This is a genomic window from Microvirga zambiensis WSM3693, from assembly GCF_016735695.1.
GTDB lineage: Bacteria > Pseudomonadota > Alphaproteobacteria > Rhizobiales > Beijerinckiaceae > Microvirga > Microvirga zambiensis.
Window position 1 is genome coordinate 1 of the sequence record NZ_JAERQD010000018.1, and the last position, 110,633, is coordinate 110,633.

110 protein-coding genes and 1 tRNA gene are annotated in these 110,633 nt (G+C 65.7%); 63 read left to right on the forward strand and 48 right to left on the reverse strand.

Features of this window, described 5'->3' with window-relative positions; genetic code table 11:
- Positions 1-1,289: DNA translocase FtsK 4TM domain-containing protein (locus JKL46_RS15080; RefSeq protein ID WP_201834173.1), on the reverse strand; the 1,289-nt coding region annotated here is incomplete at its 3' end.
- A gap of 298 nt (positions 1,290-1,587) precedes the next feature.
- Between JKL46_RS15080 and JKL46_RS15085 the strand changes: the two genes are divergently transcribed.
- The 3 genes from JKL46_RS15085 to JKL46_RS15095 are packed head-to-tail and all read left to right on the forward strand — an operon-like array spanning position 1,588 to position 3,563.
- A complete protein-coding gene (locus JKL46_RS15085) occupies positions 1,588-1,968 on the forward strand; it encodes a hypothetical protein (protein WP_201834175.1) in 381 nt (126 codons plus the stop codon).
- A gap of 41 nt (positions 1,969-2,009) precedes the next feature.
- On the forward strand, positions 2,010-2,948 hold the full coding sequence (locus JKL46_RS15090) for a DUF1775 domain-containing protein (RefSeq protein WP_201834177.1): 939 nt from the start codon (positions 2,010-2,012) through the stop codon (positions 2,946-2,948).
- Between the two features lie 15 nt (positions 2,949-2,963).
- Positions 2,964-3,563, forward strand: coding sequence for an SCO family protein (locus tag JKL46_RS15095; RefSeq protein WP_201834179.1), 600 nt, complete (start codon positions 2,964-2,966; stop codon positions 3,561-3,563).
- Between the two features lie 308 nt (positions 3,564-3,871).
- Here JKL46_RS15095 and JKL46_RS15100 read toward each other — a convergent pair whose 3' ends face one another.
- The 3 genes from JKL46_RS15100 to tesB form a co-directional block, all read right to left on the reverse strand.
- Positions 3,872-5,209 carry an ammonium transporter gene (locus JKL46_RS15100; RefSeq protein ID WP_201834182.1) on the reverse strand — a complete coding sequence of 446 codons (1,338 nt, stop codon included), beginning with the start codon at positions 5,207-5,209 and terminating at the stop codon, positions 3,872-3,874.
- Positions 5,210-5,238: 29 nt separating this feature from the next.
- Positions 5,239-5,577 (reverse strand): P-II family nitrogen regulator, encoded by a 339-nt coding sequence (locus tag JKL46_RS15105; protein ID WP_099510019.1) that lies wholly within the window; start codon positions 5,575-5,577, stop codon positions 5,239-5,241.
- A 209-nt stretch (positions 5,578-5,786) separates the two neighbouring features.
- Positions 5,787-6,644, reverse strand: coding sequence for an acyl-CoA thioesterase II (tesB, locus tag JKL46_RS15110; protein ID WP_201834184.1), 858 nt, complete (start codon positions 6,642-6,644; stop codon positions 5,787-5,789).
- Between the two features lie 140 nt (positions 6,645-6,784).
- Here tesB and JKL46_RS15115 point away from each other — a divergent pair, with 140 nt between their 5' ends.
- Positions 6,785-8,062, forward strand: a complete 1,278-nt coding sequence (locus tag JKL46_RS15115) for a ubiquinone biosynthesis hydroxylase (protein ID WP_201834186.1) — start codon at positions 6,785-6,787, stop codon at positions 8,060-8,062.
- Positions 8,063-8,197: 135 nt separating this feature from the next.
- Positions 8,198-10,198, forward strand: a complete 2,001-nt coding sequence (locus JKL46_RS15120; RefSeq protein ID WP_201834188.1) for a M10 family metallopeptidase C-terminal domain-containing protein — start codon at positions 8,198-8,200, stop codon at positions 10,196-10,198.
- Between the two features lie 143 nt (positions 10,199-10,341).
- Here the strand turns inward: JKL46_RS15120 and ppa are convergent, their stop codons facing one another.
- A complete protein-coding gene (ppa, locus tag JKL46_RS15125) occupies positions 10,342-10,875 on the reverse strand; it encodes an inorganic diphosphatase (RefSeq protein WP_201834190.1) in 534 nt (177 codons plus the stop codon).
- A 171-nt stretch (positions 10,876-11,046) separates the two neighbouring features.
- Positions 11,047-11,553, reverse strand: coding sequence for a GNAT family N-acetyltransferase (locus JKL46_RS15130; RefSeq protein ID WP_201834192.1), 507 nt, complete (start codon positions 11,551-11,553; stop codon positions 11,047-11,049).
- A gap of 296 nt (positions 11,554-11,849) precedes the next feature.
- Here JKL46_RS15130 and JKL46_RS15135 point away from each other — a divergent pair, with 296 nt between their 5' ends.
- Complete coding sequence (locus tag JKL46_RS15135) at positions 11,850-14,675, forward strand: hypothetical protein (RefSeq protein WP_201834194.1); 2,826 nt, start codon at positions 11,850-11,852, stop codon at positions 14,673-14,675.
- Positions 14,676-14,950: 275 nt separating this feature from the next.
- Positions 14,951-17,218, forward strand: coding sequence for a cadherin domain-containing protein (locus JKL46_RS36320; protein ID WP_201834196.1), 2,268 nt, complete (start codon positions 14,951-14,953; stop codon positions 17,216-17,218).
- Positions 17,219-17,316: 98 nt separating this feature from the next.
- On the opposite strand, the gene acnA is transcribed toward JKL46_RS36320, so the two are convergent.
- Positions 17,317-20,022, reverse strand: coding sequence for an aconitate hydratase AcnA (gene acnA, locus JKL46_RS15145; protein ID WP_201834198.1), 2,706 nt, complete (start codon positions 20,020-20,022; stop codon positions 17,317-17,319).
- A gap of 221 nt (positions 20,023-20,243) precedes the next feature.
- On the opposite strand from acnA, the gene ccmA reads away from it, so the two are divergent.
- From ccmA to JKL46_RS15165, 4 genes are read left to right on the forward strand one after another with little or no spacing between them, the layout of a single operon-like run.
- Positions 20,244-20,969, forward strand: a complete 726-nt coding sequence (ccmA, locus tag JKL46_RS15150) for a heme ABC exporter ATP-binding protein CcmA (protein WP_201834200.1) — start codon at positions 20,244-20,246, stop codon at positions 20,967-20,969.
- Complete coding sequence (gene ccmB, locus JKL46_RS15155) at positions 20,969-21,637, forward strand: heme exporter protein CcmB (protein ID WP_201834202.1); 669 nt, start codon at positions 20,969-20,971, stop codon at positions 21,635-21,637. Before ccmA ends, ccmB begins: the two co-directional genes overlap by 1 nt.
- 7 nt (positions 21,638-21,644) lie before the next feature.
- Positions 21,645-22,133 (forward strand): GNAT family N-acetyltransferase, encoded by a 489-nt coding sequence (locus JKL46_RS15160; protein ID WP_201834204.1) that lies wholly within the window; start codon positions 21,645-21,647, stop codon positions 22,131-22,133.
- A 52-nt stretch (positions 22,134-22,185) separates the two neighbouring features.
- Complete coding sequence (locus JKL46_RS15165; RefSeq protein ID WP_201834222.1) at positions 22,186-23,067, forward strand: bifunctional helix-turn-helix transcriptional regulator/GNAT family N-acetyltransferase; 882 nt, start codon at positions 22,186-22,188, stop codon at positions 23,065-23,067.
- 6 nt (positions 23,068-23,073) lie between these two features.
- Here JKL46_RS15165 and JKL46_RS15170 read toward each other — a convergent pair whose 3' ends face one another.
- Positions 23,074-23,751, reverse strand: coding sequence for an ArsR/SmtB family transcription factor (locus JKL46_RS15170; RefSeq protein ID WP_201834224.1), 678 nt, complete (start codon positions 23,749-23,751; stop codon positions 23,074-23,076).
- A gap of 77 nt (positions 23,752-23,828) precedes the next feature.
- Here JKL46_RS15170 and JKL46_RS15175 point away from each other — a divergent pair, with 77 nt between their 5' ends.
- Entirely contained in the window at positions 23,829-24,158 is a 330-nt protein-coding gene (locus JKL46_RS15175; protein WP_201834226.1) for an NIPSNAP family protein, read from the forward strand.
- Positions 24,155-24,526 carry an antibiotic biosynthesis monooxygenase family protein gene (locus tag JKL46_RS15180; protein WP_201834228.1) on the forward strand — a complete coding sequence of 124 codons (372 nt, stop codon included), beginning with the start codon at positions 24,155-24,157 and terminating at the stop codon, positions 24,524-24,526. The genes JKL46_RS15175 and JKL46_RS15180 overlap by 4 nt, the downstream gene beginning before the upstream one ends.
- A gap of 205 nt (positions 24,527-24,731) precedes the next feature.
- Here JKL46_RS15180 and JKL46_RS15185 read toward each other — a convergent pair whose 3' ends face one another.
- Positions 24,732-25,721 carry a M23 family metallopeptidase gene (locus tag JKL46_RS15185; RefSeq protein WP_201834231.1) on the reverse strand — a complete coding sequence of 330 codons (990 nt, stop codon included), beginning with the start codon at positions 25,719-25,721 and terminating at the stop codon, positions 24,732-24,734.
- Positions 25,722-26,085: 364 nt separating this feature from the next.
- Between JKL46_RS15185 and JKL46_RS15190 the strand changes: the two genes are divergently transcribed.
- The 3 genes from JKL46_RS15190 to JKL46_RS15200 are packed head-to-tail and all read left to right on the forward strand — an operon-like array spanning position 26,086 to position 27,556.
- Positions 26,086-26,826 carry a heme ABC transporter permease gene (locus JKL46_RS15190; protein ID WP_201834233.1) on the forward strand — a complete coding sequence of 247 codons (741 nt, stop codon included), beginning with the start codon at positions 26,086-26,088 and terminating at the stop codon, positions 26,824-26,826.
- A 3-nt stretch (positions 26,827-26,829) separates the two neighbouring features.
- Positions 26,830-26,985, forward strand: a complete 156-nt coding sequence (gene ccmD, locus JKL46_RS15195) for a heme exporter protein CcmD (RefSeq protein ID WP_201834235.1) — start codon at positions 26,830-26,832, stop codon at positions 26,983-26,985.
- Positions 26,978-27,556, forward strand: coding sequence for a DsbE family thiol:disulfide interchange protein (locus JKL46_RS15200; protein ID WP_201834237.1), 579 nt, complete (start codon positions 26,978-26,980; stop codon positions 27,554-27,556). Before ccmD ends, JKL46_RS15200 begins: the two co-directional genes overlap by 8 nt.
- Here JKL46_RS15200 and JKL46_RS15205 read toward each other — a convergent pair.
- The gene (locus JKL46_RS15205) at positions 27,522-28,010 is read right to left on the reverse strand and encodes a YaiI/YqxD family protein (RefSeq protein WP_201834239.1); all 489 of its coding nucleotides are present in this window, start codon (positions 28,008-28,010) and stop codon (positions 27,522-27,524) included. The genes JKL46_RS15200 and JKL46_RS15205 overlap by 35 nt on opposite strands.
- Positions 28,011-28,230: 220 nt before the next feature.
- On the opposite strand from JKL46_RS15205, the gene JKL46_RS36580 reads away from it, so the two are divergent.
- Positions 28,231-29,574, forward strand: coding sequence for an adenylate/guanylate cyclase domain-containing protein (locus tag JKL46_RS36580; protein ID WP_201834241.1), 1,344 nt, complete (start codon positions 28,231-28,233; stop codon positions 29,572-29,574).
- A 122-nt stretch (positions 29,575-29,696) separates the two neighbouring features.
- On the opposite strand, the gene JKL46_RS15215 is transcribed toward JKL46_RS36580, so the two are convergent.
- Together JKL46_RS15215 and ftsY are read right to left on the reverse strand one after the other, a co-directional pair.
- A complete protein-coding gene (locus tag JKL46_RS15215) occupies positions 29,697-30,293 on the reverse strand; it encodes a septation protein A (RefSeq protein WP_201834243.1) in 597 nt (198 codons plus the stop codon).
- The gene (gene ftsY, locus JKL46_RS15220; protein ID WP_201834246.1) at positions 30,290-31,648 is read right to left on the reverse strand and encodes a signal recognition particle-docking protein FtsY; all 1,359 of its coding nucleotides are present in this window, start codon (positions 31,646-31,648) and stop codon (positions 30,290-30,292) included. The genes JKL46_RS15215 and ftsY overlap by 4 nt, the downstream gene beginning before the upstream one ends.
- Positions 31,649-31,817: 169 nt before the next feature.
- Here ftsY and JKL46_RS15225 point away from each other — a divergent pair, with 169 nt between their 5' ends.
- Positions 31,818-32,669 (forward strand): RluA family pseudouridine synthase, encoded by an 852-nt coding sequence (locus JKL46_RS15225; RefSeq protein ID WP_201834248.1) that lies wholly within the window; start codon positions 31,818-31,820, stop codon positions 32,667-32,669.
- A 303-nt stretch (positions 32,670-32,972) separates the two neighbouring features.
- Here the strand turns inward: JKL46_RS15225 and mtaB are convergent, their stop codons facing one another.
- Positions 32,973-34,226 carry a tRNA (N(6)-L-threonylcarbamoyladenosine(37)-C(2))-methylthiotransferase MtaB gene (mtaB, locus tag JKL46_RS15230; RefSeq protein ID WP_201834250.1) on the reverse strand — a complete coding sequence of 418 codons (1,254 nt, stop codon included), beginning with the start codon at positions 34,224-34,226 and terminating at the stop codon, positions 32,973-32,975.
- On the reverse strand, positions 34,226-35,110 hold the full coding sequence (dapF, locus tag JKL46_RS15235) for a diaminopimelate epimerase (RefSeq protein WP_201834252.1): 885 nt from the start codon (positions 35,108-35,110) through the stop codon (positions 34,226-34,228). Before dapF ends, mtaB begins: the two co-directional genes overlap by 1 nt.
- 195 nt (positions 35,111-35,305) lie before the next feature.
- On the opposite strand from dapF, the gene JKL46_RS15240 reads away from it, so the two are divergent.
- Positions 35,306-36,052, forward strand: coding sequence for a GyrI-like domain-containing protein (locus tag JKL46_RS15240; protein ID WP_201834254.1), 747 nt, complete (start codon positions 35,306-35,308; stop codon positions 36,050-36,052).
- A complete protein-coding gene (locus tag JKL46_RS15245) occupies positions 36,049-36,720 on the forward strand; it encodes an HAD family hydrolase (RefSeq protein WP_201834257.1) in 672 nt (223 codons plus the stop codon). Before JKL46_RS15240 ends, JKL46_RS15245 begins: the two co-directional genes overlap by 4 nt.
- On the opposite strand, the gene JKL46_RS15250 is transcribed toward JKL46_RS15245, so the two are convergent.
- A complete protein-coding gene (locus JKL46_RS15250) occupies positions 36,677-37,741 on the reverse strand; it encodes an MBL fold metallo-hydrolase (RefSeq protein ID WP_201834259.1) in 1,065 nt (354 codons plus the stop codon). The two genes, JKL46_RS15245 and JKL46_RS15250, sit on opposite strands and share 44 nt — an antisense overlap.
- Before the next feature lie 618 nt (positions 37,742-38,359).
- Between JKL46_RS15250 and JKL46_RS15255 the strand changes: the two genes are divergently transcribed.
- The 6 genes from JKL46_RS15255 (at position 38,360) to JKL46_RS15280 (ending at position 42,523) form a co-directional block, all read left to right on the forward strand.
- Entirely contained in the window at positions 38,360-38,584 is a 225-nt protein-coding gene (locus JKL46_RS15255) for a glutathione S-transferase (protein WP_201834261.1), read from the forward strand.
- Between the two features lie 2 nt (positions 38,585-38,586).
- Positions 38,587-40,149: a signal recognition particle protein gene (gene ffh, locus JKL46_RS15260; RefSeq protein WP_201834434.1), complete on the forward strand. Its 1,563-nt coding sequence runs from the start codon at positions 38,587-38,589 to the stop codon at positions 40,147-40,149.
- A gap of 157 nt (positions 40,150-40,306) precedes the next feature.
- Positions 40,307-40,666: a 30S ribosomal protein S16 gene (gene rpsP / locus JKL46_RS15265; protein WP_201834263.1), complete on the forward strand. Its 360-nt coding sequence runs from the start codon at positions 40,307-40,309 to the stop codon at positions 40,664-40,666.
- Positions 40,667-40,716: 50 nt separating this feature from the next.
- Complete coding sequence (rimM, locus tag JKL46_RS15270; protein ID WP_201834265.1) at positions 40,717-41,397, forward strand: ribosome maturation factor RimM; 681 nt, start codon at positions 40,717-40,719, stop codon at positions 41,395-41,397.
- Positions 41,394-42,077, forward strand: coding sequence for a tRNA (guanosine(37)-N1)-methyltransferase TrmD (trmD, locus tag JKL46_RS15275; RefSeq protein ID WP_201834267.1), 684 nt, complete (start codon positions 41,394-41,396; stop codon positions 42,075-42,077). Before rimM ends, trmD begins: the two co-directional genes overlap by 4 nt.
- Before the next feature lie 38 nt (positions 42,078-42,115).
- Entirely contained in the window at positions 42,116-42,523 is a 408-nt protein-coding gene (locus JKL46_RS15280; RefSeq protein WP_201834269.1) for a VOC family protein, read from the forward strand.
- Here the strand turns inward: JKL46_RS15280 and JKL46_RS15285 are convergent.
- Entirely contained in the window at positions 42,515-43,468 is a 954-nt protein-coding gene (locus JKL46_RS15285; protein WP_201834271.1) for a PLP-dependent cysteine synthase family protein, read from the reverse strand. The two genes, JKL46_RS15280 and JKL46_RS15285, sit on opposite strands and share 9 nt — an antisense overlap.
- A 105-nt stretch (positions 43,469-43,573) precedes the next feature.
- Here JKL46_RS15285 and JKL46_RS15290 point away from each other — a divergent pair, with 105 nt between their 5' ends.
- From JKL46_RS15290 to JKL46_RS15305, 4 genes are all read left to right on the forward strand, one after another.
- Positions 43,574-44,254 carry a winged helix-turn-helix transcriptional regulator gene (locus JKL46_RS15290; RefSeq protein WP_201834273.1) on the forward strand — a complete coding sequence of 227 codons (681 nt, stop codon included), beginning with the start codon at positions 43,574-43,576 and terminating at the stop codon, positions 44,252-44,254.
- 269 nt (positions 44,255-44,523) lie between these two features.
- The gene (rplS, locus tag JKL46_RS15295; protein WP_201834275.1) at positions 44,524-44,907 is read left to right on the forward strand and encodes a 50S ribosomal protein L19; all 384 of its coding nucleotides are present in this window, start codon (positions 44,524-44,526) and stop codon (positions 44,905-44,907) included.
- Between the two features lie 217 nt (positions 44,908-45,124).
- Positions 45,125-46,528, forward strand: a complete 1,404-nt coding sequence (leuC, locus tag JKL46_RS15300) for a 3-isopropylmalate dehydratase large subunit (protein ID WP_201834278.1) — start codon at positions 45,125-45,127, stop codon at positions 46,526-46,528.
- A 14-nt stretch (positions 46,529-46,542) separates the two neighbouring features.
- The gene (locus JKL46_RS15305) at positions 46,543-46,983 is read left to right on the forward strand and encodes a hypothetical protein (protein WP_210381365.1); all 441 of its coding nucleotides are present in this window, start codon (positions 46,543-46,545) and stop codon (positions 46,981-46,983) included.
- A 63-nt stretch (positions 46,984-47,046) separates the two neighbouring features.
- On the opposite strand, the gene JKL46_RS15310 is transcribed toward JKL46_RS15305, so the two are convergent.
- Complete coding sequence (locus JKL46_RS15310; protein WP_201834282.1) at positions 47,047-47,349, reverse strand: hypothetical protein; 303 nt, start codon at positions 47,347-47,349, stop codon at positions 47,047-47,049.
- A gap of 121 nt (positions 47,350-47,470) precedes the next feature.
- Here JKL46_RS15310 and JKL46_RS15315 point away from each other — a divergent pair, with 121 nt between their 5' ends.
- From JKL46_RS15315 to leuB, 9 genes are all read left to right on the forward strand, one after another.
- Positions 47,471-47,746, forward strand: a complete 276-nt coding sequence (locus JKL46_RS15315; protein ID WP_201834284.1) for a hypothetical protein — start codon at positions 47,471-47,473, stop codon at positions 47,744-47,746.
- A gap of 4 nt (positions 47,747-47,750) precedes the next feature.
- On the forward strand, positions 47,751-48,158 hold the full coding sequence (locus tag JKL46_RS15320) for a metallopeptidase family protein (RefSeq protein ID WP_201834285.1): 408 nt from the start codon (positions 47,751-47,753) through the stop codon (positions 48,156-48,158).
- A gap of 105 nt (positions 48,159-48,263) precedes the next feature.
- The gene (gene poxB, locus JKL46_RS15325) at positions 48,264-49,997 is read left to right on the forward strand and encodes a ubiquinone-dependent pyruvate dehydrogenase (protein WP_201834287.1); all 1,734 of its coding nucleotides are present in this window, start codon (positions 48,264-48,266) and stop codon (positions 49,995-49,997) included.
- A gap of 108 nt (positions 49,998-50,105) precedes the next feature.
- Complete coding sequence (leuD, locus tag JKL46_RS15330; RefSeq protein WP_201834289.1) at positions 50,106-50,708, forward strand: 3-isopropylmalate dehydratase small subunit; 603 nt, start codon at positions 50,106-50,108, stop codon at positions 50,706-50,708.
- 119 nt (positions 50,709-50,827) lie between these two features.
- Entirely contained in the window at positions 50,828-51,202 is a 375-nt protein-coding gene (locus JKL46_RS15335) for a cupin domain-containing protein (RefSeq protein WP_201834291.1), read from the forward strand.
- 254 nt (positions 51,203-51,456) lie between these two features.
- Positions 51,457-52,647, forward strand: coding sequence for a lytic murein transglycosylase (locus tag JKL46_RS15340; RefSeq protein WP_201834293.1), 1,191 nt, complete (start codon positions 51,457-51,459; stop codon positions 52,645-52,647).
- Between the two features lie 66 nt (positions 52,648-52,713).
- Positions 52,714-53,454 carry a metallophosphoesterase family protein gene (locus tag JKL46_RS15345; protein ID WP_201834296.1) on the forward strand — a complete coding sequence of 247 codons (741 nt, stop codon included), beginning with the start codon at positions 52,714-52,716 and terminating at the stop codon, positions 53,452-53,454.
- A 3-nt stretch (positions 53,455-53,457) separates the two neighbouring features.
- Positions 53,458-54,882, forward strand: a complete 1,425-nt coding sequence (locus tag JKL46_RS15350) for a serine/threonine protein kinase (RefSeq protein ID WP_201834298.1) — start codon at positions 53,458-53,460, stop codon at positions 54,880-54,882.
- A gap of 281 nt (positions 54,883-55,163) precedes the next feature.
- The gene (leuB, locus tag JKL46_RS15355; RefSeq protein ID WP_201834300.1) at positions 55,164-56,270 is read left to right on the forward strand and encodes a 3-isopropylmalate dehydrogenase; all 1,107 of its coding nucleotides are present in this window, start codon (positions 55,164-55,166) and stop codon (positions 56,268-56,270) included.
- Positions 56,271-56,320: 50 nt separating this feature from the next.
- Here leuB and JKL46_RS15360 read toward each other — a convergent pair whose 3' ends face one another.
- Positions 56,321-56,665 (reverse strand): hypothetical protein, encoded by a 345-nt coding sequence (locus tag JKL46_RS15360; RefSeq protein ID WP_201834303.1) that lies wholly within the window; start codon positions 56,663-56,665, stop codon positions 56,321-56,323.
- Between the two features lie 151 nt (positions 56,666-56,816).
- Here JKL46_RS15360 and JKL46_RS15365 point away from each other — a divergent pair, with 151 nt between their 5' ends.
- Positions 56,817-57,941 carry a sulfite oxidase gene (locus JKL46_RS15365; protein WP_201834305.1) on the forward strand — a complete coding sequence of 375 codons (1,125 nt, stop codon included), beginning with the start codon at positions 56,817-56,819 and terminating at the stop codon, positions 57,939-57,941.
- On the opposite strand, the gene JKL46_RS15370 is transcribed toward JKL46_RS15365, so the two are convergent.
- On the reverse strand, positions 57,919-58,713 hold the full coding sequence (locus JKL46_RS15370) for a hypothetical protein (protein WP_201834307.1): 795 nt from the start codon (positions 58,711-58,713) through the stop codon (positions 57,919-57,921). The genes JKL46_RS15365 and JKL46_RS15370 overlap by 23 nt on opposite strands.
- A 120-nt stretch (positions 58,714-58,833) precedes the next feature.
- On the opposite strand from JKL46_RS15370, the gene JKL46_RS15375 reads away from it, so the two are divergent.
- Positions 58,834-59,316: a GNAT family N-acetyltransferase gene (locus tag JKL46_RS15375; RefSeq protein ID WP_201834309.1), complete on the forward strand. Its 483-nt coding sequence runs from the start codon at positions 58,834-58,836 to the stop codon at positions 59,314-59,316.
- A 265-nt stretch (positions 59,317-59,581) separates the two neighbouring features.
- Positions 59,582-60,613, forward strand: coding sequence for an aspartate-semialdehyde dehydrogenase (locus JKL46_RS15380; protein WP_201834316.1), 1,032 nt, complete (start codon positions 59,582-59,584; stop codon positions 60,611-60,613).
- Positions 60,614-60,834: 221 nt separating this feature from the next.
- Here JKL46_RS15380 and JKL46_RS15385 read toward each other — a convergent pair whose 3' ends face one another.
- Genes JKL46_RS15385 through JKL46_RS15395 form a run of 3 tightly spaced genes read right to left on the reverse strand, consistent with a single transcriptional unit; the run spans position 60,835 to position 63,224 of the window.
- Positions 60,835-61,515: a carbonic anhydrase gene (locus tag JKL46_RS15385; RefSeq protein ID WP_201834318.1), complete on the reverse strand. Its 681-nt coding sequence runs from the start codon at positions 61,513-61,515 to the stop codon at positions 60,835-60,837.
- A gap of 13 nt (positions 61,516-61,528) precedes the next feature.
- On the reverse strand, positions 61,529-62,470 hold the full coding sequence (locus JKL46_RS15390) for a threonine/serine dehydratase (RefSeq protein WP_201834320.1): 942 nt from the start codon (positions 62,468-62,470) through the stop codon (positions 61,529-61,531).
- A 10-nt stretch (positions 62,471-62,480) separates the two neighbouring features.
- A complete protein-coding gene (locus tag JKL46_RS15395; RefSeq protein ID WP_201834322.1) occupies positions 62,481-63,224 on the reverse strand; it encodes a DUF429 domain-containing protein in 744 nt (247 codons plus the stop codon).
- A gap of 87 nt (positions 63,225-63,311) precedes the next feature.
- Here JKL46_RS15395 and JKL46_RS15400 point away from each other — a divergent pair, with 87 nt between their 5' ends.
- Positions 63,312-64,196 carry an HpcH/HpaI aldolase/citrate lyase family protein gene (locus JKL46_RS15400; protein WP_201834324.1) on the forward strand — a complete coding sequence of 295 codons (885 nt, stop codon included), beginning with the start codon at positions 63,312-63,314 and terminating at the stop codon, positions 64,194-64,196.
- A gap of 238 nt (positions 64,197-64,434) precedes the next feature.
- On the opposite strand, the gene JKL46_RS15405 is transcribed toward JKL46_RS15400, so the two are convergent.
- From JKL46_RS15405 to JKL46_RS15420, 4 genes are read right to left on the reverse strand one after another with little or no spacing between them, the layout of a single operon-like run.
- Entirely contained in the window at positions 64,435-64,656 is a 222-nt protein-coding gene (locus tag JKL46_RS15405; protein ID WP_201834326.1) for a Trm112 family protein, read from the reverse strand.
- 25 nt (positions 64,657-64,681) lie between these two features.
- Positions 64,682-65,353 carry an LON peptidase substrate-binding domain-containing protein gene (locus JKL46_RS15410; protein ID WP_201834328.1) on the reverse strand — a complete coding sequence of 224 codons (672 nt, stop codon included), beginning with the start codon at positions 65,351-65,353 and terminating at the stop codon, positions 64,682-64,684.
- 26 nt (positions 65,354-65,379) lie between these two features.
- A complete protein-coding gene (trxA, locus tag JKL46_RS15415; RefSeq protein WP_201834330.1) occupies positions 65,380-66,276 on the reverse strand; it encodes a thioredoxin in 897 nt (298 codons plus the stop codon).
- 39 nt (positions 66,277-66,315) lie between these two features.
- On the reverse strand, positions 66,316-66,855 hold the full coding sequence (locus JKL46_RS15420; protein WP_201834332.1) for a prolyl-tRNA synthetase associated domain-containing protein: 540 nt from the start codon (positions 66,853-66,855) through the stop codon (positions 66,316-66,318).
- A gap of 161 nt (positions 66,856-67,016) precedes the next feature.
- On the opposite strand from JKL46_RS15420, the gene JKL46_RS15425 reads away from it, so the two are divergent.
- Positions 67,017-67,091, forward strand: a tRNA-Gly gene (locus JKL46_RS15425).
- Positions 67,092-67,218: 127 nt separating this feature from the next.
- Here JKL46_RS15425 and JKL46_RS15430 read toward each other — a convergent pair.
- The gene (locus JKL46_RS15430; RefSeq protein WP_201834334.1) at positions 67,219-67,713 is read right to left on the reverse strand and encodes an Lrp/AsnC family transcriptional regulator; all 495 of its coding nucleotides are present in this window, start codon (positions 67,711-67,713) and stop codon (positions 67,219-67,221) included.
- Positions 67,714-67,836: 123 nt separating this feature from the next.
- Between JKL46_RS15430 and JKL46_RS15435 the strand changes: the two genes are divergently transcribed.
- Entirely contained in the window at positions 67,837-70,233 is a 2,397-nt protein-coding gene (locus JKL46_RS15435) for a transketolase-like TK C-terminal-containing protein (RefSeq protein ID WP_201834336.1), read from the forward strand.
- A 164-nt stretch (positions 70,234-70,397) separates the two neighbouring features.
- Here JKL46_RS15435 and JKL46_RS15440 read toward each other — a convergent pair whose 3' ends face one another.
- The gene (locus JKL46_RS15440; RefSeq protein WP_201834338.1) at positions 70,398-71,024 is read right to left on the reverse strand and encodes a LysE family translocator; all 627 of its coding nucleotides are present in this window, start codon (positions 71,022-71,024) and stop codon (positions 70,398-70,400) included.
- Between the two features lie 191 nt (positions 71,025-71,215).
- Here JKL46_RS15440 and JKL46_RS15445 point away from each other — a divergent pair, with 191 nt between their 5' ends.
- Positions 71,216-72,997: an ABC transporter ATP-binding protein gene (locus JKL46_RS15445; protein ID WP_201834340.1), complete on the forward strand. Its 1,782-nt coding sequence runs from the start codon at positions 71,216-71,218 to the stop codon at positions 72,995-72,997.
- A gap of 177 nt (positions 72,998-73,174) precedes the next feature.
- Here JKL46_RS15445 and JKL46_RS15450 read toward each other — a convergent pair whose 3' ends face one another.
- Positions 73,175-73,897, reverse strand: a complete 723-nt coding sequence (locus JKL46_RS15450; RefSeq protein ID WP_201834342.1) for a fused DSP-PTPase phosphatase/NAD kinase-like protein — start codon at positions 73,895-73,897, stop codon at positions 73,175-73,177.
- Positions 73,898-74,204: 307 nt separating this feature from the next.
- On the opposite strand from JKL46_RS15450, the gene JKL46_RS15455 reads away from it, so the two are divergent.
- The 8 genes from JKL46_RS15455 (at position 74,205) to JKL46_RS15490 (ending at position 81,712) form a co-directional block, all read left to right on the forward strand.
- Positions 74,205-74,486, forward strand: coding sequence for an acyl carrier protein (locus JKL46_RS15455; RefSeq protein WP_099510087.1), 282 nt, complete (start codon positions 74,205-74,207; stop codon positions 74,484-74,486).
- A gap of 126 nt (positions 74,487-74,612) precedes the next feature.
- Positions 74,613-75,074: a 3-hydroxyacyl-ACP dehydratase FabZ family protein gene (locus JKL46_RS15460; protein ID WP_201834344.1), complete on the forward strand. Its 462-nt coding sequence runs from the start codon at positions 74,613-74,615 to the stop codon at positions 75,072-75,074.
- Positions 75,074-76,198 carry a beta-ketoacyl-ACP synthase gene (locus JKL46_RS15465; RefSeq protein WP_201834346.1) on the forward strand — a complete coding sequence of 375 codons (1,125 nt, stop codon included), beginning with the start codon at positions 75,074-75,076 and terminating at the stop codon, positions 76,196-76,198. Before JKL46_RS15460 ends, JKL46_RS15465 begins: the two co-directional genes overlap by 1 nt.
- 11 nt (positions 76,199-76,209) lie before the next feature.
- The gene (locus JKL46_RS15470) at positions 76,210-77,490 is read left to right on the forward strand and encodes a beta-ketoacyl-ACP synthase (protein ID WP_201834348.1); all 1,281 of its coding nucleotides are present in this window, start codon (positions 76,210-76,212) and stop codon (positions 77,488-77,490) included.
- A 4-nt stretch (positions 77,491-77,494) separates the two neighbouring features.
- Positions 77,495-78,241, forward strand: coding sequence for an SDR family NAD(P)-dependent oxidoreductase (locus JKL46_RS15475; protein ID WP_201834350.1), 747 nt, complete (start codon positions 77,495-77,497; stop codon positions 78,239-78,241).
- A gap of 301 nt (positions 78,242-78,542) precedes the next feature.
- Complete coding sequence (locus JKL46_RS15480) at positions 78,543-79,565, forward strand: zinc-binding dehydrogenase (protein WP_201834352.1); 1,023 nt, start codon at positions 78,543-78,545, stop codon at positions 79,563-79,565.
- Positions 79,566-79,909: 344 nt separating this feature from the next.
- Positions 79,910-80,836, forward strand: coding sequence for a lipid A biosynthesis lauroyl acyltransferase (locus JKL46_RS15485; protein ID WP_343074063.1), 927 nt, complete (start codon positions 79,910-79,912; stop codon positions 80,834-80,836).
- Between the two features lie 123 nt (positions 80,837-80,959).
- Entirely contained in the window at positions 80,960-81,712 is a 753-nt protein-coding gene (locus JKL46_RS15490; RefSeq protein ID WP_201834354.1) for a DUF1223 domain-containing protein, read from the forward strand.
- A gap of 93 nt (positions 81,713-81,805) precedes the next feature.
- Here the strand turns inward: JKL46_RS15490 and JKL46_RS15495 are convergent, their stop codons facing one another.
- The 4 genes from JKL46_RS15495 to JKL46_RS15510 form a co-directional block, all read right to left on the reverse strand.
- Positions 81,806-82,417 carry a TPM domain-containing protein gene (locus JKL46_RS15495; protein ID WP_201834356.1) on the reverse strand — a complete coding sequence of 204 codons (612 nt, stop codon included), beginning with the start codon at positions 82,415-82,417 and terminating at the stop codon, positions 81,806-81,808.
- Positions 82,418-83,218 (reverse strand): TPM domain-containing protein, encoded by an 801-nt coding sequence (locus JKL46_RS15500; RefSeq protein ID WP_425493276.1) that lies wholly within the window; start codon positions 83,216-83,218, stop codon positions 82,418-82,420.
- 91 nt (positions 83,219-83,309) lie between these two features.
- Complete coding sequence (locus tag JKL46_RS15505) at positions 83,310-83,909, reverse strand: LemA family protein (RefSeq protein ID WP_201834360.1); 600 nt, start codon at positions 83,907-83,909, stop codon at positions 83,310-83,312.
- A gap of 137 nt (positions 83,910-84,046) precedes the next feature.
- A complete protein-coding gene (locus JKL46_RS15510; protein ID WP_201834362.1) occupies positions 84,047-84,544 on the reverse strand; it encodes a hypothetical protein in 498 nt (165 codons plus the stop codon).
- Between the two features lie 129 nt (positions 84,545-84,673).
- Between JKL46_RS15510 and JKL46_RS15515 the strand changes: the two genes are divergently transcribed.
- Positions 84,674-85,180 (forward strand): hypothetical protein, encoded by a 507-nt coding sequence (locus JKL46_RS15515; protein ID WP_201834364.1) that lies wholly within the window; start codon positions 84,674-84,676, stop codon positions 85,178-85,180.
- Between the two features lie 138 nt (positions 85,181-85,318).
- On the opposite strand, the gene rlmN is transcribed toward JKL46_RS15515, so the two are convergent.
- The 4 genes from rlmN to JKL46_RS15535 form a co-directional block, all read right to left on the reverse strand.
- Positions 85,319-86,632 (reverse strand): dual-specificity RNA methyltransferase RlmN, encoded by a 1,314-nt coding sequence (gene rlmN / locus JKL46_RS15520; protein WP_246529334.1) that lies wholly within the window; start codon positions 86,630-86,632, stop codon positions 85,319-85,321.
- Positions 86,633-87,005: 373 nt separating this feature from the next.
- Positions 87,006-87,725, reverse strand: coding sequence for a hypothetical protein (locus tag JKL46_RS15525; RefSeq protein ID WP_201834366.1), 720 nt, complete (start codon positions 87,723-87,725; stop codon positions 87,006-87,008).
- 47 nt (positions 87,726-87,772) lie between these two features.
- Complete coding sequence (locus JKL46_RS15530) at positions 87,773-87,934, reverse strand: hypothetical protein (protein ID WP_201834368.1); 162 nt, start codon at positions 87,932-87,934, stop codon at positions 87,773-87,775.
- 82 nt (positions 87,935-88,016) lie between these two features.
- Positions 88,017-88,412 carry a YkvA family protein gene (locus tag JKL46_RS15535; RefSeq protein WP_201834370.1) on the reverse strand — a complete coding sequence of 132 codons (396 nt, stop codon included), beginning with the start codon at positions 88,410-88,412 and terminating at the stop codon, positions 88,017-88,019.
- A gap of 81 nt (positions 88,413-88,493) precedes the next feature.
- On the opposite strand from JKL46_RS15535, the gene JKL46_RS15540 reads away from it, so the two are divergent.
- Positions 88,494-89,279, forward strand: a complete 786-nt coding sequence (locus tag JKL46_RS15540) for an SDR family NAD(P)-dependent oxidoreductase (RefSeq protein ID WP_201834372.1) — start codon at positions 88,494-88,496, stop codon at positions 89,277-89,279.
- 166 nt (positions 89,280-89,445) lie between these two features.
- Here JKL46_RS15540 and JKL46_RS15545 read toward each other — a convergent pair whose 3' ends face one another.
- The 7 genes from JKL46_RS15545 to JKL46_RS15575 all read right to left on the reverse strand — a co-directional run bounded on the left by JKL46_RS15545 (position 89,446) and on the right by JKL46_RS15575 (position 94,718).
- Positions 89,446-89,853 (reverse strand): GFA family protein, encoded by a 408-nt coding sequence (locus tag JKL46_RS15545; RefSeq protein ID WP_201834374.1) that lies wholly within the window; start codon positions 89,851-89,853, stop codon positions 89,446-89,448.
- Between the two features lie 3 nt (positions 89,854-89,856).
- Positions 89,857-90,159: a 4a-hydroxytetrahydrobiopterin dehydratase gene (locus tag JKL46_RS15550; protein ID WP_201834377.1), complete on the reverse strand. Its 303-nt coding sequence runs from the start codon at positions 90,157-90,159 to the stop codon at positions 89,857-89,859.
- 66 nt (positions 90,160-90,225) lie between these two features.
- On the reverse strand, positions 90,226-91,242 hold the full coding sequence (locus JKL46_RS15555; RefSeq protein WP_201834379.1) for a YeiH family protein: 1,017 nt from the start codon (positions 91,240-91,242) through the stop codon (positions 90,226-90,228).
- A 226-nt stretch (positions 91,243-91,468) separates the two neighbouring features.
- Entirely contained in the window at positions 91,469-92,059 is a 591-nt protein-coding gene (locus JKL46_RS15560; protein ID WP_201834381.1) for a histidine phosphatase family protein, read from the reverse strand.
- Positions 92,060-92,095: 36 nt separating this feature from the next.
- Complete coding sequence (thpR, locus tag JKL46_RS15565) at positions 92,096-92,632, reverse strand: RNA 2',3'-cyclic phosphodiesterase (RefSeq protein ID WP_201834383.1); 537 nt, start codon at positions 92,630-92,632, stop codon at positions 92,096-92,098.
- 301 nt (positions 92,633-92,933) lie between these two features.
- Positions 92,934-93,977: an aldo/keto reductase gene (locus JKL46_RS15570; protein ID WP_201834385.1), complete on the reverse strand. Its 1,044-nt coding sequence runs from the start codon at positions 93,975-93,977 to the stop codon at positions 92,934-92,936.
- Positions 93,978-94,043: 66 nt separating this feature from the next.
- Positions 94,044-94,718, reverse strand: coding sequence for an arylesterase (locus JKL46_RS15575; RefSeq protein WP_201834387.1), 675 nt, complete (start codon positions 94,716-94,718; stop codon positions 94,044-94,046).
- Between the two features lie 72 nt (positions 94,719-94,790).
- Between JKL46_RS15575 and JKL46_RS15580 the strand changes: the two genes are divergently transcribed.
- The 3 genes from JKL46_RS15580 to JKL46_RS15590 all read left to right on the forward strand — a co-directional run bounded on the left by JKL46_RS15580 (position 94,791) and on the right by JKL46_RS15590 (position 99,094).
- A complete protein-coding gene (locus JKL46_RS15580) occupies positions 94,791-95,483 on the forward strand; it encodes an ABC transporter ATP-binding protein (RefSeq protein WP_201834389.1) in 693 nt (230 codons plus the stop codon).
- Between the two features lie 12 nt (positions 95,484-95,495).
- Positions 95,496-98,084 (forward strand): ABC transporter permease, encoded by a 2,589-nt coding sequence (locus tag JKL46_RS15585; RefSeq protein WP_201834391.1) that lies wholly within the window; start codon positions 95,496-95,498, stop codon positions 98,082-98,084.
- A gap of 227 nt (positions 98,085-98,311) precedes the next feature.
- On the forward strand, positions 98,312-99,094 hold the full coding sequence (locus JKL46_RS15590; RefSeq protein WP_201834393.1) for a Bax inhibitor-1/YccA family protein: 783 nt from the start codon (positions 98,312-98,314) through the stop codon (positions 99,092-99,094).
- 73 nt (positions 99,095-99,167) lie between these two features.
- On the opposite strand, the gene JKL46_RS15595 is transcribed toward JKL46_RS15590, so the two are convergent.
- Entirely contained in the window at positions 99,168-99,494 is a 327-nt protein-coding gene (locus JKL46_RS15595) for a GYD domain-containing protein (RefSeq protein WP_201834395.1), read from the reverse strand.
- A 100-nt stretch (positions 99,495-99,594) separates the two neighbouring features.
- Positions 99,595-101,103 carry an MFS transporter gene (locus JKL46_RS15600; RefSeq protein WP_343074064.1) on the reverse strand — a complete coding sequence of 503 codons (1,509 nt, stop codon included), beginning with the start codon at positions 101,101-101,103 and terminating at the stop codon, positions 99,595-99,597.
- 115 nt (positions 101,104-101,218) lie between these two features.
- On the opposite strand from JKL46_RS15600, the gene JKL46_RS15605 reads away from it, so the two are divergent.
- Complete coding sequence (locus JKL46_RS15605) at positions 101,219-101,761, forward strand: GNAT family N-acetyltransferase (RefSeq protein ID WP_201834397.1); 543 nt, start codon at positions 101,219-101,221, stop codon at positions 101,759-101,761.
- Positions 101,762-101,775: 14 nt separating this feature from the next.
- On the opposite strand, the gene JKL46_RS15610 is transcribed toward JKL46_RS15605, so the two are convergent.
- A complete protein-coding gene (locus tag JKL46_RS15610) occupies positions 101,776-102,156 on the reverse strand; it encodes a DUF2794 domain-containing protein (protein ID WP_201834399.1) in 381 nt (126 codons plus the stop codon).
- Between the two features lie 387 nt (positions 102,157-102,543).
- Complete coding sequence (locus JKL46_RS15615) at positions 102,544-103,560, reverse strand: zinc-binding alcohol dehydrogenase family protein (RefSeq protein WP_201834442.1); 1,017 nt, start codon at positions 103,558-103,560, stop codon at positions 102,544-102,546.
- 96 nt (positions 103,561-103,656) lie between these two features.
- Between JKL46_RS15615 and JKL46_RS15620 the strand changes: the two genes are divergently transcribed.
- From JKL46_RS15620 to JKL46_RS15630, 3 genes are all read left to right on the forward strand, one after another.
- Entirely contained in the window at positions 103,657-104,016 is a 360-nt protein-coding gene (locus JKL46_RS15620) for a winged helix-turn-helix transcriptional regulator (RefSeq protein WP_201834401.1), read from the forward strand.
- Positions 104,017-104,134: 118 nt separating this feature from the next.
- On the forward strand, positions 104,135-108,958 hold the full coding sequence (locus JKL46_RS15625) for an NAD-glutamate dehydrogenase (RefSeq protein ID WP_201834403.1): 4,824 nt from the start codon (positions 104,135-104,137) through the stop codon (positions 108,956-108,958).
- A 169-nt stretch (positions 108,959-109,127) separates the two neighbouring features.
- Entirely contained in the window at positions 109,128-110,507 is a 1,380-nt protein-coding gene (locus JKL46_RS15630) for an MFS transporter (RefSeq protein ID WP_201834405.1), read from the forward strand.
- Positions 110,508-110,633 lie beyond the last annotated feature (126 nt).

A 110,633-nucleotide genomic window follows, 5' to 3' on the forward strand; every position in this document is an offset into this window, starting at 1 on the left:
TCGGCGAGCGAGATCACCCGCGACGACTTCGTCCCAGGCGCAGGCTCCAACTCGTAGAGCGTCACGACCGGGCCGGGATTGACCTTGGTGATGGCGCCGCGGACCCCAAAGTCCTCGAGGGTGCCTTCGAGCAGGGCGGCGTTCTGCTCCAGGGCCTCGGCCGAGATCGTCGGGACCGACGGCCGCTTCGGCTCGGCGAGCAGGCCGAGCTGCGGCAGCTGGTAATTCTCTTCGTCGAGCAGGGAGGGCTGGGCCTCGCGGGCCATGCGCTTGCCGGGTTTCGGCGCCGCATGGGCGGGGCCAACCCGGGTCGGGGCAGGCTCGGGCCTGGCGGCCTGGCGGACGGGCGGCAGCTCCTCCCCGTCCCAGCCGGCCTCGTCCTCGTCGTGCATGGGCGCGGAGGAGGGTGCCGGGCGCGGACGCGGAGGTGCGCCGTCGAGAACCGGTTCGCGGCGCAGGCCGGGCTGGCGCGACGGCCGCTTCGCCGGCTCTGGCGCTGCCTCATATTCGTCGTCGAAGCTCTGCCGGCGCCCCTCCTTCCAGCGGCGGGCCGAGGCGCGCAGGCTCATGAGGCCATGGGCGAGGGCACCGAGCGAGACGATGCCCCAGCCGGGTTCGTCGTGGCCGATCTCCTCCGCCTCGTCCCAATCCTGGAGTTTGCGGCGCCGGGCCGGCTGAAGGTCTTCGAGCTCCTCCGGCTCCTCGTGGCGGCGTCCCTCCGCCGGGCCGAGGCCGCACGCGGCGGTGAGGGTCAGGATCGCGATGCCGGCGAACAGGAGGCCGAGCACGGCGCTGGCGGCCCCGCTGGACAATCCCGTGACCGCCTTGGCACCCGCGAGGATCGCATCGCCGACCACGCCGCCGAGGCCTGTCGGCAGGGGCCAGCTCTGGGTCGGGGGCAGGGCGCTCGCCAGCGCCGTGGCGGCGCCGGCTCCGATGACCCAGAGGGCAAGGCGCAGCTGCAGGCGGCCGAGATCGCCGGATTTCATGAGCCGCCAGCCCCAGAGGGCGAGGGGCAGCACGGCGGCGATGGCGCCAAGTCCCAGGAGCTGCATGAGCAGGTCGGCGACGATGGCGCCGGGCCAGCCGAGCAGGTTGCGGACGGGCAGGTCGGTGGCGTTGTTCAGGCTCGGGTCGTCGACCGACCAGGTGCCGAGCGCCACCGCGACCGCACCGGCGGCGGCGATCAGGCACAGGCCCGTCAGCTCCTGCGCGCGGCGGGCGAGAAAGGCCCGGAAGGCGCTGAAGAGGCCATCATAGGCTGAGGAAGAACGGCGGGCCGCACGCATCGAACCACTCTGAAAACCATGGGACGGGACAATGTTGCTACGGATCGTAGCGGCGCCGGGTTAAGGGTCCTTTAACCGTAAACGGATTGGGCGGGGGCGAGCGCGGATTTCCCGGCTCCTGCTCGCGGGGGAGTACCACGCTCCGTCATGGCCGGGCTCGTCCCGGCCATCCCGATCCCGCGGAGCGCCGCGCTTTTCTTGATCGGGATCACCGGCACAAGGCCGGTGACGACGTGGGAGGGTGCAAAGGCCTTCTGTCCTGTTGACGTCCGATGCCGAAAAGACCAGTGTCCCGGCCATGTCAGGCAGGGCTTCCCGGACGGTTTGGACGCGCGCCGCGATTGCGGCCGTGATGGCCTATGCCTTCGTGCTGCAGCTCGTGCTTCTCTCCGTCAGCGGCGCCTTTCATGCCGCCGCAGCCGCCGAGGCGCAGGGGATCATCTGCGTCCAGGACGGTTCGAGCGCGCCCGATCACGATCCGAAGAAGGCGCATGAGGCTCTCTGCTGCACGTTAAGCTGTCACAGTCCCGGCGCAGCGGGGCCGGCTCCGGCCGCCGCCATCCTCGGGCGCATCGCACCGGTCGCGATGGCGACCGAATTGCTCGGCGATGCGTTCGATCTGCGTCTGACATCCACTGTCCTGCCTCTGGGATCGCGCGCGCCGCCGCGCCTCGGCTGATTGCCGACCGACGATTTCCCTTCTCTCAAGGACAGTTTTCCATGATCCCGTCTCGCCTCGGCGCGCTTGCCGCCGTTTTCGTTGCCGTTTCCACTCCCGCGCTCGCCCATGTGAGTTTCGAGAACGGTCAGGCCAATCCCAATTCCACCTACAAGGCGACCTTGCGCATCCCCCATGGCTGCGCCGGCAAGCCGACCCTGAAAGTGCGCGTGCGCATCCCGGAGGGCGTCGTCGCGGTCAAGCCGATGCCCAAGGCCGGCTGGAAGCTCGAGACCGCCAAGGGCGCCTACGTGAAGGCCTATCAGGTCAATGGCGAGGCGGTGAGCGAGGGCGTTACCGACATCGTCTGGACCGGCTCGCTCGACGATGCCTATTACGACGAGTTCGTGTTCCAGGCCCGCTTCACCGACGCCTATCAGCCGGGTGCGACGGTCTATTTCCCCGTGGTGCAGGAATGCGATGCTGCGACCGAGGAATGGACTCAGGTGCCGGCCGCGGGCGAGGATCCGCACAGCCTGAAATCGCCTGCGCCGGGCATCCGCATCGCCGGCACCGCCACGGCCGCGACGCAGAACGTGAAGGCAGGCGCGCTGACGCTCGCGCAACCCTGGTCGCGGGCGACGCCCGGCGGCGCCAAGGTCGGCGGCGGCTATCTCTCCATCACCAATGCGGGCACGGCCTCCGACCGTCTCGTCGGCGGCTCGTTTCCGCTCGCCTCCAAGGTCGAGGTGCACGAGATGCGCATGGAGGGCGACGTCATGCGCATGAAGCCCGTCGAGGGCGGTCTCGAGATCAAGCCCGGCGCCACCGTGGAACTGAAGCCGGGCGGTCTCCATCTCATGTTCATGGACCTGAAGGAGCCGCTGAAAGAGGGCCAGACCATCAAGGGCACCCTCGTCTTCGAAAAGGCGGGCGCCGTCGAGGTGGAATATTCGGTGCGCGGCATGGGCGGCGCAGGCTCCTCCGAGCACAAGCACTAAAGCGGGAGGCAAGCCATGACGTTCAAGCGTCTTCTCGTCCCCCTTCTGGTCTTCACCACCGGCCTCCTGGTCCTGCTGGTGACCGCAGGCCTGCTGCTGTTCCCGTCCGGGCAGCAGCAGAGCGCCGGCCGGGTGCCGATCGGCGGGCCGTTCAAGCTCACGAGCCATGAGGGCAAGCCGTTCACGGAAGCAGACCTGAAGGGCAAGCCCTTCGTGGTCTTCTTCGGTTTCACCCATTGCCCCGAGGTGTGCCCGACGACCCTCTACGATCTGACCCAGGACATGGCGGCCCTGGGCAAGGATGCCGACAGGCTGCAGGCGGCCTTCGTCACGGTGGATCCGGCGCGCGACACGCCGGAGCTGATGAAGACCTATCTCTCCTCCTTCGATCCGCGCATCGTCGGATTGTCGGGCACCGAGGACGAGATCGCGGCGGCGGCGCGCGCCTACAAGGTCTATTACCGCAAGGTGCCGACCGATGACGGCTACACCATGGATCATTCGGCGACCCTGTTCCTGATGGACAGCAAGGGCGAGTTCTACGGCACCTCCAACTTCCAGGAGCCGGAGGAGACGCGCCGCGCCAAGCTGCGGCAGCTGATCAAGAACGGGTGAGGTTTGCGTGAGTCATCCCGGACGGCGCAGCCGATCCGGGATCGCATGCAGGATAAAGCGCGACCAGCCCTCTCCCCCCTTGTGGGGGAGAGATGGAGAGGGGGGTGCTGGCGCGTCATTCTGGGAGGTTGGCGCTCACACCCCCCTCCCTAGCCCTCCCCCACAAGGAGGGAGGGGATACCTGCGCTACACTCGTCTCGCGATCCCGGATCTTCGCTGCGCTTCGTCCGGGATGACTGCCTTATCCAACAAAAAAGCCCCGGCCGAGAGGCCGGGGCTTTCCGTTTCCGCCTCTGGAAGGCTGTTCTTCAGTAGTTGTAGGCACGCTCGCCGTGGTCGGCGAGGTCGAGGCCTTCGCGCTCCTGGTCCTGGGTGACGCGCAGGCCGACGACCAGGTCGGTGATCTTGTAGAGCACCACGGAGCCGATGCCGGTCCAGAGCAGGGTGATGACGACCGCGATGACCTGCGTCACCAGCTGGCTGCCGATGGCGTATTCGCCGACGCCGTAGCCGCCGAGCGAAGGTGCCGCGACGATGCCGGTGCCGATGGCGCCGATGATGCCGCCGACGCCGTGGATGCCGAACACGTCGAGGGCGTCGTCATAGCCGAGTGCGTTCTTCACGCCGGTGACGGCGATGTAGCAGACCGCGCCGGCGACGAGGCCGAGAACGATCGAACCCATCGGGCCGGCAAGACCGGCGGCAGGCGTGATGGCGACGAGGCCGGCGACCGCACCCGAGGCGATGCCGAGCAGCGAGGCCTTGCCCTTGCCCATGGCTTCCACGGTCATCCAGGACAGGCCTGCGGCGGCCGGAGCGAGGATGGTGTTGATCACGGCAAGCGCGGCGCCGCCGGTGGCCTCCAGGTTCGAGCCGGCATTGAAGCCGAACCAGCCGACCCACAGCAGGCAGGCGCCGACGAAGGTGAGCGTCAGCGAGTGCGGGGCGAGCAGGTCGCGGCCATAGCCGACGCGCTTGCCGATCATGATCGCGCCGACGAGGCCGGCCACGCCCGAGTTGATGTGAACCACCGTGCCGCCCGCGAAGTCGAGGGCGCCCATGGCGAAGAGATAGCCTTCCGAGAACCACACCATGTGCGCGATCGGAAGATACACGAAGGTCAGCCACAGGCCGGTGAACACCATCACCGCGGAGAACTTGATGCGCTCGGCGAAGGCGCCGACGATCAGGGCAGGCGTGATGGCCGCGAAGGTGAGCTGGAAGGCGATGAAGGTGAATTCCGGAATCGCGACGCCCTTGGTGAAGGTGTCGGCGGTGGAATCCGTGGTCACGCCGGCCAGGAACGCCTTGGAGAAGCCGCCGATGAAGGCGCCGACGCCTTCGCCGCCGGAGGTGAAGGCGAGCGAGTAGCCGTAGAACGACCACAGGATCGCAACGAGGGAGAACACGGCGAAGACCTGCATCAGCACCGAGAGCATGTTCTTGGTGCGCACGAGGCCGCCATAGAACAGGGCGAGGCCCGGGATCGTCATGAGGATCACGAGGATCGTCGAGACGAGCATCCAGGCCGTGTCACCCTTGTTGACCGTCGGTGCGGCTGCGTCCTGCGCGAGGGTGGGGTCGACGAGTGTGAGGCTTAAACCCAGCGCACCGAGCGCCGGCATGAGGAGATGACGAAACTTCATCGGATGTGAACTCCGGAAAAAACAGGAAATCAAAGGGCGTCGATGTCGGTCTCGCCCGTGCGGATGCGAACCGCTTTCTCGAGCGAGGTGACGAAGATCTTGCCGTCGCCGATCTGGCCCGTGCGCGCGGCCGCCGTGATCGCATCGATCACCTGGGGCACGAGCTCGCTCGCCACCGCGACCTCGATCTTCAGCTTCGGCAGGAAGCTCACGGCATATTCCGCGCCGCGATAGATCTCCGTATGGCCCTTCTGCCGTCCGTATCCCTTCACCTCGGTCACGGTGAGGCCGTGCACGCCGAGAGCGGTGAGCGCGTCGCGCACCTCCTCGAGCTTGAACGGCTTGATGACCGCCATCACGATTTTCATGGGTTGAGCCCCCTTTTTGAGACGTCCGCCCGACACCGAGCGGCGGTTTCCACGATGAACCCGGCCTGGTCCGGACGGGTGTCGCGGGGCTCTACGCAAGAAGCGTGCCAAGGCCTTGAGGCCATAGGGGATCGGCCCCTGCCTGGAAAAGAGGCAGCGGAAGCTCGGCTATAAAATAGCTTATTTGATGAAATTTTAGGCAGAAGGTATCAGCGACGCACGCGGATGAGGCCTTCCTGGGCAACCGATGCGACCAAGGTCCCATCCTGCTTAAAAATGAGTCCGCGCGAGAAGCCGCGCGCGCCGCCTGCGCTGGGCGTATCCTGCGCGTAAAGCAGCCATTCGTCGGCGCGGAAGGGGCGGTGGAACCACATGGCGTGGTCCAGGCTCGCCGGCTGGATGTCGGGTTCGAAGACGGTCCGCCCATGGGGAATCAGGGAGGTGTCGAGGAGCGTCATGTCGGAGGCGTAGGCCAGGACGCATTGGTGGATCGCCGGATCGTCGGGCAGGCGGCCGGTGGTCTTGATCCAGACATGGAAACGCGGCTCGCCCGGATCGCGCGAGAGATAGCGGTTGATCTCCACGGGCCTGATTTCGAGCGGTCGCTCGCGCTCGTAATAGGTGCGCATGGGCTCCGGCATCTTGAGGAGCAGGCCGCCTTTCACCTCTTCCTCGCTCGGCAATTCGTCGGGGCCAGGCACCTTGGGCATCTCCGCCTGATGCGCAAAGCCGTCCTCCTCGAGATGGAAGGAGGCCGACATGGAAAAGATCGCCTGCCCGTGCTGGATCGCCAGCACCCGGCGCGTGGTGAAGCTCTTGCCGTCGCGGATGCGATCCACCTCGTAGATGATCGGAACCTTGGGGTCGCCGGGCAGCATGAAGTAGCAGTGGAGCGAATGGGGATGGCGCCCTTCGACCGTGCGTGTTGCGGCCACCAGCGCCTGGCCGACCACCTGTCCGCCGAAGACCCGCTGCCAGCCGCTTTTCGGGCTCTGGCCGCGAAACAGGTTCACCTCGAGCTGTTCGAGGTCGAGAATGGCGAGAAGGTCGGAAACGGCGCGGGACATGGGTTTTGAGATCCTTCGATCGGATGCTGTCATCCATTGGGGAGAGGTTCAAGAAGGTCAAGCTTGACGCTGGCCGATGGATCGCTGACACCCACCTATAACGTTCGAGTGCCGAAGGTCGAGTGATGGAGACGCAAGCGATGAGCGCAGCAAGGCGGAAGGCCCAATCCCCGACGCGTCCGCGCATCGTCATCGCCGGCGGCGGTCTGGCCGGGCTGTCCCTCGCGCTGGCGCTCAAGACGGCGCTCTCGGACGGCGTGGATGTGACCATGTGCGATCCGGCGCTCAAGCGCGATCCGCACGGCGACAAGCGCTCCTACGCCATCGCCGCGGCCGCCCGCCGGATGCTGGAGGCGCTCGGCGTCTGGAGGGAGGTTGAGGACAGGGCGCAACCGATCCTCGACATGGAGATCACCGACAGCCGGCTGCAGGACCCGGTGCGCCCGACATTCCTCACCTTCGCAGGCGAGGTGGGTGCGGGCGAGCCCTTCGCGCACATGATGACCGCGGGCGACATCACCGCCGCGCTGCTCGATGCCTGCCGGAAGGCGGGCGTCGATCTCAGGGCCGAAGGCGTGAAGGGATTTGCCGTAGCCGGAGCGCATACGGATGTCGCGCTGACCGCCGGTGAGACCCTTCACGCAGCGCTTCTGGTTGCCGCCGACGGCGCGCGCTCGCGCCTGCGCGAGCAGGCCGGCATCGGCTGGATCGCCTGGCCGTACAAGCAATCCGGCATCGTCGCCACCATCGCCCATGAGCGCGATCACGAGGGCAGGGCAGTGGAGCACTTTTTGCCCTCCGGCCCCTTCGCGATCCTGCCCCTGAAGGACGAAATCCGGGCCGACGGAACCGTGCATCACCGCTCCTCCATCGTCTGGACCGAGCGCGCGGAGAACGTGCCGGCGCTGCTCGAGTCCCACCCCGAAGACCTGCTCATCGAGCTCGAGCGCCGCTTCGGCCTGCAGCTCGGCAGATTGTCCTTCGAGACCCGCCCGCAGGCCCATCCCCTGTCCTTCGGTGTCGCACGCTCCTTCGTCGGCGAAAGAGTGGCGCTTCTCGGCGATGCCGCCCATGTGATCCACCCCATCGCCGGCCAGGGTCTCAATCTCGGCCTGCACGATGCGGCGGCGCTCGCCGAGATCGTCACCGATGCCATGCGCTTGGGGCTGGATCCCGGCGCGGCCGACGTGCTCGATCAGTACGAGCGCGCGCGGCGTGCCGACATCACCGCCATGGGCCTGATGACGGATGGCCTGAACCGCCTGTTCTCCAACGACATGCTGCCCGTGCGCCTAATCCGCGATCTCGGCCTCGGCCTCGTCGACCGCATGCCGGGACTGAAGCGCTTCTTCATCCGCGAAGCCGCAGGCCTGACCGGCCGCGAGGCGCCGCGGCTGCTGAAGGGTGAGGCGCTCTGACGCAATCACTTTGGCCTTAAGCCTTCACGTCTGCGAAGAGACCGGAACGGCATCTCGGTGGGTAGTGTAATGCTTCTCATGAAATAGAATAACGTATATAGTGGCATCCTGCTTTTCAGACCTTGCGGATGCTTCATGGCCACAGTGATCTTCGACGACACCAATCCCCTTCCCGCGAGCGGAGCGGAGGCAAGGCTGCAATTCAGCGGAGCCGGTCTGCTCGTGATCGACCTTGACGTAATCAGCGACACTCTGACGGGCATCAAAGCGAACGCAGTGGATCACCTCCTGGTCCGCAAGACCAGGAAAGTCGCTGGATCGACCGACGGCATATACCTCACGGGACCTGCGACCTTCGTGACCAACGAGGGCACCATCGAAGGTGGGAATGGGTCAGCGATCCAATACGCGGGAAGCGGAGCCCTCACGCTCACAAATTTCGGAACGATCACCTCCGCCTCTCTCGCCGTCCTGGGCAATGCGGGCAACGACAGGATCGTCAATACCGGTACCTTGAACACCACATCAACGGCTTCCGACGCTGTCCTCCTGGACCTGCAGGACGGCAACGACTTCTACGACGGCCTTCAGGGGTCCGCGACCCGTGGCGTCATCAAGCTCGGAAACGGCAACGATACCGCCTATGGCGGCGCGGGTGCGGAGAGGTTCTCCGGCGGCGCAGGCAACGATTTCATCGATGGCGGCAGCGGAAACGACACGGTCGATTACTCCGAGGCGGCGGCCGGTGTGAGGGTCAATCTCTCCAGCACGAATATCCAGATCATCGGCGAGAACAGTGGGCAGGGCAACGACACGCTTCTCGACATCGAGAATGTGATCGGCGGCGCGCATAATGACGACCTCATCGGCAGCACCGGCAGCAATACCCTCGTGGGCGGCGGCGGAAACGACACGCTCGAAGGTGGGGCAGGCAGCGACAGCCTCGATGGCGGCACCGGCAATAACACGGCGCGCTACACAGGCTCCTCGTCAGCGAGGGTTAATCTCACGATATCCGGCTCACAGAACACCAACGGCTACGGGTCCGACACGCTGGTCAACATCGTGAATCTGGAAGGCGGCTCCGGCGCCGACCGGTTCATCGGCAACGATGCCGACAACAAACTCATCGGCAATGGCGGCAAGGACACGCTCCAAGGCGGCAAGGGCAACGATACTTTGGAGGGCGGCTCGGGTGAGAACACGGCGGTATTCTCCGGCGTGCGGGCGAACTACGACATATCCCCGAGCATCAATGGCTCCTATCTCATCGAAGACCTGGTGGGTGGACGCGACGGCATCGACCGGGTCACGGACATCCGCTTCTTAGAGTTCTCGGACCAGACGATCGCTCTCACCAACCGCGCGCCTACCAATATTTCCGTGTCGAGCACCTCCATCTCGGAAAGCACGCAGGTCGGCGAGAGCGTGATCAATCTCTACAGCACCGATCCCGACGGCGACGACCTGACCTACAGCCTCGTGTCGAATCCTGGTGGGTTCTTCGGCCTTGATGCAAGCGGCGAAGAGATCGTTCTGGTGAGGGCCCTCGATTACGAGACCGCCACCGAGCATACGCTCTCCGTCAAGGTACAGGACGCCTATGGCGGCGAGTTCACCAGGACCCTCAGTATCACCGTGCGCAACACCGTCGAGACGACCCCGCAGGTCCGGTCCGGAACGTCGCGCGCGGATCAGCTGACCGGTGAGTCGGGCAATGACCGGCTCTCGGGCCTCGGCGGCAACGACACCCTCTCCGGCCAGATCGGCAACGACACGCTCATCGGCGGGACCGGCAACGACACGCTCTTCGGCGGGGCTGGAAAGGATGTCTTCGTCTTCGATCAGAGGCCGAGTGCCAAAACGAACCGCGATACCATCGCGGATTTCGTGCCCGTCGACGACGTGATGCACCTGTCGAAGAAGGCCTTCCCCAAGCTGTCCAAGGGCACGCTGTCGAGCAAAGCCTTCGTAGTGGGCGACCGGTTCAAGGACGGCGATGACCGGATCCTGTACCTGAAGAAGAGCGGCGCCCTGTTCTACGATCCGGACGGGTCCGGATCGGCCAACGCGATCCAGTTCGCCAGCATCGGCAAGAACCTGAAGATCACGCACAAGGACTTCTTCGTGATCTGACAATCCGGCGCATCAATCTCCTGCCTCATCCTGAGGGCTAGGGATAGCGACCACCGCGCCAGACTTTGAGGACGACGCGTTCGGAGGAAAAAGCCCGGCTCGGATGTCCGAGCCGGGCTCTGCTTCAAAGACGCAAACGGGCCTTACTTCGCGGCCTTGGCGCGCTCGACGGCCTCGAGGATCAGCCGGCGGGCCTCTTCGGCATCGCCCCAGCGGATGATCTTGGCCCATTTGCCGGGCTCCAGGTCCTTGTAGTGCTCGAAGAAATGCTCGATCTGCTTGATCGTGATCTCGGGCAGGTCCGTATAGGTCCCGACCCGGTCGTAGCGCTGGGTCAGCTTGCTCGACGGCACGGCGATGATCTTCTCGTCCTGGCCGCCGTCGTCTTCCATCACGAGGACGCCGACGGGGCGCACGTTCATGATGGCGCCCGGCGCGATGGCGCGGGTGTTGGCGACGAGCACGTCGCAGGGGTCACCGTCGCCGGACAGGGTGTGGGGGATGAAGCCGTAATTCCCGGGATACCGCATGGAGGTATAGAGGAAGCGGTCGACGACGAGGGCGCCGGATTCCTTGTCCATCTCGTACTTGATGGGCTCGCCGCCGAGGGGCACTTCGATGACGACATTCACGTCGTCCGGCGGGTTCTTTCCAATCTTGATCGCATCGAGGCGCATAGAGCTGTTCTCCGGAACAGGGCTTGAAGCATCGTCGTGTGCCGCGCCCTCCCCGGGAGGAAGGCGGCACCAGAAATGACGCTTCCCTAGAGCATCGGCTGCAAAAGGGGAACCCTTTTCGAAGCGCTCAATGTCAAGGGATTCGGGGCTTTTTCGGGAGGGAAGGCCCGGTCAGCGGAAGAGATAGGCGACCTTGGCCAGGGGCTTTCCGCCGATGCGCTCCTCGACCCGGGCGATGCGCTGCCCGCCCATGCCCGCATAGAAGGCGCAGGCGCGCCCGTTTTCCTCGAGCGCCCAGACCGCGATCCGCTCCATCTCCCGGTGGCGGAGATCGTTGCAAACGGCCTTGAACAGGCGCCGCCCCAGCCCGATGCCCTGGTATTCCGGCAGCAGATAGAGCTCGTCGATTTCCCCCTTCGCCGGCAGCGACCGGTCGCGGCAGCGGCCGTAGGACGCGTAGCCGACAGCCCCCTGGCCCATGTCGAGCACCACGAGCGGCCGCCCGCGGGAAACGGTGGAGCGCCACCAGCGCTGGCTGCGCCGGGAGATCATCTTGTCGAGGGTCACGCCGGGGATGATCCCGAGATAAGCCTCCCGCCAGGCCGCCTCGAAGACTTTGGACAACGCGTCGGCATCGTCGGGCTTCGCATGGCGGATGCTGACAAGAAGGTCGCTCATGGCTCTTGGCAAAGGGGTGAGAGGCAATGACCCAGTTTCCGCGCGAAAGGGTTAACGGCGCCCTAACGCACCCCGCGAGCGTAGGCGCGAAAGCGTGGCGTTTTAAGTCCTCAGGCGGGGTAGGGGACCGGTCAAAACGACGCAAGGCGCGGCACCGGGCAATCCCTGGATCTGGATCTCGGATGTCCGGACTTTCCGAAATGCAAGGGACCGCACGTATGAAAATTGTCACGATATGCTATAACGAGCTCCCTTGAGCGAGAGGCCGGACCTTCGCTCGGCGGAGTGCGCGCGTCATGGCCCAATATCGATTCGATCCCGTTACGAACACCTACTTCCTCGACGAGGCCCAAGATTTCTCCCTGTCGGACGGCCAAGAGCACACCGATCAGAATGCCGGCGTGACCGGCAATGCCCTCGACAACCACATCACCGGAAACGGCGCGGATAACCGGCTCGATGGGGGAGAAGGCGCGGACACCCTGGAAGGGGGCGGGGGCAACGACGCCTATGTCGTCAATGATCCCGAGGACGCGATCATCGAGAACGCGGGAGGCGGCACCAGGGATTTCGTGACGGCCTATGTGTCCTACACCCTCCCCGATCATGTCGAAATCCTGGAGTTGCAGGGATACAACCCCATCGACGGCGCCGGCAATAACGGCGACAACACGATCTACGGCAGCGACGGCAGCGCAAATCGCCTCGAAGGCCTGGGCGGGAACGACCAGCTGTATGGCAATGGCGGCAACGACACCCTCGACGGCGGCGAAGGCGCCGACGTGCTCGAGGGCTGGACGGATAACGATTTCCTCTCCGGCGGCGCAGGCAACGACATTCTGAATGGCGGCGACGGCAGCGATACGGCGGTCTTCGCCGGCGCCCTCGAGAACTACACCGTCACCAGGAATGAAGACGGCTCCTTCACGGTGGTCGATAGGCGGCCGGACGGCGATGGCGTGGATACCCTCACGGGAATCGAATTTCTCCAATTCGCCGGATTGACCGTCGATCTTTCTACCGCCGACGAAACGCCATCCGGCCTAAAACTGGCCGCCAGCACGGACGAGGTCTCCGTTGTCGAAGGCGCAACTGAGATCGGTGCGCTGACGGCCGACCAGGGCGGGATCGCCTGGTCCTTCGACGACACGACTGAGGGCGGCGGCGATGCCGACGGCATGTTCGTCATCGAGGACGGCATCGTCAAACTCGCTCCCGGCAAGGCGCTCGACTATGACGGGCCGGGAGCCGTGCATACCTACACGATCGTCGTCACGGCCAGGAACGCGTTCGGCGTCACGACCACGCATTCGTTCACGATCAACGTCGCCAATGACCCCTCGGACGACAATCGCGCTCCGACGGGCATCTCGGTTGCAGGCGGCACGGTTGCGGAAGATGCGGAGACAGGTGCGGTCGTCGCGACGCTGACCGGTGAAGATCCGGATGCGGGCGACGCCTTCACTTATGAGATCGTCGCCAATGCGAATGGCGACGAGCTTCCCGGCGGACATCCGCTTTTTGCCGTCGGCACGGGAGCGGATTCAGACAGGATTCTGCTCAAGACGGGTCTCGATGACGAGCAGGTCGGGCCGCACGAACTCTGGATCAAGGTCACGGATGCCGGCGGCCTCTCCACGATCCACAGGATCACGCTCGACGTCACGAATGTGAACGAGGCTCCGACCGATATACGGCTCGACGGCTTTTCCGGTGAAGTGACGGAGGGAACGACGATCATCGGCACTCTCCAGGCCGACGACGAAGATGAGGATTCCATCAGCTGGGCCTTCGACACGAACGCCGAAGGCGGCGGCAATGCCGGCGGCATGTTCGTGATCGATGACAATGGACAGGTCAGGCTCGCTGCTGGGAAGGTGCTCGAATACGACGGCCCGCAGGCCGTGCGATCCTACACCATTCATGTCTTTGCATCGGACGGCCACGGTGGTGAGACCAAAAAAGCCTTCACGATCGATGTCGCCAATGATCCCTCGGATGACAATCGCCCTCCGACGGGCCTGACGCTGTCGATCCATATCAGCGAGAGCGCTACATCGATCACCGTGGGGACCCTGAGCGCGACGGATCCGGACGGCGATACGCTCACCTACACGTTGGTGGACGAAAACGGTAACGACGTTTCGGCCGCCAGCGAATTTGCCATCCGGCCCCTCAGGAGAGGCGCCGAGGTGATCGGGTACGAACTGGCGACCAAGGGCGGCATCCAGGTCACGGCGGATGAAACCCGCAACATCTGGGTGAAGGTCGACGACGGCAAAGGCGGCACGGCGACCCAAAAGTTCATCGTCACGATCAAGGACGTGCCGGCGCCGGCAAACCATGCTCCGACCGACATCATCCTCAGCTCTGCTTCGGTGCAGGAAGGTGCTGCAAGGGGCACGCTGGTGGGTCTTCTCTCGGCCACGGATCCGAATGCCGGCGACAGCTTCACCTTCTCGCTCACCGACGAGCGCTTCGAGGTCAGCGCGGATGGACTCCTCCTCGTCAAGGATGGCGCCAGGCTCGACTACGAGATGGCGCAGTCCCATCAAATCCGCGTCACGGTGGCAGACAAGGCAGGCGCAACCTACGAGGAGGTGTTCACGATCCAGGTTGCGGATGTGGTCGAGACGCAGACCGGCACGAAAGGCAACGATGCCCTGACGGGCGGCATCGGCAATGACAGGTTGTTCGGATCGGTGGGCAACGACCGCCTCTTCGGCGTTGACGGCAACGACACGCTCTACGGCGGCGCAGGCAAGGACGTACTGACGGGCGGCAATGGCAGCGACATTTTCGTGTTCGACACCAAGCCGAACGCGAAAACGAACAAGGACAAGATCGTCGACTTCGTCGTGAAAGACGACAGCCTCTGGCTGGACAACAAAGTCTTCACCAAGCTGGGCAAGTCCGGCACGTCCGATAATCCGGCCCAACTGAAGAAAGGATTCTTCACCATCGGCACGAAGGCCAAGGATGCGAACGACTACCTGATCTACGACAAGACTAAGGGCGTACTTTACTACGATGCCGATGGCTCGGGCAGGGGCAAGGCGGTGGAGATCGCGACCCTCTCGAAGAAGCTTGCGATGACCGAGAAGGATTTCTTCGTCGTTTGACATGAAGCGAGAGCGAGGCGCTTCAAACCGGGGCGCTTTGCCGCTACCGACACGCATCCCTTAGTTTCGGTGCCGGACCATACGAGCCGACAGAATGCTGGACAGGGGAAATGTTCCTGCCGGATCGCATGCCGAAAGGTCAAAGGATCGCCCGTCGCCGATGATGGCGGCCGTCTTGATGAGACGATGATGCCGCCGGGCTTCCAATGAGGCGACCATTCTGGCATATATTAACGCTATAACAATAAGATAGCACGCTCGGTGGGAATCGATATATGGCAGCACCTGTTCTTTGGGGTTCGGAATTCCTCGTCAACGAGACGACGGCCCGTTCGCAGCTCCTGCCGGCCAGTGCAGTTCTCGCTGACGGGAGCATCGTCGTCTGCTTCGTCGATTGGAGCCAAGCTGAAACCAGTCGTTCCCTTGATATCCGAGCACGCATCTTTAATCCCGACGGCACCGTAAAGAAGTCGGAGTTCGTCGTCAGCAGCACCTCGGAGGGCAGTCAGTACGAACCTGACATCGTAGCTCTGAGCGATGGGGGATTCCTTATAGCCTGGCAGGATAATGGTCCGCCGGATCCCCTCATCCGAGTTCGTGCCTTCGACGCTATGGGCAATGCCCCGGAAAGCGACTTCGTGCTGGGCGAACTCACAGGGAGCACGCTCGGCTACGTCTCCCTTGCCGCCCGTGCCGATGGAGGGTTCACGGCAGCATACGGCGCCGATGACGGTCGGGACTATGGAGTCCGGTTCCGCAGCTATGCGCGGGGCGACGGCGGCCAATGGCAAGCCGGGGATGAAAGGGCGGTTAGCGGCACTGCAGGCTTCGACCAGCTGAAGCCGGTCGTCAGGACCCTGACGGCTCAAAACGATCTTCTCGTGTATGTAGACGACGGCAGTCAGGCGACGGACATCCGCGCCCGCATATTTGCACGCGCGGATGGAGGCGTGGTCAAGGACATCACGGTCGCTGCCGATGTGTACCAGTCCGGATCTCCCTCAGCCACCTTGCTGAAGGATGGTCGCTTCGTCGTCACGTGGATGACTGGCAATCTCGAAACCCACGACCTCCAGGGCCAGATCTTCGATGCGAACGGCAATCCGGCAAGCGCTGTCCTAACTCTCACGACCGATGTCGCAACAGCTGCCAATCCCATCGTCGCCCTCGACGATGGCGGATTTGCCATCGCCTTCGGTCACACGCTTTCAGGCCAGGACGATCCCTCCGATATCCATCTCGCCACATTTGATCGGGACGGGGTTCAACAGGGCAGCGTCGGGGTCACTGCCGACCCGACAGCAGGGCAGTGGGATCCTTCTCTCTCAAAGCTTCCGGACGGCCGGCTCGTCGTCAGTTGGACCGATTACAATCCTCAAGGGGATTCTTCTGAAACCAGCGTGCGCGCACGGATCGTCGATCCGCGCCAGAAGGCGGTCAACCTAACCGGCACGCCGTTCGACGACGAGTATTACGGCACGGGCTTCGACGACACGCTGGCAGGCGCCGCGGGCGCGGACGAGCTGCACGGCGAGGACGGCAACGACACGCTGAATGGTGGCAAGGGAAACGACACGCTCGATGGCGGCGACGGCGACAACGACCTTGCCGTGTTTTCCGGGCGGCGCGCGCAGTATCAGGTTACGCGAAACCCCGACGGAACCGTGACGGTCGAAGGGCCGGATGGCACCGATCTGGTCAAGAACGTGAGGGGCCTCCGCTTCGATGACGGCGCCGAATTGCTTGGAGCCAATGCCACTCCGACCGGACTCGCCCTGTCATCGGATCTCAGCCTGGAGGAGAACGCGCCCATCGGTGCCGTGGTCGGCACGCTCTCGGCTACCGACGCGGATGGCGACGAGGTTCGCTACAGCCTTGCTTCCGGCACGAGTTCGCCCTTCGCCATTCGCGGCAACAGCCTCGTGGTCATAAGCACCCTCGACTTCGAGACCAAGCCCACGCATCAGCTCACCATCGAGGCCAAGGATGAGTTTGGCGCATCGACCAGCCTGACGGTGACGGTCAGTGTCACCAACGCCATCGAGACCACGCCCTTCACCCTCCAGGGCACCGGCGGCGCCGACACGCTGATCGGCGAGGCCGGCAACGACACGGTCTTCGGTGCAGCCGGGAACGACCTTCTCTCCGGCGAAGATGGCGATGACCGCCTCTATGGTGGCCTTGGTAAGGATCAGCTCAAAGGCGGTTCAGGCAAGGACATCTTCGTGTTCGACACCAAGCCGAACAAGAGCACGAACGTCGACCGGATCGAGGATTTCAGCGTCAAGGACGACAGCATCTTTCTCGACAACAAGGTCTTCACAAAGCTCGGCGCCGGCACGTTCTCGAAGCCGAAGAAGTTTAATTCCGACATGTTCGTCAAAAGCACCAAGGCGCAGGATGCAGAGGACCGGATCGTCTACGACAGGAAGACCGGCGCGCTCTATTACGACCAGGACGGCACGGGATCGAAGGCGCAGATCAAGATCGCCACGCTGGCGAAAAACCTCGCGCTCACTCACAACGACTTCTTCGTCGTGTGACGCGAAACGAAACGGGGCGCCCCATGCCGGAGCGCCCCATTCGTCTCGAACCCGCCCGCTCCTCATGCGAAGAGCGGGCGTTTTGCTGTCGTATCGTCTTAAGCCGCGAGCTGGCGCAGGACGTAGTGCAGGATGCCGCCGTTGCGGAAGTATTCGACTTCCTCGAGCGTATCGATGCGGCAATGCACCGGCACCTTGCGCACCGAGCCGTCGGCGGAGGTAACTTCCATCTCCATGCGCTGGCGCGGCTTCAATTCGCCTGCGAGGCCCTTGATGGTGATCGTCTCGTCGCCCTTGAGGCCGAGCGTCTCCCAGGAGGTGCCCTGCTCGAACACGAACGGAGCAACGCCCATGCCGACCAGGTTCGAACGGTGGATGCGCTCGAAGCTCTCGGCGATCACGGCGCGCACGCCGAGCAGGATCGTGCCCTTGGCCGCCCAGTCGCGGGACGAGCCGGTGCCGTATTCCTTGCCGGCGAGAACGATGAGCGGAACGCCCTCGTCCTTGTAGCGCATGGCGGCGTCGTAGATGAACATCCGCTCGCCGGTGGGATGATGGATCGTGTAGCCGCCCTCGACCACGTGGCCGCTCTCGTCCTTCACCATCTGGTTCTTGATGCGGATATTGGCGAAGGTGCCGCGCATCATGATCTCATGGTTGCCGCGACGGGTGCCGTACTGGTTGAAGTCGGCGACCGCGACCTGGTGCTCCTGCAGGTATTTGCCGGCCGGCGAGGCCGCCCGGATGTTGCCCGCAGGCGAGATGTGGTCGGTGGTGATCGAATCCTGGAAGAGGCCGAGGATGCGCGCGTTCAGGATGTCCGTAACGGGCTTGGGATCCTTGGTCATGCCCTCGAAATAGGGCGGGTTCTGCACGTAGGTCGAGCCGGGCGGCCAGGAATAGGTGAGGCCGGGCTCGAAGGTGACTTGTCTCCAGTTGGCATCGCCCGAGAACACGTCGGCATAGCGGGTCTTGAACAGCTCGCTCGTGATCGTGCGGTCGATGAACTCCTGCACTTCCGCGGAGGAAGGCCAGATGTCCTTGAGGTACACCGGCTGTCCGTCAGAGCCCGTGCCGAGGGGATCGTTGACGAGGTCCACCAGCATGGAACCGGCGAGCGCATAGGCCACGACGAGCGGGGGCGAGGCGAGGTAGTTGGCGCGCACGTCCGGGTTCACGCGGCCCTCGAAGTTGCGGTTGCCGGAGAGCACCGACACGGCGACGAGGTCGTTGTCGTTGATCGCCTTCGAGATGTTTTCCGGCAGCGGACCGGAATTGCCGATGCAGGTGGTGCAGCCGAAGCCGACGAGGTTGAAGCCGAGCGCATCGAGGTCGCCCTGCAGGCCGGCCTTCTTGAAGTATTCCTCGACGATCTGCGATCCGGGCGCGAGCGAAGTCTTCACCCACGGCTTGGAGGTCAGGCCCTTCTTCACCGCATTGCGGGCGAGAAGACCTGCGCCGATCATTACGCTCGGGTTCGAGGTGTTGGTGCACGACGTGATCGCCGCGATCACCACGTCGCCGTGGCCGAGATCGTAATTGGCGCCGTCGACCTTCACGCGCTTGCCGATCTCGCCTGCTTTACGGAACTCCTTCTCCATGGCGCCGAGGAACTCGGGCTTGGAGGTGTCGAGCTTCACGCGGTCCTGCGGGCGCTTCGGGCCGGCGAGCGAGGGAACCACGTCGTTCAGATCGAGCTCGAGGGTGTCGGTGAAGACCGGGTCCGGCGTCTCGGCGGTGCGCCACATGCCCTGCGCCTTGGCATAGGCCTCGACGAGAGCGACGCGCTCGTCGGTGCGGCTCGTGGTGCGCAGGTAGTCGATGGTCTTGCTGTCGATCGGGAAGAAGCCGCAGGTCGCGCCGTATTCGGGCGCCATGTTGCCGATGGTGGAGCGGTCGGCCACCGACATGTCGTTGAGGCCGGGGCCGTAGAATTCCACGAACTTGCCGACCACGCCCTTCTTGCGCAGCATCTGGGTGACGGTGAGCACGAGATCGGTGGCTGTCACGCCTTCCTTCAGCTTGCCCGTGAGCTTGAAGCCGATCACCTCGGGGATGAGCATGGAGACCGGCTGGCCGAGCATGGCGGCCTCAGCCTCGATGCCGCCCACGCCCCAGCCGAGAACGGCGAGACCGTTGACCATGGTGGTGTGCGAATCAGTGCCGACCAGGGTGTCCGGATAGGCGGTTTCCTCGCCGGTCGCCGTGTCCTTGCGGGTCCACACGGTCTGAGACAGGAACTCCAGGTTGACCTGGTGGCAGATGCCGGTGCCGGGGGGCACGACGGAAAAGTTCTCGAACGCGGTCTGGCCCCATTTGAGGAAGCGGTAGCGCTCGCCGTTGCGCTGGTATTCCAGCTCCACGTTGCGGTCGAAGGCCTTCGGCGTGCCGAACTCGTCGACGATCACCGAGTGGTCGATGACGAGATCGACGGGCACGAGCGGGTTGATCTTGCGCGGGTCGCCGCCGAGGCTCTTCATGGCGTCGCGCATGGCGGCGAGATCCACCACCGCCGGAACGCCGGTGAAGTCCTGCATCAGGACGCGGGCGGGGCGATAGGCGATTTCCTTCTCGTCCTTGCCCTTGTTGTCGAGCCAGGCGGCGACGGCCTCGATATCGGTCTTGGTGACCGTGCGGCCGTCCTCGTAGCGCAGGAGGTTCTCGAGCAGCACCTTCATGGCGAAGGGCAGCTTGGAGGCGCCTTTCAGGCCGTTCTTCTCGGCCTCGACGAGGGAGTAATAGGTATAGGACTTGTCGCCGACCTTAAGAGTCTGGCGGGCATTGAAGCTGTTGTTGAGCGTCACGGCGAATCCTCGCGTGCATTTGGGTTACGAACAGTTTGTTCGGCCGAAAGCGCGATAAGCGCGCGCCGCTCCGGGGGTGCCCGGACAGGGGGTAAGCGCGCGAGACGGATTGGACGCCTTGGCGCGCGGCGCAGCCGAGGGTGCTATAGATCATTTCGAACCATCCCGCTACACGGATTAGAACCATTCCGGGGTGCAATCAGGGCAGGGGTCTTAAGGGTTTGCGTCTCAGCGTTAACAATTTGGCCTGTACCCGGGGAGAACGCCGCATCTTCGAAGGCGTTTCCTTCGACCTCGCGCCGGGCGAGGCCCTGGTGATCACCGGCCGCAACGGGGCCGGCAAATCCTCCCTGCTCGACATCCTGGCCGGGCGCCTGCATCCCGCCGCGGGAGCGATTCGCCTGGAGGGTGCCGGCGAGCGGATTCTGCCCGAATGCCTGCATTATGTCGGGCACAGGGATGCCCTCAAATCGGCGCTCACGGCGGAGGAAAACCTCGCCTTCGCCCGCGATTTTCTTGGGAGCCCGGCGCTCACCCCGCGGGAGGCTCTCGATGCTGTGGGCCTCGCCCATGCCGCCCGGCTCCCCGTCGCCTACCTCTCCGCCGGGCAGCGCCGGCGGGTGGCGCTCGCCCGCCTGCTCGTCGCCCACAGGCCGCTCTGGCTCCTCGACGAGCCGACCTCGGCGCTGGATACCTCCTCGCAGGAGACGTTGCGCCTGATTCTCGAAAGTCACCGGGAAAGCGGAGGGATGATTGCCGCTACGACCCATTCGCCTTTGTTCCTGAAGGACGCGAAGGAGATCAAGATCGATCGCATCCCTAACCCTCCCCCCTCCGCGGGGGAGGGTGCCGAGCGGAGCGAGGCGGGAGAGGGGGCGTCATCGTCGTCGTCCTTCCCCTCTCCCGGCCCTCCGGGCCACCCTCTCCCGCAGAGGGGAGAGGGATAATGCTCAGATCCTTCACCGCCCTCCTGATCCGCGACCTCAAGCTCGCCGCCCGCGTCGGCGGCTCGGGGGTGATGGGGCTGATCTTCTTCCTGATGATCGTCACGCTGATCCCCTTCGCCCTCGGGCCGGATCTCAACCTGCTCTCGCGCATCGGCCCGGCAATCCTCTGGATCGCGGCCCTGCTCGCGACCCTGATCGGCCTCGACCGCCTGTTCCAGGCCGATCAGGAGGACGGGTCCCTCGACCTCCTGCGCCTCTCGCATGCTCCGCTGGAGATCGTGGTTCTGGCCAAGGTCCTGGCCTATTGGCTGGTGACGGGCCTGCCGCTCGCCATCGCAGCGCCCTTCCTCGGCCTTCTCGTGGCGCTCTCGCCGGAAGGCATGCTGGCCATGGTGGCGACCCTTCTGGTCGGCACGCCGGCTCTCACCTTCATCGGCGCGGTCGGAGCGGCGCTGACCTCGTCGCTCAGGCGCGGCGGACTGATTCTCGCGATCCTCGTCCTGCCCTTCATGATCCCGACCCTGATCTTCGGGGTCTCGGCCGCCAATGCGGCGCTCGGCGGCACGATCCCGTTCATGACGCCCTTCCTGGTGCTGGTCGCCCTGTCGCTGATCGCGGCGGTCGTCGGCACGGTGGGGGCGGCGGCGGCGCTCAGGTCAGGGGAGTAGCAGGCCGATGAGGGAGCGTCTCGTCCTGCGCCTGCGCCGTTCCCTGACCGCTCCAGTCCCGAAGCCTGCCTGGCCTGCCGGGATCCGGCTCGCGCCGTTCGAGCCCGACCGGCATGCGCAACGGGTCCATGCCCTGCTTGTGGAGGCCTATGCCCGAGGCGGCGGCTATGTCGAACCCTTCGCGATCTGGTGGCCGAGCCTGCGCGACGATTCTGAATACGATCCGGCGCTGGTTTTCATGGCAGCGAACGAACAGGACGAGATCGTCGGCGTGGCGCAATGCTGGACGAGCGCCTTCGTGAAGGATCTCGCCGTCGTCCCCGCCATGCGCCGTCAGGGGCTGGGTTCGGCCCTGCTGAGCCATGTCCTCGGTAACTTTGCCGACAGAGGTTTTTCTCACGTCGATCTGAAGGTGGAGGCGGACAACCCGTCAGGCGCGCTTCGTCTCTATCGGTCGTTGGGTTTCGAGACGGTCGAGTCGTATCGTCTGGCCTAGAGCCGGAAACAGCTCCATTGCGCGGCGCCAATTCTCTGACTAAAGTCAGAGAATGACCGAGCGCCAGATCGAGCAGGTTCGCCGCTTCAACCGCATCGTCACGCAGCATGTGGGTGCGCTGGAGGACAGCTATCTCCGGCGCGGCCGACCCCTGGGACAGGCGCGGCTTCTGCACGAAATCGGACCAGAGGGCATTGAGGTGAGGGCCTTGCGCGACAGGCTCAAACTGGATTCGGGCTATGTCAGCCGTCTGCTTCGCGCGCTCGAAACACAGGGGCTCGTCGAGGTGCGGAGCGGGAAGGGTGATGGCCGCGTCCGCAAGGCTTTCCTGACACCAAAGGGCCGCTCCGAGCGGGCAACCTACGATACCCTGTCCGACGAGCTGGCCGCGTCCTTCCTCGCGCCCCTCGATCCCGCGCAGCGCGACCGCCTCGTCGCGGCCATGGCCGAGGTCGAATGCCTGCTGCGGGCGGGCGAGGTGGAATTGCGCTTCGAGGCCGCGGACAGCGCGGCGGCGCAATCCTGTCTGGAGCGGTATTTCGGCGAGCTCGCTCAGCGTTTCGAACTCGGCTTCGACCCCGCCAGGAGCAATTCCGCCAGCGTCGCGGAAATGACGCCTCCTGCGGGTTTCTTCATCGTGGCCTGGCTCGACGGCGAACCTGTCGGATGCGGTGCGCTCAAACTCGCGGACGCCATCACGGGCGAGATCAAGCGGATGTGGACCTCACCCTCCGCCCGCGGCCTCGGGATCGCGCGAAAGGTGCTGCGGGCGCTCGAGGACAAGGCACGCGAAACAGGCCTCGCGCGGCTGCATCTGGAAACCAACCGCACCCTGAGCGAGGCCCAGGCGCTGTATCGCCGGGAAGGCTATGCGGAGGTCGCAGCTTTCAACAGCGAGCCCTACGCGCATCACTGGTTCGAAAAGCGGCTTTGAGCGCGGCTAGGCTAGGCCGAACGCCGCATCGAACCCTTCCGCGCCTTCGCAGGTGAAGGTGAGCACGCGGCCGGCATCGCGCCGGATCCATTTTCGCTCGATCATCCGGTCGAGGATCGCGGCGCCCAAAGCGCCGCCGAGATGGCTGTGGCGTTCGCTCCAGTCGAGGCAGGCGCGGCAGAGAGGGCGGCGGCCCTTGTCCAGCCTCGCGAGATCGATGCCGAAATCGCCGAAGAAGGCGCGGCCCTTGTTCGTGAGTGCGAGATCTTGGCCGCCCTCGATGAGGCCCTGACGCTCGGCGCCCTGCAGCAGCGCGACGCCGCGCTCGCCGGCAAGATGATCGTAGCAGACGCGCGCAGATCGGAGCGCCGCATCCTTCGGGCCGGTTCTGACGCGGGTCGCTCCGGTGCGCTGGGCGAGGCCCATCAGGGCCTCAAGCACCTGCGCCACGTCCGGGCCGGAGAGCCGGAAATAGCGGTGCCGCCCTTGCTTTTCCGCGACGAGGAGGTTCGCCGCATCGAGCTTGGCGAGATGCCCGCTCGCCGTCTGGAGCGTGACGCCGGCCGCCTGGGCGAGCTCGCTCACGGTGAGCGCCCGCCCGTCCATGAGAGCGGTGAGGATATTGGCCCGGGCCGGATCGCCGAGAAGCGCGGCCACGGAGGCGATGACGGGACCTTCTTTCATACTTCGATCATAGCCGAAGCATGGATGTCGGGCAATCGGCTAATCTGCCTGGCATCGACGCAACAGGACACGATTCGATGATCACCTGCTTCATCCGCTACGAGATCGACCCGTTCAAGGTCGAGGCTTTCAACGAATATGCCCGCAACTGGGGCCAGGCCATTCCGCGCTGCGGCGCCGATCTGATCGGCTACTACGCTCCGCACGAGGGCTCGGCCACGACCGCTTACGGAGTCTACAACATCGGGTCTCTGGCCGCATACGAGTCCTACCGCGCCCGCCTGAAGGACGACCCGATAGGGCGCGCGAACTACGAATTTGCTAAACAGGAAAAATTCATCCGCCGGGAGGACCGGATCTTCCTCCGGCTCGCCTCGGCGCCCCATGCGGAGCTCTTGAAGCCATGATCGCGGTGATCTTCGAAGTCTGGCCGGACGGGGAGGACGGCAAGCGGGATTATCTCGGCCTCGCCGCAGCCTTGCGCTCGGACCTGACGGGCATGGACGGCTTCATCTCCGTCGAGCGCTTTCAGAGCCTGACCGAGCCGGACAAGATGCTGTCGCTGTCGTTCTGGCGCGACGAGGAGGCGGTGCGCGCCTGGCGCAACCTGCCCTCTCACCGCTCGACGCAAGGGGCGGGCCGTGCCGGCATCTTCCGCGATTACCGTCTGCGGGTGGCGGCAGTGATCCGCGATTACGGCCTGAACGAGCGCGCGGAGGCGCCCGACGACAGCCGCGAGGCGCATGAGGGCGTCAAGGCTTCGGAATCTGGCTGATAATTCAATTACCCCACGTCTACCTACCCCACGTCATGGCCGGCCTTGTGCCGGCATGAAAGATCACAACAGACGATATCGACCATCGACGCTGCCCCCTTGAGCTTTTGACCGGGGGGTATCGCCATATGTCCAAGACGAAAGTCCAAAAGCCGATACAGCCGCTTGAGACGGTCCGAGGGTCCCGGCCATCATTCTCCCCGCATCAAGGCCTTAAGCTGATTCCAAAAGCCTGCTCGATGGCGGGCTTGCCGTCCCGCTCGACGCGGTAGATGGCGCGGTAGAGGCCGGGGCGGAAGCCGCCCGCCGGCTGCTTGATGCCGGCAAAGGCCATCCACTGCGCCTTGGCGCGGTCGAGGGGCGGGGCCTTGTTCTGGGCGACCGGCTTGCCGTCGGAGTCGAAAAGGGTGAGCGTCTGCACGTCGCCGCCTTTCAGCCCGATGGCCCGCACATAGGCGACGAGGGCGGGCGAGCGGGTCGTCGGCACCTCCTGCTCCGTCGCGCCGGATTCGATCGCCTCCATCGTCACGGGGCCGCTCGCAAACCCCTTGTTGAGCACGCTGCCGCCCTGATAGGCCAGCGCCCGCTGGAGCGAGGCCTCCCACAGGGACTTGCCGCCGCCGCAGGACTTTTCGGGGGCGCCGTAGGCGAAGGGATCGACCGGCTTGCCGTCCTTGCGCAGGGTGAAATGCAGGTGCGGGAATTCCGTCATGCCGGAGAGCCCGATCCGACCGATCCGGTCGCCCGTCTTGACGATGTCGCCCGGCTTCACCGCGAGGCTGCCCTTGGCCATGTGGCAATACTGCGTCTCCCAGCCATTGCCGTGATCGACCACGGCGCCGTTGCCGCATTCGGTATTGCCGACGCTCTCGCGCCCGCGCCCGGCGATGGAAACGTCCTCGACCCCGTCGCGGACGCGCAAAACCTTGCCGTCTGCAGGCGCGACCACATCGACGCCCGCCTTCTGCGCCGCCATGGTCGGGATCCGGATATCGGTGCCGTTATGGTCGTCGTAGGTGAGGGTGCCGCATTGATAATCGCTCGCTGACGGCGAGGGATCGCGGTCGACATAATGCTGGATGAGGCAGTCGCGCCCGATCTCGCAGGCCACCGGCAGGCGCAGGGAAATGTCCTGCGCTGCAGCGGGACTGGACAGGAGGGCGAGGCCGATGAGGCCGGCAGATCCAAGACGCATGATCGCTCCGCAACAGTGATGCATGGAGTATAGGCCGGTTCGTGAGGCGGATGAAGGGCGGGGCGAATTCGGAGCCACTTCACACCACGTCATCACCGACCTTGTGCCGGTGATCCCGATTGGAAAAGCGTTGTGCCTCATAGCATCGGGATGGCCGGGACAAGCCCGGCCATGACGTCAAGACCTTGCTCCGTCAAGCCACTCAACATCCGCGAGGGGAGATGCGGCCACGCTCCTACGCACATGTCCTGACTGCACGAACGCCCTCGATACCCCTAAAAGCCCCCGATCCTGGCGAAAACGTTACGCGGCTTGCGGCGTTCTCTCCGTTGCAGGCATTTCTCAAGACCGCTACACCGAGCCCATGATCCGAGAGCTTGCCAATCCGACCCGCTTCATGAGCCTCAGCGGCACGCTGCTGCCGTGGCTGGGAGGGCTGGCGGCGCTGCTGATAGTCATCGGGCTCTACATGGTCTGGTTCACCGCGCCCGCCGATTACCAGCAGGGCGAGACGGTCAAAATCATGTACATCCATGTGCCGGCGGCTTGGTTGTCCCTGTTCTTCTACATGACCATGGCGGCCTCGGCGCTCGGGACCCTGGTCTGGCGCCATCCGCTGGCGGACGTGTCGCAGAAGGCGGCCGCCCCCATCGGTGCCGCCTTCACGCTGATCTGCCTCGTCACCGGCTCGCTCTGGGGCAAACCCATGTGGGGCACCTATTGGCAATGGGATGCCAGGCTTACCTCCATGCTCGTGATGCTGCTGATCTATCTCGGCATCCTCGCGCTCTGGCGTGCCATCGAGGAGCCCAACCGCGCCGCCCGCGCCGTGTCGATCCTGACCCTTGTGGGCGCCGTGAACGTGCCGATCGTGAAATTCTCCGTCGATTGGTGGAACACCCTGCACCAGCCGGCCTCGGTCTTCCGCCTCGACGGCCCGACGATCCATGCCTCCATGCTCGTGCCGCTTCTGATCATGGCGCTCGCCTTCACCCTCGTCGGCGTGGCCCTGCATCTCTCCGGCATGCGCACGGAGATCCTGCGCCGCCGGGTGCGCACCCTCACCATCCTCGAGGCCGAGCGCCTCGACGCACAGGCGGCTTGAACCATGTCGCACGGCTTCTTCATCGCGTTCTCCTATATCCTGACGGCTCTCGTCGTCCTCGGACTGATCCTGCGCGCCGTCATCGATCACCGTATCCAGGTGAACGCGCTCGCCGATCTCGAATCGCGCGGCATCGGCCGGAGGTCGCGCCGTGGCTGAGGCTGTCGAGCGCCCACGCTCGCGCCTCCTCTTCCTGCTGCCGGCGCTGGTTTTCATCGCGCTGGTGGTGCTTTTCGGAATGCAGCTGATCTCGGGGAGAAACCCGGCCGAGGTGCCCTCGGTCCTCATCAACAAGCCGGTCCCGGTCTTCAGCCTCGCGCCGCTCGAAGGCCTGCTCGCCAACGGCCGGCCCGTGCCCGGCTTCTCGAACGAGGACCTCAAGGGCCGCGTGACCGTGGTGAACGTCTGGGCCTCCTGGTGCGCCCCCTGCCGCCAGGAGCACCCGCTGCTGGTCGATCTCGCGAAGGATCCGTCGATCCGCGTCGTCGGCATCAACCAGAAGGACAATCCTGACAACGCCCGCCGCTTCCTCGGCACCCTCGGCAATCCGTATGCGGCCGTCGGCACTGACCCGAACGGCCGCGCCTCCATCGATTGGGGCGTCTACGGCGTCCCCGAAACCTTCATCGTCGGTCCCGACGGCACCATCCGCCACAAGCATATCGGGCCGCTGACGCCCGAGAATTTCGGGGCGTTCAAGGAGCGCTTGAGCCAAATCCCGCGCGTTTGAGCCGGTTGATCGCCACGTCGAGCGCCGAGAGGAAGGCTGAGCGGTCCTTTTGTGAAAACGCCTTCGGCCCGCCTGTCACCTCGCCCATGGCGCGCAGGTCCTCCATCAGGTTGCGGGTGGCGAGCGCCATGCCGATGGAAGCTTCGGAAAAGGGCTTTCCGGTGGGGCCGATCACCTCGGCGCCGGCCTTGACGCAGCGGCTCGCCAGCGGAATGTCGGCGGTGATCACGATGGCCCCGCGACAGGCGCGTTCGGCGATCCAGTCGTCGGCGGCGTCGAAGCCGCTGCCGACGATGACGCGCTCGATCAGCGGGTCCTGCGGCACCTGCAGGAAGGCGTTCGAGACCACGAAGACCTTGACCCCGTGGCGGGCGGCGACCCGGTAGATCTCCGGCTTCACCGGGCAGGCATCCGCGTCGACGTAAAGGGTGATCGGCTGGAAGGTCTCGTCCATGGACCATATATCCTTCGGGCGGGGGCGGCTTTCGGCCGACCGGTGGGTCGTGACGGCATCACCGGCCAGCAAGAGCCGTGGCTGCAGAGCCTTAGAGCATTCTTGGGCGAAGTGGACCCGGTTCGCCGCCAAAAATGCGGCAAACCAACGAAGGGAGATGATTCCACGACCGTGGAACCAGCTCCAGATTATCAATCCGGCCGGGAGCCAAAAGAAACCTGTGACCCCTCGATCCCGCATCCGCGCCGCTGTCGGCCTGATCAACAACCTGCGTACCACCCCCGTGCTCAGCGATGCCACGCATCGGCTGATCCGCGAGGCCGATACCGGCGCGCTGCAGCGGGCGGGCATCGCGCGCATCGTCACCGGCGGGCTGCTGCTGCTGGCCGTCGTGATCGCGACCGCCAGCATCGATTTCACCAACCCGATGGCGGTCAAGCAGATCTGGGCCGCGGAGCTGACCCTGGCCCTGTTCGGCATGCTGGGCTGGGTCGGTGCATGGCTTGCCTCGAAGCGGATCGCCATCGAGCAGCTGCCGGTGATCACCGCCCTGCTCGATGCCGTCCTGGTCCTCGGCAATCTGGCCTACAGCCATTGGGGCCTGGGCGTGCCGGGCAGCTTCTATTCGGTCTTTCCGGTCGCCTGGGTGGTGCCGATCACCATGGCTGCCGCCGCGATTCATTATCAGCCCCGTCTGCAGGTCTTCGTCGGCGCCGTCTACGTGGTGGGCCTGTCGCTGCTCGCCTTCGGAAGCGACGTGATGAGCCCGCAGGAGCGGCAGCAGGACCTCGCGGCCATGGGCGCCCTGTTCTCAGCCCAGGCCAACATGGTCCGCATCGTCATGGTCTTCGCGGCCGGCCTGATCCTGATCCTGGTGGCGCGCCAGGGACGGCTGATGCTGGAGCGGGCCGTGCGCGAGACGACCTTGCGCGTCACGCTCACCCGCTACCTGCCGCGCGAGCTCGCGCCCATCCTCACCGACCAGTCCTTCGCGTCCCTGCGTCAGGGTCGGCGCATTCCGGTGACACTGCTCTTCGTCGATATCCGCGCCTCGACCACCTTCGGCGAGACCATGGAACCGGCGCAGCTCGCCGTCTTCATCACCTCCTTCCGCAGGCGTGTCATCCGGGCCGCGTCGCGCCATGGCGGCGTCATCGACAAGTTCACCGGCGACGGAGCGCTGATCCTCTTCGGCGTGCCGGGGGCGCGGGACGGCGACGCACAGCGCGCGCTCGCCTGCGGCCAGACCCTGTTGTCCCTCATCGAGCGCTGGAACGCCAAGCGCGGCTTCAACCCGCCGGTACGGCTCGGCATCGGCATTCACACGGGCGACGTGTTCTGCGGCGTGGTCGGCGACGAGAGCCGGCTCGAATTCACCGTCGTCGGCGAGACCGTCAACATCGCCTCGCGCATCGAGCAGGCGACGAAGGCCGCCGGCTGCGAGCTTCTCGCTTCACAGGAAGCCGTGATGGCGGCGGGCGAGGCGGATCTCTGGTGCGAGGTCGCCTGCGAGCCCCTGCCGGGGGTTACGCGGAAGATGGTGCTGATGAAGCCGGTGGGGTGAAGGTTGATACCACACGCCACGTCATCACCGGCCTTGTGCCGGTGATCCCATTACGAGAGGCGCCGATGTCTCATCGTATCGAGATGGCCGGGACAAGCCCGGCCATGACGTGAGAGGGGTGTTTAAACCTCTCCCGCCTTCTTCACCTCGTGCCGCAGCAGAAGCGGCGTCTGCGCCAGCGCGAAGGCGATGGTCAGCGGCATGATGCCGAAGACCTTGAAACTGACCCAGAAATCCGTGGTCTGCGTGCGCCAGACGATCTCGTTCAGCGCGGCAAGCGCGAAGAAGAACAGCGCCCAGCGCAAGGTCAGCTTGCGCCATCCCTCCTCGTCGAGCTCGAACACGCTGTCGAGCACGATCTGGAGGAGCGGCTTGCGGAAATAGAGGCCGCCGAGCAGCACGAGGCCGAACATGGTGTTCACGATGGTCGGCTTGAGCTTGATGAAGGTCTCGTCCTGCAGGAACAGCGTCAGCCCGCCGAACACCACCACCACGATGCCCGATACCATCGGCATGATCGGCAGCTTGCGGACGAGGAGATAGCTGATGGCAAGCGCGATCACGGTCGCCACGATGAAGATGCCCGTGGCGGCGAAGATGCGATGATCTTCCGCGAAGCCGAAGCGGTCGCCATAGGCGTTGCCGAAGAAGAACAGGGCGAGCGGGCCCAGTTCGAGGACAAGCTTGAGGAGAGGAGGGAGGCGCTTTTCTTCTGTCATGAGGTTGCTTCTAACCCGGCAATGGCTTTCGCGAAATCCCGTGCGGTGAAAGGTTCCAGGTCCTCGACCCCCTCACCGACGCCGATGAAATGCACCGGCAGGCCGAATTTGGCAGCCAGTGCCACCAGGATGCCGCCCCGCGCCGTGCCGTCGAGCTTGGTCATCACGAGGCCCGTGACGCCCGCAACCTTCTGGAACAGCTCGACCTGGCTGATGGCGTTCTGGCCCACCGTCGCGTCGAGGACGAGAAGCGTGGCATGCGGCGCGCTCGGATCGAATTTCTTCACCACGCGCACGATCTTCTCGAGCTCGGCCATGAGGCCGGCCTTGTTCTGCAGGCGCCCAGCGGTGTCGATGAGGAGCACGTCGGAGCCGTTCGCCTTCGCTTCCTCAAGCGCATCGTAGGCGAGGCCGGCCGCGTCGGCGCCCTGTGCGCGGGCCAGCACCGGCGCGCCGACCCGCTCGCCCCACACCTTCAGCTGCTCGATGGCCGCGGCGCGAAACGTGTCGCCGGCGGCGAGCATCACCCTCAGACCTTGGCTCCGGAATTTTTGGGCAAGCTTGCCGATGGTCGTGGTCTTGCCCGCCCCGTTCACACCGATCATCAGGATCACGAAAGGCTTTTTCGTCCTGTCGACGGAAAGTGCCTGGGCGACGGGCTGGAGCGCCTTTTCCACCTCGCCGGCGAGGATCGCCTTCACCTCCTGCGGCGAGATCTCCTTGTTGTAGCGTCCGGCGGCGATGGCCTCTGTGATGCGCATGGCGGTGGGTACGCCGAGATCGGCCTGGACCAGTGCATCCTCAAGCTCCTCCAGCGTGGCATCGTCGAGCTTGCGCTTGGTGAAGAGGCCGGTGACGCTGTCCGACAGGGACGACGAGGTGCGGCGCATGCCATCCGTCAGGCGCTGCCACCAGCCCCGGCCCGGGGCCGGCTGCAATTCCCGGGCTGGCGTGGGAAGCACCTCGGCGGGAGCGGGTTCGGGTGCCGGCAGGTCCGCGGCTGCGATGTCCGAGCGCAGGACGGGGCCTGCCTCGGTCGCAATGCTCGGCAGCGGCTCAAGGGGAGCCGTGTTCTCCGGATCGATGCCCTCGACGGGCTGAAGATCGGCGCCGGCCAGTTCCGCCGGCGTCTTGTCCTCCTCCGGCGTATCGGGCGAGGCGGTGGTGACCGTCGAGGGGGCAGCGGTCAGATCGTCGGCGGCATTCGCGGGCGGGGAGGGCAGCGTTTCCGGATGGCCGCCGGCTTCCGGCAGGGCGCCGGGCAGCGGCGTTTCCGGCGCCGGCACGGGAGCCGCAGGAGCTTCCGCCTTGCGCCCGAACAGACGGGAAAGAAATCCGGGCTTGTTCTCGGCCATGGGTCTCGCTGTGCCTTTCAAGAATGAAACGTGCGTGCCTCATAACGCATCATGCGCAAAAGTGGACCCGGTTTTCGGCGCCCCACCATGCGCCCGCATGAAGCTTCAGCATCGGATGGATCCCGAAAGTTGCTTCCACTTTCGGGTCCGATGCTCTAGCCGAGACACCATGAATGCGGAAGAGATAGTGAGCCGATTGCTCTATCGCGATGCCCTGATGCTCGTGATCGACAAGCCCGCCGGGCTGCCGGTGCATCCCGGCCCCAAGGGCGGCGAGACTCTGTTTCATCATTTGGACGCCCTCCGCTTCGGTTTGCCGCGCCGTCCGGAAGCAGCGCACCGTCTCGACAAGGACACCTCCGGCTGCCTCGTGCTCGGCCGCCATCCCAAGGCCATCGCCCGGCTGAACGAGCTTTTCCGCAGGAACGAGGTCGACAAGGTCTATTGGGCGGTGGTCGAAGGCGGGCCGGAAGCCGAGGAGGGCGAGATCGATCTGCCGCTCGCGCCGAAATCGCCCGACCGCGGCTGGTGGATGAAGGTGGATTCCAAGGGCCAGCCCTCGCTGACGCGGTGGCGGGTTCTGGGGCGGAGCCACACCTCCCCCTTGAGGGGGGAGGTCACGCCGGAGGCGCGGGAGGGGGTGGGAAACTCCAAATCTGAGACTGTCTTGCTGCCACCCCACCCCGGAGCGCTGACGCGCTCCGACCTTCCCCCTCAAGGGGAGGGTGAAAAGCGCCTGACCCTCCTCGAACTGCGCCCGATCACCGGCCGCACCCATCAGCTGCGCGTCCATTGCGCTGCCTCGGGCTTTCCGATTCTGGGCGATCCGATCTACGGCACGGCGCCGCGCTTCGGCGGCCCGGGTCTGCATCTGCATGCGCGAAGCATCACCCTCCCGCTCTATCCGAAGAAGCCGCCGATCACCGTGCAGGCGCCTGTGCCGGAGCATATGCGGGAGCGGGTGAAAGCGTGCGGCGTCATCCCGGACGGCGCAGCCGATCCGGGAGCGTTTGCAGAATAGAGCGCGTGTCCCTCCCCCTTGCGGGGAGGGGCAGGGGTGGGGGTCGTGCAGCCGGGTGAGCCCGTCCCGTCACCCCCGCCACGTCATGGCCGGCCTTGTGCCGGCCATCCCGATACGGTGAGGCTCAGCGCTTTTCTCAATCGAGATCACCGGCACTGGTCCCCGGATCAAGTCCGGGGAGGTGATGACGTCGAGAGAGCGTAAAAAGCGCAGCACTCCGAGTTTCCGACCCCGTCCTGTATCTCTCCGCAAGGGGGAAGGGAAGAAACGCGCTGCCTCCTCGCGCTGAGATGATCCGCCAAATTAGGCCGCGAGCAATTCCTTGCCGTCGTGCCCCGCGATGGTGGCGGGCACGATCTCGCCCGGGGTCACGGGCTTGTCGAAACGCACCAGCGTGAAGCCTTCCGTGCGGCCGAGCCGGTTCGACTCGATCAAAACGTTGCGGCGCGCGCCGATCTCTTCGCCGAGATGCTTGAGCAGGGCGGCCTCGCCCTTTGCGCGCAATCGTCTCGCACGATCCTTCACCACGTCGCGGGCCACCTGCGGCATGCGTGCGGCCGGGGTGCCGGGGCGGGGCGAGAAGGGGAAGACGTGGAGATGCGTCAGGCCGCATTCCTCGACGATGGCGAGGGAGCGGGAAAACATCTCCTCCGTCTCCGTCGGAAAGCCCGCGATGATATCGGCGCCGAAGACCATGTCGGGGCGAAGGCGCTTCACCTGGTTGCAGAACGCAATCGCATCGCCTCGCAGATGGCGCCGCTTCATGCGTTTCAAAACCATGTCGTCGCCGGCCTGCAGCGAGAGATGCAGATGCGGCATCAGGCGCGACTCGCTGGCGATGACGTCGAGAAGATCGTTGTCCGCCTCGACGGAATCGATGGAGGAGATGCGCAGGCGTTCCAGTTCCGGCACGTGGCGCAGGAGGCTTTTCACCATGGCGCCGAGCGTCGGCTCGCCGGGCAGGTCCTTGCCGTAGCTCGTGATGTCGACGCCGGTGAGCACCACCTCGCGCGAGCCGTGCTCCACCAGGGTCCGCACCTGATCCACCACCGCGCCCATGGGCACGGAGCGGGAATTGCCGCGGCCGTAGGGAATGATGCAGAAGGTGCAGCGATGGTCGCAGCCGTTCTGCACCTGCACGAAGGCGCGGGTGCGCCCGCGCATGCCGTCGATGAGATGCACGGCGGTTTCCTTCACCGCCATGATGTCGTTGACGAGAACCTTCTCGCTCGTGCCGACGCCGAAGTCGCGCATCCCGGCCCAGGTCTCGGCCTTCATCTTCTCGTGGTTGCCGACGACTTGAGAGACCTCCGGCATCGCCGCGAAGGTCTCCGGCTCGACCTGTGCGGCGCAGCCGGTCACGATGATGCGGGCATCGGGCTTCTCGCGGGCGAGCTTGCGGATCGACTGGCGCGCCTGGCGCGTCGCCTCGGCGGTCACGGCGCAGGTGTTGACGATCACCACCTCGCCCAAGCCCGCTTCCTGCGCGTGGCGCTGCATCGCCTCCGACTCGTATGTGTTGAGCCGGCAGCCGAAGGTGACGACCTCAACCGCCATCACGCCACCTCGGTGAACAGGGCAGGCGAGAAAATGCCCTCGTGCTCCAGCTCGGTCGGGCCGGTCATGAGCACGTGGCCGTCGCTCTCGCGCCATTCGATGACGAGATCGCCGCCGGGCAGCGTCACCACCGCCTTGCGGCCGGTCAGGCCCTTGCGCGCGGCCGCGACGAGGGTGGCGCAGGCGGCGGAGCCGCAGGCGCGGGTCGCGCCGGCGCCGCGTTCCCAGACGCGCAGCACGATGTGGTCCGAGCTTGCCACTTGAGCGAACGAGATGTTGGCGCGCTCCGGCAGGGCCTGATCGTGCTCGAAGACCGGGCCGATCTTGGCGAGATCGTAGGCGAGCGCGTTTTCTACCCAGAAGATCACGTGCGGGTTGCCCATGCTCACCGCCGAGGGGGTCTTGAGCTCGGGCGCCTCGGGCAGCGACGTGTCGAGGGCGATGGTGCGGGTGTCCGGATAAGGATCGCGCAAGGGTATCGCGTTCCACTCAAGCCGCGGCGGGCCCATATCGACGGTGAAAACCTTGTCCGAAACGCGCTCGACCGGCAGCAGCCCGGCCTTGGTCTCGAGCACGAGGTCGCCCGCGACCGGGCGGCTCATGACCGGATCGGCCGTCATCGCCCAGGCGACGCAGCGGGTGCCGTTGCCGCAGGCGCCCGATTCCGAGCCGTCCGTGTTGTAGATCAGCATATAGGCATCGGTGCCGGGAGTGACCGGATCGTGCAGGACCATGAGCTGGTCGAAGCGCGAGCGCGGGTCGGACGCGATGGCGCGCGCTTCCGCCGCACTCACGCGATGGCTCGAGCCGCGCAGGTCGAGCACCGTGATCTCGTTGCCGAGACCGTTCATTTTCAGGAAGCGGCTGTTCGAAAGGGTGTTCATGGGGCCGTATATGGCTCAAAACGCCGAAAATCGCGAGGGGGGTCGCGACACTCCGTGAGCCTGATGGTCGCCAAGCCCCAGTATCTCGCCTTAAAGACGTCGCGCCGCCGCCCCCGGATGCTCTCGCCGCTGCCAAGAAAGCCTCCTATGGTGCAGCACATTATCCCTCCTGATTCGGGTCAAGGCGTCCTTCCCATGCGGCTGCGCTCTTCTGGTGTCCTCCTCGTTCTCGCCCTCTGCTCGAGCGTCGCCCTCGCGCAGACGCCCCCAGCCGCCTCTCCGCCACCCGCTGCTCCCGCCGCGCCGGCGGCCCCCGCTCCCGCTGAACCTCCGGCGGCCCCGCAGACGCAATCCGCTCCGAGCCCTGCTCCGGCCAATCCGCAGACATCCGCCCCGGCCACGCCTGCTCCTGCAGCCCCCGCGCCGGTGCAGCAGGCCGATCGTACGACCCTCTTCCCCGGTCCGAGCGATCCGACCGGGGTGGAAGAGGGTGTGCTGCTCTCCAAGCCCACTCTTGTGTTCTCGGGCACCAGCACCTGGGACGAGGCCTTCGACAACCTGAAGAACGCCTTCACCAAGATCGCGGGCGAGATGAAGAAGGCCGGGATCGCGCCGGCCGGCCGGCCGCTGACGATCTTCGTCGATACCGACGACAACGGCTTCAAATACGAGGCCATGGTGCCGATCGCGAAGGTGCCCGAGGGCAAGACCGAGCTCACCCCCGAGATCAAGTTCGGCCGCACGCCGGAGGGCAAGTCCTTCCGCTTCGTGCACAAGGACGCCTATGACGAGATCGACGGCACCTACGAGACGATCACGGCCTATCTCGACATCAAGGAGATCGTCGCCAAGGACGCCTTCATCGAGGAATACGTGAGCGAGTTCACGGATTCGCAGGACACCAATTTCGAGGTGAACATCTACGTTCAGCCGAAAGAATGATCGCGCTCTTCGACCTCGACGGGACGCTCACGGACCCGAAAGCGGGCATCACGCGCTCGACCCAATACGCCCTTGAGAGGCTGGGGCGGCCCGTGCCGGAGGCGGATGCGCTGACCTGGATGATCGGTCCGCCCCTGATCGCCAGCTTCACGAAGCTGTTGCGTGAGCCGGCGGAGGCAGCGGAGGCCGTGCGCCTCTACCGGGAACGCTACAGCGATGTCGGCATGTTCGAGAACGAGGTCTATCCCGGCATCCCGGGCTTGCTGCAGAACCTGCAGGAGAAGGGCGTCCGCCTCTATGTCGCGACGTCGAAGCTCCAGGTCTTCGCACGGCGGATCCTCGATCATTTCGAGCTGTCGCGCTTTTTCATCGAGATCTACGGCTCGGAGCTCGACAACCGGAATGCCGACAAGCGCGATCTCATACGGCATGTTCTCGCTCAAGAGCGCTTCGATCCGGCGCATGCCGTGATGATCGGCGACCGGGAGCACGATGCCATCGGTGCGAAGGCCAACGGCATCGCGTCCATCGGCGTCACCTGGGGCTACGGCTCCCGGCAGGAGCTGCTGGATGCGGGCGCGGCCCGCCTCGTCGACGATCCGCACGGGCTGGAGGAGGCGATCCTCACGCTGACGGCGTCCACGTCTCGCCCGGCCGCAACGGCCTGAACCGGCTCCCCGGAATCTCGGCCGCTTCAAGCGCCGCCGCCAGTTCCTGCGGCGGCTCGTCGACGCCCTCGTTGGTGAGCCGGAACGTGCCCCAATGGTGGCCGAGCGCCTGCTCCGCCTCGACGATGCGCAGCACCTTCACCGCATCCTCCGGGTTCATGTGCTGCGGTTCCATGAACCAGCGCGGCTCATAGGCGCCGATGGGCAGATGGGCGACACGTGGCTTGCCGAAGCGCTCGCGCATTCCGTGAAAGATTTTTCCGTCGCCGAAGCCGGTATCGCCGATATGGTAGATCGTGCCCGCCGGCGTGGTGAGCACATAGGCGCACCAGAGCGCCATGCGCCGGTCGTTGATGCCCCGCGCCGACCAGTGATAGGCGGGCTCCACATGGGCCGTGACGCCGCGTCCCAGGTCGAAGGAGCCGCCCCAGTCCCGCGTCTCGACCGGGATTTCGGGATGCTCGGCCCGGATCACCGCATCGTTGCCGAGGGGTGCTACGATCTTTGGGCGATGCTTCTGCCAGAGCCTTCCCAAGGTCTCGGTGTCGAGATGGTCGTAATGGTTGTGGGTGATCAGCACCGCGTGGATCGGCGGCAGGTCCTCGAAGGCGATGCCGGGCGGATTGACCCGCTTGGGGCCGGCGAAGGAGACCGGGCTCGCCCGCTCGGAAAAGACCGGATCGGTGAGGATGTTGAGCCCCGCCACCTGGATCAGGAACGAGGCATGGCCGATCAGCGCCGAGCGCAGGCCCTCGACCGCAGCCGGCGGCTTGTCCCGGAACGGGCTCAAAAAGGTCTCCGGCCAGTCCTTGCGCCCGCCGCCGAGCTGCCAGCGGGCCAGCTCCAGAAACCCCTTGTCCTGCGGCTGCCCCGGAGAAAAGAAGCGCACCCCGTCGAAATGATCCGTGACCGGGCCTTCGTAATAGCGGTTCCTCGCCCGGGCGGCGGTCATCCAGCCGAGAGCGCCCGTGGCGGCGAGAACGGGAAGGCCGAGGGCTTTGAGAAGGGTGCGGCGGTTCATCAGGGCATCATCTGTGGTGAAGCTTTAAGCGTGGGGATGCGGGTGCGGATACGCAAGACTTCGTAGGGTCATCCTGGACAGCGAAAGCCGATCCGGGATCGGGCACAGAATAGAGCGCGTGTTTCTCTCCCCTTGCGGGGAGGGGTAGGGTGGGGTGGTATAGCTGGGTGAGAACGTCCCGTCACACGCGCCAGGTCATGGCCGGCCTCGTGCCGGCCATCCCGATACGGTGGAGCTCAGCGCTTTTCTTAATCGAGATCACCGGCACGAGGCCGGTGATGACGTCGAGAGAGTTACAACGCGGGGAGTTCCTGAGATCCTGAGGGATGGAAGAAGGCCGCATAAGCCTCAAGCCTCTCCGTTTCCGACCCTTTCCTTGACTCCGCCGCCTTTTCCCCTTAAGCGCTGACCGCAAATCTGTAGAGCGAGCCCTTTTGAGCCGCCGACCAGCCCGAGAGGCTGGAGGTCAACGTCCGACAGCGCGATGCGCCCTCGGGCGCGCTTTCATTTGGCTTTGCCCTACGCCGTCATGACCGGGCTTGTCCCGGTCATCCACGCCTTTGCCCTAGGCTTGTAAGACGTGGATGGCCGCATCAAGTGCGGCCATGACGAAAAAGGATGAAACGGATGTCGGACGACGCATTGCGCATCGAGGACGCGGTCAACGAGACCTGCCCGTGGTCGGGAAAGCCGATCGCGGCGGATTCGCTCACCCTTTATCGCGGCGAGGTGGTCGGCTTCTGCAATCCTGGCTGCCGCGACAAGTTCAAGGCGGCGATCGACCAGTTTGAAAAGGCACTTGCGGATCGCGATGTACCCCTCATCGCAAAAGGAATTGAGTGACCATGTTCGAAGGCCTTTCCGACAAGCTTTCCAATATTCTCAACGGGCTGACGCGCCGCGGCGCGCTCACCGAGGAGGATGTCAACGCGGCGCTTCGTGAGGTCCGCCGCGCCCTGCTCGAGGCCGACGTGGCCCTGGAGGTGGTGCGCTCGTTTACGGACAAGGTGCGCTCCCGCGCGGTCGGCGCCGAGGTGGTCAAGTCGGTCTCTCCCGGCCAGCAGGTGGTCAAGATCGTCCATGACCAGCTCGTCGAGATGCTGGGCTCGGATGCGGAGGTGATCAGCCTCAACGCGGTTCCTCCCGTCGGAATCCTCATGGTCGGCCTGCAGGGCTCGGGCAAGACGACAACCACCGCCAAGATCGCCAAGCGCCTGACGGATCGCGACAACCGCCGCGTGCTCATGGCCTCCCTCGACACCCGCCGCCCGGCTGCCATGGAGCAGCTCGCGGTGCTGGGCAAGCAGGTCGGCGTCGATACGCTGCCCATCGTCGCCGGCCAGTCGGCGGTGCAGATCGCGCGGCGCGCCATGGAGGCCGCACGGCTCGGCGGCTACGACGTGGTGATGCTCGACACCGCCGGTCGCGTGACGGTCGACGAGGTGCTGATGGTCGAGGCAGCCGACGTGCGCGCCGCCACCAACCCGCATGAGGTGCTGCTCGTCGCCGATGCGCTCACCGGCCAGGACGCGGTCAACACCGCGCGTGCCTTCGACCAGCGCCTCGGCGTCACCGGCATCGTGCTCACGAGAATGGACGGCGATGCCCGCGGCGGTGCCGCGCTCTCGATGCGCGCCGTGACCGGCAAGCCGATCAAGCTCATCGGTACGGGCGAGAAGGTCGATGCGCTCGAGGAATTCCATCCGAGCCGCGTCGCCAACCGCATCCTCGGCATGGGCGACATCGTCTCGCTGGTCGAGAAGGCGGCGGAGAATTTCGACCAGGCGCAGGCCCAGCGCATGGCCGAGAAGATGCGCAAGGGCAAGTTCGATCTCGAAGACCTGCGCGACCAGCTCGCGCAGATGGAGAAGATCGGCGGCCTCTCCGGCATGATGGGCATGCTGCCCGGCGTCGCGAAGATGAAGTCGCAGCTCGAGAACGCCAATCTCGACGACCGGATCATCAAGCGCCAGCGCGCCATCATCGATTCCATGACGCCCTCCGAGCGCCGCAATCCGGACATCCTCAAGGCCTCGCGCAAGAAGCGCATCGCGGCAGGTGCCGGCGCGAAGGTCGAGGAGATCAACAAGCTTCTCAAGATGCACCGCCAGATGGCCGACGTCATGAAGATGATGGGCGGCGGCAAGGGCAAGGGCATGGCCGGCGCGCTCGGCAAGATGTTCGGCCTCGGCGGAGGGGCAGGAGGCATGGGCGGCATGCCCCAGCCGACGCCGGAGCAGATCGAGGCGCTGCAGAAGCAGATGGGCGGAAAGCTGCCCGACTTCCCCGGCGGCGCCGGCGGTCTTCCGGCCATGCCGAAGGGCACGCCGGGGCTTCCGGGTCTCGGCGGGGCTAAGATCCCGGGTCTTCCCGGAATCGGCGGCTTCCCGTTCGGGAAGAAGAAATAAGGTTTCGAGTTAACCGTCATTCCGGGACCGCGCAGCGGAGCCCGGAATCCATAAACGCCGGCTTCGCACAATGAAGGGTCGTCAGCGGTTATGGACCCCCGCCTTCGCGGGGATGACGGGAGAAGGTTTGATCACAGGACACTAAAAGGAGTATCCCATGTCCCTGAAGATCCGTCTCACCCGTGGTGGTGCGAAGAAGCGTCCCTATTACCGCATCGTCGTTGCCGATTCGCGCTCCCCGCGCGATGGCCGCTTCATCGAGAAGGTCGGCACCTACGACCCGATGAAGGCCAAGGACGATGCCGGCCGCGTCGTTCTCGATAACGAGAAGATCCAGGCCTGGCTCGCCAAGGGCGCCCAGCCGACCGACCGCGTCCTGCGCTTCCTCGACGCTGCCGGCCTCCTGAAGCGCTCCCCGCGCAGCAACCCGCAGAAGGCCGTTCCGGGCAAGAAGGCCCAGGAGCGCGCCGCCGAGAAGGCCGCCGCGGCTGCCGCCGGCGAAGGCGAGGCTGCGTAAGGCTGATGGTAAGGGGGCGCAACTCATCCTCCCCTAGAGGGGGAGGGTCGATGCTGCGTGAGCAGCAGCGGGGTGGGGTGGAAACACCTCGTTCTCCTACGTCGCGCTCCCACCCCACCCCGGACCTGCGGTCCGACCCTCCCCCTCCAGGGGAGGGTGTCCGCGGCGTTCTGCAAACAAACGATCTCGTCCTCGTCGGCGAGTTCGGTCGCGCCCATGGCCTGAAGGGCGAGGTGCGGCTGAAATCCCATACCGGCGATCCGCGGGCGATCGCCGATTACAAGCCGCTGATCGCATCGAACGGCAAAACCTATTCCCTCAAGAACGTGCGGCCCGCGCCCGGCGGCGCGCCCGATCTGCTCATCGCCGTCGTCGATGGCGTGACGACGCGCGAGGCATCCGAGGCGCTCAACCGCGTCGAGCTCTACGTCGCGCGCGAAAAACTTCCCTCCCCCGACGAGGAGGATGAGTTTCTGCTCGCGGACCTGATCGGTCTGTCCGTCCAGAACGAAGCGGGCGAGACCATCGGCACGGTGGTCGACGTGCCCAATTACGGCGGCGGCGATCTGCTGGAAATCGCGCCTTTGCAGAAAGGCCCGACCGCATTTCTGCCTTTCACCAAGGCCTTCGTGCCGATTGTGGATATCGCCGGCAAACGCATCGTCGCGGCACCTCCGGGCGATCTGTTCGAACAGGCGAAACCCGCCCCCGATTCCGAGGACGAGGCGTGAGCTTTTCCGCCACCATCCTCACCCTCTACCCTGAGATGTTTCCAGGCCCGCTCGGCATATCGCTCGCCGGCGATGCGCTCGCGCGCGGCGTGTGGTCGCTTGAAGCGAAGAACATCCGCGATCACGGCCTTGGCCGTCACCGTACTGTCGACGATACGCCGGCCGGCGGCGGTCCCGGCATGGTGATCCGCTGCGACGTGCTGGCTGCCGCCATCGACGCCAATGTCGCGCAGGACGATCCGCGTCCAAAACTTCTGATGAGCCCGCGCGGCAAGCCGCTGACTCAAAGCCGCGTGCGCGAGTTCGCGGCTGGTCCCGGAATCGTCATCGTCTGCGGCCGCTTCGAGGGCGTGGACGAGCGCGTGATCGAGGCGCGGGGCCTCGAGGAAGTCTCCATCGGCGATTACGTGCTCTCCGGCGGCGAGATGGCGGCGATGATCGTGCTCGATTCCTGCGTGCGTCTGCTCCCCGGCGTCATGGGCAAGGAGGCCTCCGGCACCGAGGAAAGCTTTGAGACGAACCGCCTCGAATATCCGCATTACACCCGGCCCCGCGAATGGGAGGGCCGCCCGATTCCCGACGTGCTGCTCTCCGGCAACCATGCCATGATCGAGCGCTGGCGCCGCGCGGAATCGGAGCGCATCACGCGCGAGCGGCGGCCTGATCTGCTGGAGCGTTGATCCATCAAACTACGCTCTATGGCAAAGGAGACGCGTCGATGGTGCAGGGTTTCGAGCATGTGGGCATGGTCAGCAGCGATCTCGACAGAACCATCGCCTTCTATTGCGGCCTGCTGGGCTTGAAGGAGACCCTGGTCAAGCGCACGGGGGAGGGCGGGCGCATCGCCTTTCTCGAGATCGGCGGCGTCATGCTCGAAATCGTCGAGCCCGCTGCCGGTGCGAAAACGCCGGCGCGCGAGGTGCCGATCACCGAGGCGGGTATCCGTCACATCACGTTCCGCGTCGAGGATGTCGATGCGATCTACGAGAAGCTTCGCGCCGCCGGGGTCGAGTTCACTGTCCCGCCGCGTCAGGCGGTGAATGCGGAGCTCATCCGAAAAGTGGCGTTCTGCAAGGATCCCGACGGCATCGTGGTCGAGTTCCTGGAGCGCCAGCCGTTAGCCTGACGCAGCCTCCGCTCCGAGCTTGGCGCCGAAGATCTTCAGGTACTTCATGCCGGTGTCGCACATCACCGTGACGATGGTCGCGTCCGGGCCGAGCGTCTCGGCAAGGCGCAGGGCCGCGATCACGTTGGCGCCCGTCGACGTGCCGGCGAACAGCCCCTCCTCGCGGGCGAGCCGGAAGGCCATCGCCATCGCCTCGTCCGTCGACACCCGCTCGATCCCGTCGGCGATGCCTTTGTCCCAGAGCGGCACCACATAGCCGGCGCCGATCCCGTCGATCTTGTGCGCACCGGACGGGCCGCCGGAGAGGACGGCGGATTCGGCGGGCTCCACGGCGACGATCGCGATCGATCTCTTCTGCCGTAGGCCCTCCGCGATCCCGCGCAAGGACGCCGCCGTTCCCACGCTCTGGACGAAGCCGTCGATGCGGCCCTCGCTCTGCTGCCAGATCTCGTCGGCCATCCGGTGATAGGCGGAAAGCTGATCGCGGTTCTTCATCTGGTCGGTCCAGAAGGAGCCCTTCGCCTCGGCGATGATGCGGGCCTCTTCGATCATGTCCTTGGTCAGCTTCTCCGTCATGCGGCCGCTCTCGCTCTTCACGATATGCAGCGTCGCGCCGAGGAGCTGCATGTGGTCGAGCTTTTCCTTGGAGAAGGCGTCGGAGGTGACGATGTCGAGAGGATAGCCCTTCACCGCGCAGACCAGCGACAGGGAAACGCCGGTGCTGCCGCCGGTGTATTCCACCACCGACCTGCCGCCTTTCAGGCGCCCGTCGGCTTCCGCCGCCTCGATCATGGCGAGCGCCATCCGGTCCTTCATGCTCCCCGTCGGATTCTCGGTCTCCAGCTTCAGCAGGATGCGGGCGCCGTTGGCGGGGCGGATATGGCGAAGCGGGATCAGCGGCGTATTGCCGATGCGATCGAGGATTGTGCGGGGCTGCTGGGTCATGGGTGCCGTCCAAAAAGGTCGATCCTCGGTAAACCGGGATGGTTCGCTCGTCAGGTCCGGAATCCGGACTTCTCCCGGTTTCGCTGCCATGCTAGCGCTTCCTCCATGGCAGATTACGGTCAATTCTGTTCCGTGGCCCGCGCCCATGAGGCCGTCGGTGGGCGCTGGACCCTTCTCGTGGTGCGCGAGCTTCTCTGCGGCAGCCGTCGCTTCAACGACATCCGCCGCGGCATCCCGCGCATCTCCCGCACCATGCTCTCCGAGCGCCTGCAGGACCTGGTGCATGTCGGAGTCATCACCCGCGTCGAGGGCGAGCACGGCCCGGAATATGCCCTCACCGAGGCCGGCCGGGAACTGATGGGCATCGTCGGGGCTCTCGGCACCTGGGGCCAGCGCTGGCTGCCGCGGCGGGCCGAGACCGAGGATCTCGACCTCGAGCCCATTCTCGTCGACATGGAGCGGCGGGTCCGAGCCGAGGCACTGCCGGGCGAGCCCATGGTCATCCGCTTCGAGATCGAGGGGCAGCGCCAGCCGCGCTTCCTGCTGTTGAAGGAAGCCGACGTCTCGCTCTGTGGCCGCAATCCGGGCTTTCCCGAGCCGCTCTGCGTGCGCGGCTCTCTTTCTGCCCTGGCCGCCTGGTGGCGGGGCGACGTGAGCTTTGCCGAGGCGCAGCGGATGGGCATCTCGGTGGATGGGCCTAAGGCTCTGGCGCGGGCGTTTCCGGACTGGTTCGAGCGGTATTTGTTCGCGGAGGTGGGGCAGGCCTCACGAAAGTCAGCGATCTAAGGGCACCGGTCCCTGTTTCGTCATGGCCGGGCTTGTCCCGGCCACCCACGTCTTTGCACCGCTGTGGTTCCCAAGACGGTGGGTCCCCGGGATGATCCCCGGATCAAGTCCGGGGACGGGGATGACGTTGCGGGTGGGTTGACAGGCGGCTTGCAGGCTCGACAACCCCCCGAAACTGCTGTATAGGCGCGGCCTCAACTTAAAACAGGACGCCGAAATCCCGCGGGTTTTGAGATCGCTCAGGACCACGCAACGGCAGGAGTATTACGATGAACCTCATTCAGCAGCTCGAGCAGGAGCAGATTGCCAAGCTCGCCAAGACCATTCCCGACTTCCAGCCCGGCGACACCGTGATCGTCAACGTGAAGGTGAAGGAAGGCGAGCGTACCCGCGTCCAGGCCTATGAGGGCGTCTGCATCGCCCGCTCCGGTGCCGGCCTGCACGAGAGCTTCACCGTCCGCAAGATCTCCTACGGCGAAGGCGTCGAGCGCGTGTTCCCGATCTATTCGCCGAACGTCGATTCCATCAAGGTCGTGCGCCGCGGTGCGGTGCGTCGCGCCAAGCTCTATTACCTGCGCGACCGTCGCGGCAAGTCGGCCCGTATCGCCGAGCGCGCCGAGAAGAAGACCGGGACCCCGGCTGCTGCCGAGTAAGGCTCTCGTCTCGATCGTCAGAATTTTCGAAGGCGCGGCTCAACCCGCGCCTTTTTGCTGAACGGACGAGCCGATCGCGACAAAAATATAATTGCGCGAGGTCGCGCGTCTGCTATGCGATCGTTTCAAGGCGGTGTGCGCTCAGGACATCTTCCCGTGCCTGCGCGCTGCCGCTAAAAACGCCAAACCATTTATTTTCGACTGCTGGAAGAGACCCATGGCCAAAGCCCGCACCCTCTATGACAAGATCTGGGACGACCACGTCGTCGATCAGCAGGATGACGGGACGTGCCTTCTCTACATCGATCGCCACCTCGTCCATGAGGTCACGAGCCCGCAGGCCTTCGAAGGCCTGCGCATGACCGGCCGCCAGGTGCGCCAGCCGGGCAAGACGCTGGCCGTGGTCGACCACAACGTGCCGACCACCGACCGCTCGCACGGCATCGAGGATCCCGAAGCCGCCACCCAGGTCGCGGCTCTCGCCCAGAACGCCAAGGAATTCGGCGTCGAGTACTTCAACGAGCTCGACACCCGCCAGGGCATCGTCCACGTGGTCGGTCCGGAGCAGGGCTTCACGCTGCCGGGCATGACAATCGTCTGCGGCGACAGCCACACCTCGACCCACGGCGCCTTCGGCTCGCTCGCTCACGGCATCGGCACCTCGGAGGTCGAGCATGTGCTCGCCACCCAGACGCTGATCCAGAAGAAGGCCAAGAACATGCGCGTGACCGTGGACGGGCAATTGCCCGCCGGCGTCACGGCGAAGGACATCATCCTCGCCATCATCGGCGAGATCGGCACCGCCGGCGGCACCGGCCACGTGATCGAATATGCGGGCGAGGCTATCCGCTCGCTGTCGATGGAAGGCCGCATGACGATCTGCAATATGTCGATCGAGGGCGGTGCCCGCGCCGGCATGGTGGCCCCGGACGAGAAGACCTATGCCTATCTGAAAGGCCGTCCCAAGGCGCCGCAGGGCGAGGCTTGGGATGCGGCCGTGCGCTATTGGGAATCCTTACGCACCGACGAGGGCGCCTTCTTCGACACCGAGATTCGGTTGGACGCAGCCAATCTGCCGCCCATCGTCACCTGGGGTACGAGCCCTGAGGACGTGGTCTCGATCGCCGGCGTGGTGCCGAATCCGGATGACATCCAGGACGAGAACAAGCGCCGCTCCAAGTGGCGCGCGCTGGAATATATGGGCCTGACCCCCGGCACCAAGATCACCGACATCGCGCTCGACCGCGTCTTCATCGGCTCCTGCACCAACGGCCGTATCGAGGATCTGCGCGAAGTGGCCAAGGTGGTCGAGGGCAAGCGGGTGGCGGCGAGCGTCAACGCCATGATCGTGCCCGGATCCGGCATCGTGAAGATGCAGGCCGAGGCCGAGGGCCTCGACAAGATCTTCAAGGAAGCCGGCTTCGACTGGCGCGAGCCCGGCTGCTCCATGTGCCTTGCCATGAATGCCGACCGCCTCGCACCACACGAGCGCTGCGCCTCGACCTCGAACCGCAACTTCGAGGGCCGCCAGGGCTTCAAGGGACGCACCCATCTCGTCTCGCCGGCCATGGCGGCGGCGGCAGCAATTGCCGGCCGCTTCGTGGACATTCGCTCGTTTTGATATAATATCCGGCCATGATGAAATGTTCATGGCCGATTTTCTCTCTGATGTTCGCAGTCCTGCTGTCGGCAGGCCATCCTGCCCTCGCGCAGAAACGAGATGCCGCCGGTCGGCAGCCTCCATCGGATTGTTTCTGGAAGCAGCATCAGTTCACGAGAACCCTCGGTACGCTGCGGAAATATCCGGATGCAGAACTGCGTTTTGCGCTTGCCAATAAAGCGGGTGAAAAGCCCGACTACCCGGTGTGCTACAACAGGCGCGAGCAGCTGAGGCGAGATATTCAGATCGATCAGTGGCGCCGAAACGAAGCTCCGGAATGCCTCAATTATTTTCGTAACAAAGAGGCGCAAGACGCTAAAGAGTGGAAGGCGTTGGGCCTGCCGCCAAATCGCACGCTTCAACAGCGGATGACCGAATACAACGAGACCTGCCAACAGACGGCCGGGCCACTCTGACAAGCAATGAAAGGCCGTGAACTACACGAGTCACGGCCTTTTCATGATCAGTTCTCTAAAAAATCAGTCCACATAGACCCGACGGCCGGCGACGACCGAGCGGCAGCGCTCGACGGGGCGGCGAACGACGACGCCGTTGCGACGGACGCGCTCTTCCATCACCGTGCGGCAGACGGTGCGGGTCCGGGCCGGGCGCACCACGCGGCGCTCGACGATGCGCTCGCGGTAGCGAGGCGCGTAATGCCGCTCCTGCGAGACGCGGACGCCTGAGGGACCGAATCGCACGTCCACACCCTGAGCCGACGCCGCATTGGCACTGAGAACCACCAGCCCGGCCGCAGCCAGGATACCGAACACCTTACGCATTGTTACCTCGTTAAACTTTCACTATCCGGGGCTGTTAACGGCGCAGGGAGGAAGGCGTTCCGTTGCGAAGCGGCTTTCGAATGTTCATGCTTAAGGGACGATGAAGAGCGAGGAGGGATCCATGAGCGACCGGGACAGGGAAACCCGCGAGGCCGCCGAGGCCCGCGAAGCGCTGGAGCGCGTCCAGCGGGATACGGAAACTCTCGGCTCCTCGGCGCTTGCGCGGATGGGCCGGCAGGCCGGCGATCATTTCGGGGCCAAGGACGCCGTCGGTGCGGCCGAGGGCGGCGGCACCGATCCGATCGAGCTCTGGGGAAGGCGCATCGGCCGCGCCCTGTCGTTGATCGGCGTCGTCATCCTCACCATCTGGCTTCTGGTCCAGCTGAGGATCCTCTGACGTCATGACATCGATCGCCAATCTCCAGGCCCCCTCCCTCGACGATCTCGAGGCGCTCGCGCGCGATGCCTATGCGCGCCTGCCGGAGGCGTTCCGCCGGCTCTGCGAGGGCGTGGTGATCCGGGTCGAGGATTTTCCCGACGACGAGACGATGGAGGAGATGGGCTGCGAGACGCCCTTCGACCTGCTCGGCCTCTTTCGCGGCATCGGCCTCGCCCAGGGCGGCGCGATGATGCAGACGGGCCAGTTCCCGAACATGGTCTGGCTCTACCGCCGCCCGATCCTCGATTACTGGGCCGAGCACGAGGAGAGCCTCGGATCCATCGTCACCCACGTCCTGGTACACGAGATCGGCCACCATTTCGGCCTCTCCGACGAGGACATGGAGGCGATCGAGGCCGCGGCGGGGTGAGCCTGAGGCTACCATCGCACTCACGCTGCGCCACTTAGTCCTGCTCCACGACAAACCGGCTCGCCGCCCGGCGGCCGCGATCCGTCCCTAGGGAGGAGAGGCTTCATGGCGAAGAATGTGGCGGAACAATTCGTCGAGATCCTCGCCGCTGCAGGCGTAAAGCGCGTCTACGGCATCGTCGGCGACAGCCTCAACGGTCTCACGGACGCTATCCGCCGCCAGGGCGGGATCGAGTGGATCCACGTGCGGCATGAGGAGGTGGCAGCCTTCGCCGCCGGCGCCGAGGCGCATCTGACCGGCGAGCTTGCGGTCTGCGCCGGCAGCTGCGGGCCGGGCAACCTGCATCTCATCAACGGCCTCTTCGATTGCCACCGCTCGCGGGTGCCCGTGCTCGCCATCGCGGCGCATATTCCCTCGCCCGAGATCGGCAGCGGCTATTTCCAGGAGACGCATCCGGAAAATCTGTTTCGGGAATGCAGCCATTACTGCGAACTGATTTCCGCTCCCAGCCAGATGCCGCGCATGCTCGAGACCGCGATCCGCACGGCGAGGGCGAAGGGCGGCGTATCGGTGCTGGTGATCCCCGGCGACGTCGCGCTGCAGCCGGCCGCGGCGCCCGCGACCAAGTTCGAAGGCCTGCTGCCCTCGGCTCCCGTCGTCGCGCCGGCTGCGGAGGATCTCGATCGCCTCGCGTCCCTGCTCAACGAGGGCAAGCGCGTCACGATCCTGTGCGGTTCCGGCTGCGCCGGCGCCCATGACGAGCTGATGGCGCTCGGCGAGCGTCTTCAGGCGCCCATGGTGCATGCGATGCGCGGCAAGGAGCACGTGGAATGGGACAATCCCTACGATGTCGGCATGACCGGGCTGATCGGCTTCTCGTCGGGCTATTACGCCATGTGCGATTGCGACGTGCTGCTGATGCTCGGCACCGACTTCCCCTATCGTCAGTTCTATCCGGACGGCGCCAAGGTGCGCATCGCGCAGGTCGATCTGAGGGGTGAGAATATCGGCCGCCGCGTGCCCGTCGATGTCGGCGTCGTCGGCGATGTGCGTGCGACATTGGCGGCCCTGTCGCCTCTGCTCGTGCAGAAGACAGACGATGCGCATCTCGCCCAGGCGCGGAAGCATTATGCCAAGGCGCGCGAATCCCTCGATGAACTCGCCGAAGGCACACCGGGCAAGCGGCCGATCCATCCGCAGCAGGTGGCCAAAGCGATCAGCGACCGGGCGGCGGAGGATGCGGTGTTCACCTGCGATGTCGGCCTGCCCGTCGTCTGGGCTGCGCGCTATCTCGCCATGAACGGCAAGCGCCGGCTCGTCGGCTCGTTCTGGCATGGCTCGATGGCGAATGCGATGGCGCAGGGGATCGGCGCCCAGGCTGCCTTCCCCGGAAGACAGGTGGTCTCGCTCTCCGGCGACGGCGGCTTCGCAATGCTGATGGGCGATCTCCTCACCCTGTCGCAGCAGAAGCTGCCGGTGAAGATCGTGGTGTTCAACAACGGGACGCTGGGCTTCGTCGAGCTCGAGCAGAAATCCACCGGCTTCCTCGATTTCGGCACCGAGCTGCAGAACCCGAACTTCGCCGGCATGGCCGAGGCCATCGGCATCCGCGGGATCAGGCTCGAGGATCCGGGCGAGGTGGAGGAGGGGATCGCCGCGGCGCTTGCCCATGACGGGCCGGTTCTGGTCGATGCGGTGGTCAACCGCGCGGAGCTCGCCATGCCGCCCTCGGTGACGTTGGACATGGCGAAGGGCTTCACCCTCTACATGGTGAAGGCGATCCTGAGCGGCCGCGGCGATGAGGTCTACGATCTCGCCAAGACGAATCTCTGGCGTTGATGGCCGTGCAATCCTGCCGCGACCATCGTTGGCCTAGCGGTGGCGAGAAGCCTTTGATAAGAGGCACCTGACAGCGGCGAGGCGGCCGCCTTCAGGGATGTGAGGACCATGGACAAGTTCACCGTGCTGGAAAGCGTCGCGGCGCCGCTGCGGATCATCAATATCGACACCGATATGATCATCCCCAAGCAGTACCTGAAGACGATCAAGCGTACGGGACTCGGCACCGGCCTGTTCTCGGAGATGCGCTACCGCGAGGACGGCACGGAGAACCCGGATTTCGTGCTCAACCAGCCGGCCTATCGCAAGGCCAACATCCTGGTGGCGGGCGATAATTTCGGCTGCGGCTCGTCGCGCGAGCATGCTCCCTGGGCGCTGCTCGATTTCGGCATCCGCTGCGTGATCTCCACCAGCTTCGCCGACATCTTCTACAACAACTGTTTCCAGAACGGGATCCTGCCGATCAAGGTTTCGCCGGAAGACCTGGAAAAGCTCTTCGACGATGCAGAGCGCGGCGCCAACGCCACGCTCACCATCGACCTGGAGCGCCAGGAGATCCGCGGCCCCGACGGCGGCACGGTCACCTTCGACATCGACCCGTTCAAGAAGCATTGCCTGCTCAACGGCCTCGACGGCATCGGCCTGACCATGGAAAAGGCGCCCGCCATCGACGCCTTCGAGAAGAAGCTCTCCGAGCGCGCCTGGGCTTAAATGCTTCAGTGTCATCCCCGGCGGCCGTAAGGCCGGGAAGGGGATCCATGGCGTTGAGCATGGACGTGGATTCCCTTCCCTTCCGCTTCGCTTCGGCCGGGAATGACAGGAGGGTGGAGATGACACAGGGCAAGCCACGGATTCTCAGCCGCGCCGATTGGGCGACTCATCCCGATCTGTTCTGGAAGGGCCATGTGGAGGGGCATCGGCTCGGCACCGGCGTGACCGTGCTCTTCTATGCCACGGAAGAGGTCGGAGGTGGCCCGAAATGGCATGTCCACCCCTACGATGAGATCTTCATCATCCGCGAGGGGCGGGCGCTCTTCACCGTCGGCGACGAGCGCTTCGAATGCGAGACGGGCCAGGTCGTTCTCGGGCCCGCCAACGTTCCGCACAAATTCGTCAATCTCGGCCCCGGGCGGCTGGAGACCACCGACGTCCACGTCAGCGACCGCTGGATCCAGACGAACCTTCCCGATCCCGAGCTTGGCTGAAGAGCCCCGAGGTCGAAGCGCTGCACGCGATGAACCCTGGCAACGCTGTCCCACCACGTCATCACGTCCCCGGACTTGATCCGGGGATCGGTGCCGGTGATCTCGCTTAGGAAAAGCGCTGCGTTTCACGGCATCGGGATAGCCGGGACGAGCCCGGCCATGACGTGACGAGGCAGGACAGCCCAATCTAACGAAAGCGTGAGCAGCCGCTCCGTTTTCACAAGATTAACCAAATTTCCTGCAAGGTGCGGGGCATGAAGCACGTTTTTGCCCCCGTTCTCCTCGCTCTCGCCGCCCTCGGCCTCGCGACCCCGGCCTCGGCCCAGGCGGATTTCGGCTCCTGCCTCGCCTCCCTGCGCAGCCAGGCCGCCGCCAAGGGCGTGTCGGCCCAAGCCTTCGACGTCGCGACCCGCGGCGTCACGCCGGATCTGTCGATCCTCGACCTCATGAGCAACCAGCCGGAGTTCAAGACGCCGATCTGGGACTATCTTGCCGCCCTCGTCGACGAGGAGCGCGTGCAGGACGGCCGCACCGCCATGCGGCAATGGGGGCAGGCGCTCGCCGCGGCCGAGGCGCGCTTCGGCGTCGACCGCCATGCGATCGCCGGCGTCTGGGGTGTGGAATCGAATTTCGGCAAGGATATCGGGGGAAGGCCGCTCGTGCAGTCGCTCACGACGCTCGTCTGCTACGCGCCGCGCCGCAACGAGTATTTCAAGGGCGAGCTGATGGCGACGCTCAAGATCGTGCAGGACGGGGACATCAACCCGGCGAATTTGCGCGGCTCCTGGGCCGGCGCCTTCGGCCATACCCAGTTCATGCCCTCGACCTTCCAGCGCCTCGCCGTCGACGGCGACGGGGACGGGCACCGGGACATCATGACCTCCGTGCCGGACGCGGTGCATTCCACCGCCAACTTCCTGAAGAAAGCCGGCTGGGTGAACGGGCTGCCCTGGGGCTATGAGGTGCGCCTGCCGCAAAACTTCAATTCGGGTCTCGCCGGGCGCAGGAACAAGAAGCCGCTCGCCACCTGGGCCGCCATGGGCGTGACCCGGATCGACGGGCGCCCGCTCTCGGGCAATTACGCCGCCGGCATCCTCATCCCGGCCGGCGTGAACGGCCCGGCCTTCGTCGTCACCAAGAATTTCGATGCGGTCTATTCCTACAACGCTGCCGAATCCTACGGGCTCGCCATCGCGCTCCTCGGTGACCGCCTGAAAGGTCTGTCCGGCATCCAGGCGGCCTGGCCGACCGACGATCCGCCGCTCTCGCGCGCCCAGCGCCGCGAATTGCAGCAGCTCCTCACCGCCCGCGGCTACGATGTGGGCGAGCCGGACGGCAAGATCGGCGCCAAGACCCGCGAAGCCATCAAGGACGTGGAGCGCCGCATCGGTCTCGAACCGCGCGGCCGGCCCGGCGGAAAGGTGCTGCAGGCGCTGCGGGGGTAAGCTCGCGCGCTCGATCAGCGATCAGGCAGGTTGCAAGGCCTGTGAGTTTGGGAGTGTACTGTCCCCATGCTCATTGCCCTCCTCACCGATATCCACGGCAACCGCGAGGCGTTGTCGGCCTGCCTTGCCCATACGCGTCTCATCGGCGTCGACCGGCTGATCTTCCTCGGCGACTTCGTCGGCTACGGCGCCGATCCGGCCTGGGTCGTCGATCAGGTCAGGGGATTGGTGGACAAGGGCGCGATTGCGCTTCTCGGCAACCACGATGCGGCCATCGACGGCTCCGACGAGGACATGAACAGCGTCGCCCGCGAGGCGATCCGCTGGACGCGCAATCAGCTCGGGCTCGAGCAGCGCCGCTTCCTCGCCGACCTTCCGCTCATCCATGAGGAAGGCAGCGTTCTCTATGTTCATGCCAACGGCTACGCGCCGCGCAATTGGGACTACATGTCGGGCCCCATGGAGGCGATCCGGCATTTTTCACGGGTCGACGCGCACATCACCTTCTGCGGCCATGTGCATGTGCCCATGCTCTACCACATGAGCACCACCGCCAAGGTGGGCGCCTTCTCGCCGGTGGGCGACAACGACATCCCGCTTCTGCCGAGCCGCACCTGGCTCGCGGTGATCGGCGCCGTCGGGCAGCCGCGCGACGGGGTGCCGGCCGCGAACTATGCCGTCTTCGACACGGCCCGCCAGACCCTGCGCTACCTGCGCGTGCCCTACGACAATGCGACGGCCGCCCGGAAGGTGCGGGAGGCGGGCCTGCCGGAAAAGCTGGCGCTGCGCCTCGAAGAGGGGCGGTAGCGCATGCGCTGGCGCCTCAGCCCCGGAACGGAGATCGACGGGTTCACGCTTCTCGAACATCTCGGCACCGGCGGCATGGCGCAGCTCTGGGCGGTCACCCGGGAAGGCGATCCGACGCCGCTGGTCATGAAGATCCCGCTGCTCGTCGACAGCGACGATCCCCTGCCCATCGTCTGTTTCGAGACCGAGCAGATGATCATGCCGCGCCTTTCGGGCGTGCACGTGCCCCGTTTCGTGGCGACCGGTCCGCTCGAGCCGATGCCCTACATCGTCATGGAGCGGATCCCCGGCGAATCGCTCAAAAAACATCTCGACGCGGTGCCGCTGCCCTGGCCCGAGGTCGTCACTATCGGCGCGAAGGTGGCGCATGCGCTGCACGACCTCCATCGGCAGCATGTGATCCATCTCGACGTGAAGCCGAGCAACGTGATGATCCGCGAGACCGGCGAGGCGGTTCTCATCGATTACGGCTTCGCCCGCCACGAGCGCCTGCCGGACCTTCTGGCCGAGGAGTTCCGCGAGCCCTTCGGGACGACGCCCTACATGGCGCCGGAACAGGTGCTGCAGGATCGGGCGGATCCGCGCAGCGATCTCTTCGCGCTCGGCGTGATGCTGTATTTCTTCGTTACGGGAAAGCGCCCCTTCGGCAATCCGCGCGGCGGCCAGATCCGCAGCCGCCTGTGGCGCGATCCGGTGCCGCCGCGGGCACTCGCCCCGGATTGCCCGCCCTGGCTGCAGGAGGTGATCCTGCGCTGCCTCGAGGTCGATCCGCAGGATCGCTATGCCACCGCGGCCCTGCTCGCGCTCGACCTGGAAAATCCTGCGCATGTGAAGCTCACGGAGCGTGCCGCACGCCTGGAACGGGACGGCGGGGTGAAGACGTTCCGGCGCTGGCTCAAGGCGCGAAAGGCTCAGCCTCTCGAGGCACCCAACATCGCGGGCCAATTGTCCCGTGCGCCCATCGTGCTCGTGGCCATCGATCTGTCGCCCGGAGCCGAGGATCTCGCCGAGGCCCAGCGCCTGATGATCGGGCGGATCCTGTCCATCGAGGGCGAGGCGCGCATCGCCTGCGTCAATGTCCTGAAAACCTCCCGCATCGCGGTGGATATCCTGGAGGACGAGGAGGGGAGGAGCCTGCATGTCCAACGCCTCGTGCAGCTCAGGCATTGGGGCGCCACGCTCGACATCCCGAGCGAGAGGATCTCCTACAGCGTGCTGGAGGCGCCTGACCCGGCGGCGGCCCTCGTCGATTATGCCCGCCGCAACAATGTCGATCACATCGTGATCGGTGCGCGCGCCTCCTCGGCGCTCCGGCGCTATCTCGGCAGCGTCTCGTCCCAGGTGGTGGCGGAAGCCCCCTGTTCGGTGACCGTGGTGCGGACGCCGAGGGACCGGCGGATGGCGGATATTTCCGGCGAATTCGCCTAACGGCCAACACGACAAATGCTTGCCAAGGCAAGGGTCGCGCGCCTAAACCCTCTCGGCATGGCCGGGACCGACCCGGCCATCCACGTCTTGCCTTCGCGTGAGATGCTCTCTTCCAAGACCTCATCCTGAGGAGCAGACGAAGTCTGCGTCTCGAAGGAGGTTCCAGAGGGCACTGGATCCTCCTTCGAGACGGATTGCTCACGCAATCCTCCTCAGGATGAGGTTTGAGTTCGGTAAGACAGGGACGACGAAGCGAACAATCGAGCTGAGGACACTGCAACATGGCAACGCACAAGCTTCTCCTTCTCCCCGGCGACGGCATCGGCCCGGAGGTCATGCGCGAGGTCGAGAAGATTGTGGGCTGGTTCCGCAAGCGGGGCGTCGGCTTCGAGACCGAGACGGATCTCGTCGGCGGCTCGGCCTATGACGCGCACGGCGCGGCGATCTCGGAAGCGGCCATGGATCGCGCTCAGGCGGCAGACGCGGTGCTTTTCGGCGCCGTCGGCGGCGCGAAATGGGACACGGTTCCCTATGCGGTGCGTCCCGAGGCCGGCCTTCTCCGCCTGCGCAAGGATCTCGGCCTCTTTGCGAACCTACGTCCGGCGATCTGCTATCCGGCGCTCGCCGATGCCTCCTCGCTCAAGCGCGAAGTCGTCGAAGGCCTCGACATCATGATCGTGCGCGAGCTGACCGGCGGCGTCTATTTCGGCGAGCCGAAGGAGATCGTGACCCTGGAGGACGGCTCCCAGCGCGCCGTCGACACGCAGCTCTATCACACCCACGAAGTCGAGCGCATCGCGCGCGTCGCCTTCGATCTCGCGGGCAAGCGCCGCAACAAGGTCTCCTCGGCCGAAAAGTTCAACGTGATGAAGACCGGCGTGTTCTGGCGCCAGGTTGTCACCCGCATCCACAAGGCCGAGTTCTCGGACGTCCAGCTCGAGCACGTGCTCGCCGACAACTGCGCCATGCAGCTGGTGCGCAATCCGAAGCAGTTCGACGTGATCGTCACCGATAACCTGTTCGGCGACATTCTCTCCGACATCGCCGCCATGCTCACCGGATCGCTCGGCATGCTCCCTTCCGCATCGCTGAGCGCGGAGGATCCCACGACCGGCAAGCGCAAGGCGCTCTACGAGCCGGTGCACGGCTCCGCGCCGGACATCGCCGGCAAGGGCCTCGCCAACCCGATCGCCATGATCGGCTCCTTCGGCATGGCTCTGCGCTATTCCTTCAGCCTCACCGACGAGGCGGATCGCCTGGACAAGGCGATCGCCAGCGTGCTCGCCTCCGGCACCCGCACCAAGGACATCGCGGCGCCAGGCGCGAATGCGGTCGGCACGCAGGACGTGGGCGACGCCATCGTCAAGGAACTGGAAGCCCAGTCGTAAAAAGCAAAAGCCCCGGGCCACGGCCCGGGGCTTTCTTTTTCAAAGGGTGATTATCGGATCGAGCCCGTCACCCCGACATCCGGAACGCCGAACATGGGGAAGGGATTGCGCGATCCGACGTAAGGTCCGTTGGTGATCGGATCTGGCAGCGTGGCGACCCCGAAGCCCGCGCCGTTGGGAGCATAGGGCGGGGTCGACAGATAGGACTGGGCCTGACCATAGCCCGTATAGCCCGGATTGATCGAGCCGACCGGCACGACCGGCCCCGGATCGAGGAAGCTGCGGGGCTGGACGCGGAGAACGAGGGGGCGATCCCGGGTCTGTGCATCCGCCGCCACCGAAAGCGCGGTGAGCGCAGCCAATGAAGCCAAACCCAAAAGTGCGAAGCGGCGCATGGGTGAACCTCCAAGAATGGCGCATGGACCTTCATGTTGTGCGCCGTCAACACGTGCAGATACCGTCGGATACTGTCAGAACAAGGCGAGGCTGTTAAAATGGTTCCGTCGAAGCGTAACGTTACGGTGGGCTTAAGAGGGGCAACGGCCGATGCAGGATAAACCCAAGCTTGGTGGCGCTCTATCGGTAAAAAAGGGTCTGAGCCTTTTGGGCGAACTCCCGCTGGTCGCCGAGACGCCCGAGGAGCTGCTCGACGACGAGACGACGCCGATCGCGCACTTCTTCGTGCGCAACAATGGCCTGATGCCCGAGCCCGTTGAGGATCCGGAAGCCTGGAGCTTCGTCATCGATGGCGAGGTAGAGCGCCCGCTCCACCTGACGCTCGCGGATCTGAAGCGTCGATTCCCGCACAAGACCTACCGCATGGTGCTCGAATGCGGCGGCAACGGCCGCTCCTTCTTCGAACCCGCAGCCGAAGGCAATCCCTGGACGAATGGCGGCGCCGGCTGCGCCGAATGGACGGGCATTTCCTTAGGCGACGTCCTGCGCGAAGCGGGCCTGAAGGAAACCGCCCTGTTCACCGGCCATTTCGGAGCCGATCCCGACAAGCATGGCAGCCGCGAGCACCAGGCCATGTCCCGCGGGGTACCGATCGCCAAGGCTCTCGAGGAGCACACGCTCCTCGTCTGGGCCATGAACGGCGAGCCCTTGCCCTTCCTCCATGGCGGCCCTTTGCGTCTCATCGTGCCGGGCTGGCCGGGATCGTTGAGCCAGAAATGGCTTACCCGGATCTGGATCCGCGATCGCGAGCATGACGGACCGGGCATGACCGGCCTGTCCTATCGCCTGCCGGTAAATCCCCTGGCGCCGGGTTCCGACGGCAAGGGAGTCGCGCTGCGTGTTCTCGAATCGATGCCAGTGCGCAGCATCCTGTCTTCGCCTGCCGACGGCGCGCGCTTTCCCGAAGGCACGCGCTCCCTCGCGGTTCGGGGTGCAGCCTGGGCCGGCGACGATGGCGTGGCGCGGGTCGATGTGACCCTCGATGGCGGTGCGACCTGGGTCGAGGCGACGATGACGAAGCCGCGCAATCGCTACGACTGGGTGCGCTGGCAGGCCTCCCTGCCTCTGCCGGGCGACGGCACGTACGAGATTTTTGCCCGCGCCACCGATTCCCAAGGACGCGCCCAGCCCTTCCATGCCGCCAACTGGAACCCGAACGGCTACGGCTGCAACGTCATGCACCGGGTGCGGATTACGGTCGGGCCGGAGGTTTGACGGCGACCGAGGCGGTGCGGGCGGCCGGCCCGCAGGCTTCCGTGCGGTTGCGCTCGGCCCGGACAAACACGGCCTTCAGGGACGGATTGCTGCCGCCTGTGAGCGTGAGGCCGTCGATGAAGCAGGCCACCTGCGCGTCGTCGGGGGCGACGGAACCGCAGAGCCAGCCCTGGAAGGCGAAGGCGGAATCCTCGTCGGTGAAGCGGAAGGCCTGGCAGGCCTGCTCGGTCCTGGCCGACAGGGTCAGGGGAGCGGCCTCGACCGGGCCGAACTTCGTCGCGATCATGCGACCCTGGCCCAGATGCGCCACTGCGAGGCCCGATCGGGCTGCCCGGCGGACGATGTCGATGTAGAAGCTCCCCGCCGTCTCGGCATTTCCCTGTGTGAGCGCAAGCTGCGCATAGCGGAAATCGCCGAAGCGTCCGAGGATCAGGCTATCCTCCCGCGCCCCGTCCGCATGCTGGCGCGCTTCGGAAGTCATCTGACCGGGGGCGTTGGCGAGAGAATAAACCGGGCCTGAGGCCGGCAGCGGCGTCCAGGACGGGGCGGGGGCCAGCAGAGCCGCGGTGGGAACGGCCTTCGCGCGCTCGGCCGGACGCCCGTTCTGCTCGCGTTCGAGGGCGAAATAGACGAGCCCGGCTATGCTGCAGGACGACATCAGGACGATGCGAAACCAGGGCAGACGCTTCCGGCGCAGGCGACGGGACGGCCGCTCGTCGACCCAATCGGCGACGTCCTCCTCATCCCATTCCGCATAAACCGCCCGCGGCATCGCTAAAAACCAATCAAGTCCCGAAACCCTGTCATCAACATGTTCTAGCGTGACACTGGCCAGGCATCGAAAGGTTTTGCTAAGCAAGGTAAACCAGAGCTTAACCGATCAGAGTCCCGCATGCCCGATATCGCCGTCCGCCTTGCCACTCCGGAGGACGCGGCCGAGGTCGCAGCCTTGGTCCGTGCGGTGGACCTGCATTATGTCGGCCCCGAGGTGGCGCAGCCCCTCGAGCCCACACGGGCGATGGTCGAGCGCTCCATGCGGGAAGCGGAGGGCACGCGCTATGCCCTGGCCTTTCGCGATGGCCGCGCCGTGGGCCTTGCCTGCTTTGCCGTGCTGCGGCCCGGCTTCCGGCTCACGGGTCTGCTCTTCGTCAAGGAACTCTTCGTGGACAGCCACGCCCGTGGGCAGGCGGTGGGCGTCGTGCTGATGCGCTGGCTCGCCGATTTCGCCCGGGCGCAGGGGCTGACGCGCATCGATCTCACCACCGACGGCACCAATGCCGGCGCGCAGGCCTTCTACGAGCGCCTCGGCGCCGAGCGGATGAACAAGGTCTTCTACCGCTTCAATCTCTCGACCGATGTGCTGACCGGCGATTGAAAGCTTTTGCGGGCGAGGAAACGCTTGACGGCAGCGTGACTTTGGTGTGTTGCTGGCGGCGTATCGAAGCCCGGTCCGGGCTTTCAGATGGACGATGGCAATGGCGCTGCTCATTCAGACGACGAGCAAAACGAAAACCGCCACAACGGCTGCGACAACAGCCGAATAAGCCTCGTCGTCCCCGGTCCTCTCTCCCTCGGGGCGAGAGGCGACACCCGAACAGGGTTTTTCGGTTTCCGGGGAGAGCGACAACAGGAGAAGTCCAATGGGTTTCAAGATCGCCGTCGTCGGTGCGACCGGCAATGTGGGCCGCGAGATGCTGAGCATCCTCTCGGAACGGGCCTTCCCGGCCGATGAGGTGGTGGCGCTGGCCTCCCGCCGCAGTCAGGGGTCGGAAGTCTCCTACGGCGACAAGACGCTCAAGACGAAGACCCTCGACACCTACGACTTCTCCGATGTCGATATCTGCCTCATGTCCGCCGGCGGCGAGGTCTCCAAGGAATGGTCGCCGAAGATCGCCGCCCAGGGCGCGGTCGTGATCGACAACTCCTCCGCCTGGCGCTACGACCCGGATGTGCCGCTGGTGGTGCCCGAGGTGAACGCCGAGGCGCTGCGCGACATGAAGAAGGGCATCATCGCCAACCCGAACTGCTCCACGGCCCAGCTCGTCGTGGCCTTGAAGCCGCTCCATGACGCCGCCACCATCAAGCGCGTGGTCGTCGCCACCTACCAGTCGGTCTCCGGCGCCGGCAAGGATGGCATGGACGAGCTCGACCGCCAGACCAAGGCGCTCTATTCCCTGCAGGACGTGCAGGAGAAGAAGTTCCCCAAGCGCATCGCCTTCAACCTGATCCCGCACATCGACGTGTTCATGGAGGACGGGTACACGAAGGAAGAGTGGAAGATGGTGGCCGAGACCAAGAAGATTCTCGACCCGAAGATCAAGCTCACCGCCACTTGCGTGCGCGTGCCGGTCTTCATCAGCCATTCGGAAGCGGTCAACGTCGAGTTCGAGAAGCCGATCACGGCGGATGAGGCGCGCAATATCCTGCGCGCGGCGCCCGGCATCATGGTGGTCGATAAGCGCGAGCCCGGCGGCTACATCACCCCGCACGAGGCAGCGGGCGAAGACGCCACCTACATCTCCCGCATCCGCGAGGACATCACGGTCGAGAACGGCCTGTCCTTCTGGTGCGTCTCCGACAACTTGCGCAAAGGCGCGGCGCTCAACGCCGTCCAGATCGCCGAAGCCATGGCCAATCGCGGCCTGCTGAAGCCGAAGAAGCAGGCGGCTTAAGTCGTCGATCGATCGTTATCGCAATGGCCGGGCTCGTCCCGGCCATTTTCGTTTCTGAAGTGCTCTCCACTGTCATTCCGGGGCCGCGCAGCGGAGCCCGGAATCCATAAACACGATGTCTCAAGAATGAACGAGCAGCGCCGCGTCTATTTCTGAACCATCAGCGGTTATGGATTCCGGGCTCGCCTGCGGCGCCCCGGAATGACAGAGAGACAAACCTCTCAGAGCGGCCCCGCGTCGCGCGCCGAAAACATCGAAAACCGCTCTGGAACACCTTCCACCGCCGGCTTGAATTCCCCGGTCTCGGGATCGCGCACCAGCAGCACCCCGGACGCGACGCCGAAATAGGCGCCGTGGAGCTGGAGCTTGCCGCGCTCGACGAGGATGCGCACACAGGGGAACGTCATCAGGTTCTTCAGGCTGTTCTCGACGGCGGCGAGTTCGAGCCGCGGCAGATAGTCCTCGAGATCGCCCTTGTTCGGTCCCAGCCGCTCGCCGGCCGGCTTGATGAGGCTCATCCAGCGGCCGATGAAGTCGCCCGGCGAGAGCGGTGCGGTATCGTCCGCGAAGGCGCGTACGCCGCCGCAGCGGGCATGTCCCAGCACCACGATATGCTTCACGCGAAGCGCCTGCACGGCGAATTCGAGCGCCGCCGAGGTACCGTGGAAATCGCCGCCGGTCTCGAAGGGCGGAACGAGATTGGCCACGTTGCGGACCACGAACATCTCGCCCGGGCTCGCATCGAAGATCACCTCCGGCGAGACGCGGCTGTCGCAGCAGCCGATGATCATGACCTCGGGCGACTGGCCTTTTTCCGCGAGAGCCTCGAAGCGGTTCTTCTCGCGCGGGAAGCGGTCGTCGAGAAACGCACGGTAGCCTTCGGTCAGACGTTGCGGGAACATGGTCGTCCTTCCATTACGGATGAGTGATCTCGGCAAGCTTGGCGAGCTCGACATTGGCGCCGCACAGAAGCACGCCGACGCGCTCGCCCGAGCGGGGTTTATAGGCCCCGGAGATGAGCGCTGCCAGAGCCGCGGCGCCTCCGGGTTCGGACGCGATGCGATAGTCGCGCCACAAGAGCCGCTGGGCGTCGCGGATCGCCGTGTCCGCAACGAGGGCCACGTGATCGACGCTCCGGCGGCAGATCGAATAGACGAGATCGCCGGTGTTCTTCGCGCCGAGCGAATCGGCGGCGACCGAATCCACGTCCACATCGACGGGACCGCCCGCTTCGAGCGCCGCATGGAGCGCGCGCGAGCCTTCGGGCTCGACACCCACCACCTTCACCCGCCCGGCCCACCAGCTTGCCACGCCGCTGATGAGGCCGCCGCCGCCCACCGCCACCAGCACCGTGTCGAGGGCAGGGCCGTCCTGCTCCCATTCGAGCCCCGCCGTGCCCTGGCCGGTCACGGTGCTCTCGGCCGCGAAGGGATGGATGCGCAGCGCGCCGCTCTCGGCCACATAAAGATCGCAGGCATCCTGGGCGTCCGCATAGCGCGCGCCGCCGATCACCACCTCCGCCCCGTGCGAGCGGATGACGGCGATCTTCGCGGGGCTCGAGATCTCCGGCACGAAGATGCGCGCCTTCACGCCGACCTGTTTCGCCGCATAGGCCACCGCCGCACCGTGATTGCCGCCGGACGCGGCCGCGACGCCGGCCACCGGCACCTCGTTCGACAGCAGGGTGTTGAAGGCGCCGCGGGTCTTGAACGAGCCCGCATGCTGCAGGAATTCCAGCTTCAGGCTCACCGGCCCGTCATGACCGAAGGCGCTTCCCAAGTTCAGGAGAGGTGTGCGGCGGATATGGGGGGCGATGCGGGCATGGGCCGCTTCGATCTCGGTGCGGGTGATGGTCATGGTCGAACCTTCAAGGCTTTGGGCGGAGCGTCCAGATGGCGACGGGCAGGCCGTGAGCGTCGCGGCCGGGCGGGTCGGGAAAGGATTGTCCTCCACCTCTCGCGAGATCGAGCGCCACGGTCAACCCCGCAAGCGCATCGAGCAGATCGTCCTGGGCGGCACCGCGCGGCGGAAGGGCCTCGATCAGGGCGCCGGGCAGAAGGCCGGACTCCTTAAGAAGGTCACGCCGCAGATCCATGCCCGGTCTATGAGGCGTGCCCTTCACCTTCTTCGGTTGGGTGAGAGCCCGGCGGCCGTTGAGGGCCCAGAAGGCGAGTTCGGGATGGACTTCGTAGATGCGGGGCACGAGATCGGGCCTTGCGCGCAGCAGCGCGTCGATCTCGCGGATCTTCGGGAAGATGGCAAAGCCCTGCCGCGAGACCTTTCGCGACGGATCCGAGGTGGCGGCGGCGATCGTGCAGGCCTCGGCATAGTCCATGGCCTCGACGGCGCGGCGCGAGGGGATGGCGAAGACGGAGGATTGCCGCTCGCCGAGGAGAGGGCGAATCATCTGATCCGGCGCGCGCCCCGAGCCTTGTGTGCGCTCAGGCAGGCCGATGGGCATGTCGACGGCGATCACGGCCGGATGCTCCGGCGCATCGGCAATGGCCTCGAGCGTCGGTGCCGTGACGATGCGATGGACGTTCGGATCCTCCACCCGCATGAGCACCGCAATCCAGCCGGCGCGGCAGCCGTCGACGCCCGCAACCCACATACCTGATGTTCCTCCGCAGGCCGGGAATGACACTGTTCTTCCCCGTGGACCACCACTAAAACCGCTCTGTCGCTCGAGGAAAACGCCATGACCCCCATTCGTCCGCGCCGCAGCGCGCTTTACATGCCCGGCTCCAATGCGCGGGCCATCGAGAAAGCCAAATCGCTCGCCGCGGACGTGGTGATCTTCGACCTCGAGGACGCGGTGGCGCCCGATGCGAAGGCCGAGGCGCGTGAGAAAGTCTGCGCCGCTGTGCAGGCGGGCGGCTACGGGAAGCGGGAATTGGTGATTCGCATCAACGCGCTCGACACGCCCTGGGGCGAGGCGGATCTCGCCGCGGCGATTGCTGCGGCGCCGGATGCGATCCTCGTGCCGAAGGTGTCTTCTGCCGAGCCGCTCGCGGCGGTCGGCCTGCGCCTGCGCAAATTCGGCGCAGCCGAGCGCACCCGGATCTGGGCCATGATCGAGACGCCGCTCGCGATCCTGCGGGCGGAATCGATCGCGAGTGCTGCGCACGACGTCGACACGCGCCTGTCCTGCTTCGTGATGGGCACGAACGACCTCGCCAAGGACACCCGCGCCCGCCTGCTGCCGGGCCGTGCGACGATGCTGCCCTGGCTGATGAGCGCGCTCGCTGCCGCGCGGGCGCACGGCATCGATATTCTCGACGGGGTCTACAACAGCCTGTCCGATGCGGAGGGTTTTCGCACCGAATGCGAGCAGGGCCGCGATTGCGGCTTCGACGGCAAGACGCTGATCCATCCGGACCAGATCGCCGCCGCCAACGAGATCTTCGCGCCCTCCGGCGGCGAGGTGGAGAATGCCCGCGCCATCGTGGCTGCTTTCGAGCAGCCGGAGAACGCTGGCAAGGGCGCGATCAGCCTCAACGGCCGCATGGTCGAGCGGCTGCACGCGGAAATGGCGAAGAGGACGTTGGCGCTGGCTGAGGCGATTGCGGGAAGAGGGGAGTGAGCGTCATCCCGGACGGCGAAGCCGATCCGGGATCGCATGCAGGACGAGGCGCTGGGACCCTCTCCCCCCTTGTGGGGGAGAGGTGGAGAGGGGGGTGCTGCGCAAGACTGGAACCAGCATGGCGCTCACACCCCCTCCCTAGCCCTCCCCCACAAGGAGGGAGGGGATACCCGCGCTACTCTCGTCCGACGATCCCGGATCGCCTGCAGCGTCCGGGATGACAGCGTCTTGAACGAACTCAATCCCCCAGCGGCCTTGCCTCTTCCGGCAGCATGATCGGGATGCCGTCGCGGATCGGGTAGGCGAGCTTGGCGCGGCGGCTGATCAGCTCCTGCCGGGCGGCGTCGTATTCAAGGGTTTCCTTGGTGAGCGGGCAGACGAGAAGCTCCAGGAGCTTGGGATCGATCCGCGTCGCCTCCACGGGCTGAGGCTCGTCGCTCGGGGTGGTCTCGGGCACCATCGTCGTTATTCCTAAGGTAGCTCGTCTATTGCAGGGTCGAGTCGGAGCCGGCGCCGCCGCGGGCGAGCTCGATCTCGGTGAGTGCGATCAGCACTTCCGCGCGGGTCTTGAGGTTCGGCGCCTCGAGCAGGGCCTGCTTCTCGCGCACGCCGAAGGGGCTCATCATGCAGAGCGCATTCACGAGCGCCTCGTTCGGCGCCTCCTCGATGCCGCGCCAATCGACCTTCACGTGCACCGCCTCGACGAAGTCGCGCAGGGCTTTCACCACGCCTGCCCGGTCAACCTCGTTCTCTCCGGCCCGCGCCGTGAAGTCGGAGCCGAAGGGCTCGAAACTCACGCGGCAGCGCCGGAAAAGATCGTTCTGCGCCAGCTCCTCCTCGATGCGGAAGCGCGCGACGCCGATCAGCGTGACGAGGTAGCGCCCATCCCCGGTTTCCGCGAGCTGCGTGATGCGCCCGGCGCAGCCGACCCGATAGAGCTTCGGGACTGTGGCATGGGAATCGTTGTCGGCATCGGGTTGCACCATGCCGATGACGCGCTCGCCCCTCAGCGCCTCATCCACCATCGCCAGATAGCGCGGCTCGAAGATGTTCAGGGGCATCTGGCCGCGCGGAAGCAGCAGCGCGCCGGGCAGGGGGAAAACCGGGATGACCGACGGGCAATCCTCCGGCCCTCGGTATACCGCGTTCATTCCCATCCGGATCTCCCAAAGCGCTTATGGCGTCAAGAGAACAGGAGCGAGGAGAGCCTCCGCCGTCCTGCCAGCGTCATCGCATCCGTCGGGCCCCAGGCCTCGAAGAACTGGACGAGCTGCTTGCGTGCGCCGTCCTCGTTCCAATTGCGGTCGCGGCGGACGATTTCAAGGAGGTGATTGGCTGCTTCTTCGCGTCTTCCACGGGCGTTCAGGCCGACGGCGAGATCGAACCGGGCCTGATGGTCCGCGGGATCGGCCTCGATCCGGCGCTGCAGATCCGCGAGGTCGCCCAGCGAGCCCGCCTGTTCGGCGAGCTCGAGCGCCGCCCGCGCGCCGGCAATGGCCGGATCGTTGGCCTTGGTCTCCGGCGCCATGGCGAGGAAGCTCTTCGCGCCCTCGAGATCGCCCACTTCCACATGGAGCTTCACGAGGGCGGCAAGGGCCGCCACGTTTTCCGGGTCCTGGGCGAGGACGCCGGAATAGAGCTCGGCCGCTCCGCCGATATCGCCCTCCGCCGCCAGCCCGTCGGCCTCGGCCAGCAGTTCATCCACCGCGCTCGGCCCGAGCGGCCCGACGAGGCGCTCGATGAAGCCCTTGATCTGGCTTTCCGGCAGGGCGCCCATGAAGCCGTCCACTGGCTGGCCGCGCTGGAAGGCGAAGACGGCGGGGATCGACTGCACGCCGAGCTGGCCGGCGATCTGCGGGTGCTCGTCGATGTTCATCTTGACGAGCTTCACCTTGCCGCCGGCGGCGCGCACGGCCTTTTCCAGGATCGGGGTGAGCTGCTTGCAGGGCCCGCACCAGGGCGCCCAGAAATCCACCAGCACCGGCTGCTGCATGGATTCGGTCAGCACGTCCTGGCGGAACGTCGCCGTGGTGGTGTCCTTCACGAGATCGTCGGAGGGAACGGGATTGTCGGAGAGCATGCGATCCTCGAAAAGTGAGAGTCGTGGAAGGAACGATCCCTAAATGGGAGCTTGAGCGTCGGCTGGCAATTCCGCCGCCGGCTCCGGCAGGCGCAAGATGAGCGGATCGTGCCCCGTGGCGTGCAGGAACGCCATCAGATCCTCCCGCGACACGCCGGTGGTCATGGAATTGATCAGCGGGTGAAAGTTCACCCGCTCATGTTCCATCAGGTTTGCGTCGAGCACCATCGTCACCCTGCCTTCCGTATCGTTCACCACCGCGAAGGCGGTGACTGAGCCGGGCTCGACCCCGAGCAGGGCGCGCAGCTGCTCGGCCGAGCCGAAGGACAGGCGGCCCGTGGCGCCGATGGCCGCGTGCGTCCGCTTGAGGTCGATTTCGGTGTCGTGCTTGGCGGAGATCAGGAAGAAGCGACCCTTCTTGTCCTTCACGAACAGGTTCTTGGAATGGGCGCCCGGCACCTGCTCCTTGACCGATTTCGATTCGGCCACGGTAAAGACCGGCGCGTGCTCCACGGTCTCGGCCTTGATGCCGAGCGAGGACAGGCGATCCAGAAGTTCCTGCGGGGAGAGATGGGTCAAGGCGAACCTCCAAATCTTGCTTGGGCTTCTAGCGACCGGATGAAGCAGGCTCAAGGGCAGGCTCAAGGGTTTGCCGGAAAAGTTCTGCCCGCCCCTCTTGCAAAGCGCCGCGATTTCGGGCACATCACGGGCCTCGCAACGGCGCCTCGGCGTCGCGGAGCGCGGGTGTAGCTCAGGGGTAGAGCACAACCTTGCCAAGGTTGGGGTCGAGGGTTCGAATCCCTTCGCCCGCTCCAATTTCCAGAACCCACTGGAACTCCAAAAACCGCCTTCGGGCGGTTTTTTGCTGTCTGGCCCAGAGCATCGGATCCAAAAGCGGACCCGCTTTTGGGATCTCATCCGATGCTCCGCACTATCCTTGCTTCATTCGGCTCGTTTCGAGGCGAGCAGGGGGATCGGCAGCGCGTTCGACCGCTTCACCTGTCCCAGGGCGAAACTCGACTCGATCGAGGCCACGCCGTCGAGACGCGTCAGCTTATCCTTGATGAAGCGTTCGTAGGACTCGAGATCGCCCACTACGATCCGCAGCAGATAGTCCCTCTGCCCGGTCATCAGATAGCAATCGACCACCTCCGGCCAGCGCGCGACCGCCTGCGAGAAGCGGTCGAGATCGTCCTCCCGCTGCCGTTCCAGCTTGACCGACGCAAAGACGCTGATCGGCAGCCCGACCTTGGCCTGGTCGATCACGGCCACATAGCCCTTCACGATCCCGGCCTCCTCCAGCAGGCGCACGCGCCGCGCACAGGGAGAGGGCGAGAGGCCCACCCGGTCGGCCAGTTGCTGGGCCGTCATGCGACCGTCAGCCTGCAACGCGGCCAGGATGCGGCGGTCGATATCGTCGAGCTTGCGATCTGCCATGATTCACCAAATACGCAGTCAAAATTGGTGAAATGAGTTAAAATAATCCGCGCAAGACCGTCAATTTGATCTCGTCTGCCAAGCACCCCGCGTTAGACTTCTCCCAAGAATTGGGAGGAAGCCATGGCCGACGCACGGCACCTGAGCATTCTGAAGGAACTCGAGCGCAAGGTGCTCTGGCTCTCGACCTGGACGATCCACAACGCCAATCACCTGCGGTCCAACGAGGACGGCTTGAAGATCGGCGGGCATCAGGCCTCCTCGGCCTCGCTCTCGACGATCCTGACGGCGTTGTATTTCTCCGGCTTGCGGCCGGAGGACCGGGTGGCGGTGAAGCCTCATGCCAGCCCGATCTATCACGCGATCCAATATCTCTTCGGGCGCCAGACCCGCGAGAAGCTGGAGAATTTCCGCGGCTACAAGGGTGCGCAATCCTATCCCTCCCGCACCAAGGACGTGGACGACGTCGATTTCTCGACCGGCTCGGTCGGCCTCGGCGTGGCGCAGACGCTGTTTGCCAGCCTGGTGCAGGATTACGTCAAGGCCCATGGCTGGGCCAAGGACCTGCCCGAAGGCCGCATGATCTCCCTCGTGGGCGATGCGGAGATGGACGAGGGCAACATCTTCGAGGCGCTGCTCGAGGGCTGGAAGCACGGCATCCGCAACACGTGGTGGATCATCGACTACAACCGCCAGAGCCTCGACGCGGTGATCCGCGAGGGCCTGTGGGAGCGCTTCGAGTCGCTCTTCCGCAATTTCGGCTGGGAGGTGGTGATCCTCAAGCACGGCGCGCTGATGCAGGCGGCCTTCAAGGAGCCCGGCGGAGAGCGTCTGCGGGACTGGATCGATTCCTGCCCGAACCAGCTCTATTCCGCGCTGACCTATCAGGGCGGCGCCGCCTGGCGCAAGCGCCTGCTCGACGACCTCGGCGATCAGGGCCCGGTGACGCGGCTGATCGAGAAGCGCTCGGACGAGGAACTGGCGCAGCTCATGTCCAATCTCGGCGGCCACGACCTGCCGAGCCTGCTCGACGCCTTCGAGAAGGCGAGAGAGCACGACCGTCCGGTCTGCTTCCTCGCCTATACGATCAAGGGCGTCGGCCTGCCGCTCGCCGGCCACAAGGACAACCATTCCGGTCTGCTGACGCCGGGCCAGATGGAAGCCTGGCAGAAGACGCAAGGGGTGCGTCCCGGCCATGAATGGGACAAGTTCGAGGGCTTGAAGACCCCGCAGGCCGAGATCGAGAGGTTCCTGGCCGAAGTGCCCTTCGTCCAGAAGGGCACGAGGCGCTACGCCGCGCCGCAGGTGCCGGTGCCGGAGCGGCTTTCCTTCCCGGCCAATCCCGCCATGTCGACCCAGCAGGGCTTCGGGTTCATCCTCAACGAGCTCGCCCGCTCCGACGAGGCGCTAGCCTCCCGCATTGTCACCACGGCGCCCGACGTGACGGTCTCGACCAATCTCGGCGCCTGGGTCAACCGGCGCGGCCTGTTCGCCCGCGAAAGCCTGGTCGACACCTTCAAGAAGGAGCGCATTCCCTCGACCTACAACTGGGAATTCTCGCCGGGGGGCCAGCATATCGAGCTCGGCATCGCCGAGATGAACCTGTTTATCCTGCTCTCGGCGCTCGGCCTCTCGCATTCCCTCTTCGGCGAGCGGATCCTGCCCATCGGCACGCTCTACGACCCGTTCATCTATCGCGGCGCCGATGCGCTGAACTATGCCTGCTATCAGGATGCCCGCTTCATGATCGTCGCCACGCCCTCGGGTGTGACGCTGGCGCCGGAGGGCGGCGCGCATCAATCCATCGGCACGCCGCTCGTCGGCATGGCGCAGGATGGCCTGGCCTCCTTCGAACCCGCTTTCGTCGACGAGCTCGCCGTGATCATGCGCTGGGCCTTCGACTACTTGCAGCGCGACGGCGAGGGCGAGGCGGACGAGCAGACCTGGCTGCGCGACGAGACCGGCGGCTCGGTTTACTTACGCCTGTCGACCCGCAGCCTCGAGCAGCCGCAGCGCGCGATGACGCCGGAGCTCGCCTCCGACATCAGGGCCGGCGCCTATTGGCTCAGGAAGCCCGGGCCGAACGCCCAGGTCGTCGTCGCCTATACCGGCGCCGTGGCGCCGGAAGCGATCGAGGCGGTCGGGCTCATGGCCGAGGACCGGCGCGACATCGGGCTGTTGGCCATCACCTCGGCCGACCGGCTCAATGCCGGCTGGACGGCGGCGCAGCGCGCCCGCGAACGCGGCCTCGTCCATGCCCGTTCACATGTGGAACGCCTGCTCGGCGACGTGCCGCCCCATTGCGGGCTGATCACCGTCATCGACGGCCATCCGGCGACGCTCGCCTGGATGGGCTCGGTCATGGGCCACCGCACGCGCTCATTGGGTGTGGAGCATTTCGGCCAGACCGGCACGATCAAGGACCTCTACCGCCATTTCGGCATCGACGCCCATGGCATCATCGCCGCCGCCGAGATGATCGCCCCCGGCCGGCCGATCCGGCATTTGCGGGCGGTGTGATGAAAGCGGTTCGGCGCCTACAGGAGATTTCTCTGACCTCATCCTGAGGAGCAGCGCAGCTGCGTCTCGAAGGAGGATCAAGTGCTCACTGGAGGCGCCCTCGTCCTTCGAGACGCCGCCTGCGGCAGCCCTCAGGATGAGGGCTTAGGGGTATGGTCAAACTCTCAGGCCTGCCCAGCTCTCAGCGCCACCGTCGCGACGCCGGCGCCGATCAGGAGGCTGCCGCCGGTGCGGTTGATCACGCGCATGGTCCGCGGGCTCTGCACCACGCTGCGGGCCCGCGAGGCGATCAGGGCGTAGGTGATCACGTTCGCGAAGGCGAGGGTGAGGAAGGTCGCTCCGAACAAGCCGATCTGCGGCAGGAAATCCGACTTCGGGTCGATGAACTGCGGCAGGAAGGCGATGAAGAAGGTCAGGCCCTTCGGGTTGAGCGCCGTGACGAGCCAGGCATGGCCCAGCATCTTCAGCGCGGAGACGGCATCCGTGCGCGGCTTGGCGTCGAGCGCTCCGCCGGCCCGCCAGAGCTTGATCCCGAGCCAGACCAGATAGGCGGCACCGCACCATTTCAGCACGGTGAACAGGCTGGCCGAGGCCGCAAGCACCGCGCCTAACCCCAGGAGCGACAGGCTCATGGCGGTGAAATCCCCGAGCGCCACGCCGACCGCCATGGGCAGGGCGGTGCGCCAGCCCTGTCCCAGGGCATAGGAGACGACGAGAAGGATCGTCGGACCCGGAATGACGAGCAGCACGGCGGAGGCGGCGGTGAAGGCGAGCCAAGTCTCGAGCGTCATGGTATTTCCCTGTTTGGTCGCGCCATGCAGCCACAGAACCTCATTCCTGTCGAGGGCATCGCCCCTGCCGGGAAGCGGCAAAGCAGCGCTTGCAGAGACCCAGGACGGTTCTGGATTTGCCGGTACGGGCCAAGGCGTGCTAACCGCGAGCCAGCCAAAGCAACAGATTCAGAAAAAGATTTAGGCAGAGCATGGCCCGTGAAAGCCTCCTCCGGGGCGATACCCTTCCGCTGATCCGCCGCCTGTGGCGGGACTGGATGCGTCCGCACGCAAAGACGCTGGCCCTGGTGCTGCTGCTCGTGGTGCTGGTCTCCGGCGCGACGGGCCTCTATCCGGTGTTGATCAAGGCCGCCTTCGATGCTTTCGACGCCAAGGATGCGCAGGCCATCGCGCTGGCGCCGCTCTTCGTGATCGCGGTCACCTCCGTGAAGGGCTTCTCGCTGCTCGCGCTGACGATCCTCACCAACAAGGTGGTGACGCGGATCGAGGCCGACATGCAGACGGCGCTCTACGGCCACATGATCGAGGCGGATCTCGCCCAGATCGGACGCGAGAGCCCGGCCGCGCTGACCCAGCGCTTCACCACGGATTTCGCCTTCATCCGGGAGGCGCTCACCCGCCTCTCCACCGTGTTCCTGCGCGAGATCACCACGATCATCGCCCTGATCGGGGCGATGCTGTGGATCGACCCGGTCCTGACGATCGTGGCAGCCGTCATCGCGCCTTTCTTCGCCTATCCCGTCAACAAGATCGGCCGCAAACTGCGCCGGGTCGCGATCTCGACCCAGGAACAGTCGGGATTGATGGCGAGCCTCATCACCGAGAGCCTCGCCGGCACCCGGATCGCCAAGACCTACGGGCTCGAGCGCTATCTCAAGGCGAAGGCGGCCAAGACCTTCGACGACGTGCGCGCCCTGAAGATGAAGGCCGCCAATGCCCGCGGGCGGATGGATCCCATCCTCGAGACCGGCGGCGGCCTTGCGGTCGCCATCGTGCTCGTTCTGATCGGGCACCGGATTCTGTCCGGCGGCAGCACGGTCGGCGATTTCACCGGCTTCGTCACCGCCCTCGTCATGGCGGCGCAGCCAGTCCGGGCCCTCGGCAACCTCAACGCCATCGTTCAGGAAGCGGCCGCCGCGCTCCAGCGCACCTTCGCGATCATGGACGAGACGCCGCGCATCCAGGACAGGCCCGATGCCAGGCCGCTCAAGCTCTCGGGCGGCGAGATCCGGTTCACGAATCTCTCCTTCTCCTATGACGGCGAGGCGGTCGCCCTCGACCGCGTCAATCTGGTGGCCGAGGCCGGCGAGACCACGGCCCTCGTCGGCCGCTCCGGCTCGGGCAAGTCGACGCTGCTCGCCCTCGTGCCGCGCCTCTACGACGTCAACCAGGGTGCCGTCCTGATCGACGGGCAGGATGTGCGCGACGTGACCCTGGCGAGCCTGCGCCGCGACATCGCCGTGGTGAGCCAGGACGTGATTCTCTTCGACGACACGGTGCGGGCGAACATCGCCTTCGGGCGCCCGGACGCCACCGACGAGGAGATCGTGGACGCGGCCAAGGCCGCCGCGGCGCACGATTTCATCATGAGGCTGCCGGACGGCTACGACACGGTGGTCGGGCCCGGGGGCGGGCGGCTTTCCGGCGGCGAGCGCCAGCGGATTTCGCTCGCCCGCGCCTTTCTCAAGGACGCGCCGATCCTGCTCCTCGACGAGGCGACCAGCGCCCTCGATTCCGAATCGGAGCGCCTGGTGCAGGATGCCATCCGCCGCCTGATGAAGGGCCGCACCACCCTCGTCATCGCCCACCGGCTCTCGACCGTGCGCAATGCCGAGAAGATCGTGGTGATGGAGAACGGGCGCATCGCGGAGACGGGATCGCACGAGATTCTGATCGGCAGGGGCGGCACTTACGCCCGCCTGCATCGCCTGCAGTTGTCCGACGACGAGCCGAGCCTCGTGGCGTCGTCTTAAGGGCTCGGCCGACCATCACCTTCCCACGTCGTCACGTCCCCGGACTTGATCCGGGGATCGGTGCCGGTGATCTCGATTGCATGAAGCGCCGTGGTTCGAACGATCGGGATGGCCGGGACAAGCCCGGCCATGACGTGCAGAGGTTTTCCTGCCTGATTCTCAGGGTGGGCCTGCGCGCTATTCGCGCCGCATGATCCTGTCGACCAGCAGGCTCGACCAGAAGCTGGGACGGAAGTTCCGCTCCAGGGCCTCGGCGTCGTACCGGGTCTCGATCCAGGTCAGGAAGGGGATGCCCTTGGCCTCGCCTTCGCGGCGGTAGAGATCGAAGAACTCGTCGAGGATGCCCGTCTTCGAGAAGCGGAAATGGCCGTAGCGCATGGAGAGCTGGCGCTGGGCCTCGTCGATGGACCTGCCCTCGAAGACCACGAGGTAGAGGGCGGCGACGAAGCCGGCCCGGTCCGCGCCCGACTTGCAGTGCAGGACGGCCGGATACTCGATCCTGTCGAAGAATTCCTTGGCGGAGAGCAGCGTCTCCCGGTCCGGCGCTCCGCGGGAGCGGACGACGAATTCCTCCAGATGGATGCCGAGCCGCTCGCAGGCCTCCTTCTGGAGCTGCCAGGAGCCATGCTCGCGCCCGCCGCGCAGGTTGATGATCGTCCGCACGCCCTCGCTTTTAAGCGCGGCGATCTGATGTGGCGCCGGCTGGGCCGATCGCCACAGCTGGTCGGTGACCTGATGCTTGTTCAGGTAGAAGAGACGGAAGACCCCGTGATCGGCGACGAGCATGTGAGCCCAGGCACGCAGCCGCCCGGACAGCCCCTCCACAGGGCGATCCCAGCGCGCGATGCGGGCCATTCGGCGGGCATAGCGGATTTCAGGCTTGAGGAACCTGTTGAACACGTGGATCCGAGCAATCTGTCTTAAATGTAAGATAATTCGGTTTGGCCGAAGGCCGCCCTTATCGACGATGGCAGCCGATTAATCAATTGCTTAAGTCCCAAGTTGTTGCCGCAGGCGAAATTCGGGCCTTCGAATCGAAGCTGAGCCGGCAGATGCAACCAATCGGTTGCCGGTCTCTCGCCTCTCGTGTAAGGGGTGCCGTTCGAAACAACCCTCCTTGACGAAAAGAGCGGCTGGACACCGGGCCTTCGAAAGCTTGCCGGCGCTGGATCGTTGAGACCAACAAGCAGTTCAGGAGAGCGGCGTCATGTCGTCCACCTTCGAGACCGTCGCCGGCATCATTTCGGAAACCGCCGATATCCCGCGCGAGCAGATTACGCCCGAGAGCCACGCCATCGAGGATCTCGGCATCGATTCCCTTGCCTTCCTCGACATCGCCTTCGCCATCGACAAGGCCTTCGGGATCAAGCTGCCGCTCGAGCAGTGGACGCAGGAAGTGAACGAGGGCAAGGCCCCGGCCGAGGAATATTTCGTCCTGAAGAACCTCGTGTCGCGCATCGACGCGCTGGTTGCCGCCAAGCAGGCATAAGATACATCAATCATCCCGGCGGGCCGGCCGATCGAGGCCGGCTCGAAGAGGCGATCCATCAGCCCCTCCGCCTCATGGATTCTCTTCCCATTGAACCTGCCGGGAGCAAGAGGGTAAGAGAGCCGGATGCGCCTCGAATATTTCGAAATGATCGACCGGGTGACGAGCCTCGACCGCGATGCGAAGCGGATCGAAGCGTCCTCCACCGTTCCGCAGGACAGCCCCGTCTTCGAAGGGCATTTCCCCGGCCACCCCCTCGTGCCCGGCGTCCTTCTCACCGAGACCATGGCTCAGGCCTCCGGCTATCTCGTGCTGGGCCTGATGGGCTTCACCCACATGCCGTTCCTGATGGGCGTCGACAAGGCGCGCTTCCGCACCTTCGTAGGACCGGGTACGGTGCTCACCGTCACGGCGCAGCTGGAGCACGAGGGCTCGGGCTATGCGGTGACCAAGGCCAAGATCGCGGCCGAGGGCAAGCCGATCTGCGACGCGGAGCTGCGCTTCCGGATCATGCCCTTCCCGGAAGGCATGGACGGCCTGATGCGTGCGCAAGCCACGCGCATCGGCCTCCTCGAGGAGAATATTTGATGCGGGATGTGGTCATCACGGGCGTAGGTCTCGTCTCCAGCGCCGGAGAAGGCCTGGAGGCGCATCTGACGGCGCTGGCGAGCGGGGGCGCCTCGAACAGGGATGCGGAGACCTTCGCACCCTTCACCGTCAATCCAGTCGGCACCCTGGAATGGGACCGGCAGATCCCCAAGAAATCCGACCAGCGGCAGATGGAAGCCTGGCAGAGGCTCGGCTGCTATGCCGCGGGCCTCGCGCTCGATGCCGCAGGCGCCAAGGAGGATGCAGCCCTCAAGAGCCGCATGCAGCTCATCGTCGCTGCCGGCGGCGGCGAGCGCGACTACGCGGTCGACGGGCAGATCCTCACCGGCCTGGCGAAGGCCGAGAATCCCGGAATCTTCCTCAACGAGCGCCTGATGGGCGATCTGCGCCCCACGCTGTTTCTCGCGCAGCTCTCCAATCTCCTGGCAGGCAACATCTCCATCGTCCACGGCGTCACCGGAGCCTCGCGCACCTTCATGGGCGAGGAATCGAGCGGGGTCGATGCGATCCGCATCGCCCGCGAGCGCATCGCCTCGGGGCAGGACGACATCTTTCTGGTCGGCGGCGCCTACAATGCGGAGCGTCCCGACGTGCTGCTCATCTACGAGATGGGCGGGTTCCTCTGGAAGAAGCCCTATGCCTCCGTCTGGGAGCGCCCGGCGGATGGCGGCGGCATGATCCTCGGCTCGGGCGCCTGCTTCCTGGTTCTCGAATCCCGCGAGCATGCGACGGCGCGCGGCGCAAAGCCGCTGGCGGTTCTTGCCGGCGTCGCCTCCGACCGCTCACGCCGCAAGGCCGGCAGCGTCGAGGGAGCGCTCCACGCCCTGTCGAAGCAACTTGATGCGAAGCCAGATCTCGTGCTGTCCGGCGCCACCGGCATCAAGGGCATCACGGAAGAGGAGCAGGCGGCGCTCAAGGACATCGCGCCGAAGGCTGCCGTGCATGCCACCGGCGATCTCGTGGGCCATACGCTCGAGGCCCAGGCTGCCACGGGCGTCGCGCTCGCCGCAGGGCTGATCGCTGGGGGCAAGGCCGGCGAGGCGCTCGTGACCTCCGTCGGCCATTGGCGCGGCGAAGGCGCCATCCGCATCACCAAAGCTTGAGGAAGAAGGCAATGGCGCTTCGCGATCAACAGGGCCGTCCCCTCGTCGCCGTCACCGGCATGGGCGTGGTCACGTCCCTCGGCCAGGGCAAGGACGACACCTGGGCCGCCCTAACGGCCGGCAAATCCGGCATCCACCGCATCAACCGCTTCCCCACGGAAGGCCTGCGCACCACGATCGCAGGCACCATCGACTCGGTCGAGGTGGAGCCCTTCTGCGCGCCGATGCTCTCCGAGCGCCTCGCCATGCTGGCGGCGGAGGAGGCGGTGGGCCAGTCGGGCCTCGCCCAGGAGGACTTCCCGGGCGCACTCTTCATCGCCGTGCCGCCGGTCGAGATGGAATGGCCGCAGCGCGAGGCCTTGGCCGAAGCGTCGGGCCAGACCGGCGAAGTCACCTACAAGGATCTTCTCCAGGCGGCGGCCACGGGCCGCTTCAAGCCCTGGCACGATCTGTTCATCTTCGGCACGGTGGCCGACCGGGTCGCCGACCGCTTCGGCACCAAGGGCTCGCCGATCTCGCTGTCCACCGCCTGCTCGTCCGGCGCCACCGCGATCCAGCTCGGCGTCGAGGCGATCCGCCGCGGCGAGACGCAGGCGGCGCTCTGCATCGGCACCGACGGTTCGGTCAATCCGGAATCGCTCATCCGCTTCTCGCTGCTCTCGGCGCTCTCGACCCAGAACGAGAACCCGGAAGGCGCGTCGAAGCCCTTCTCCAAGAACCGCGACGGCTTCGTCATGGGAGAGGGGGGTGCTGCGCTCGTGCTGGAGAACGCGGAGAGCGCAAAGGCGCGCGGCGCGACAATCCTCGGCTATGTGCTCGGCTGCGGCGAGAAGGGCGACGGCTTCCACCGAACCCGCTCCTCGCCGGACGGCATGCCCGCGATCACGGCGATCCGCCAGGCTCTCGACGACGCCGGCCTCGCGCCGGACGATATCGACTATATCAATGCTCACGGCACCTCGACGCCGGAGAACGACAAGATGGAGGCCATGAGCTGCACCGCCGTGTTCGGCGAGCGCATGGCCAATCTTCCGATCTCCTCGAACAAGTCGATGATCGGCCACACGCTCACCGCCGCCGGCGCTGTCGAGGCGGTGATGTCGCTCCTGACGCTCGGGACGGGCCGCATTCCGCCGACGATCAATTATCAGGTGCCGGATCCCGCAATTCCCCTCGACGTGGTGCCGAACGTGGCGCGCGATGCGAGCGTGAATTACGTGCTCTCGAATTCCTTCGGCTTCGGCGGCCAGAACACCTGCCTCGTCTTCGGGGCCGAGCCGAAAGGAGCTTGAGACCATGACCCGCATTCTCGTCACCGGCGGCGGTAAAGGCGTCGGCGCGGCCATCGTGCGGGCTCTCGTGGCCGCCGGCCACGATGTCGATTTCACTTATCGCTCGTCCGGAGACGCCGCGAAGGCGCTGGCCGACGAGCTGATGCAGGCCAATCCCGGCCGCACCATCAAGGCGCATGAGGTCGATCTCGCCGACAAGGCCGCGCTCGAAGCCTTCTGCGAGGGCATCGAAGGCGAGAGCTTTTTCGGGCTCATCCACAACGCCGGCCAGCCCTATGACGCGCTCGCCGCCATGATGCAGCAGGACAAGGCCGAGGCGGCCATGCAGGTGAACTTCTGGTCGCTCACCCGCATCGCCAAGGCGCTCATGCGCGGCATGATCCGCGCGAAGGCCGGCCGCATCGTCGCCATCGGCTCGGTGGCCGCGCTCCAGGGCAATCCGGGCAATGCCGCCTATGCCGCCTCCAAGGGCGCCCTGATCTCCTATTGCCGCACGCTTTCCGTGGAGACCGCCAAGCGCAATGTGACGGTCAACGTGATTGCGCCGGGCTTCATCGACACGGACATGATGGCGCCCTACGCGGCCTACCGCGACAACATGGAAAAGCAGATCCCGGCCGGACGCTTCGCCAAGCCGGAAGAGATCGCCGGCCTCGCCGCCTTCCTCATGAGCGAACCCGCCGCCTACATCACCGGCACGGTGCTCCCCATCGACGGCGGGCTCACCTCGATGCTCGGCGTACATCGGTGACCATGAGTGTCGTCCCGGACGCCGCAGGCGATCCGGGATCGCGCAAACCAGCTTGGCACTGTCATCACCGGCCTTGTGCCGGCGATCTCGATCCGGGAGGCGCCGCGCTCTGCTGCGTCGGGATGGCCGGGACGAGCCCGGCCATGACGTGAACAGGACCGGCCGGACAGCATCGTCACGTCCTGCTGGAATGCCCGGAGCTTGCCATTCACCCGCTCGCCCTTTAAGCCGCCGGAAAAGAATTTCTCCGTGACCGCTGCGCTTTGAGACGCAAGCGGAAACGCGATCAGGATTGGCTTTCATGCGCTCCCTACAACTCTTCGGCGACCGTGACCTTCGCATCACCGAGATGGAGGCGCCTCCTCCTCCCGCTCCCGGCGAGGTGCAGGTGCGGGTGAAGGCGCTGGCGCTGAACTATCTCGATGTCTGGGGCTTTCGCGGCATGGCCTTCGCCAAGCGCAAGATGCCGCAGGCCGTCGGCGTCGAGGCCTCGGGTGAGATCGCCGCGGTGGGCGAGGGCGTCACGCGCTTCAAGGCGGGCGACCCGGTGACCATGTACGGCGCCGAGACCTGCGGCCATTGCAAGGCCTGCCTGAAGGGCTGGGACAATCTGTGCGAGAATGTCGCCGGCATCATGGGCTTCCATATCGACGGCTTCGCCCGCGAACTGATCAACCGGCCCGAACGCCTCGTCATCCCGGTGCCGAAGGGCGTGTCCTTCGAGCAGGCTGCCTGCGCGCCGATCGGCTTCGGCACCGTGCAGCACATGCTGTTCGACAACGCGAAGCTGGAACCGGGCGAGTCGATCCTCGTCCACGCGGGCGGCTCCGGCATCGGCACCGCGGCGATCAAGATGGCCAAGGCCATCGGCTGCACGGTCTATACGACGGTGGGCGACGACGAGAAGGGCGAGAAGGCGAAGGCGCTCGGCGCCGATTACGTGGTCAATTACCGCACCGAGCGCTTCGAGGGCGAAGTGCGGCGGCTCACCAAGCGCAAGGGCGTCGACGTGGTGTTCGAGCATGTGGGCGCCGAGACCTGGAACGGCTCGCTACTGTGCCTCAAGCGCGGCGGACGCCTCGTCACCTGCGGCTCGACCTCGGGCGTCTCCACCACCATGAACCTGATGCAGCTCTTCCAGCAGCAATACCGGATTTTCGGGTCCTTCGGCTGCCGGATCGAGAACATCGCGCAGTCGCTGGAGAAGATGGCCGGCGGCATGACCCCGGTGATCGATGCGGTTTTCCCGCTGGACGAATTCCGACAAGGCTTGGAGCGGCTCGAGGGCCGCAAGGTCTTCGGCAAAGTGGTCGTGACGTTCTGACTGCAAGTCTGGCGCATCAAGCTCTGCGGAACTTATTCTGAGAGTCTGGCTCATAAAGGGTTTCTGCCCCCTGAGCCCTCATCCTGAGGGCCGCCGCAGGCGGCGTCTCGAAGGACGAGGGCGCTTCCAGTGCACTCTGGATCCTCCTTCGAGACGATCGCTTCGCGATCTCCTCAGGATGAGGTCAGAGATTGATGAGCCAGCCTCTCAGCATGAGAGCCGTGGGAGACAGCAGGAAAGCGAGCCGATCTCTGGTAAAAGGGTCGCGCCATCAGTCCTTGACTAAACCGCCTCCTCGCGAAATGACGCGGGGACTTTTCTTTTCAGGCCAGGATTTCTCCGACGTGCACAAGCCCCACCGTTCCCGCAACCTCGTCTCGCGCTTCCTCGGAACGGTCATGGTCGGCTTTGTGCGCGGCGTCTTCGCCTTCTCGCGGGCACTCGGGCCCGAGCGCTCGGGTGCGGTGGGGGCGGCGCTTGCCCGCTGGATCGGCCCGCTGCTGAAGCCGCACCGGACGGCGCTCGCCAATATCCGCGCCGCCTATCCGGAGAAGCCGGAGGCCGAGGTCAAGGCCATCGCGCGCGCCGCCTGGGACAATCTCGGCCGCACCGGCGGCGAGTATCCGCATCTCGGCCGCCTGTTCGATTTCGATCCCGAGGGCACGATTCCCGGCCGCACCGAGGTCGACGGCATCGACCACTTCCTCAGCCTGAGGGACGACGGCAAGCCGGGGATCATCTTCTCGTCCCATCTGGCGAACTGGGAGCTGCCCGCCATCTGCGCCGCGCGCTTCGGGCTCGATGCCACGGCGGTGTTCCGCGCCCCTAACGATCCGGCCATCGGGCGCGTCCTGCACGAGATCCGCAGCGAGACCATGGGCAGCCTGGAGGCGGCCCGCCAGGGCGCAGCCTTCGCCATGCAGGGGGCGCTGGAGAAGGGCGGCCATCTCGGCATGCTCATCGACCAGCATTTCACCCGCGGCGTGATCGTCAACTTCATGGGCCGCCCGGCCCTGGTGAACCCGATCCTGGGAAAGTTCGCCCGCCGCTTCGACTGCCCGGTCCATGGGGTGCGGGTCATCCGCCTCCCGAACCACCGCTTCCGCCTGCAGCTCACGCCGCCTCTCGACCTGCCGCGCGATCCCGACGGACAGATCAACGTGCAGGGCGCCATGCAGGCCATGACTTCGGTGGTGGAGGAGTGGGTGCGGGAATATCCCGAGCAATGGCTGTGGATGCATCGGCGCTGGCGCGTGCCTGCCAAAGCATAAGACCCAAAAGTGGAATCGGCTTTTGGGATCTGATCCGATGCTCTACTTTTTCGCACGATGTTCTGGCGCTCAAGGTAACGTGAGTTTCCCTTCCGCCCGATTTCGTGTTCCATGGCGGCCATCATGGCGTCCCGTTTGACACTGACCCTGGCGGCCCTCGGCTTGGCCGCCCTCCTGCAGCCTGTCCTCCCCCAGACTGCCTTGGCGGATCCGCCGCGCGCGGTTGTCGAGCTCTTCACGAGCCAGGGCTGCTCCTCCTGCCCGCCGGCCGACGCGCTGCTGGTGGAATATTCCCGTCAGCCGGACATCATCGCCCTGTCCCTGCCGGTCAATTACTGGGATTATCTCGGCTGGAAGGACACGCTCGCCCATGTGGCCTTCACCGAGCGGCAGAAGGCCTATGCTCACGGCCGCAGCGACCGGCAGGTCTTCACGCCGCAGATGATCGTCAATGGCAAGAAATCCTGCATCGGCTCCGACCGGGCTCAGATCGAGAAGGCCATCCAATACACATCGAAGGGCCGCAAGGCCCTTCCGGTCACGGTCAATCTGAGCGAGCAGAACGGCACGGTGACGATCGCTGTCGAGGAGACCCCCGACACGACGCAGCGCGAGGGGGAAATCTGGGTTCTGCCTGTCCTGAGGGAGCAGACGGTGCCGATCGAACGCGGCGAGAATCGCGGCAAGACGATCACCTATGCCAATGTGGTGCGCGGGTTGAACCGCCTCGGCGAATGGCGCGGCGGTGCCGCCCGCTTCGAGGTTTCGGTCGAGACGGCGCGTAAAGGCGGCGACGCCTATGTGGTGCTGCTGCAGAGCACCGATGCGGAAAAGCCGGGCGTCATCCTGGGTGCCGCGAAGGGCCCCGGATTCTAGAGCATTTTTCGGCGAAGTGGGTCCGGTTCGCCGTCAAAAAATGCGGCGCACCAAAGAAGTGAGATGATTCCACGCAAGTGGAGATAGGTCTCGTCACGGCAGAATGATCACCCTGTTGGGCAATTCGTCCACGTCGTCCAGGCGCGGAGGAGCGTGCTCGGCCAGGATCGCGCCTATGCGCCGGATCGCCTCGATCAGACCCTCCGTGAGCTGGCCCGCACCGATGGCGCCGGTGAGATCGGCGACGATGCCGGTCCAGATCTCCGCATCGACCCGGTCCGCGATGCCGGTATCGGCAAGGATCTCGGCATGGTGCTCGGCGAGCGCCAGATAGATCAGCACGCCGGTCTTCTCCCGAGTCCGGGTGAGCCCGCGCCGCAGAAACTCTTGCGAGGCCGCCTCATGTCCCTGGGCGCGCTTGATGGAGCGCGGCACCAGGGTATAGCGCAGCTGCGGCCAGGACAGGACCAGGCTCAGCACCAAGGCCACCGCGAGCTGGATCAGAAGGATGCGCGAGGCGCTCAGGCCGGTGAGCCAGAGCAGGGGCCAGGGCGTCGCGAGCGCTGCCAACAAGGCCCAAAGGAGCGGAATGGCGCGGTAATGGCCCGCCTGCTCGGCAATCACCAGCACGACCTCGCCGGAGGTATCGTCCTCCACGTCTCCGATCGTCTGGGCGATGCGGGTCTGATCTGCGGCTGAAATCATCTACCAGCTCCCCGAGGCACCGCCGCCGCCGGACGAGCCGCCTCCGCCCGAGAAGCCGCCTCCTCCTCCGCCGGACCACCCTCCGCCGCCACCGGACCATCCGCCGCCGCCCGTCGTGACGATCCAGGGGCCGCGGCGCCCACGCCCGGCGCTGCGTCCGCGTCCGGCGCCCATCAGGCGCGAGATCAGGATGAACAGGATCAGCAGGATGATGAAGGCGAGGACCGGGTCGAAGCCCGTGGTGTTGTCCTCGCGCACCTCCGCCCGCCGGTGCCATTCCTCCGCATCGCCAGTCAGGATCGAGAGCATGGCATCGACGCCCGCATCGATGCCGCCGGCAAAATTGCCCTTCTGGAATTGCGGCGCGACGGCGGTGGTGATGATCACCTTGGACAGCGCATCCGTCAGCGCCCCTTCGAGCCCATAGCCGACCTCGATGCGGACCTTGCGCTCCTGCGGCGCGACGAGGAGGAGCGCGCCGTTGTCCTTGCCCTTCTGGCCGAGCTGCCAGTGCCGGAACAGGCGGTTGGCATAATCCTCGATCTCGTAGCCTTCGAGGGAGCGCAATGTCGCGACCACCACCTGATCGGTGGTCTTGTCCTCGTGGGCCTTCAGCTTCGCCTCGAGAGCCGCCCGCTGCTCGGCGCTGAGAAGGTTCGCCGCATCGACGACGCGGCCGGTGAGAGGCGGGAAGGTCTGGGCGAGGGCGGGGAGGGTGAAGAGGAGGATGAGGAGGGTGATGAAGAGCGCGACCAAACCCTCTCCCCCCTTGTGGGGGAGAGTTGGAGAGGGGGGTGTCAGCGCCAGACTAGAATCAGCGTAGCGCTCACACCCCCCTCCCTGGCCCTCCCCCACAAGGAGGGAGGGGAAAGGCGATGCGCCTGTCATCAGCTCAGAACTTCACCTCGGGCGGGCGCTCGGAGCCGGCGGTGGCGGTGAAGGTCTCCATCGGCTTGGCGTTCGGATAGACGATGGCGGCGATCCAGCGGCCCGGGATCGTGCGCAGCTCCGTGTTGAAGGCCTGCACCGACGAGATGTAGTCGCGCCGCGCGACCGCGATGCGGTTCTCCGTGCCCTCGAGCTGGGATTGCAGGGCCAGGAAATTGGCATTCGACTTCAGCTCGGGATAGCGCTCGACGGTGGCGAGCAGCCGTCCCAGGGCACCGGAGAGCTGGTTCTGCGCCTCCTGGAACTGGCGGAATTTTTCAGGATCCGTGACGGTGGATGCATCGACCTTGATCTGCGTGGCCTTCGCGCGCGCTTCCGTCACCTGGGTCAGCACCTCGCGCTCCTGCTGGGCGAAGCCTTTCACCGTCTCGACGAGGTTGGGAATGAGGTCGGCCCGGCGCTGGTACTGGTTCTGAACCTCGCTCCAGGCAGCCTTGGCCTGTTCTTCCAGGGTCGGGACATTGTTGATGCCGCAGCCGGCCAGGGCCACGGCCACGATCATGCCGGTCAGCGCCACGCGCATCCGTAAAAGCAAAGCCGTCATGTCGGTCCTTCTCGCGATTCGGTTTCTGCGAACCTTTGCTGAGATCAGAGATGGAGCAGGGTTCCCGATTCAACAAGCCGGATTCCGGCAGCCGTACACATAGGAATGCAGCTGGGAATGCAGCCGGGATTGCGACGTCAGGATCCGGAGGACAGCGGCGCGTGGGGCTCGGGGCGCCGCGGCTCCCGTCCGCCGGCGATCGCCCAATAGACGAGGCCCGCCACCGCACCGGTCAGCCCGAGCACGAGCGTCACGTGCAATTCGGCCGGCGTGCCGACCCGGGCTGCGCCGCGCAGGATCCACGGCACCGCCGCCGTCAGTACGCCGGTGGCGAGCGCATGCCAGAGCAGGCTGCGCATTCCGAGGACCTCGCTGACCAAGGCGATCAGGAGCAGCGGGAAGATGAGCAGCGTGAACAGGATCCGTCCGACGGCGAGAAACGCGTCCTCGACGATGGGCGTGGGATCGTCCGCCGCGAAGATCGCATCGATCAGCGACCAGAAGCCGACGAAGAGCGTGTCGCCGGTCAGCGTCGCCATGACCGGATCGACGATGGAGGCGATGAGGAAGAAGGTGCCGCTCACGCCGATGGCGATGATGAGCGCGAAGGGAATGAGGAGAAGCCAGCGGATCATGCTGCCGCATAGTGGCAAAGTTCACCCCGCGCCGCCAGAGGCGCCACCGGGGCCGTGTGGTTTCCCCAGCGGTATGTTGCGCTAGTTTAAGCAGCCGGGCGGCGGGCATCCATGCAGGAGGAGGACGCCATGGCGACGTCGAAGCTGGACGAGCGGCGGCTCATGAGCGACGAGGAATTCACCCTCGTCGAACAGACCCGCTATCCGGTGCTGGGCAAGCTGGAGGAGGGGGCGCTGAAGGATCTGACGCAGCGCCTGCGCGAGCGGCGCGACCGGGCCCGGGACATCGCCCATCGCCAGCGCCGCGAGGTCCGCGGCAAGAGCCGGCAGGCCACGAGTTTCGAGAAGCAGGATGCCGGCAACCGGCAGAAGGCGCGCGTCCTCGCCGAGGCGCTGACCCGGATCAACAGCGAGCGGACGCGCCGCAAGGCGGAGGAACTGCGGGAGAACGCCCGCCGTGCATTGGCCCTTCGCCAGGGTGCGGAGGCGTCGGCGCGCCCCGATTCCGGCAGAACGCCGCGGAAAGGCATGCAAAAGAACGCGAGCACCCGCCGCGACCGCATCGTCAACCCGATGGATGCGGGCCGCATCTCGCAGGCAGGCAAGCGTGCGCAGGCGGTGCGGGACAACGCTTAGGGAATTTCATTCTTCGTCATCACCTCCCCGAACTTGATCCGGGGATAGGTGCCGGTGATCTCGATGTGAGGGACGGATCGCTTCCCGGATCGGGATGGCCGGGACAAGCCCGGCCATGACGTAGGAGGGATCTGAGGCCTATTCCCCATCACCGAGCGCATAGACGCCCTCGGCGCCAATGCCCTGTTCGGCCATCATGCGGGCGCGGGCGCGCAGCTTCTCGGTCTCGCTCTTGAGCTGGCCGCAGGCGGCGAGGATGTCGCGGCCGCGCGGGGTGCGCACGGGCGAGGCATAGCCGGCGCGGAAGACGATCTCGGAGAAGCGCTCGATCCGCTCCCAGTCCGAGCACTCGTATTTCGAGCCGGGCCAGGGATTGAACGGAATCAGGTTGATCTTGGCCGGAATACCCTTCAGCAGCCGCACGAGCTCGCGCGCATCGGCATCCGAATCGTTCACGCCCTTGAGCATCACGTATTCGAAGGTGATGCGGCGGGCATTCGACAGGCCGGGATAGGCGCGGCAGGCATCGAGCAGCTGCTTGATGTCGTACTTGCGGTTGATCGGCACCAGCTCGTCGCGCAGCTCGTCGCGTACCGCATGGAGCGAGATCGCGAGCATGGTGTTGGCTTCAGTGCCGAGGCGCTCCATCTGCGGCACGACGCCGGAGGTGGAAACGGTGATGCGCCGGCGCGACAGGGTCAGGCCCTCGCCGTCCGACATCACGTCGATGGCGGCGATCACGTTGTCGATGTTGTAGAGCGGCTCGCCCATGCCCATGAACACGATGTTCGACACGAAGCGGCTGCCGTCGTTCGGTACGAAAGCACCCTCCGGCGGCGTCGCATGCGGCCAGTCGCCGATGGAATCGCGGGCGACGATGAGCTGCGCCACGATCTCGGCCGAGGTCAGGTTGCGCACGAGGCGCTGGGTGCCCGTGTGACAGAAGGAGCAGGTGAGCGTGCAGCCGACCTGGCTCGAGACGCAGAGCGTGCCGCGGTCGACTTCCGGAATGTATACGCACTCGATCTCGGCGCCCTTGTCGAGCGGACCGGTCGAGGCCATGCGGATCAGCCATTTGCGGGTGCCGTCCTTCGACACCTGCTCCGAGACCACCTGCGGGCGGGCGAGCGTATAGGCGGCGGCGAGCTTCGCGCGCAGCTCCTTGCCCACATTGGTCATCTCGGAGAATTCTTTGGCCCCGCGAAAGTAGATCCAGTGCCAGAGCTGGGCCACGCGCATCTTGAGCTCGCGCTCCGGCACGCCGATGGCGAAGAGCGAATCCTTCAGCTGGTCGCGGGTGAGGCCGACGAGCGATGCGCCGCCGGGGGTTGCCCCCGCCACGACGTTCAGCTCCGCCTTCTTTTCGATGAACCCCGCCGCGCGCGCGGCATCGCTCACGGCCAAGGTGGCCGCATTGGGGTTGTGTTTGGCGATGTCGAGCACCGTCGCCATGGGAAATCTTCAGCCTCGTTGTTGGGATCGAGCGGCCATATAACACGATTGCGTCGGAAACGTGAGCCTCGCAACGCAAAATTCCGGACCCTCGGGCCCGGAACATGCTCATCGGCGTGGCGATTTTCAACCGTTTTGAAGACAGGGATATCAACTCCATCCTCATCCTGAGAGGGTGGCTCGTCATGGGTTTGCGCCCCGATAGCCCTCATCCTGAGGAGCGAGCATTGCTCCCGTCTCGAAAGACGAGGGCGGTTCCAGAGACCACTGGACGATCCTTCGAGACGCTGCTCCGCGGCTCCTCAGTATGAGGCCTAAGATTTATGGGCCAGCCTCTCAGGATGAGGGCTTAGAGTTGATTTCAGCCACTTTCCTACGACGCGCATTCCTTGCGGGCATGCTCCAGCGCCTTGCCGAAGCCGTTCAGGGAATAGCGGTCGGTCAGGCTCGAGCCGCGGGCGGATTGCATCTTGACGGTCATGGTGCCGCTGCGCGTCATGGTGGAAATGGCCTGGCCTTCCTCGGCGGGGTTCTTCAGCCAGGCATTGGCCGCCTTGGCGATCAGCGCATAGGAGGCATTGCCGACTGCGGCTTCCGCCGGGCCGTTCTCCTTGGCGGCGAAGCCCAGCACCAGCGCGACCTCGTTCTTCACGTTCTCCGCCGGGCGGAACGACACGAAGAGATAGGCGGGATCCCGGTTCAGGTTCTTGGGCATCCGGTCCTTGGGCTGGCTCAGCGCATAGCAGATCTTCGAGCGGCCGGTCTGGGCCGTATAGACGCCCCAGTCGCCATAAGACGTCAGAAGCGAGGCGCCGCCCGGACCCGTCGCGGCCTGGGCAGGCTTCGCGGCTGCCGCACCGGCCGCGGCACCTGCGGCTGCTGCCGCCGCCGGCTTGGCCGCGTTGGCTCTGGTCGTCGTCGGTGCGGGCTTGGCGGCGGGTTTCGCAGCCGGCGCCGGCTTTGCCGGGGTCGAGCGGGTCGGGGATTGCGTCGAACGCTGGGCCTGCGCCAGGGCGGCAGGTCCGGTTCCGATGACGAGAACGGCGGAAAGGATGCCCGCGGCGAAGCCGCGCTGAAAGGATGCAGGTATCATGGGGCGGACCATACAAGCGGATGGTTAAGAACTCTTCACCATCTCCGTTAAGGCTGTGCCGCAGGATTGGCGATGCGTCGAAACGCGGCGGTGGAAGGAACATCCTTCAGCGCAATAAAAAGGGCCGCCGAGGCGACCCGAACGCAGTACCACTCAATCACTTTTTTGTTTTTGCAAAGGTCGAGGAGATCAAAATCACTTTTACGCAACAGAATCACTTATAACGACAAGAAATAACATTGCAATAAGTCAATATTCCTCTGCCCGAATCGGGTCCTGCCGGGGCTATGCTCAAGCTTTCTTGTTGTCCTCCAGCGCGGTCTTGGCCCGCGCGCGGTGCTCGTCGGTGATGGAGCCTGCGACCTGGGTGATGGCCGCGGCGAGGACGGCCGCGTCGTCGGCGAAGCCGAACAGCGGCAGAAGATCGGTGATCGCATCCGCCGGGAAGACGAAATAGGCGATGGCGCCGAGGAGAATCAGCTTCACCCGGCTCGGGGTCGCGGGATCGGTGGCGCAGAAAAAGGCCGCAACGAGATCCTCCGCGAAGGGGATCTTGCCGGCAACACGCTTCAGCTTGGCCCAGAAGCGACGCTTGAGACCTTCTTCGTCCCTTGCCTCGTCCTGGGTCGCCCGACGCATAGCCTCCATCTCGGCCTTGCTGAAAGGCTTCATGAAGGGTTCACTCATCTCGACTCTTCCTTCCATACTCTCCGGTTCCGGCTTGCGCGAGGATACCGTAAGACATCTCCTGACGCAGGGAGAAAAGCGATGAAGCTCGACAAATTGATGGCAGCAATCGTCACCGGTGGCGCCTCCGGCCTTGGCGAGGCCACGGCCCGCATGCTGGCCGCCAACGGCGCCAAGGTGGCCATCCTCGATATGAACGCGGAGCGCGGCGACGCGGTTGCGCGCGAGATCGGCGGGGTGTTCTGCCAATGCGACGTGACCGACGAGGCCTCCATCGATTCGGCGCTTGCCGCGGCGCGTGCCGTGCACGGCATCGAGCGCATTCTCGTCAATTGCGCCGGCATCGCGCCGGGCAAGCGCACGGTCGCGAAGAAACGCGAGACCGGCGAACTGATCCCGCACGACGTGGCGAGCTTCCGCCGCGCGGTCGAGATCAATCTGATCGGCACCTATGCGATGATCTCGAAATGCGCAGCCGCCATGGCCGGGCTCGATCCGGTGACGCCGGATGGTGGGCGCGGCGTCATCGTCAACACCTCGTCGGTGGCGGCGCAGGACGGGCAGATCGGCCAGGCGGCCTATGCCGCCTCCAAGGGCGGCGTGCTGGGCCTGACGCTCCCCGTCGCGCGCGATCTGTCGGGCTTCGGCATCCGGGTGATGACGATCCTGCCGGGCCTGTTCCACACGCCGCTTTTCGAGGGCATCGCCGAGGATTACCGCAAGGCGCTGGAGGCCAACGTGCCGTTCCCCTCGCGCCTCGGCCGGCCCGAGGAATACGCCACGCTGGTCAAGGCGATCATCGAGAACGACATGCTCAACGGCGAAGGCATCCGCCTCGACGGCGCCCTGCGCATGCAGCCGAAATAGACGATCCGGGATCGGTTCGAGACGGCATGATCGTAAGCCCTCATCCTGAGGAGGTGCGCAGCAACGTCTCGAAGGACGAGGGCGCTTTCAGTGTGCACTGGATCCTCCTTCGAGACGCCACTTCGTGGCTCCTCAGGATGAGGACAGAGTTTGGCGAGTCAGGCTCTCAGGATGCGTTTTCCTCCCGGTTCTCCAAAAAGCTTTCGAGACCCGGGGTGCCGAGCCAGTGCTCGCGGCGCTTGGCCCATAATTCATAGGTCGGCGTGAACAGGTTGGGCTCGTCGAAGGCGCCGAGCCTGATCTCGGTTTCGCCGCCCGCATCCCGAGCAAAGACCTGCGAGCCGCAAACGGGGCAGAAGCAGTCCTCGGTCGTCGGCGAGGCGGACCAGCTCTTGGTTTCACCGGTGATCGTCACTTGGTCGGCGGCGAAGATCACATAGGCGCTGAAGGGGGCACCGCTGATCTTGCGGCAGGTCATGCAATGGCACAGACCCACGCGCTTCGGCTCGCCGCTTGCCTCGAATCTCAGCTGCCCGCAGGCACAGCCTCCCGTGCGGATGCGCATCTCGCTCATGGCCTATCGCCTCAGCAATCCCACCGCCAGCTGGTCCATGCGCTGCGCCATCTCCACGTCGCGGCGCGTCAGGCCCTTGGCGTCGTGGGTGGAGAGGGTGACGTCGACCTTGTTGTAGCTGTTGGACCAGTCGGGATGGTGGTTCATTTTTTCCGCCGCGAGGGCGACGCGGGTCATCCAGCCGAAGGCGGCGCTGAAATCCTCGAAGAGGAAGCGTTTGTGGAGCGCATCGCGCCCTTCGACGAGCGCCCAGCCGTCGAGGGCCGGCAGGAGTTCGGAACGCTCGGATTCGGTCAGGCGAGGCATGGGTGCACTTCATCGTGAGAACGGGCCATCCATAGTGATGAAGCGCGGGGGCGATGTTTCAAGGGTTCAGGGCAGCCCGAGCAGCCGGATCAGCGCGAGGCTGATGGCCATCAGCACCAGAAGCGAGAGCGTCACGGCGAGCGTCACCCGCCCGCCGACGCGGCCGAGGACCTTCAGATCGACGCCGAGGCCGAGCGCGGCCATCGAGATGACGGTCAGAAGCGTTGCGACGGGGCTTGCGATACGCAGAAGCACATCGGGGATGAGGCCGAGGGAGCGCAGCACCGCAAGGCCGAGGAAGCCGAGGATGAACCAGGGCACCAGTCGGCTCAAGGACAGGCGCGCCGTCGCCTCGGCTGCATTGCGGCCCGCGGCGAGCGAGAGGCCGATGACCACCGGGCCCAGCATCAGCACGCGCACCAGCTTCACCAGGGTGCCGAGCTGCGTGCTGACCGCGCTGACCGGCACGGTCGCCGCGAGCACCTGCGGCACCGCATAGACCGTGAGCCCGGCAAGCACGCCGTATTGGGTGAGGGACAGGTCGAGAATCGGCACCAGAAGCGGCAGGGTGAGCACGACGATGACGCCGAGGATCGCCGTGAATGCGATGGAGGAAGCGACATCTTCCGGCTTGGCGCCGATCACCGGCGCCACTGCCGCAATCGCCGAGTTGCCGCAGATCGCGTTGCCGCAGGCGACCAGCACCGCCATGCGCCAGGGCAGGCCGAGCATGCGCCCGAGGCCGTAGCTCGCCCCGATCGCCAAAGCCACCACGACGGCGATGCCCAGGATGAGACCGACGCCCGCCTCGACGACCGCCTGCGCACTGATCGAGGCGCCGAGCAGCATCACGGCGATCTCGAGCAGGGTCTTGGCCGAGAAGCCGATGCCGGGAACCCAGCGCATTCCAGGCGTCCAGGCCGTTCTGACCGCGGTGCCGAAGAGAATCGCGATGACGAGCGCCTCGAGCCAGGGCCGCCCGGTCCAATGCTCCTCGAGCCGCTGCAGGAGAATCGCCGCAAGCGCAATCGCCGCGCACAGGGCGATGCCGGGCGCCAGTTGCGCGATGCGGTTGCGGTTCATGGGATTTCTTTGAAGTCCTGCGGCTTGCTTGGGAGGGGCTAGTCCTTAGGCCGCCGGGATGCAAGCCCGAAACGCACCCCTGTCATCACCGGCCTTGTGCCGGTGATCTCGGTCCGAAGAATGCGGTGCTTCATACCATCGGGATGGCCGGGACACGCCCGGCCATGACGCGAGAGGGTGCGATCCCCGGCGGCCTTAAGGCCGGAATGACAGCTGAGAAACTCACCTAATCCGCAAACCCGTCCTCGATATTCCGCCAGTCCTGCGTCAGCGCGAACGAATCGCGGTCGATGCGGATGAAGCAGCCGCCGCCCGGATGGGAGGGGCGGCTTTCCTGGCCGATCTCGACCTGCTGCAGATGCGCGGTGAGCAGGCGGGCGACGCCGCCATGGGACACGACGACGATATCGCCGGAGGTTTCGTCCTCGCGCAGGATCCGGCTGATCGCATTCACGATGCGCGCCTGCGAATCGATGGCGCGCTCCCAGCCGCGGATGCTCTTGTGCGGATTGCTGAAAAACTCGCGCACCACGTCCCAGAATTCCGGTGGTGCGATGTAGCCCGTCGCGGAGCGGTCGTTCTCGCCGAGATCGGGGTCCGTTGCGTAGGACAGGCCGAGCCGCTCCGCCACGATGGCGGCGCCGTCCATCGCCTTGCGCTCGGTGCTGGCATAGATTGCGGAGACATCTCTGTCCGCGAGCTGCTCCGTGAAGCGCTCCATGCGGGCGCTCCCGATGGCGTTCAGCGGCCATTCGGGAACCGGCTGGTTCGGGTCGATGACCACTTCGGGATGGGTGAGGAAGATGAGCGATGCCATGGGCGCGATGTAGCCCTCCTGCACGGTCGCGTCGAGCTAGCTCAATGGGTAGGCCGCCTCGATCACATAGGGGCCGCCGCCGACCGAGGCGCGCGAGGAATACAGCACGAAGCGCTCGGCGGTGAAGGACACCTTCGGGAAATGGCCGCGCGTCGCGATGTAGTCCGCCACAGCGATCGGCGAGGCGTTCTTCAGGCGCGCCAGGGTCACATGCGGCGTGAATTTTCGGGGTTCCGGGGCTAGGCCGACCTGGCGCAGGAGGCGCTCTTGCTCCGCCTGCAGCGCAATCAGCTCGCTGTTGCCGGAGGTGCGCGCGAAGACCGCGCGGGGTTTTCCACCGCCGAAGCTGTCGAGCCCGTTGATAGTGAGGCTGAGCGGATGTCGGGCCCGCGTCTCGCCGAGGATCGAGGTGACGTCCTCCGCCATGCGGTCGTCAATATCGCCGATGAAACGCAGGGTGAGGTGATAATTCTCAGGGTCGATCCAGCGCGCACCCGGAAGGCCGCCGCGAAACTGCGACAGGACCAGCGTAATATCGGGCGGGATCTCGATGCCGGTGAACAGACGTGGCATGCGGCACCTCCCGAGGCTGCTGATACTGCGTCAGACGATTGGCGGCGGGGTTTGTTCCAGATCGTAAAACGTCATCCCGGACGAGCGAAGCGACGATCCGGGATCGTCGGACGAGTGTGGCGCAGGCGTCCCCTCCCTCCTTGTGGGGGAGGGCTAGGGAGGGGGGTGCTGGCGCCAAACCTTCACAGGCTATCGCTTACACCCCCCTCTCCAACTCTCCCCCACAAGGAGGGAGAGGGTTCCAGCGTCTCGTTCTGAAAGCGATCCCGGATCGGCTCCGCCGTCCGGGATGACCCTCATCTTACGGGCACGGATTGCAGTGCTCGACATGGATGGCGTTGATGCGCTCCTCGAGCTCCGGCGTGATCGTCACGTCGATGGAGGCGATATCCGTCTTCAGCTGCTCCATCGAGGTCGCGCCGATGATGTTCGACGTGAGGAAGGGGCGCGAATTGACGAAGGCCAGCGCCATCTGGGCCGGATCCAGGCCGAACTCCCGGGCGAGCGCGACGTATTTGCGGATCGCCGCCTCGGCGGTCGGGTTCTCGTAGCGCTGGCCGCGACCGAACAGGGTGGTACGCGTGCCGGCCGGGCGGGCCCCGTCGAGATATTTGCCGGTCAGGTAGCCCTGACCGAGCGGCGAATAGGCGAGCAGGCTCACGTTCTCCTGCATCGTCACCTCGGCGAGCGCCACCTCGTAGGTGCGGTTGAGGAGGTTGTAGGCGTTCTGCACCGACTGCACCCGGGCCTGCCCCTTGGCATCCGCATGCTTGAGGAAGCTCATGGTGCCCCAGGCGCTCTCGTTGGAAAGGCCGAAATGGCGGATCTTTCCGGCCTTCACCAGGCCGGTCATGATCTCGACCGTCTCGGCGATGGGGTGGGATTCCCCTTCCTGGTGGCGGAAGATCGTCGGGTTCGAGCCCCAGGGCATCGGGCGGTCGGGCCAGTGGATCTGATAGAGATCGATATAGTCGGTCCCGAGCCGCTTGAGGCTCTTGTTCACCGCCTCCTCGACCTGCGCGCGGGAGAGTTCGCCCTTGGCGCCGTTGTCGCGGAACCAGGTGTTGTCGGTGCTACCGACCACCTTGGTGGCGAGAATCACCTTGTCGCGGGTGCCGCGCGCCTTGAACCAGGAGCCGATGATCCGCTCCGTGGAGCCTTGCGTCTCGGGGCGCGGCGGGATCGAGTAGAGTTCGGCCGTGTCGAAGAAGTTGATGCCCCGGTCGAGGGCATAATCCATCTGCGCATGGCCGTCGGCTTCGGTGTTCTGCTGGCCCCAGGTCATGGTGCCGAGGCAGATGAGGCTGACGTTGAGATCCGTGCGGCCGAGGCGGCGATGTTCCATGGGTATCAAGCTCCTCGCAGCGGAATCAACCGCTGCGTTCAGGCAGGAATGAGGCGCTGAGGCGGCTCAGCGCTGGGAAAGACGGGCGAGAAAGCTCTCGACGCTGGGCAGGATCCGCTCGACGATGATCTCCACGCCCTTGGCCGTCGGGTGCAGCCCGTCGGGCAGGTTGAGGGCTCGATCGCCGGCGATTCCATCCAGGAAGAAGGGGTAGAGCACAAGGTCGTGCGTCTTCGCAATCTCCGGATAGATGGCATCGAATTTCTGCACGTAATCGGGTCCGAGATTGCGCGAGGCATACATGCCGGCGAGCATCACCGGGATGTTGCGGGCCCGCAAGCGCTCGACGATGGCCTCCAGGTTCTTGCGGGTCCCCGCCGGATCGAGCCCGCGCAGCATGTCGTTGGCGCCGAGCTCCAGGATCACTCCGTCGGTGCCGTCGGGAACCGACCAGTCGAGCCGGTCGAGGCCGCCGGACGAGGTGTCGCCCGAGACGCCCGCGTTCGTGACCTCCACCTTGTAGCCCTTGGCCTTGAGTGCGCGCTCCAGCACGGTCGGGAAGGCGGCTTCCTGCGGCAGGTTGTAGCCGGCGCTCAGGCTGTCGCCGAGCGCCACGAGGCGGAGCGGCTGGCCCTGCGCCTGCGCTGCCGGAGGGATGGCGATCAACCCGGCAAAGGCTGTCGCAAGCATGGCCGCACACGCAAAAATGATCGTCATGAATGAGCCGGATTGGCGCTTCATCGATAGGCTTCCTATCTTTCCGGGACTAGAACCGGACAAGTTTCAATTTTCCAGAAGATCGGGTGAAGAGGCATGCAGGACAAGGCCATCGCGCTGCACGACGTCGATTTGAGTCTCGGGCGCGGCGCCGCGCGGGTGCATATCCTCAAAGGCATCTCCCTCGATATCGCGCGGGGCGAGGCGGTGGGCCTCGTCGGACCGTCCGGCTCGGGAAAGTCGACCCTGCTCATGACGATGGCCGGGTTGGAGCGGCCCGATTCGGGCCGGATCGTCGTCGACGGCACCGATCTGTCGGGTCTCGACGAGGATGCGCTCGCGCGCTTCCGCGGCCGCCGGATCGGCATCGTGTTCCAGTCCTTCCATCTCGTTCCCACCATGACGGCGCTCGAGAACGTGGCGCTGCCCCTCGAGCTCGCCGGCGAGGACGAGGCCTTCGAGCGCGCCGAGGCCGAGCTGCAGGCGGTGGGCTTAGGATCTCGTCTGCATCATTATCCGGCGCAGCTCTCGGGCGGCGAGCAGCAGCGGGTGGCGATCGCCCGCGCCATCGTGCCGGATCCGGCGATCCTGGTGGCGGACGAGCCGACCGGCAATCTCGACGAGACGACCGGCCAGTCCATCGTCGACCTGCTCTTCGCCCTCAAGCGCGACCGGGGCGCGACCCTGGTGCTCGTGACCCACGATCTCAACCTCGCCCGCCTCTGCGACCGCATGGTGCGCCTGCGCTCCGGCCAGGTGGAGACCGGCGCGGCCTCCGCCGTGGCCTAAGGATTTTCGTTCATGCACGGCACCCTTCCGGCCACGCCACCGAGACGGCCTTCCTCCGCCTCCCGCATGCCGCTCCTGCTGCGCCTCGCCTTCCGCGAGCTGCGCGGGGGACTGACGGGCTTCGGCATCTTTCTCGCCTGCATCGCGCTCGGAGTCGCCGCGATCGCCAGCGTCTCGTCCCTGTCCCGGTCGCTCACCGAGGGCATCACCCGTGAGGGACGGCGGATTCTGGGCGGCGACATGGCCTTCTCCCTGCTTCAGCGCGAGGCGGCAGGTCCCGAGCGGGCTTTTCTCGAAACCAAGGGGCGGGTCGCGGTCATCGCCACCATGCGCGCCATGGCGGTCGCCGGCGAAAAGGGCTCCGGCCTCGTCGAGATGAAGGCGGTCGATGGGGGCTATCCCACAATCGGCACCCTCGAAACGGATCCGCAGCTTGCCCCGGCCGATCTCTTCGCCGAGAGGAACGGCGCCTTTGGGGCTGCGGTCGATCCGGCGCTTCTGGCGCGGCTCGACCTGAAGGTCGGCGACCGGGTCACGGTCGGTGCCGCGAACGTCGAATTGCGGGCGCGCCTCGATTCCGAACCCGACAAGATCGCCGACGGCATCGGCTTCGGGCCGCGGCTGCTCCTTTCGCAGGAGGCGCTGAAGGCGACCGGGCTCGTCCAGCCGGGCAGCCTGGTGCGCTGGACCTACCGGCTCACCCTGCCGCCCTCGCTCTCCACCGAGGAGGGGCTGACCCAGATCCAGACGGAGGCGAACCATCTTCTGCCGGAGGCCGGCTGGAACATCCGCACGCGGCTCAATGCCGATCCGCGCTTCGCCCGCAACATCGAGCGATTCACCCAGTTCCTGACCCTGGTCGGCCTCACCGCCCTGCTGGTGGGCGGCGTCGGCGTCGCCAATGCAGTGCGCGGCTTCGTCGACCGCAAGCGCGCCTCCATCGCCACCCTGAAAAGCCTCGGCGCGCCGGGCGGGCAGGTGGTGATGCTCTATCTCACGCAGGTGATGTTGATCGCCCTTGTCGGCATCGGCATCGGTCTCGCCTTCGGCGCCGCCTTGCCCTTCGTGATCACGGCCTTCTTCGGCCATCTCCTGCCGATTCCGATTCAGCCGACGCTGGCCTGGAGCGAGCTCGGGATCGCGCTGCTCTACGGCGCGCTCACGGCCCTGGTCTTCGCCATCGCGCCTCTGGGCCGCGCCCATGACGTGCCGGTCTCGGGACTCTTCCGGGACCAGATCGATCCGGAGCGGCGCTGGCCGCGCAAGCGCTACGTGATCGCGCTCGCCGTCTCCGTCGCGGCGCTCGTCGGGCTGTCGCTGGTCGCGGCCTATGACCAGCGCATCGCGCTCATGTTCGTGGGCGCCGCGGCCGGATCCTTCGTGCTGCTGCGTCTGGTTGCGCAGGGCATCATGGCGCTCGCCCGCCGCCTGCCGCGTCCGAAGAGGACGGCCCCGCGCCTCGCGCTCGCCAACATCCACCGCCCCGGCGCGCTCACGCCCTCGCTGGTGCTCTCGCTGGGCCTCGGCATCACGCTCCTCGTGACGCTTGCCGTGATCGACAGCAACCTCACCCGTCAGCTGACGCAGAGCCTGCCGGAGAAGGCGCCGAGCTTCTTCTTCCTCGACATCCCGAACCAGCAGGCCGATTCCTTCGAGGGCTTTCTGAAGAACCAGGCCACCGACGCCCATATCGAGCGCGTTCCGATGATGCGCGGACGTCTCGTCACCCTCGGCGGACGCCCCGTCGCCGAAGTCAAGGCGCCCGAGGATGTCTCCTGGGTGCTGGAGGGCGACCGCGGCATCACCTATTCGCAAAAGCCGCCGGAGGGCTCGAACATCGTTGCGGGCGAGTGGTGGCCGGAAAACTATCGCGGCAAACCTCTCGTCTCGTTCGACCGCAAGATCGCGGAGGGTCTGGGTCTCAAGATCGGCGACGAGATCACGGTCAACGTGCTCGGGCGCAACATCAGCGCCACCATCGCCAACCTGCGCGAGATCGAATGGCGCTCGATGGGCATCAACTTCGTCATGGTGTTCTCGCCCAACACCTTCGCCGGCGCCCCGCACACGCATCTCGCCACAGTCACCTTCCCGAACGGCTCGGATCCGGCGCTCGATGCCCGTATCCTCAGGAGCTCGGCCCAGGCCTACCCGATGGTCACGAGCGTGCGGGTGAAGGACGCGCTCGAGGCGGTCAACGACGTAGTCTCGCAGCTCGTCATGGCGATCCGCGGGGCGAGCTCCATCGCGCTCATCGCGAGCCTTCTGGTGCTCGCCGGTGCGCTCGCGGCCGGCCACCGGGCGCGGCTCTACGATGCGGTGGTGCTGAAGACGCTGGGCGCCACCCGGGCGCGGCTGATCTCGGCCTATGCCCTCGAATACGGGCTGCTGGGGCTCGCCACCGCCATGTTCGGCCTCATCGCCGGCACGCTCGCCGCCTATTTCATCCTGACACGCGTGATGAACCTCGCCTTCACGCTGGATCTCACGGGGGCTCTTCTCGCCTGCCTGCTGGCGGTTCTCGTCAGCGTCGGCCTGGGGCTGATGGGCACCTGGCGCATCCTCAGTCAAAAGCCGGCGCAATACTTGCGAAATCTTTGAAGCCCGGCCGTTCGACAGGGGCTGAAAAGAGCTGAAGACCGTGGCGGGGAGCAGCCTTAAAACTGCTCTCCCGGGTTCTTCTCACGAAACCTTGAAGCTCGGCGCTCCCTCTTGCGGAACAAGCGCCAACCTCTCATATTTTACGTGTCGCCGTAATCCAGCGGCGGCGGAGGGCTGGCTACAGCCTTTCGAGGGAACATAACGGGACACCGCGAGAAAGGACTCCGATGCAACCGTATGAGCAAAACCAATCCGCCTATGGCACCGGCTTTGCCCGGACGGCAGCTCAGGTCGACCAGGGCCTGCGCGCCTTTATGCTCGGCGTCTACAACAACATGGTCCTGGGCTTGGCCATCTCGGCCGTGGTCGCGCTCGGCATCAACATGCTGGCCACGACGAGCGATCCGTCCCAGGCGGTCGCCCGCATGGGCGGCGTGAACCTGACCCAGTTCGGCGCGACGCTGTACGGCTCGCCCCTGATGTGGGTCGTGGCCCTGGCGCCTCTGGCTTTCATCTTCTTCTTCTCGTTCCGGATGGACCGGATGTCGGCGGCTGCGGCCCGCGGCACCTTCTTCGCCTTCGCGGCGGTGATGGGCGCCTCGCTCTCGACGCTGCTCATCCGCTATACCGGCGCGAGCGTGGTGCAGGTGTTCTTCATCACGGCGGCGGCCTTCGGCTCGCTGTCGCTCTGGGGCTACACCACGAACCGCAGCCTGTCGGGCATGGGCTCGTTCCTGATCATGGGTCTCGTCGGCCTGATCCTGGCCTCGATCGTGAACATCTTCGTCGCGTCGAGCGCCCTGCAGTTCGGCATTTCCGTGATCGGCGTGCTCATCTTCGCAGGCCTGACGGCTTACGACACCCAGAAGCTGAAGGAGATGTACCTGTACGGCAATTTCGACTCCGAGACTGCCTCAAAGGCCTCCGTGTTCGGCGCCCTGACGCTGTATCTGGACTTCATCAACATGTTCCAGTTCCTCCTCGCACTGGTGGGCAACCGCAACCAGTGAGGATGAACGGAGCGAGTGATCGCGAAGCCCCGACCGAAAGGCCGGGGCTTTTCTTTTGCCGTTCCGACGATCCTTATGCGCCGGGCGGGCGATACTTGACCGATTTCGCCTTCGCGAGGGCCTGCATCAGCTCCTCGACGCTGAGTAGGACAGTCGTCTCGCTCGAGCGAACCGCGCCGCCCGCGCCGATGGCGAGCATGACGGATGCCATCGATACGTTGTCCGGCGCCTCCCAGAGATTCCAGCCGTCGTGTTCGCCGAAGGCGTACCAGAACCCGTGCAGCTTGCCGCCGACCGACTCGATGTATGATTTTGCCGCCGCGCGTCGGTCCTCGGGCTTCTCGATCAGGCGCGCCCAGGTTTCGGGCGTGTAGCTGAAGCGCGTGAGATACATGGCCATGGCTCACCTCGTCCGTCAGAGTTCGGCCCCAGCGGAGGCAGTTAACGCCCAAATCCGGAACGCGGCGAGTCACTCACATGGGTAAGCTTTTAAAAGGGTTTCATCCCTGTCCCGAGCTCGCCGAGCAGCGGTAGCCGAACCAGGCGCTGGCGATGGCGGCCGCGGCGCAGATCAGCGCGACCACGGCGAAACCGCCGATCATGGCCGCGGCATAGATCTCCTCGACTGCGGCGCTCCCCACCTCCATCGGCAGGGGCGTGCCGAAGGTTGCATGCGTGAAGCGCTCCGCCATTCCTGGGCTGACCCACGCGGCAGCATGCTGGAACCCGAAGGTGGCGACGACGCCGAGCCCTGCCACGGCGATCAGGCCCGCGACGCGCGAGATCGCGTTGTTGATGCCGGACGCGACCCCGATGCGCTCGTCGGGGACCGCATTCATGACGGTGGTCGACAGGGGTGCGACTGTGATCCCCATGCCAAGCCCCATCGCGGCCATGACGGGAGCGACCGCAAACCAGTAGCTGCCGTGAAGCACGGCGAGCGCCAGAAGTGCGAAGCTCAGGCCCGTGACCGCAGGCCCGATCGTCAGCAGCATCCGCACGCCGAACCGGTCCGCCATCACGCCGCCGAGCCGGGACAGCACGGCCATGACGAGGGTGAACGGCAGGAACACCGATCCGGCCTTGGCGGCCGAATAGCCATGCGCCTCGATCAGCACTGTGGGCAGGAAGAACAGGGCGCCGCTGAGCGCGAAATAGAGCAGCAGCGTCAGCATGTTGACATTGGCGAAGGCGGAGGAGCGGAACAGGTCGATCGGCATCATCGGAGCATGGCTGCGCCTCTCGTGCAGGATGAAGAGCCCGAGCACCACAGCGCCGGCAAGCATCAGCCCGGTGGCGAGACCGCGATGGCCTCCCTGTTCGCCGAAAGCGGTCAATCCGTAGGCGAGGAGGCCGAGGCCGATCACGGCGAGGGCGCCGCCGAGCCAGTCCATGGCGGTTTCCCTCGCTGCCGGGCTTTCCGGCACGTGCTGCCAGCACAGCCAAAGGGCGAGGAGTGCAATCGGAATGTTGATCCAGAAGATCGCCTGCCAGGGGCCGATATCGATGAGCCAGCCCCCGAGGATCGGGCCGAGCGCCGCGGCGATGGCGGAAGCGGCTGCCCAGGTGCCGATGGCCTTGCCCCGTGCTTCCTTCGGGAAATGGGCGCTGATCAGGGCGAGGGAGCCGGGCACCAGCAGGGCGCCGCCGATGCCCTGGAAGGCGCGGGCGGCGATCAGCATTCCCGCCGATCCGGACAGCCCGCACCAGAGCGAGGTCAGGCCGAAGCAGGCGATGCCGATCATGAAGATGCGCCTGAGGCCATAGGCATCGCCCGCCGCTCCGCCGAGAAGCAGGAAGGCGGAGAGGGTCAGCGCATAGGCATTGGTGATCCACTGCATTTCCGATAGGGAGGCCTGCAGGCTCTCGCGCATCTGCGGGATCGCGACGGTGACGATGGCGCCGTCGGCAAAGACCATGCTGGAGGCGAGGATGGCGGTCCAGACCACATAGCCTTGGGCTCGACTGCCGGTCGAAGGATGCCTCTCACCGGAACGGGGCTGATTCACGCGCAGGCCTTTCTCGTGAAGCCGCAGCTTACGGCGAAAGCAGGCAAAAAAGACAGTCTTCCCATTCCGGGAATGGCTACTCCTCCCGTGTGCGAAAATGCTTTACAGAACTCCCATGACGATCCTCATCCGCACTTCCGCCGAATCCGATCTCGACGCCATCACCGCCATCTACGCCCATGCGGTGACGCATGGCACGGCCTCCTTCGAGCTCGATCCGCCCACAAGGACGGAGATGGCGAACAGACGGGCCGCAATCCTCGAGGGCGGTTATCCTTACCTCGTGGCGGAGAAAGATGGCGCGATCCTCGGCTATGCCTATGCGGGCGCCTATCGCACGCGCCCGGCCTATCGTTCGACGGTCGAGGATTCGATCTATGTCGCTCCGGATGCGCAGGGACAGGGCGTCGGGCGTTTGCTGTTGACCGCGCTGATCGGGGAATGCGAGGCGCGCGATTTCCGGCTCATCGTGGCGGTCATCGGCGATGAGGATTCGCACGGCTCCATCGCCCTGCACAGAAGCCTCGGCTTCGAGCCTGTCGGAATCTTCAAGGGCATCGGCTACAAGCACGGACGCTGGCTTTCCACCGTGCTGATGCAGCTTCCTCTCGGACGCGGCATCGCGGAGCCGCCGACACGGCCCCTTCCCACCGGATAAAGTCGGATCGTAGCCTAAGCCGACACAACCTTCGGCTTGTCGAGCACGCGCAATACGCGCGCAAGTTCATGTCCGCGCTTGAGGATCAAGCCTGTCGAGACGATGACCGAATAGGCGCCCTGCTTCTTGGCGAGCTTCGGATCCTTCTCGATGCGGTAGAGGGGCATTTCCGATGTGCGCCGGAAGATGGAGAACACGGCCTTTTCGGGCATGAAGTCGATGGCGTAATCACGCCACTCGCCGGCTGCCACCATGCGGCCGTAGAGATTCAAGATGGCCTGCAGCTCGGCCCGGTCGAAAGAAACCTGTTTCGGCGCGGCGGGGAAAGGAACGATGTGGGCCGAACCCTGCATCGCGCCGCCGCGCAGCGGCTCTGCGACGTCACCTTCGCTCATGAAGCCTCCTATGAAACGTCGTTATACTTCCCTGATGATGGGCTTCGCCGGCAAAGGGATCAACCCATAGCAACCCGATGAGTCACGGGTTATTCTGCAAATCTTATTCCTGCCGCAATCGCGCCGTGATGGAGCCGTACTGAATTCCGTAAATGCTCAAGTTGCCTCGACGGCCCGGCTCATCGAACGGCTTGGACACGTCAGCCCCCCAGCCCTCTGAGTCGCTTGAGGAGCCGGGCCACCATCGAGACACAAGGCTGCCGATGAGGCAGCCTTTTCTTTTGTGCGGAGCGCCTCCGCATCGATTGCAAGACGCTCCAAATTTTTCTTTGTCGTTAACGTTTCGTAAAGACAGAGCCCACGTCGTCCGACGAACTTTCAGGCACACTAAAATCCCGACAGCACGATCTTGCCGCGCGTGCGGCCGCTCTCGATGAGGGCATGCGCGCGCTTGAGATTGCCGGCATTGATGGTGCCGATCACGTCGCCGAGCGTCGTCCTGATCGTGCCCGCATCCACGAGACGCGACGCCTCGCTCAGGATCTCGTGCTGCCGCTCCATGTCGGCGGTCTGGAAGGTCGAGCGCGTGAACATGGATTCCCAATGGATCGACACGCTCTTGCCCTTGAGGAGGCTGATGTCGAGCGGCGTCTTCGGATCGTCGATCAGGGCGAAGCGACCCTGCGGCGCGATGGCTTTCGCGATCTCCGCGAAATGCATCTCGGTCTGTGTGATCGAGAAGATGAAGGCCGGTGCGCCGATGCCGAGCGCTTCGACCTGGGCGGCAAGCGGCCTGCTGTGATCGATCACATGATGGGCACCGAGCTCCCTGACCCATTCCTGCGTCTCCGGCCGCGAGGCGGTGGTAATGACCATAAGGTCCGTGAGCTTGCGCGCGAGCTGGACCGCGATGGAGCCGACGCCCCCGGCACCGCCGACGATCAGGACGGCATTGGCCGCTCCCTTGACCGGGCGCTTGATCTCGAGCCGGTCGAACAGGGTTTCCCAGGCGGTGAGCGTGGTGAGCGGAAGGGCGGCCGCCTCCTCGAAGCTGAGGGTTTTGGGCTTTTTGCCGACCAGCCGCTCGTCGACGGCGTGGAACTCGGCATTGGTGCCGGCCCGCGTGATGGCGCCGGCATAGAACACCTCGTCGCCTTCCTTGAACAGGGTGACGTCCTTGCCGATTCCCCGGACGATCCCGGCGGCATCGAAGCCCAGAACCTTCCAGCCGCCCGGTTCGGCTTGCGCCCGCATGCGGACCTTGGTGTCCACGGGGTTCAGGGAGACCGCCTTGATCTCCACCAGAAGATCGCGCGGGCCGGGCTCGGGCCGGGGCAGGTCGATGTCGACGAGGGAGGCATCCTGGTCGATGGGCAGGGATTGCTGGTACCCGATGGCGCGCATGGTGATGTTCTCCGGTTGTGGAGACATAGTTGGACCTGGTGTATGATCGCGCAAGAACGCACAAAAACAGCCCATAGTGTCAAAAAGGATACCGTAATGCCGCGTGGGTCGCCGAGGGCGCAGAGAGTGCCGAGGGTTCAGGGCTGCTCCGTCGAGCGGACGATGAGCCTGATCGACGGGAAGTGGAAGATCATCGTCCTCTACAAGCTCCTGCGCGGAACCTTGCGTTTCAACGAGTTGCGCCGGCTCATTCCGTCCATCACGCAGCGCATGCTGACCCATCAGCTGCGCGAACTCGAGGCCGATGGGCTCATCCTGCGCACGGTCTATGCCCAGGTTCCTCCCCGGGTCGAATATTCGCTGACGGCGCGCGGCCGGAGCCTGGAGCCGGTGCTCATGGCGATGAAGGAATGGGGCGACGCGAATCTGTCGTCGGCAGAGGCTCAGGCAGCGTAAATCGTCTGTGCGCTGCAATAACTTAACCCTACCCGGTGCGGAACGGCATGCTTCTGTTGCGCAACCAGACGCTCTGTGGCAACGCTCCCCGCGACTCGGACCATGAGAGGATGCGCGCATGAAGCTGGAAACACCGACCAGCGGACGCGAGTTGACGGCCGAGGCCGTCGCCGTGCTGGAAAAGGGCCATAAGGCCATCCCGCCAACCTTCCTGCGCGATCTGTACGGGCGCGTGCCGCCCGAGGATCTTGCCCCCTATTCGCCGCAGACCCTGGCAGATCTGGCGGCGGAAGCCTTCGAACACCTCAAGGCCCCCCGCACCCCGGACGGCGCCGATATCCGCCTCTTCGACTTCGAGATCGAGCGCGAGGGCCGGCGCCAGGACGTGACGGTGCTCGAAATCGTCAACGACAACATGCCCTTCCTGCTCGATTCGACCCTCGCCGAGATCGTCGACGAGGGCTACGAGCCGCTGCTCGTGGCGCATCCGATCCTGGCCGTGGAGCGGGATTCGAGCGGCGCCCTCGTGCGCCTCGTGGGCGAGGCCACGGCCGCCCTGCGGCTCGGGGTGAAGCGCGAGAGCTTCATCCACATCCACCTGCCCCGCATCGACGATCCCGAAACCCGCGCCCGCCTGATCGAGACCATGCGCCTCGTCCACAACGACGTGTCGGTTGCAGTCCACGACTGGCCGGGCATGCGCGCCCGCGTCGCCGAGATCGTGCACAATTACCGCCTCAACCCGCCGCCCCTGCCGGAGGACGAGGTGAAGGAGGCGATCGCCTTCCTCGACTGGATCTCGCGCGACAACTTCACCTTCTTGGGCTTGCGCGAATACCGGCTGCCCTCGGGCGACACCGCTGCCGATCCCGTGGAGGGCTCGGGCCTCGGGCTTCTGCGCGATCCATCGGTGCGCGTGCTGCGGCGCGGGCGCGAGCTCGTGGCGATGACGCCGGAAATCCGCGCCTTCCTGGAGCGGCCGCAGGCTCTCATCATCACCAAGGCGAACGTGAAGTCCCGCGTCCACCGCCGGGCACATCTCGACTATGTCGGCATCAAGCTGTTCGACGACAGCGGCCGCCTGCGCGGGGAGCTGCGCATCGTCGGTCTCTTCACCGCGAGCGCCTATACCAACACAACGGGCGAGGTTCCCTATCTGCGCCTCAAGGTGGCGAAGGTGATCGCGCGCGCGGGTTTCGACCCGTCGAGCTATGCCGGCCGCGCGCTTCTCAACGTGCTGGAGAATTATCCGCGCGACGAGCTGTTCCAGATCGACGAGGACACCCTCTACCACTTCGCCATCGACATCATGAACCTGTCGGAGCGTCCGCGGGTGCGGGCGCTCGCCCGCGTCGACGAGTTCGACCGCTTCGTCTCGGTTCTCGTCTTCGTGCCCAAGGATCGCTACGACACGCAGGCCCGCCTGCGCATCGGCCAGTTCCTCGCCTCGATCTACGAGGGACGCATGTCCGCTTCCTATCCGGCCTATCCGGAAGGCCCGCTCTCGCGCACCCATTACATCATCGGACGCGACGAGGGTCGGACGCCGCAGGTGGCGCGAGAGACCCTGGAGAAGGGCATTTCCGCCATCGTGCGCACCTGGAGCGACGCCCTGCGCGATGCGCTCGACGAGACCGTCGGCGGCGCGCGGGCGCGCTTGCTGGCCACGCGCTACGGCGATGCCTTCAGCGCCGCCTATCGCGAGGCTTTCGGCGCCGAACAGGCCATCGCCGACATCGCCCTGCTGGAGCAGCTCTCGGAAGCGCGCCCTCGCGCCGTCGACCTCTACCGCCGGGAAGGCGACGAAGAGACCCGCGTGAACCTAAAAGTGTTCTCGCTCAATGTGGCGCTGCCGCTCTCGGAACGAGTGCCGCTTCTGGAAAATCTCGGCTTCCGCGTCGTCAACGAACGAACCTACCGGGTCGCCTTCTCGGGCACCGACCGGGTGTGGCTGCACGACATGACCCTGGAGCGCGCCGCCGGCGGCGTCATCAGGATCGACGAGATCCAGGCGCTGATCGAGGCGGCCCTGCTCGCGCTCTTCCGCGGCCTCGCGGAATCGGACGGCTACAACCGCCTCGTGCTCGAAGCGGGGCTGGGCTGGCGCGACGTTGCCATGGTGCGGGCGCTCGGCCGCTATCTGCGCCAGATCCAGGTCACCTACGCGCAGGATTACATCGCCGAGACGCTGGCCCGCCACGGCGACATCGCCGCCGAGCTGGTCAAGCTCTTCTACGCGCGCTTCGACCCGCGCAAGGAGGCGAATCGAGCCGAAGCCGAAGCCGCGATCCGCGAGCGTATCGAGGATATGCTCAAGAACGTCACCAGCCTCGACGACGACCGGATCCTGCGCCGCTTCGTCAACCTGATCGAAGCCGCGATCCGCACCAATTTCTTCCAGCTCGAGGATAACGGCCTGCCGCGCCAGACCATCGCGTTCAAGTTCGAATGCGCCAAGGTCGACGGCTTGCCGCTGCCGCGGCCACTCTACGAGATCTTCGTCTATTCGCCGCGCGTCGAAGGCGTGCATCTGCGCTTCGGCAAGGTGGCGCGCGGGGGGCTTCGCTGGTCCGACCGGCCGCAGGACTTCCGCACCGAGGTGCTCGGCCTGGTCAAGGCGCAGCAGGTCAAGAACGCGGTCATCGTGCCCGTCGGTGCCAAGGGCGGATTCGTGCCCAAGCACCTGCCGCCGGCGAGCGACCGGCAGGCCTGGCTGGCGGAAGGCACCGAGAGCTACAAGATCTTCGTGCGCACGCTGCTGCAACTGACCGACAACATCGTCGGCGACGCTATCGTGCCGCCTGCCGATACCGTGCGTCACGATGGCGACGATCCTTATCTCGTGGTCGCTGCCGACAAGGGCACGGCCACCTTCTCCGACATCGCCAACGCGCTCTCCATCGAGAAGGGGCACTGGCTCGGCGATGCCTTCGCCTCCGGCGGCAGCCAAGGCTACGACCACAAGAAGATGGGCATCACCGCGCGCGGCGCCTGGGAAGCCGTAAAGCGCCACTTCCGCGAGATCGACACCGACATCCAGACGACGCCCGTGACGGTGGCCGGCGTCGGCGACATGTCCGGCGACGTGTTCGGCAATGGCATGCTCCTGTCGCGGGCCTTGAAGCTCGTGGCGGCCTTCGACCACCGCGACATCTTCATCGATCCGAATCCCGATCCCGAATCCTCCTTCCTGGAGCGCGAGCGTCTGTTCGCTCTGCCGCGTTCGAGCTGGCAGGACTACGACAAGGGCCTGATCTCCAAGGGCGGCGGCGTGTTCTCGCGCAACGTGAAATCGATTCCGCTCTCCGACGAGATGCGCGCGCTGCTCGATCTCGACAAGCCGCAGGCGACGCCCGCCGAGGTGATCAACGCGATCCTGAAAGCCCGCGTCGACCTGCTCTGGTTCGGCGGCATCGGCACCTATATCCGTTCGTCGTCCGAGACGGACGAGCAGGTGGGCGACCGCGCCAACGATGCGATCCGCATCACGGGCACGGACGTGCGCGCGAAAGTGATCGGCGAGGGCGCCAATCTGGGCGTGACCCAGCGCGGGCGCATCGAGGCGGCGCAAAAGGGCGTGCGCCTCAACACCGATGCCATCGATAATTCCGCCGGCGTCAACACCTCCGACGTGGAGGTGAACATCAAGATCGGGCTCACCACGCCCGAGCGCGACGGGCGCCTCACGCAGGACCAGCGCAACGCGCTTCTGGTCGACATGACCGACGATGTCGCAGCCCTCGTCCTGCGCAACAACTACCTGCAGACGCTCGCGCTCTCGCTCTCCGAGCAGCGTGGCCTCGCCGATCTGGGCTTCGCGCGCCGGCTGATGCACATGCTCGAAGCGGAGGGCCGGCTCAACCGGGCGGTGGAATACCTGCCCGACGATAGCACGCTCGCCGAGCGCTCCCGCCGCGGCGAGGCGCTGACGCGGCCGGAGCTCGCGGTGCTGCTGGCCTACGCCAAGCTCGCCCTGCACGACGCCCTGCTCGAGAGCCCGGTGCCGGACGATCCCTATCTCGGCAAGGAGCTGGAGCGATATTTCCCGGCCGAGATGCGCGAGCGCTTCCCCGATGCGATCGCCTCCCACCGCCTGCGCCGCGAGATCATCGCGACGCAGCTCGCCAACGCCATCATCAACCGCGGCGGCTCGACCATCGTGGCCCGCCTCGTCGATCAGACCGGCGCGGATGCGCCCACCATCGCGGCAGCTTATGCGGCAACACGCGATTCCTTCGGGCTCACCGAGATGAACGCGGCGATCGACGCGCTCGACGGCAAGGTGCCCGGGCGTGTGCAGCTGCGGCTCTACGGCGAATTGCAGGACGTGCTCATGAACCGGATCGTCTGGTTCATCCGCAATGTCGATTTCGTCAATCACTCCCTCGACGAGATCATCGGCACCTACCAGTCCGGTATCGCCGAGGTGGAGCGCCATCTCAAGGAAACGCTCTCGCCCGAAGCTATCGCCGCGTGGGATGCGCGCACGCAGGAACTCGTCGACGAAGGCACGCCGGAGGAACTCGCCCGGCGCATCGCGGCGCTGCCCGATCTGGTGGCGGCGCCCGACATCGTGCAGACGGCGCAGAAGACCGGAAAGCCCGTCGCCGACATCGCCCGCACTCATTTCGCGCTCGAGGCCTCCTTCCGGCTCGGCGCGCTCATCGGCGCGGCGCAGGACATCCCCGTCAGCGATTATTACGACCGGCTCGCCCTCGACCGCGCCATCGACAGCATCGCCTACGCCCATCGCGGCCTGACGGCGGAGGTGTCCTCGCTCGATCTCTCGGGCGCGGATGCGGTGCGCGCCTGGAGCGAGAAGCGCGGCGGCGACGTCAACCGCATCAGAAGCGCGGTCGACGGCATCGTCTCCTCGGGCCTGTCGCTGTCGAAGATCACCGTCGCGGCAAGCCTTTTGGGCGATCTCGCGCGAATGAGTTGAGCCTGTAGACTCTTTAAGACCTTTCCGTCATGGCCGGGCTCGTCCTGGCCATCCCGATGAATTGAAGCGCCACGCTTTTCTAAATCGAGATCACCGGCACCGACCCCCGGATCAAGTCCGGGGAGGTGATGACGGGGGAGGGGCGCGCTACAGTGGAAACCGAAGCCCCGTGAGAGACATCTCCCCCCTCGCGCCCTCGAAAAAGGCCTCGCGCCCAGCCATCCTCGGCTGGCTCCTGTTCGACTGGGCCTGCCAGCCCTTCTTCACCCTCGTCACCACCTTCGTCTTCGCGCCCTATTTCGCCTCCGCGCTGGCCCCCGACGCGGTGACGGGACAGAGCCTGTGGGGCTATGCGACGGCGGCGGCGGGGCTGGTGCTCGCATTCCTCTCGCCGGTGCTCGGCTCCATCGCCGATGCGACGGGTCCGAAGAAACCGTGGATCGCGACCTGCGGCCTCGTGCTGTTCGTCGCATCCTTCGCGCTCTGGTATGCGGCGCCGGGGCAATCGCATGCCATCGCCATAGCGCTCGTCGGCTTTGCCTTCGGGACGGTGGCCGTGGAGGTGGCGGCCGTGTTCAACAACGCGATGATCCCGCATCTCGTGCCGCCGGAGCGCTACGGCCGCCTGTCCGGCACCGGCTGGGCCATGGGCTATTGCGGCGGCCTCGTCTCCCTCGTGATCGTGCTGGGCTTTCTCGCTGCCGATCCCGCATCGATGAAGACGGTGTTCGGCTTAAATCCGCTCTTCGGCCTCGATCCGGCGATGCGCGAGGGCGACCGCATCACCGGTCCGTTCTCGGCCGTATGGTTCCTGCTCTTCGTGCTGCCGCTCTTCCTGTTCACGCCCGACATCCCCCGCTCCGCCATGAACCTGAAGCAGGCGGCGCGGCAGGGTTGGCTACAGGTGAAAAGCACCATCGCCGATGCGCGCCGCCACGAGAGCGTCGGCCGCTTCCTCATCGCCAACATGGTCTATCAGGATGCGCTCGTGGCGCTCTTCGCCTTCGGCGGCATCTACGGCGCCGGCGTGTTCGGCTGGCAGGCGATCGAGCTCGGGATCTTCGGCATCCTGCTCACCATCACCGGCACGCTGGGCGCGCTCGTCGGCGGGCGTCTCGACGACCGCATCGGCGCGAAGCCCGTGATCCTCGGCGCGATCCTGATCCTCGCGCTGGTCTGCCTCGGCGTGCTGTCGCTCGGACGCGAGCACATCTTCTTTGCGATTCCAACGGCGCCGCCCGCACCCGACGACGGTCTCTACGGCTCCGCGCCGGAAAAGCTCTTCGTGCTGCTCGGCCTCGTCATCGGCGCCGTCGCCGGTCCCCTGCAGGCCTCGTCGCGCAGCCTGCTCGCGCGTCTCGTCCCCGCGCAGGAAGCGGGCCGCTATTTCGGCCTGCTGGCGCTGTCAGGAAAGGTCACGTCCTTCCTCGCCCCGCTTGCAGTCGCCGTCGCCACCGCGATCTTCCAGACGCAGGCCGCAGGCCCTGCGGTGCTGATCCTGTTCCTGTCCGTCGGATTCTGGCTGCTCAGCGGCGTGAAGCGGGTATAAACGACGCTGTCATTCCGGGGCCGCGCAGCGGAGCCCGGAACCCATAACCGCTGACGGTGCAGAAAAGCACGCGACGCCGCTCGCCCATTCTGAGATGTCGTGGTTATGGATCCCGGCCTTCGCCGG

Excerpts from the sequence above, each read along its gene's own strand:
- JKL46_RS15385 (WP_201834318.1), bottom strand. The coding sequence starts at position 61,515 with ATGTTCCCGCAACGTCTGACCGAAGGCTACCGTGCGTTTCTCGACGAC.
- JKL46_RS15505 (WP_201834360.1), bottom strand. The coding sequence starts at position 83,909 with ATGACGGCTTTGCTTTTACGGATGCGCGTGGCGCTGACCGGCATGATC.
- JKL46_RS15365 (WP_201834305.1), top strand. The coding sequence starts at position 56,817 with ATGCAGGATAAACCCAAGCTTGGTGGCGCTCTATCGGTAAAAAAGGGT.
- JKL46_RS15570 (WP_201834385.1), bottom strand. The coding sequence starts at position 93,977 with ATGGAACATCGCCGCCTCGGCCGCACGGATCTCAACGTCAGCCTCATC.
- JKL46_RS15205 (WP_201834239.1), bottom strand. The coding sequence starts at position 28,010 with ATGGACGAGACCTTCCAGCCGATCACCCTTTACGTCGACGCGGATGCC.
- JKL46_RS15165 (WP_201834222.1), top strand. The coding sequence starts at position 22,186 with ATGACCGAGCGCCAGATCGAGCAGGTTCGCCGCTTCAACCGCATCGTC.
- JKL46_RS15285 (WP_201834271.1), bottom strand. The coding sequence starts at position 43,468 with ATGACCCAGCAGCCCCGCACAATCCTCGATCGCATCGGCAATACGCCG.
- JKL46_RS15535 (WP_201834370.1), bottom strand. The coding sequence starts at position 88,412 with ATGAGTGAACCCTTCATGAAGCCTTTCAGCAAGGCCGAGATGGAGGCT.
- JKL46_RS15605 (WP_201834397.1), top strand. The coding sequence starts at position 101,219 with ATGACGATCCTCATCCGCACTTCCGCCGAATCCGATCTCGACGCCATC.
- JKL46_RS15135 (WP_201834194.1), top strand. The coding sequence starts at position 11,850 with ATGGCCCAATATCGATTCGATCCCGTTACGAACACCTACTTCCTCGAC.
- mtaB (WP_201834250.1), bottom strand. The coding sequence starts at position 34,226 with ATGGCGGTTGAGGTCGTCACCTTCGGCTGCCGGCTCAACACATACGAG.
- rpsP (WP_201834263.1), top strand. The coding sequence starts at position 40,307 with ATGTCCCTGAAGATCCGTCTCACCCGTGGTGGTGCGAAGAAGCGTCCC.
- JKL46_RS15215 (WP_201834243.1), bottom strand. The coding sequence starts at position 30,293 with ATGACAGAAGAAAAGCGCCTCCCTCCTCTCCTCAAGCTTGTCCTCGAA.
- JKL46_RS15380 (WP_201834316.1), top strand. The coding sequence starts at position 59,582 with ATGGGTTTCAAGATCGCCGTCGTCGGTGCGACCGGCAATGTGGGCCGC.
- leuC (WP_201834278.1), top strand. The coding sequence starts at position 45,125 with ATGGCCAAAGCCCGCACCCTCTATGACAAGATCTGGGACGACCACGTC.
- JKL46_RS15095 (WP_201834179.1), top strand. The coding sequence starts at position 2,964 with ATGACGTTCAAGCGTCTTCTCGTCCCCCTTCTGGTCTTCACCACCGGC.
- JKL46_RS15115 (WP_201834186.1), top strand. The coding sequence starts at position 6,785 with ATGAGCGCAGCAAGGCGGAAGGCCCAATCCCCGACGCGTCCGCGCATC.
- JKL46_RS15255 (WP_201834261.1), top strand. The coding sequence starts at position 38,360 with ATGAAACGGATGTCGGACGACGCATTGCGCATCGAGGACGCGGTCAAC.
- JKL46_RS15590 (WP_201834393.1), top strand. The coding sequence starts at position 98,312 with ATGCAACCGTATGAGCAAAACCAATCCGCCTATGGCACCGGCTTTGCC.
- JKL46_RS15550 (WP_201834377.1), bottom strand. The coding sequence starts at position 90,159 with ATGCCTCGCCTGACCGAATCCGAGCGTTCCGAACTCCTGCCGGCCCTC.
- JKL46_RS15310 (WP_201834282.1), bottom strand. The coding sequence starts at position 47,349 with ATGCGTAAGGTGTTCGGTATCCTGGCTGCGGCCGGGCTGGTGGTTCTC.
- JKL46_RS15475 (WP_201834350.1), top strand. The coding sequence starts at position 77,495 with ATGACCCGCATTCTCGTCACCGGCGGCGGTAAAGGCGTCGGCGCGGCC.
- JKL46_RS15350 (WP_201834298.1), top strand. The coding sequence starts at position 53,458 with ATGCGCTGGCGCCTCAGCCCCGGAACGGAGATCGACGGGTTCACGCTT.
- JKL46_RS15315 (WP_201834284.1), top strand. The coding sequence starts at position 47,471 with ATGAGCGACCGGGACAGGGAAACCCGCGAGGCCGCCGAGGCCCGCGAA.
- JKL46_RS15250 (WP_201834259.1), bottom strand. The coding sequence starts at position 37,741 with ATGAACCGCCGCACCCTTCTCAAAGCCCTCGGCCTTCCCGTTCTCGCC.
- ccmB (WP_201834202.1), top strand. The coding sequence starts at position 20,969 with ATGCTCAGATCCTTCACCGCCCTCCTGATCCGCGACCTCAAGCTCGCC.
- JKL46_RS15620 (WP_201834401.1), top strand. The coding sequence starts at position 103,657 with ATGCCGCGTGGGTCGCCGAGGGCGCAGAGAGTGCCGAGGGTTCAGGGC.
- JKL46_RS15410 (WP_201834328.1), bottom strand. The coding sequence starts at position 65,353 with ATGGGAATGAACGCGGTATACCGAGGGCCGGAGGATTGCCCGTCGGTC.
- leuD (WP_201834289.1), top strand. The coding sequence starts at position 50,106 with ATGGACAAGTTCACCGTGCTGGAAAGCGTCGCGGCGCCGCTGCGGATC.
- ccmD (WP_201834235.1), top strand. The coding sequence starts at position 26,830 with ATGTCGCACGGCTTCTTCATCGCGTTCTCCTATATCCTGACGGCTCTC.
- JKL46_RS15240 (WP_201834254.1), top strand. The coding sequence starts at position 35,306 with ATGCGGCTGCGCTCTTCTGGTGTCCTCCTCGTTCTCGCCCTCTGCTCG.
- JKL46_RS15400 (WP_201834324.1), top strand. The coding sequence starts at position 63,312 with ATGACCCCCATTCGTCCGCGCCGCAGCGCGCTTTACATGCCCGGCTCC.
- poxB (WP_201834287.1), top strand. The coding sequence starts at position 48,264 with ATGGCGAAGAATGTGGCGGAACAATTCGTCGAGATCCTCGCCGCTGCA.
- JKL46_RS15085 (WP_201834175.1), top strand. The coding sequence starts at position 1,588 with ATGTCAGGCAGGGCTTCCCGGACGGTTTGGACGCGCGCCGCGATTGCG.
- JKL46_RS15595 (WP_201834395.1), bottom strand. The coding sequence starts at position 99,494 with ATGGCCATGTATCTCACGCGCTTCAGCTACACGCCCGAAACCTGGGCG.
- JKL46_RS15615 (WP_201834442.1), bottom strand. The coding sequence starts at position 103,560 with ATGCGCGCCATCGGGTACCAGCAATCCCTGCCCATCGACCAGGATGCC.
- JKL46_RS15335 (WP_201834291.1), top strand. The coding sequence starts at position 50,828 with ATGACACAGGGCAAGCCACGGATTCTCAGCCGCGCCGATTGGGCGACT.
- JKL46_RS15440 (WP_201834338.1), bottom strand. The coding sequence starts at position 71,024 with ATGACGCTCGAGACTTGGCTCGCCTTCACCGCCGCCTCCGCCGTGCTG.
- leuB (WP_201834300.1), top strand. The coding sequence starts at position 55,164 with ATGGCAACGCACAAGCTTCTCCTTCTCCCCGGCGACGGCATCGGCCCG.
- JKL46_RS15435 (WP_201834336.1), top strand. The coding sequence starts at position 67,837 with ATGGCCGACGCACGGCACCTGAGCATTCTGAAGGAACTCGAGCGCAAG.
- trxA (WP_201834330.1), bottom strand. The coding sequence starts at position 66,276 with ATGCTCTCCGACAATCCCGTTCCCTCCGACGATCTCGTGAAGGACACC.
- JKL46_RS15185 (WP_201834231.1), bottom strand. The coding sequence starts at position 25,721 with ATGCGTCTTGGATCTGCCGGCCTCATCGGCCTCGCCCTCCTGTCCAGT.
- tesB (WP_201834184.1), bottom strand. The coding sequence starts at position 6,644 with ATGTCCCGCGCCGTTTCCGACCTTCTCGCCATTCTCGACCTCGAACAG.
- JKL46_RS15585 (WP_201834391.1), top strand. The coding sequence starts at position 95,496 with ATGCACGGCACCCTTCCGGCCACGCCACCGAGACGGCCTTCCTCCGCC.
- JKL46_RS15560 (WP_201834381.1), bottom strand. The coding sequence starts at position 92,059 with ATGGCATCGCTCATCTTCCTCACCCATCCCGAAGTGGTCATCGACCCG.
- JKL46_RS15345 (WP_201834296.1), top strand. The coding sequence starts at position 52,714 with ATGCTCATTGCCCTCCTCACCGATATCCACGGCAACCGCGAGGCGTTG.
- JKL46_RS15495 (WP_201834356.1), bottom strand. The coding sequence starts at position 82,417 with ATGATTTCAGCCGCAGATCAGACCCGCATCGCCCAGACGATCGGAGAC.
- JKL46_RS15120 (WP_201834188.1), top strand. The coding sequence starts at position 8,198 with ATGGCCACAGTGATCTTCGACGACACCAATCCCCTTCCCGCGAGCGGA.
- JKL46_RS15580 (WP_201834389.1), top strand. The coding sequence starts at position 94,791 with ATGCAGGACAAGGCCATCGCGCTGCACGACGTCGATTTGAGTCTCGGG.
- rimM (WP_201834265.1), top strand. The coding sequence starts at position 40,717 with ATGCTGCGTGAGCAGCAGCGGGGTGGGGTGGAAACACCTCGTTCTCCT.
- ftsY (WP_201834246.1), bottom strand. The coding sequence starts at position 31,648 with ATGGCCGAGAACAAGCCCGGATTTCTTTCCCGTCTGTTCGGGCGCAAG.
- JKL46_RS15170 (WP_201834224.1), bottom strand. The coding sequence starts at position 23,751 with ATGAAAGAAGGTCCCGTCATCGCCTCCGTGGCCGCGCTTCTCGGCGAT.
- JKL46_RS15445 (WP_201834340.1), top strand. The coding sequence starts at position 71,216 with ATGGCCCGTGAAAGCCTCCTCCGGGGCGATACCCTTCCGCTGATCCGC.
- rlmN (WP_246529334.1), bottom strand. The coding sequence starts at position 86,632 with ATGGCGACGGTGCTCGACATCGCCAAACACAACCCCAATGCGGCCACC.
- ppa (WP_201834190.1), bottom strand. The coding sequence starts at position 10,875 with ATGCGCCTCGATGCGATCAAGATTGGAAAGAACCCGCCGGACGACGTG.
- JKL46_RS15525 (WP_201834366.1), bottom strand. The coding sequence starts at position 87,725 with ATGATACCTGCATCCTTTCAGCGCGGCTTCGCCGCGGGCATCCTTTCC.
- JKL46_RS15455 (WP_099510087.1), top strand. The coding sequence starts at position 74,205 with ATGTCGTCCACCTTCGAGACCGTCGCCGGCATCATTTCGGAAACCGCC.
- JKL46_RS15100 (WP_201834182.1), bottom strand. The coding sequence starts at position 5,209 with ATGAAGTTTCGTCATCTCCTCATGCCGGCGCTCGGTGCGCTGGGTTTA.
- JKL46_RS15305 (WP_210381365.1), top strand. The coding sequence starts at position 46,543 with ATGATGAAATGTTCATGGCCGATTTTCTCTCTGATGTTCGCAGTCCTG.
- JKL46_RS15225 (WP_201834248.1), top strand. The coding sequence starts at position 31,818 with ATGAATGCGGAAGAGATAGTGAGCCGATTGCTCTATCGCGATGCCCTG.
- thpR (WP_201834383.1), bottom strand. The coding sequence starts at position 92,632 with ATGCCACGTCTGTTCACCGGCATCGAGATCCCGCCCGATATTACGCTG.
- JKL46_RS15190 (WP_201834233.1), top strand. The coding sequence starts at position 26,086 with ATGATCCGAGAGCTTGCCAATCCGACCCGCTTCATGAGCCTCAGCGGC.
- JKL46_RS15625 (WP_201834403.1), top strand. The coding sequence starts at position 104,135 with ATGAAGCTGGAAACACCGACCAGCGGACGCGAGTTGACGGCCGAGGCC.
- JKL46_RS15280 (WP_201834269.1), top strand. The coding sequence starts at position 42,116 with ATGGTGCAGGGTTTCGAGCATGTGGGCATGGTCAGCAGCGATCTCGAC.
- JKL46_RS15470 (WP_201834348.1), top strand. The coding sequence starts at position 76,210 with ATGGCGCTTCGCGATCAACAGGGCCGTCCCCTCGTCGCCGTCACCGGC.
- JKL46_RS15555 (WP_201834379.1), bottom strand. The coding sequence starts at position 91,242 with ATGAACCGCAACCGCATCGCGCAACTGGCGCCCGGCATCGCCCTGTGC.
- JKL46_RS15340 (WP_201834293.1), top strand. The coding sequence starts at position 51,457 with ATGAAGCACGTTTTTGCCCCCGTTCTCCTCGCTCTCGCCGCCCTCGGC.
- ffh (WP_201834434.1), top strand. The coding sequence starts at position 38,587 with ATGTTCGAAGGCCTTTCCGACAAGCTTTCCAATATTCTCAACGGGCTG.
- JKL46_RS15510 (WP_201834362.1), bottom strand. The coding sequence starts at position 84,544 with ATGATCCGCTGGCTTCTCCTCATTCCCTTCGCGCTCATCATCGCCATC.
- JKL46_RS15180 (WP_201834228.1), top strand. The coding sequence starts at position 24,155 with ATGATCGCGGTGATCTTCGAAGTCTGGCCGGACGGGGAGGACGGCAAG.
- JKL46_RS15465 (WP_201834346.1), top strand. The coding sequence starts at position 75,074 with ATGCGGGATGTGGTCATCACGGGCGTAGGTCTCGTCTCCAGCGCCGGA.
- JKL46_RS15090 (WP_201834177.1), top strand. The coding sequence starts at position 2,010 with ATGATCCCGTCTCGCCTCGGCGCGCTTGCCGCCGTTTTCGTTGCCGTT.
- JKL46_RS15430 (WP_201834334.1), bottom strand. The coding sequence starts at position 67,713 with ATGGCAGATCGCAAGCTCGACGATATCGACCGCCGCATCCTGGCCGCG.
- JKL46_RS15160 (WP_201834204.1), top strand. The coding sequence starts at position 21,645 with ATGAGGGAGCGTCTCGTCCTGCGCCTGCGCCGTTCCCTGACCGCTCCA.
- JKL46_RS15515 (WP_201834364.1), top strand. The coding sequence starts at position 84,674 with ATGGCGACGTCGAAGCTGGACGAGCGGCGGCTCATGAGCGACGAGGAA.
- JKL46_RS15395 (WP_201834322.1), bottom strand. The coding sequence starts at position 63,224 with ATGTGGGTTGCGGGCGTCGACGGCTGCCGCGCCGGCTGGATTGCGGTG.
- JKL46_RS15540 (WP_201834372.1), top strand. The coding sequence starts at position 88,494 with ATGAAGCTCGACAAATTGATGGCAGCAATCGTCACCGGTGGCGCCTCC.
- JKL46_RS15390 (WP_201834320.1), bottom strand. The coding sequence starts at position 62,470 with ATGACCATCACCCGCACCGAGATCGAAGCGGCCCATGCCCGCATCGCC.
- JKL46_RS15130 (WP_201834192.1), bottom strand. The coding sequence starts at position 11,553 with ATGAGCGACCTTCTTGTCAGCATCCGCCATGCGAAGCCCGACGATGCC.
- JKL46_RS15175 (WP_201834226.1), top strand. The coding sequence starts at position 23,829 with ATGATCACCTGCTTCATCCGCTACGAGATCGACCCGTTCAAGGTCGAG.
- JKL46_RS15105 (WP_099510019.1), bottom strand. The coding sequence starts at position 5,577 with ATGAAAATCGTGATGGCGGTCATCAAGCCGTTCAAGCTCGAGGAGGTG.
- JKL46_RS15290 (WP_201834273.1), top strand. The coding sequence starts at position 43,574 with ATGGCAGATTACGGTCAATTCTGTTCCGTGGCCCGCGCCCATGAGGCC.
- JKL46_RS15460 (WP_201834344.1), top strand. The coding sequence starts at position 74,613 with ATGCGCCTCGAATATTTCGAAATGATCGACCGGGTGACGAGCCTCGAC.
- rplS (WP_201834275.1), top strand. The coding sequence starts at position 44,524 with ATGAACCTCATTCAGCAGCTCGAGCAGGAGCAGATTGCCAAGCTCGCC.
- JKL46_RS15480 (WP_201834352.1), top strand. The coding sequence starts at position 78,543 with ATGCGCTCCCTACAACTCTTCGGCGACCGTGACCTTCGCATCACCGAG.
- JKL46_RS15490 (WP_201834354.1), top strand. The coding sequence starts at position 80,960 with ATGGCGTCCCGTTTGACACTGACCCTGGCGGCCCTCGGCTTGGCCGCC.
- JKL46_RS15405 (WP_201834326.1), bottom strand. The coding sequence starts at position 64,656 with ATGGTGCCCGAGACCACCCCGAGCGACGAGCCTCAGCCCGTGGAGGCG.
- JKL46_RS15360 (WP_201834303.1), bottom strand. The coding sequence starts at position 56,665 with ATGCGCCGCTTCGCACTTTTGGGTTTGGCTTCATTGGCTGCGCTCACC.
- JKL46_RS15320 (WP_201834285.1), top strand. The coding sequence starts at position 47,751 with ATGACATCGATCGCCAATCTCCAGGCCCCCTCCCTCGACGATCTCGAG.
- JKL46_RS15545 (WP_201834374.1), bottom strand. The coding sequence starts at position 89,853 with ATGAGCGAGATGCGCATCCGCACGGGAGGCTGTGCCTGCGGGCAGCTG.
- JKL46_RS15245 (WP_201834257.1), top strand. The coding sequence starts at position 36,049 with ATGATCGCGCTCTTCGACCTCGACGGGACGCTCACGGACCCGAAAGCG.
- JKL46_RS15610 (WP_201834399.1), bottom strand. The coding sequence starts at position 102,156 with ATGAGCGAAGGTGACGTCGCAGAGCCGCTGCGCGGCGGCGCGATGCAG.
- JKL46_RS36320 (WP_201834196.1), top strand. The coding sequence starts at position 14,951 with ATGGCAGCACCTGTTCTTTGGGGTTCGGAATTCCTCGTCAACGAGACG.
- JKL46_RS15375 (WP_201834309.1), top strand. The coding sequence starts at position 58,834 with ATGCCCGATATCGCCGTCCGCCTTGCCACTCCGGAGGACGCGGCCGAG.
- dapF (WP_201834252.1), bottom strand. The coding sequence starts at position 35,110 with ATGAACACCCTTTCGAACAGCCGCTTCCTGAAAATGAACGGTCTCGGC.
- JKL46_RS15370 (WP_201834307.1), bottom strand. The coding sequence starts at position 58,713 with ATGCCGCGGGCGGTTTATGCGGAATGGGATGAGGAGGACGTCGCCGAT.
- JKL46_RS15575 (WP_201834387.1), bottom strand. The coding sequence starts at position 94,718 with ATGAAGCGCCAATCCGGCTCATTCATGACGATCATTTTTGCGTGTGCG.